At 38.6% G+C, this 94,665-nt stretch carries 86 protein-coding genes and 1 pseudogene; 35 read left to right on the forward strand and 52 right to left on the reverse strand.

Annotated elements, in window-relative coordinates:
• Positions 1-27 precede the first annotated feature (27 nt).
• Positions 28-534 carry a phosphoribosyltransferase family protein gene (locus tag OQ267_RS21345; protein WP_088303066.1) on the reverse strand — a complete coding sequence of 169 codons (507 nt, stop codon included), beginning with the start codon at positions 532-534 and terminating at the stop codon, positions 28-30.
• A 127-nt stretch (positions 535-661) separates the two neighbouring features.
• Here OQ267_RS21345 and OQ267_RS21350 point away from each other — a divergent pair, with 127 nt between their 5' ends.
• Entirely contained in the window at positions 662-1,366 is a 705-nt protein-coding gene (locus tag OQ267_RS21350) for a head GIN domain-containing protein (RefSeq protein WP_265837991.1), read from the forward strand.
• 123 nt (positions 1,367-1,489) lie between these two features.
• Here OQ267_RS21350 and OQ267_RS21355 read toward each other — a convergent pair whose 3' ends face one another.
• The 3 genes from OQ267_RS21355 to OQ267_RS22510 form a co-directional block, all read right to left on the reverse strand.
• A complete protein-coding gene (locus OQ267_RS21355) occupies positions 1,490-1,903 on the reverse strand; it encodes a hypothetical protein (protein WP_265837993.1) in 414 nt (137 codons plus the stop codon).
• Positions 1,904-1,985: 82 nt separating this feature from the next.
• A complete protein-coding gene (rlmD, locus tag OQ267_RS21360) occupies positions 1,986-3,398 on the reverse strand; it encodes a 23S rRNA (uracil(1939)-C(5))-methyltransferase RlmD (protein WP_265820101.1) in 1,413 nt (470 codons plus the stop codon).
• Between the two features lie 158 nt (positions 3,399-3,556).
• A complete protein-coding gene (locus tag OQ267_RS22510) occupies positions 3,557-3,667 on the reverse strand; it encodes a phenylalanyl-tRNA synthetase subunit alpha (protein ID WP_088303062.1) in 111 nt (36 codons plus the stop codon).
• A gap of 229 nt (positions 3,668-3,896) precedes the next feature.
• On the opposite strand from OQ267_RS22510, the gene OQ267_RS21370 reads away from it, so the two are divergent.
• Together OQ267_RS21370 and crtD are read left to right on the forward strand one after the other, a co-directional pair.
• Complete coding sequence (locus OQ267_RS21370) at positions 3,897-5,600, forward strand: M28 family peptidase (protein ID WP_265837995.1); 1,704 nt, start codon at positions 3,897-3,899, stop codon at positions 5,598-5,600.
• A gap of 4 nt (positions 5,601-5,604) precedes the next feature.
• Positions 5,605-7,077, forward strand: a complete 1,473-nt coding sequence (gene crtD / locus OQ267_RS21375; protein ID WP_265837997.1) for a 1-hydroxycarotenoid 3,4-desaturase CrtD — start codon at positions 5,605-5,607, stop codon at positions 7,075-7,077.
• Here the strand turns inward: crtD and OQ267_RS21380 are convergent.
• Genes OQ267_RS21380 through OQ267_RS21400 form a run of 5 tightly spaced genes read right to left on the reverse strand, consistent with a single transcriptional unit; the run spans position 7,074 to position 10,858 of the window.
• Complete coding sequence (locus OQ267_RS21380) at positions 7,074-7,577, reverse strand: shikimate kinase (protein WP_088303059.1); 504 nt, start codon at positions 7,575-7,577, stop codon at positions 7,074-7,076. The two genes, crtD and OQ267_RS21380, sit on opposite strands and share 4 nt — an antisense overlap.
• A gap of 22 nt (positions 7,578-7,599) precedes the next feature.
• The gene (locus OQ267_RS21385) at positions 7,600-8,046 is read right to left on the reverse strand and encodes a DinB family protein (protein ID WP_265838000.1); all 447 of its coding nucleotides are present in this window, start codon (positions 8,044-8,046) and stop codon (positions 7,600-7,602) included.
• Between the two features lie 2 nt (positions 8,047-8,048).
• Positions 8,049-9,104, reverse strand: coding sequence for an ABC transporter permease (locus OQ267_RS21390; protein ID WP_265820096.1), 1,056 nt, complete (start codon positions 9,102-9,104; stop codon positions 8,049-8,051).
• Positions 9,101-10,255 (reverse strand): BT_3928 family protein, encoded by a 1,155-nt coding sequence (locus OQ267_RS21395; RefSeq protein WP_265838002.1) that lies wholly within the window; start codon positions 10,253-10,255, stop codon positions 9,101-9,103. Before OQ267_RS21395 ends, OQ267_RS21390 begins: the two co-directional genes overlap by 4 nt.
• Positions 10,256-10,315: 60 nt before the next feature.
• Positions 10,316-10,858, reverse strand: a complete 543-nt coding sequence (locus tag OQ267_RS21400) for a DUF1599 domain-containing protein (RefSeq protein WP_265820127.1) — start codon at positions 10,856-10,858, stop codon at positions 10,316-10,318.
• Between the two features lie 100 nt (positions 10,859-10,958).
• Between OQ267_RS21400 and folP the strand changes: the two genes are divergently transcribed.
• The gene (folP, locus tag OQ267_RS21405; protein ID WP_265838003.1) at positions 10,959-11,813 is read left to right on the forward strand and encodes a dihydropteroate synthase; all 855 of its coding nucleotides are present in this window, start codon (positions 10,959-10,961) and stop codon (positions 11,811-11,813) included.
• A gap of 62 nt (positions 11,814-11,875) precedes the next feature.
• Positions 11,876-12,667: a diadenylate cyclase CdaA gene (cdaA, locus tag OQ267_RS21410; RefSeq protein ID WP_029286464.1), complete on the forward strand. Its 792-nt coding sequence runs from the start codon at positions 11,876-11,878 to the stop codon at positions 12,665-12,667.
• A gap of 507 nt (positions 12,668-13,174) precedes the next feature.
• Here cdaA and OQ267_RS21415 read toward each other — a convergent pair.
• The 7 genes from OQ267_RS21415 to recJ all read right to left on the reverse strand — a co-directional run bounded on the left by OQ267_RS21415 (position 13,175) and on the right by recJ (position 19,204).
• Complete coding sequence (locus tag OQ267_RS21415) at positions 13,175-13,585, reverse strand: BrxA/BrxB family bacilliredoxin (protein WP_088303054.1); 411 nt, start codon at positions 13,583-13,585, stop codon at positions 13,175-13,177.
• A gap of 101 nt (positions 13,586-13,686) precedes the next feature.
• Positions 13,687-14,160 carry a CCC motif membrane protein gene (locus tag OQ267_RS21420; protein WP_216359274.1) on the reverse strand — a complete coding sequence of 158 codons (474 nt, stop codon included), beginning with the start codon at positions 14,158-14,160 and terminating at the stop codon, positions 13,687-13,689.
• Positions 14,161-14,165: 5 nt separating this feature from the next.
• On the reverse strand, positions 14,166-14,489 hold the full coding sequence (locus OQ267_RS22515) for a DUF2752 domain-containing protein (RefSeq protein WP_265838004.1): 324 nt from the start codon (positions 14,487-14,489) through the stop codon (positions 14,166-14,168).
• A complete protein-coding gene (locus OQ267_RS21430; protein WP_265838006.1) occupies positions 14,470-14,889 on the reverse strand; it encodes a YkvA family protein in 420 nt (139 codons plus the stop codon). The genes OQ267_RS22515 and OQ267_RS21430 overlap by 20 nt, the downstream gene beginning before the upstream one ends.
• Positions 14,890-15,143: 254 nt before the next feature.
• Positions 15,144-16,667 carry a GH3 auxin-responsive promoter family protein gene (locus OQ267_RS21435; protein ID WP_088303051.1) on the reverse strand — a complete coding sequence of 508 codons (1,524 nt, stop codon included), beginning with the start codon at positions 16,665-16,667 and terminating at the stop codon, positions 15,144-15,146.
• A gap of 9 nt (positions 16,668-16,676) precedes the next feature.
• Positions 16,677-17,417, reverse strand: a complete 741-nt coding sequence (gene lptB / locus OQ267_RS21440; protein ID WP_088303094.1) for an LPS export ABC transporter ATP-binding protein — start codon at positions 17,415-17,417, stop codon at positions 16,677-16,679.
• An 86-nt stretch (positions 17,418-17,503) separates the two neighbouring features.
• Positions 17,504-19,204 (reverse strand): single-stranded-DNA-specific exonuclease RecJ, encoded by a 1,701-nt coding sequence (gene recJ, locus OQ267_RS21445; RefSeq protein ID WP_265838008.1) that lies wholly within the window; start codon positions 19,202-19,204, stop codon positions 17,504-17,506.
• A 53-nt stretch (positions 19,205-19,257) separates the two neighbouring features.
• Between recJ and OQ267_RS21450 the strand changes: the two genes are divergently transcribed.
• Positions 19,258-20,025: an MBL fold metallo-hydrolase gene (locus OQ267_RS21450; RefSeq protein WP_265838010.1), complete on the forward strand. Its 768-nt coding sequence runs from the start codon at positions 19,258-19,260 to the stop codon at positions 20,023-20,025.
• Between the two features lie 140 nt (positions 20,026-20,165).
• On the opposite strand, the gene OQ267_RS21455 is transcribed toward OQ267_RS21450, so the two are convergent.
• A complete protein-coding gene (locus OQ267_RS21455; protein WP_088303048.1) occupies positions 20,166-20,753 on the reverse strand; it encodes a YceI family protein in 588 nt (195 codons plus the stop codon).
• 146 nt (positions 20,754-20,899) lie between these two features.
• Entirely contained in the window at positions 20,900-21,973 is a 1,074-nt protein-coding gene (locus tag OQ267_RS21460; RefSeq protein WP_265838012.1) for a serine hydrolase domain-containing protein, read from the reverse strand.
• Positions 21,974-22,088: 115 nt separating this feature from the next.
• Between OQ267_RS21460 and OQ267_RS21465 the strand changes: the two genes are divergently transcribed.
• Positions 22,089-22,460, forward strand: a complete 372-nt coding sequence (locus tag OQ267_RS21465; RefSeq protein ID WP_265820087.1) for a glyoxalase — start codon at positions 22,089-22,091, stop codon at positions 22,458-22,460.
• Positions 22,461-22,628: 168 nt separating this feature from the next.
• Here the strand turns inward: OQ267_RS21465 and gcvP are convergent, their stop codons facing one another.
• On the reverse strand, positions 22,629-25,505 hold the full coding sequence (gene gcvP, locus OQ267_RS21470) for an aminomethyl-transferring glycine dehydrogenase (protein WP_265838014.1): 2,877 nt from the start codon (positions 25,503-25,505) through the stop codon (positions 22,629-22,631).
• Between the two features lie 145 nt (positions 25,506-25,650).
• Here gcvP and OQ267_RS21475 point away from each other — a divergent pair, with 145 nt between their 5' ends.
• Complete coding sequence (locus OQ267_RS21475; protein WP_265838016.1) at positions 25,651-26,499, forward strand: hypothetical protein; 849 nt, start codon at positions 25,651-25,653, stop codon at positions 26,497-26,499.
• Between the two features lie 41 nt (positions 26,500-26,540).
• Here the strand turns inward: OQ267_RS21475 and OQ267_RS21480 are convergent, their stop codons facing one another.
• The 3 genes from OQ267_RS21480 to OQ267_RS21490 all read right to left on the reverse strand — a co-directional run bounded on the left by OQ267_RS21480 (position 26,541) and on the right by OQ267_RS21490 (position 29,071).
• Entirely contained in the window at positions 26,541-27,104 is a 564-nt protein-coding gene (locus tag OQ267_RS21480; RefSeq protein WP_265838017.1) for a hypothetical protein, read from the reverse strand.
• A gap of 276 nt (positions 27,105-27,380) precedes the next feature.
• Entirely contained in the window at positions 27,381-28,274 is an 894-nt protein-coding gene (locus tag OQ267_RS21485) for an EamA family transporter (RefSeq protein ID WP_265838018.1), read from the reverse strand.
• An 80-nt stretch (positions 28,275-28,354) separates the two neighbouring features.
• On the reverse strand, positions 28,355-29,071 hold the full coding sequence (locus tag OQ267_RS21490; protein WP_088303041.1) for a pyridoxine 5'-phosphate synthase: 717 nt from the start codon (positions 29,069-29,071) through the stop codon (positions 28,355-28,357).
• 84 nt (positions 29,072-29,155) lie between these two features.
• Between OQ267_RS21490 and OQ267_RS21495 the strand changes: the two genes are divergently transcribed.
• The 3 genes from OQ267_RS21495 to OQ267_RS21505 all read left to right on the forward strand — a co-directional run bounded on the left by OQ267_RS21495 (position 29,156) and on the right by OQ267_RS21505 (position 32,338).
• Positions 29,156-30,796, forward strand: coding sequence for an ArnT family glycosyltransferase (locus OQ267_RS21495; protein ID WP_265838019.1), 1,641 nt, complete (start codon positions 29,156-29,158; stop codon positions 30,794-30,796).
• 1 nt (position 30,797) lies between these two features.
• Entirely contained in the window at positions 30,798-31,178 is a 381-nt protein-coding gene (locus tag OQ267_RS21500) for a GtrA family protein (protein WP_088303039.1), read from the forward strand.
• Positions 31,179-31,354: 176 nt separating this feature from the next.
• Entirely contained in the window at positions 31,355-32,338 is a 984-nt protein-coding gene (locus OQ267_RS21505; protein WP_265838020.1) for a polysaccharide deacetylase family protein, read from the forward strand.
• A 4-nt stretch (positions 32,339-32,342) separates the two neighbouring features.
• On the opposite strand, the gene OQ267_RS21510 is transcribed toward OQ267_RS21505, so the two are convergent.
• The 6 genes from OQ267_RS21510 to OQ267_RS21535 all read right to left on the reverse strand — a co-directional run bounded on the left by OQ267_RS21510 (position 32,343) and on the right by OQ267_RS21535 (position 37,066).
• A complete protein-coding gene (locus OQ267_RS21510) occupies positions 32,343-32,564 on the reverse strand; it encodes a VF530 family DNA-binding protein (protein ID WP_088303037.1) in 222 nt (73 codons plus the stop codon).
• Positions 32,565-32,652: 88 nt separating this feature from the next.
• On the reverse strand, positions 32,653-33,267 hold the full coding sequence (locus OQ267_RS21515; protein WP_265838022.1) for a class I SAM-dependent methyltransferase: 615 nt from the start codon (positions 33,265-33,267) through the stop codon (positions 32,653-32,655).
• On the reverse strand, positions 33,268-33,681 hold the full coding sequence (locus OQ267_RS21520) for a RidA family protein (RefSeq protein ID WP_265838023.1): 414 nt from the start codon (positions 33,679-33,681) through the stop codon (positions 33,268-33,270).
• Positions 33,682-33,829: 148 nt separating this feature from the next.
• Entirely contained in the window at positions 33,830-35,815 is a 1,986-nt protein-coding gene (locus OQ267_RS21525) for a M1 family metallopeptidase (protein WP_265838026.1), read from the reverse strand.
• A gap of 93 nt (positions 35,816-35,908) precedes the next feature.
• Entirely contained in the window at positions 35,909-36,649 is a 741-nt protein-coding gene (locus OQ267_RS21530) for a carboxypeptidase-like regulatory domain-containing protein (protein WP_265838028.1), read from the reverse strand.
• Between the two features lie 69 nt (positions 36,650-36,718).
• Positions 36,719-37,066, reverse strand: a complete 348-nt coding sequence (locus tag OQ267_RS21535; protein ID WP_088303034.1) for a Spx/MgsR family RNA polymerase-binding regulatory protein — start codon at positions 37,064-37,066, stop codon at positions 36,719-36,721.
• A gap of 236 nt (positions 37,067-37,302) precedes the next feature.
• Between OQ267_RS21535 and OQ267_RS21540 the strand changes: the two genes are divergently transcribed.
• From OQ267_RS21540 to ytxJ, 5 genes are all read left to right on the forward strand, one after another.
• Entirely contained in the window at positions 37,303-38,847 is a 1,545-nt protein-coding gene (locus OQ267_RS21540; RefSeq protein ID WP_265838030.1) for a sensor histidine kinase, read from the forward strand.
• A gap of 27 nt (positions 38,848-38,874) precedes the next feature.
• Positions 38,875-39,549, forward strand: coding sequence for a LytR/AlgR family response regulator transcription factor (locus OQ267_RS21545; RefSeq protein WP_265838032.1), 675 nt, complete (start codon positions 38,875-38,877; stop codon positions 39,547-39,549).
• A gap of 65 nt (positions 39,550-39,614) precedes the next feature.
• Entirely contained in the window at positions 39,615-40,106 is a 492-nt protein-coding gene (gene ribH, locus OQ267_RS21550) for a 6,7-dimethyl-8-ribityllumazine synthase (RefSeq protein WP_088303032.1), read from the forward strand.
• A gap of 52 nt (positions 40,107-40,158) precedes the next feature.
• Positions 40,159-40,281, forward strand: coding sequence for a hypothetical protein (locus tag OQ267_RS21555; RefSeq protein ID WP_255353659.1), 123 nt, complete (start codon positions 40,159-40,161; stop codon positions 40,279-40,281).
• Between the two features lie 88 nt (positions 40,282-40,369).
• On the forward strand, positions 40,370-40,702 hold the full coding sequence (gene ytxJ, locus OQ267_RS21560) for a bacillithiol system redox-active protein YtxJ (protein WP_088303031.1): 333 nt from the start codon (positions 40,370-40,372) through the stop codon (positions 40,700-40,702).
• 78 nt (positions 40,703-40,780) lie between these two features.
• Here the strand turns inward: ytxJ and OQ267_RS21565 are convergent, their stop codons facing one another.
• Positions 40,781-42,289 (reverse strand): malate:quinone oxidoreductase, encoded by a 1,509-nt coding sequence (locus OQ267_RS21565; RefSeq protein WP_265838034.1) that lies wholly within the window; start codon positions 42,287-42,289, stop codon positions 40,781-40,783.
• Positions 42,290-42,612: 323 nt separating this feature from the next.
• Between OQ267_RS21565 and OQ267_RS21570 the strand changes: the two genes are divergently transcribed.
• From OQ267_RS21570 to OQ267_RS21585, 4 genes are all read left to right on the forward strand, one after another.
• The gene (locus OQ267_RS21570) at positions 42,613-43,902 is read left to right on the forward strand and encodes a hypothetical protein (protein WP_265838037.1); all 1,290 of its coding nucleotides are present in this window, start codon (positions 42,613-42,615) and stop codon (positions 43,900-43,902) included.
• Positions 43,903-44,039: 137 nt separating this feature from the next.
• On the forward strand, positions 44,040-44,933 hold the full coding sequence (gene lipA / locus OQ267_RS21575; RefSeq protein WP_088299375.1) for a lipoyl synthase: 894 nt from the start codon (positions 44,040-44,042) through the stop codon (positions 44,931-44,933).
• A 114-nt stretch (positions 44,934-45,047) separates the two neighbouring features.
• Positions 45,048-45,599, forward strand: coding sequence for an RNA polymerase sigma factor (locus OQ267_RS21580; protein WP_088299376.1), 552 nt, complete (start codon positions 45,048-45,050; stop codon positions 45,597-45,599).
• Between the two features lie 2 nt (positions 45,600-45,601).
• Entirely contained in the window at positions 45,602-46,456 is an 855-nt protein-coding gene (locus OQ267_RS21585; protein WP_265838039.1) for an anti-sigma factor, read from the forward strand.
• 64 nt (positions 46,457-46,520) lie between these two features.
• Here the strand turns inward: OQ267_RS21585 and OQ267_RS21590 are convergent, their stop codons facing one another.
• Complete coding sequence (locus OQ267_RS21590) at positions 46,521-47,222, reverse strand: AIM24 family protein (protein ID WP_088299378.1); 702 nt, start codon at positions 47,220-47,222, stop codon at positions 46,521-46,523.
• 274 nt (positions 47,223-47,496) lie between these two features.
• A complete protein-coding gene (locus OQ267_RS21595) occupies positions 47,497-48,987 on the reverse strand; it encodes an NAD(P)H-hydrate dehydratase (RefSeq protein WP_265838040.1) in 1,491 nt (496 codons plus the stop codon).
• A 165-nt stretch (positions 48,988-49,152) separates the two neighbouring features.
• On the opposite strand from OQ267_RS21595, the gene yiaA reads away from it, so the two are divergent.
• The 4 genes from yiaA to OQ267_RS21615 all read left to right on the forward strand — a co-directional run bounded on the left by yiaA (position 49,153) and on the right by OQ267_RS21615 (position 52,902).
• The gene (gene yiaA / locus OQ267_RS21600) at positions 49,153-49,554 is read left to right on the forward strand and encodes an inner membrane protein YiaA (protein WP_265838042.1); all 402 of its coding nucleotides are present in this window, start codon (positions 49,153-49,155) and stop codon (positions 49,552-49,554) included.
• Between the two features lie 14 nt (positions 49,555-49,568).
• On the forward strand, positions 49,569-50,273 hold the full coding sequence (locus OQ267_RS21605) for a gamma-glutamyl-gamma-aminobutyrate hydrolase family protein (protein ID WP_265820067.1): 705 nt from the start codon (positions 49,569-49,571) through the stop codon (positions 50,271-50,273).
• A gap of 206 nt (positions 50,274-50,479) precedes the next feature.
• Entirely contained in the window at positions 50,480-52,429 is a 1,950-nt protein-coding gene (locus tag OQ267_RS21610; RefSeq protein ID WP_265838044.1) for a beta-N-acetylhexosaminidase, read from the forward strand.
• The gene (locus OQ267_RS21615) at positions 52,429-52,902 is read left to right on the forward strand and encodes a CYTH domain-containing protein (protein ID WP_088299383.1); all 474 of its coding nucleotides are present in this window, start codon (positions 52,429-52,431) and stop codon (positions 52,900-52,902) included. Before OQ267_RS21610 ends, OQ267_RS21615 begins: the two co-directional genes overlap by 1 nt.
• Positions 52,903-53,109: 207 nt before the next feature.
• On the opposite strand, the gene OQ267_RS21620 is transcribed toward OQ267_RS21615, so the two are convergent.
• The 3 genes from OQ267_RS21620 to OQ267_RS21630 all read right to left on the reverse strand — a co-directional run bounded on the left by OQ267_RS21620 (position 53,110) and on the right by OQ267_RS21630 (position 56,139).
• The gene (locus tag OQ267_RS21620) at positions 53,110-54,048 is read right to left on the reverse strand and encodes an FKBP-type peptidyl-prolyl cis-trans isomerase (RefSeq protein ID WP_265838047.1); all 939 of its coding nucleotides are present in this window, start codon (positions 54,046-54,048) and stop codon (positions 53,110-53,112) included.
• A 68-nt stretch (positions 54,049-54,116) separates the two neighbouring features.
• Entirely contained in the window at positions 54,117-55,091 is a 975-nt protein-coding gene (locus tag OQ267_RS21625; protein ID WP_088299385.1) for an FKBP-type peptidyl-prolyl cis-trans isomerase, read from the reverse strand.
• Positions 55,092-55,128: 37 nt separating this feature from the next.
• A complete protein-coding gene (locus OQ267_RS21630; RefSeq protein ID WP_265838049.1) occupies positions 55,129-56,139 on the reverse strand; it encodes a DHH family phosphoesterase in 1,011 nt (336 codons plus the stop codon).
• A 198-nt stretch (positions 56,140-56,337) separates the two neighbouring features.
• Here OQ267_RS21630 and OQ267_RS21635 point away from each other — a divergent pair, with 198 nt between their 5' ends.
• From OQ267_RS21635 to OQ267_RS21645, 3 genes are all read left to right on the forward strand, one after another.
• A complete protein-coding gene (locus OQ267_RS21635; protein WP_265838051.1) occupies positions 56,338-56,757 on the forward strand; it encodes a nucleoside-diphosphate kinase in 420 nt (139 codons plus the stop codon).
• A gap of 130 nt (positions 56,758-56,887) precedes the next feature.
• Complete coding sequence (locus OQ267_RS21640) at positions 56,888-57,655, forward strand: FKBP-type peptidyl-prolyl cis-trans isomerase (protein ID WP_265838053.1); 768 nt, start codon at positions 56,888-56,890, stop codon at positions 57,653-57,655.
• A 57-nt stretch (positions 57,656-57,712) separates the two neighbouring features.
• A complete protein-coding gene (locus tag OQ267_RS21645) occupies positions 57,713-57,889 on the forward strand; it encodes a hypothetical protein (protein ID WP_172406415.1) in 177 nt (58 codons plus the stop codon).
• A gap of 76 nt (positions 57,890-57,965) precedes the next feature.
• Here OQ267_RS21645 and OQ267_RS21650 read toward each other — a convergent pair whose 3' ends face one another.
• Together OQ267_RS21650 and recF are read right to left on the reverse strand one after the other, a co-directional pair.
• Positions 57,966-58,256, reverse strand: coding sequence for a DUF721 domain-containing protein (locus OQ267_RS21650; protein ID WP_265820064.1), 291 nt, complete (start codon positions 58,254-58,256; stop codon positions 57,966-57,968).
• Entirely contained in the window at positions 58,249-59,352 is a 1,104-nt protein-coding gene (gene recF, locus OQ267_RS21655; protein WP_265838055.1) for a DNA replication/repair protein RecF, read from the reverse strand. Before recF ends, OQ267_RS21650 begins: the two co-directional genes overlap by 8 nt.
• A gap of 124 nt (positions 59,353-59,476) precedes the next feature.
• On the opposite strand from recF, the gene OQ267_RS21660 reads away from it, so the two are divergent.
• On the forward strand, positions 59,477-60,142 hold the full coding sequence (locus tag OQ267_RS21660; protein WP_088299390.1) for a tetratricopeptide repeat protein: 666 nt from the start codon (positions 59,477-59,479) through the stop codon (positions 60,140-60,142).
• A gap of 87 nt (positions 60,143-60,229) precedes the next feature.
• Here OQ267_RS21660 and OQ267_RS21665 read toward each other — a convergent pair whose 3' ends face one another.
• From OQ267_RS21665 to OQ267_RS21680, 4 genes are all read right to left on the reverse strand, one after another.
• On the reverse strand, positions 60,230-60,514 hold the full coding sequence (locus OQ267_RS21665; protein WP_088299391.1) for a hypothetical protein: 285 nt from the start codon (positions 60,512-60,514) through the stop codon (positions 60,230-60,232).
• Positions 60,515-60,545: 31 nt separating this feature from the next.
• Complete coding sequence (gene pth / locus OQ267_RS21670; protein WP_265838057.1) at positions 60,546-61,106, reverse strand: aminoacyl-tRNA hydrolase; 561 nt, start codon at positions 61,104-61,106, stop codon at positions 60,546-60,548.
• A gap of 179 nt (positions 61,107-61,285) precedes the next feature.
• Positions 61,286-61,870, reverse strand: coding sequence for a 50S ribosomal protein L25/general stress protein Ctc (locus OQ267_RS21675; protein WP_088299393.1), 585 nt, complete (start codon positions 61,868-61,870; stop codon positions 61,286-61,288).
• 152 nt (positions 61,871-62,022) lie between these two features.
• Positions 62,023-62,964, reverse strand: coding sequence for a ribose-phosphate pyrophosphokinase (locus OQ267_RS21680; RefSeq protein ID WP_088299394.1), 942 nt, complete (start codon positions 62,962-62,964; stop codon positions 62,023-62,025).
• 367 nt (positions 62,965-63,331) lie between these two features.
• Here OQ267_RS21680 and OQ267_RS21685 point away from each other — a divergent pair, with 367 nt between their 5' ends.
• The 3 genes from OQ267_RS21685 (at position 63,332) to OQ267_RS21695 (ending at position 70,422) form a co-directional block, all read left to right on the forward strand.
• Complete coding sequence (locus tag OQ267_RS21685; protein WP_265838059.1) at positions 63,332-66,358, forward strand: protein O-mannosyl-transferase family; 3,027 nt, start codon at positions 63,332-63,334, stop codon at positions 66,356-66,358.
• 226 nt (positions 66,359-66,584) lie between these two features.
• Positions 66,585-69,632: a DUF2723 domain-containing protein gene (locus OQ267_RS21690; RefSeq protein WP_265838060.1), complete on the forward strand. Its 3,048-nt coding sequence runs from the start codon at positions 66,585-66,587 to the stop codon at positions 69,630-69,632.
• A 235-nt stretch (positions 69,633-69,867) separates the two neighbouring features.
• On the forward strand, positions 69,868-70,422 hold the full coding sequence (locus tag OQ267_RS21695) for an REP-associated tyrosine transposase (protein ID WP_265838062.1): 555 nt from the start codon (positions 69,868-69,870) through the stop codon (positions 70,420-70,422).
• Between the two features lie 797 nt (positions 70,423-71,219).
• On the opposite strand, the gene OQ267_RS21700 is transcribed toward OQ267_RS21695, so the two are convergent.
• The 11 genes from OQ267_RS21700 to OQ267_RS21750 all read right to left on the reverse strand — a co-directional run bounded on the left by OQ267_RS21700 (position 71,220) and on the right by OQ267_RS21750 (position 90,439).
• A complete protein-coding gene (locus tag OQ267_RS21700) occupies positions 71,220-72,182 on the reverse strand; it encodes an acetyl-CoA carboxylase carboxyltransferase subunit alpha (protein WP_265820059.1) in 963 nt (320 codons plus the stop codon).
• 448 nt (positions 72,183-72,630) lie between these two features.
• Positions 72,631-74,190, reverse strand: coding sequence for a S10 family peptidase (locus OQ267_RS21705; protein ID WP_265838063.1), 1,560 nt, complete (start codon positions 74,188-74,190; stop codon positions 72,631-72,633).
• Between the two features lie 535 nt (positions 74,191-74,725).
• A complete protein-coding gene (locus OQ267_RS21710; RefSeq protein WP_265838065.1) occupies positions 74,726-76,093 on the reverse strand; it encodes an MFS transporter in 1,368 nt (455 codons plus the stop codon).
• 216 nt (positions 76,094-76,309) lie between these two features.
• Entirely contained in the window at positions 76,310-77,989 is a 1,680-nt protein-coding gene (locus OQ267_RS21715; RefSeq protein WP_265838067.1) for an alpha-amylase family glycosyl hydrolase, read from the reverse strand.
• A gap of 182 nt (positions 77,990-78,171) precedes the next feature.
• The gene (locus tag OQ267_RS21720; protein WP_265838068.1) at positions 78,172-80,490 is read right to left on the reverse strand and encodes a glycoside hydrolase family 65 protein; all 2,319 of its coding nucleotides are present in this window, start codon (positions 80,488-80,490) and stop codon (positions 78,172-78,174) included.
• Between the two features lie 70 nt (positions 80,491-80,560).
• The gene (gene pgmB / locus OQ267_RS21725; RefSeq protein WP_265838070.1) at positions 80,561-81,247 is read right to left on the reverse strand and encodes a beta-phosphoglucomutase; all 687 of its coding nucleotides are present in this window, start codon (positions 81,245-81,247) and stop codon (positions 80,561-80,563) included.
• A 118-nt stretch (positions 81,248-81,365) separates the two neighbouring features.
• Positions 81,366-83,285, reverse strand: coding sequence for a glycoside hydrolase family 13 protein (locus tag OQ267_RS21730; protein WP_265838072.1), 1,920 nt, complete (start codon positions 83,283-83,285; stop codon positions 81,366-81,368).
• 64 nt (positions 83,286-83,349) lie between these two features.
• Complete coding sequence (locus OQ267_RS21735; RefSeq protein WP_088299405.1) at positions 83,350-84,381, reverse strand: SusE domain-containing protein; 1,032 nt, start codon at positions 84,379-84,381, stop codon at positions 83,350-83,352.
• 19 nt (positions 84,382-84,400) lie between these two features.
• On the reverse strand, positions 84,401-85,990 hold the full coding sequence (locus tag OQ267_RS21740) for a RagB/SusD family nutrient uptake outer membrane protein (protein WP_088299912.1): 1,590 nt from the start codon (positions 85,988-85,990) through the stop codon (positions 84,401-84,403).
• Positions 85,991-86,009: 19 nt separating this feature from the next.
• Positions 86,010-88,991, reverse strand: coding sequence for a SusC/RagA family TonB-linked outer membrane protein (locus OQ267_RS21745; RefSeq protein ID WP_265838073.1), 2,982 nt, complete (start codon positions 88,989-88,991; stop codon positions 86,010-86,012).
• Positions 88,992-89,407: 416 nt separating this feature from the next.
• Positions 89,408-90,439 carry a LacI family DNA-binding transcriptional regulator gene (locus OQ267_RS21750; protein ID WP_265838074.1) on the reverse strand — a complete coding sequence of 344 codons (1,032 nt, stop codon included), beginning with the start codon at positions 90,437-90,439 and terminating at the stop codon, positions 89,408-89,410.
• Between the two features lie 328 nt (positions 90,440-90,767).
• Between OQ267_RS21750 and OQ267_RS21755 the strand changes: the two genes are divergently transcribed.
• Positions 90,768-91,127 carry a response regulator gene (locus tag OQ267_RS21755; protein WP_088299408.1) on the forward strand — a complete coding sequence of 120 codons (360 nt, stop codon included), beginning with the start codon at positions 90,768-90,770 and terminating at the stop codon, positions 91,125-91,127.
• Positions 91,128-91,369: 242 nt separating this feature from the next.
• Positions 91,370-92,470 carry a DNA polymerase IV gene (dinB, locus tag OQ267_RS21760; protein ID WP_265838075.1) on the forward strand — a complete coding sequence of 367 codons (1,101 nt, stop codon included), beginning with the start codon at positions 91,370-91,372 and terminating at the stop codon, positions 92,468-92,470.
• 100 nt (positions 92,471-92,570) lie between these two features.
• On the opposite strand, the gene OQ267_RS21765 is transcribed toward dinB, so the two are convergent.
• Positions 92,571-93,215 carry a DUF1349 domain-containing protein gene (locus tag OQ267_RS21765; RefSeq protein WP_088299410.1) on the reverse strand — a complete coding sequence of 215 codons (645 nt, stop codon included), beginning with the start codon at positions 93,213-93,215 and terminating at the stop codon, positions 92,571-92,573.
• Positions 93,216-93,377: 162 nt separating this feature from the next.
• Between OQ267_RS21765 and OQ267_RS21770 the strand changes: the two genes are divergently transcribed.
• Together OQ267_RS21770 and OQ267_RS21775 are read left to right on the forward strand one after the other, a co-directional pair.
• Positions 93,378-94,133 (forward strand): response regulator transcription factor, encoded by a 756-nt coding sequence (locus OQ267_RS21770; RefSeq protein WP_265838076.1) that lies wholly within the window; start codon positions 93,378-93,380, stop codon positions 94,131-94,133.
• A gap of 343 nt (positions 94,134-94,476) precedes the next feature.
• Positions 94,477-94,665: pseudogene (locus tag OQ267_RS21775) on the forward strand (OmpA family protein); the annotation flags it as partial.

The following is a 94,665-nucleotide window of genomic DNA, read 5'->3' on the forward strand; positions in this document are numbered from 1 at the left end:
GTTAGCTTCATTACTTACTACATGATACTAACTCAAATAAACACGGTCTTCCTCACCGTCTACATCCATAATTACATCCACATGCTCTTTTAACACGGTAGCCAGTTCTAAACCAACGAAATCAGTTGCAACAGGAAAAATCTTGTGGCTTCGATCAACCAGAACAACAGTACGAATTTTTTTATGCGGCGTATTTAAGAAAACACCTAATCCGTATGCCAGGGTTTTTCCACTGTTTAGCACATCATCCACAATGATAATGACCTTATTTTTCCATTGACTTTCATCCAGATCGGTAGTGGCAATAAGTTTACTGCTTTCTTTCTGAAGATCGATGCGCAAAAGGGTTAGCTTAAAACCCGAAATCTTTTTCAGCACCTTTTCCAAACGAACAGCTAATTTGTAGCCACGGTCCCAAATACCTGCAAGCACCACCTCTTTCTCATTTAAGTTATCTTCCAGAATCTGATAAGCGATTCGATCGATCTTCTGCTGAATCTGTTTCTTATTTAGTATGAGGATTTGTGATGTCATTTTATAAAAGGATTGAATACAAAAAGAACAATTTTAAGGATGATATTCAAACTATTTCAAAAATAATTTCTTCAGTCTGCAACGTTTTTATTCTATGTGCGTCTAATGACTAACCAAAAACAAATTTATGAAAAACCTGATCAGAGTATCTACCATCTTATTTTTTGCATTTTCTGCTACTGTAGCCGTGGCGCAGGAAAGTAAAAACTTCCCGGTTAAAAATTATAACAGTATTGGCGTAAGCAGTGGAATTGATTTATACCTCACTCAGGGAAATACCGAAAGTGTAGTGATTAAATCCGATGGTAAAACCCTGGAAGACATTATTGTGGAGCAGCGTGGAGATAAAATTACCATCAAGTTTAAAGACGGCATCAGCTGGAGCGGCATGTTCAAAAACCGTGTAATCAAGGCTTATGTAAGCTATAAAACATTAAACGAAATTGCTGCTTCCGGCGGATCGGATGTATTTACACAGAATCCAATTAAAACAAACAGCCTGGCCATCAGGGCATCTGGCGGATCAGATTTAAAATTAAATTTGATCAGTACTGACCTTACCATTCAATCCAGTGGCGGCAGTGATATCAACCTTAAAGGCAAAGCAACAAACATGAGCATTCAATCCAGTGGCGGCAGCGATATTGACGCTTTCGAATTGATCACTGATTATGCAAAAGTACAGGCATCCGGAGGCGCTGATGTTGCTATTTATGTAAATAAGGGATTGGAAGCGGCTGCAAGTGGTGGCGGCGATGTGAGCTTCAAAGGAAATGCAGCGTTGAATAAAACTTCCAGCTCAAAAAGCGGAGATGTTCATCATGTTAATTAAGAACTTTAGTTTAGTTAATGATAAATTCGCCGCTTTGTGGATGCAAAGCGGCTTATTCTTTTGGCTAACGTTGAGCTAACTATTCCAATAACGGGAATGTATTTGGCAGACTAATTCTATAATTTACTTTTTAGCTTTATTGTAGGGATAATAAACAAAGTTTGCGCCTTCAGGTACAATCACAAACACACACATATAATCTTCAGGTCTTTTATAAACCTTTAAAAAGGGCTCTTTCTTTTCTTTAGTGATGATTCCTTTTTCAACAAACTCTTCTAAAGTAGAAGCCTGAATAGACCAATCTGTATTTAATTCTTCTTTATTTAAGATCATTTCACCAATACTCACCTGGTGCTGGTGGGCAATAAAAATAGGATGGGCAGAAATACCTTCCACCATAATTTCGATACCTACTTCTTTAATTGCATCAGCATAAAAAGCCAGATCTTTCTCTAAGCTTACCAACGGACTTTCCTGCTTTCTCTGTGGTGCTCCGCTATCCTCCGGTGTGGCGTTTAATAATTCTTCTCTATCCATTCCTAATCTTGTATTTTGAATGAGTAATAGAATGAATGTCGATAAGTAATTCATCCCTTCGGCATTCAATCATTCTCTAATGCTATCCTTTTAATTTTAACAAAACCACATTTTCCACGTGTTGTGTGTGTGGAAACATGTCTACCGGCTTAATACGTGCCACATCATACTTATCCTTTAACAACTCCAGATCTCTGGCTTGTGTGGCTGCATTACAGCTTACATAGACAATTTTTGCTGATTCCATTTCCAGTAGTCTTTGTACCACATCAGCATGCATGCCTGCCCTTGGCGGATCAGTAATTACGACATCTGGCTTACCATGAATGGCAATAAACTCAGAAGTTAAAATGTCTTTCATATCTCCGGCGTAAAAAATGGTGTTATCAATGCCATTTAATGCCGAATTAAACTTAGCATCTTCAATAGCAGTTGGCACATACTCAACCCCAATTACCTGCTTTACATTTTTAGCCACAAAATTGGCAATGGTTCCGGCACCTGTATATAAATCATACACCAGTTCATCACCTTTAAATCCGGCAAAATCCCTGGTGATTTTATACAATTCAAAAGCCTGATCAGAATTGGTTTGGTAAAAAGACTTCACCCCTATTTTAAAACGAATGCCATCCATTTCTTCAAAAATATGATCACGCCCAGCAAACAGATGAACGTCCTGGTCAAATATGGTATCGTTTTTCTTCTGGTTAACAATGTATAATAATGAAGTGATCTGCGGAAAACTTGTTTTCAGAAAATCCATTAAGCCGCCTACCTGGTCCTGCTCCGGATAGGCAAAAACAACAGCAACCATTACCTCACCTGTTGATGATGTACGGATAATCAGGTTACGCAATACGCCTTCATGATTGCGCAAATCATAGAATGATAACTGATGCTCTAAGGCATACTTCCGAACAGCATTTCTGATAGAATTGGAAGGTTCATCCTGCAGGTAACAATGTTCAATATCCAATATTTTGTCAAAACGCAATGGAACATGAAAACCCAAGGCATTCATATCAAAATCTTCATCCCGGTCAATATCAGTGCGGTCCAGCCAACGTTTATTTGAAAATGTGAATTCTAATTTATTACGGTAGTATCTGTTTTTGACCGATCCTAAAATAGGCTCAGCTTGAGAAGTGTCTATTTTACCAAGCCGTTGCAATGCAGCCTCTACATTTTTTTGCTTAAATTTTAACTGAGCATCATAACCCATGTGTTGCCATTTACAGCCACCACAAGTTCCAAAATGAGGACAGAAGGGATCCGTTCGCAATGTCGATTTTTCATGCAATTGTTCAATAATGGCTTCAGCAAAATTCTTTTTCTTTTTTGTTAAGCGAACATCTACAACATCACCTGGAACGGCTTTGTCTACAAAAATGACCAATTCATCAGCTTTGCCAACGCCTTTTCCTTCTTCAGCAATATCTATAATTTGTACGTTTGGAATGATGGTTACCGTACCAGGTTTTCTTCTACTCATTATCCGGCAAATATAAGGCTAAAAGCTGAAAGACTAAAGTAGAAAGCTGTAAGACCAAAGCTGAAAGATAAAAGTGAGGAAAGGAACTTGAAAAATTCAGGCAATAAGAAATAACCTGATAAAAAAATCAGTATCAGAAAAAATGCAGTAATGAAAAATTATTTTCCGAAAAATTTAAATGCAACGCCCCAAAAGCCATCTAACCAGTTAAAATTCAGGTCAAATTTTTCATCAACCAATACAGAAAACTCTAATATTTCTTTGCTCATGATAAAAAACCTCTCTATTCACACAATTATACAAAATTCATACCGAAAACCATAACGGTATAAGTTAAATATACATTAACATTACTTTAAATTTACCCATCAATATTATTTCATGGAAGGATTTAAAACTGCCACTGACCGATCTTAACATACAGATTCATTTCACATGATAAACCTTGTGCTGATCAGGAAAGAATATTCTTAGTATCTTTCGTTTTTAAATGGCACAATGAAGATAAAAATCCTTTTTTTCCTATTGTTTACAACAATAAACAGTTATGCACAAACTCCGGCTGATGAATACTTTAAATTAACGCGAACCGGATTTAAGGAAGATAATGCTTATAAAACCACTGCCTTTGTGGAAAAATATTTCAGGGTACCTGGCAATACAGGATTCAATGCCAGCATCCATTATGTAGAAAACATTTTAAAAAAAGCCGGCTTTGTTGAGCAGAAACAAAATGAACAGGAGGCTCCTTTAACCTATCGCATTGAAAAGCGTTCCATGACGCACAATACCTGGGAGCCTGTTCAAGCGAACATTGATCTGATCGGCGATTCAACTCCTTTAATTTCCTACCAAACCAACCGTAATATGATTCCCATTAATTGTGTTTCTACAGCGGCAGAAGGTGTAATGGCGGAGGTGCTTTATTTAGCTGACATCAAGCCTGCCGATATGGAAAAACTGGATTTAAAAGGGAAGATCATTTTTTCAGAAAATCATCCTTCAAGATTATTACCACTTGCCACTAAGGCTGGGGCGATTGGTGTGTTAGGCTATTCGATGCCCAAATACACGCAGCCGGAAATTAACCAAACCTCCATTCAGTTTAGCAGCATGAAGCCCAAAAGCGAAGTCTGGACTTTACTCCTATCTTATGCTGCCAAAGAAAGGCTGAAGGCAGCTTGCCTGAAAGGTATCACAAAATTAAAAGTCAATATTCAAACTAAAATTTATCCTGCTGAAGAACTAACCATTGTAGCCAATGTAAAGGGTAGTGTAAATCCTGATGAACGTTTTGTTTTTAGCGCACATGTTCAGGAGCCGGGTGCAAACGATAATGCCAGTGGTGTTGGAACCCTGGCTGAAATGGCCAGGCTTACTGCAGAATTGTATCAGGCCAAGAAGATAGCACCACAACGCACACTTACTTTTTTATGGGGTGATGAGATTGTATCTACAAAAAGATACATTACCGAAGATACTGTTAGGGCAAGGGACATTTTATGGGGAATGAGCCTGGATATGGTTGGTGAGGATACCAAAAAAACAGGAGGTTCATTTCTGATTGAAAAAATGCCTGATCCTTCTGCCATTTGGACGAGGGGAAATGACAAACATACTGAATGGGGTGCCGGAGATGTAAAGGAAAAAGACCTTTTTCCACATTATTTTAATGATTTCGTTTTTGATATTTGTAAGGCCCAGGGCAAATTCGCAAACTGGACGGTTAACTATAATCCTTTTGAAGGTGGCAGTGACCATACCCCATTTTTACAAAACAAAATCCCGGGATTACTGATGTGGCATTTTACAGATGTATTTTACCATACCGACAATGACAGAATGGACAAGGTTTCACCCATTGAAATGAAAAATGTAGGCGTTAGTGCATTAACGGCAGCCTATGGTCTCATCTCTGCTGATGAAAATGCCGCGAATGCTGTTATTAATCAAATAAAAACCGATGGACTGGCCCGTTTAAAAACTGAATTTGAGCTGAGTAAAAAAGCAATTGGAGAAGGAAAATCAGCAGTTGAAGAGAAACATATTATGGAGGTCTGGAGCAAATGGTACACAGATGCCTTAGCCACTATTCAAAACTTGCCGGTAAAAAAGGAGACTACGAAAGTAGGTTCAGCCATTAAAGTGGCAAGTATGGAGATGGAGAAACAAACCCTTATTTATATAACAGCATTAAAATAACATCATGCCTAAAGCAATCGTTATCGGAGCAGGAATTGCAGGAATTGCTTCCGCCATCCGCCTGGCCATAAAGGGCTATCAAGTTGATGTTTTTGAAGCCAACGCCAAACCGGGAGGTAAATTAGGTGAAATCAGGATGAATGGTTTTAGATTTGATACCGGCCCGAGCCTGTTCACCATGCCACAATATGTTGATGAACTTTTTACGCTTGCAGGCAAAAATCCGAAAGATTATTTTGATTACATTAAACTGAAAGAAGTTTGCCGTTATTTCTACGAAGATGGGTTGAGGTTGAACGCAAAGTCAGACATTAATTTATTTGCGCAGGAAATAGAAGCTAAAACCAATTCTACAGCAGAAGAGGTGAACAGATTTCTTAAAAAAAGCGCAACCATTTACGAGGTAACACACCAGGTTTTTTTAGAACGTACCCTTCACAAAATAAAAAGCTATCTGCATTGGGATACGCTAAAATCGGTTTTCAGGTTTTTTCAGATTGATGCTTTCAGAACACAAAACAAAGCCAATAAACACTTTTTCAAAGATGAAAGGATTGCACAATTGTTTAACCGATATGCGACATATAATGGCTCAGACCCCTACCAGGCACCTGCCACCTTAAATGTTATCCCTCATTTTGAATATCATTTTGGGGCCTTTCTACCTAAAAACGGCATGTATGGCATTGTGACGGCATTGGTAAAACTGGCAGAAGAACTGGGTATAAAATTCCATTATAACCAGAAAGCTGAAGAAATTCTTTACTCTGATGGTGCAAAGCCTGAAGTACTGGGCATAAAGGTTTACGATAAAACTTATAAAGCAGCGGTGGTAGTTTCTAATCTCGACATTTGGTTTACCTATAAAAATTTACTTAAAAATATTGATCCGCCTAAAAAATTACTCAATCAGGAGCGCAGTAGTTCTGCCTTGATTTTTTACTGGGGCATGGATGGAAACTATAGTGACCTGGGTTTACACAATATCTTTTTTGCCAAAGATTACCAAGCAGAGTTTAATGTAATCTGGAAAGATAAATCCATCAGTGATGATCCTACTGTTTACATCAATATCAGTGCAAAACACCTGAGGGGGGAATCGCCAAACGACAGTGAAAACTGGTTTGTGATGATTAATGTTCCATCAAATAATGGACAAAACTGGGATTCTATGATTCAGGCTGCCAGGGTGAATATTATTAAAAAAATCAGCCGGGTTTTAAACAGAAATATCGAGAAGGACATTATCAGTGAACAGATTTTAGATCCCAGGAGCATTGAAAGTAAAACAGGGTCTTACCAGGGTTCACTTTATGGAAACAGTTCAAACAGCCAGTTCGCAGCCTTCTTAAGGCACCCGAATTTCAGTTCAAAAATTAAAGGACTTTACTTTTGCGGCGGCAGTGTGCATCCGGGTGGCGGCATCCCCCTTGCCTTGCTTTCAGCTAAAATTATTGATGATAATCTTCCGGGCTAAAGTTTGCCAACTATGGCGCTTTCTAAGATTTCCGCATCCAGGTCAAAAGCATTTATAATCATTTTGGCCTGGGTATAAAAAGGATTCCGCTCTGCTAATTTCAGCTGAATGAATGCCAACAGTTGTTCATCATCCAAATCCTTAATTAAAGGTCTTTTTTGCCTGTTTTGAAGCCGGGAGACCAATTGTGCCGGCTCCATCTGAAGATAAACGGTTGTGCCATTTTCATTCATCCAATCCATATTGTCAAAAAAGCATGGCAATCCTCCTCCTGTTGCCACCACACAGGTTTCAGGATATGGAAATGTTTTAAGCATGTCGCTTTCATAATCCCTGAAGCCACTTTCGCCAAATTCAGCAAAAAATTCAGCAATCGTTTTTCCTGATTTTTTTACAATTTCGGTATCCAGATCAATAACCGGACAGCCTAAACGTTGCGCCAGCTGTTTCGCTTTTGTGCTTTTACCACAACCCATATACCCGATAAGAAAAATCTTCATTTATATTACGCTTTCAATAGACCTACAATAATTGGTCTCGTTTTAATATGATGTAATCAGTTACTGGTGGTTCAAAACCGGCTTTCTTCAATAAGGTGACCACCTGTCCGCGATGATAAGTAGAATGATTAGATAAATGCAATAGAATTTCATCTACCCGGTTTTCATAACGTATGCCTTTGGAATTATGATAATAAGTAACCTGATCTGAAGTGGTTTCACTCAATGCCAGGTAAATGAGTTTAAAATTTTCTTCGGAGATTTTATTAAAATCCTCCTGCGAATGGAGTTCCCAAACCCCGTAAAGCGGCCTGAGGCCCAACATCCGTTTTCCCCAGATATGCTGTGCATTAAGTACATGGCTGAACAATCGCGCTGCTTCGGGCTGTGCCACTGTTGACTGATTAAAAATCGCTATGATATATTGATCAGCAACTTTGGTATAATCGATAATTTCTTTTTCAGTCATGTCTAGCTTAGTTTTACCCTTGGATCAACATAGGCATAAAGAATGTCGACCAAAATATTAATCACCACAAATACAAAAGCAATAAATAATATGGAGCCCATGACTACAGGGAAATCTGACATTTCTAACGCAGTAACAGTAGTTCTGCCCAGTCCATTATAACCAAAAATATATTCTACAAAAAAAGAACCTGCCAGCAGGGAGGCGAACCACCCAGAAATAGCCGTGATTACCGGATTCATCGCATTTTTTAAGGCATGTTTATAAATGATGGCATTTCTACTTAATCCTTTGGCTCTCGCCGTGCGGATATAATCCTGCGCCAGAACATCAAGCATGGCACTTCTGGTTAACTGAACAATGATCGCCAATGGCCTTAGGCCTAAAGTAATCATCGGTAACCACAAATTTTTTAGGGTTAAAATTTCACCATTAAACGGATCATAAGAATATAAACTCCCACTCATTTTCAATCCGGTATAATCACTTAGCATGAAGCCAAAAATCCAGGCGATGATAATCCCCGCAAAGAACGAAGGTGCAGAAATTCCGAGGATGGCAAAGGCATTTGCAGACTTGTCTATCCACGAATCTTTATAAACAGCTGACAGCACACCTAAGAAAACGCCTATTGCAGTGGCAAATATCATCGCTGTTAATGCAAGTATGAAGGTATTGGGCACCGTCTCAGACAAAATTGCGGTCACATCTCTTTTAGTTTGATAAGAACTTCGCAGATAGGGCCACTTTAAGGCCAATGCTTTTTGATCAAAGCTGATCAATTTTACAAAATGATACTTTGCCTTATTGGCACTATCATTATCTAGCACACTTACAGGTGAGAGATCATTAATATACAATAGAAACTGTACTGGCTTTGATTTATCCAGTCCAAATTCTTTACGAACAGCTTCTAAGGATTGTATATCGGCCCGTTGTCCCATCGTCATCCTGGCCGGATCACCGGGTAGAATATTAAAAAGCACAAAAACAACCAGCACTACGCCGGCCATCACCAGTAAACCATAAAGTATTTTTTTTATGGCGTATCCAATCATTGCTTATCAAAATATTTTCTGCTTAGCTGATCAAAGGTAGGTACATTATGAAAATGCCATTTATTAATCACCACACCATTTTTCAATAATAAAACACCCGGATTAGCTCGTACCATGCTTTTTAAAGGCACTGCATCGGCATAAAACACTTCCGAAAACAGGTTATTCTTTTTCACAAAAGCTTCTGCCTCCTGGGCTGCATTGGATGTGAGCAGAACCGTACGGATATTAAATTGCTGTGTGGCATTCATGGCAATGGCATTCAGTTTCCCAATCGCATTTTCATTGGTATTTTTCAAATCGTAAGCAACAAAAATCAAACTGTAGTAAGGATTTTCAATAATTTCTTTCGTATAATCTGTACCCGAGGCATCACTGATAACCAGATCTTTAATCTTCGGTTCATAGCCTTTTTTAACCAGACGCTTTACCGGCTCACCTATAATTTCCCAGTTGTTGTCTTTCCAGATTTCAGTTTTAAGGTAATCCTTATCACTCATGTCCTTCTCTTCTTTTGTCTGCTTATTTTTGAGGTGATACATGATCTCAAATTCATCAGGTTTTTCACCCGGAGGAATAACCATCAGCGAGGGAATATGTGCGCCTACTTTGTAAGGCAGAAAATCAATTACGGGAAGCACATTGTAGGTATATAAGCCAAAGCCTAAAGACAGCAATGTTACCAGAACAGCCATATTCCGCTGGCTGGACGCTTTTTTAAATAATGGCTGAATGGCATCCCTGCTGATGAAAATAATGATGATCAGCACCAGTAGAATTAAATCTTTACCAAATGACTGCCAAGGTGTAAGCGGAATGGCATCACCAAAACAGCCGCAACTGGTTACCACTTTAAATGCTGCCGAAACGAATGTAAGCAGCGTAAAAAATATAATTAACAATAATAAACCCCAGGCTACCTTTTTACTCCAGAAACCCAAAATCAGCAATGCGCCCAATACAATTTCAAGTGTACAAAGCAGGATGGCCATACCAGTAGCCACCGGAATAAGGAAATCCATATGGAAAACTTCAAAATACTCCTGAAGTTTATAACCAAAACCCAGCGGATCATTTGCTTTGATTAATCCTGAGAAAATAAATAATGCGCCAACAAAAAAACGGGAAAAGTTCAACAATATATTTCTCATTCGTATTTATTTATTTTCAATGAAATGTTTAATTTACAAATAATGGCGCTCATCAATACTTTATTTAACCCCCAGTTTAATCAATGCAAAAACTGAATAATTGAGCATGTCCTGGTAGTTGGCTTTCACCCCTTCTGAAGCTAATGTCTCCCCATCGTTATCCTCAATTTGCTTGACTCTGAAAATTTTCATTAAAATCAAATCGGTTAATGAGCTCACTCTCATGTCGCGCCAGGCTTCGCCATAATCATGATTTTTAGCCAGCATTAAATCTCTTGTTTCCGTAATTTTTTCCTCAAACAAACTTTCAACCTGTTGAAATGGCATTTCGAGCGGATTGCTTTCACTCAATTCAAGCTGCATCATGGCGATTACACAATAGTTAATGATGCCGATATATTCCGGAACAATTCCCTCACCAACCTTACTTACTTTTTTTTCTTCAAGCGTACGAATGCGCTGCGCCTTAATAAAAATCTGATCGGTAATGGAACTTGGCCTGAGGATACGCCAGGCAGTACCATAATCTTTCGTTTTTTTCAAAAACAATGATCTGCAAACTGCAATTACTTCATCAAATTCTACAGCGGTATTTGTTTGTATCAAAGCCAGTATTTATTAAGTTTTAGTGTATTTTTGTTGCGAAAAACAAAAGCTAAAGATACATTTTTATAGCGAAACTCAAATCCCGGAAGGGCTTATCATGTCAGAAAAAAAAATTTTCGAACCTAAGCAAAGCATCAATATTAAGGGAAAGTTAGTGGATTTAAGCTCGCCAAAAGTAATGGCTATTTTAAATGTTACGCCCGATTCTTTTTACAGCAGCAGCCGAACAAAATCTGTTGATGATGCGCTTACAAAAACTGAAGCCTTTTTAAAAGAGGGTGCAACCTTCATCGATATTGGCGGATACTCGTCCAGACCGGGTGCCATTGATATCCCTGAAACCGAAGAATCAGATCGTTTGATTCCTGTGATAGAAAGTTTGGTGAAAGAATTTCCGGAGGTAGTGATTTCGGTTGATACCTTTAGGGCAAAAGTGGCCGAAGAAACCATCCATTCAGGCGCACAGATTATTAATGATATATCTGCCGGAGATTTAGATCAACACATGTTCAAAACGGTGGCCAGGCTCCAAGTGCCTTATATTATGATGCACATGCAAGGTACGCCTCAAAACATGCATCAAAACCCAACATATCAAAATGTAGCCCTGGATGTAATTGATCATATGGCTCAAAAGATCGCAGCATTAAAGGCACTTCATATCCACGATGTCATTATTGATCCCGGGTTTGGCTTTGGTAAAACCATCGAACATAATTATGAATTGCTTCAAAACCTGGATGCTTTCAAAATATTTAAGCTTCCGGTACTGGTTGGTTTCTCCCGGAAAGGTATGATTTATAAAGCACTTCAAACCACTGCTGCCGAAGCCCTAAACGGAACCACTGTTTTAAATACGATTGCCTTACAAAAAGGCGCTGGCATCCTGCGTGTTCATGATGTGAAGGAGGCCATGGAATGTATAGAACTCATTGCCAGATTAAATGGTTAAAATAACATTGTCAAATCAATTGAAAATTGTAAACTGAAAACGGTTTTGCTATCTTGCCACTAATGAAAGGATTTGATTTCGATTTTCTTAAAGTATCTGTAACCGATGTGGTAGATATTGTGCTGGTAGCACTCTTAATCTATTATGTTTATACCCTGATTCGGAATACACTTGCTGTAAATCTGCTCGTGGGAATGTTCATTATCACTGTTTTTTACTGGGTAGTGAAAGGTTTGCATATGGAGTTACTAACCACTATCATCGAGAAATTCATGAGCGTGGGCATCATTGCTTTAATCGTTATCTTCCATCCCGAGATCAGGCGGTTTTTGTTACTGATTGGAAAAAATGCATTCCTGCAGAAGAACAAGGCCTGGTGGGGTTATTTGTTTGGGCGAAAGGAAATTGAAAGAAATAACCTGACCCGCATCAAGCCGATTATTGATGCTTGTAAAACGATGAAAAAGACCAGAACGGGTGCTTTAATTGTTTTTGTAAAGTTCTATGACGAGCAGTTTTTTGCAAACAGCTGCGAAGTGGTGGATGCCAAAATATCCAAAAGATTACTAGAAAGTATATTTCAAAAAAACAGTCCTTTGCATGATGGTGCTGTAGTGATTTCAGAAAATAAAATTAAAAGTGCCAGTTGTATTTTACCCCTAACAGATAACGACCAATTGCCTTCGCAGTTTGGATTAAGACATCGTGCCGGTATCGGTGTTTCCGAAACAACTGATGCCGTTGCGGTAATCATTTCTGAAGAAACCGGAGAAATTTCATATGCCAAACAAGGCAGAGTAAGAATGAACGTTTCGTTCGGAGAACTGGAGAAATTGCTCAATAAAGATTTTTAGTAAACACAGATTAGAGGATTTAAGTTGATTACACAGATTTTTGCTTCTCTGTCATTCTGATCCGATAGATATCGGATACAGTGAAGAACTGCGTCGCAAGCATGAATACTTTTTAAATCTTAAATATATTATGAATAATCTCTGACCTATGAAAAACTAAACTTTCAATCAACGGAACAAACACGCTACAATGAAGATCCTTCGACTTCGCTACTAATAACAGACTCCAATAGAATGGTCGTCATCTCGACCAGAGCAACGCGAAATGGAGAGATCTTTGTACCAAGTTATTTGAAATAAAATTTAAAAGATTTCTCCACTACGTTCGAAATGACGCCCCTTGTATATCTGGCATTAAACCTCCATGTTTCAGTGCGTCCGTGGCAAAATAAAACAGTTAGTTTATCAACACCACAACCGCAAAAAGGCAAATGTTTCCATTCACCTTTTCAATATAATTTTAAGAATCACCTATCGGTGTAATCCAAAAATCTGTGCAATCAATTATTAGCAGTACTGCTCAAAAGCACCAATCAGGTTATCAGCAATCATTTGCGCTGGTCTGCCTTCAATTTGATGACGCTCAATCATATGTACCAATTTGCCATCTTTAAAAAGGGCCATAGCTGGTGATGATGGAGGGAAAGGCATCATATAATTTCTTGCCTGATCTACAGCTTCTTTTTCCATACCTGCAAAAACAGTTACCAATTTATTAGGGTGTTTTTCATGTGCTGCTGCTGCTCTAGCTGCCGGACGGGCATTAGCTGCCGCGCAACCACATACAGAATTTACAACCACCAATACAGTTCCTTCACCTTTTATTGCCTGGTCTACATCTGCTGCATTTTTTAATTCTTCAAAACCAACGTTGGTTAATTCCTTACGCATTGGTTCTACTAAATATTCTGGATACATTATCGTGAGTTTTTTATTTACAATTTGGACAATACAAAAATAACAAAATCGGATGGCTTGTGTCATCCGATTTATATTTTTAAGGTAAAATTAGTAAGCTCTTAATGAATTCCTTTGAAAAAACTATCGTAAGCAGAAGGATTTGCAATCGCACCTACAATAACCAGAATTACAATTGCGATAAATAATACACTTAATATAGTGGCAATCATTCCGCAGATTTTACCTGCTTTCGCATTTTTATAAGATGATTCGGTATATAAAGTTGGATTTAACTGATATTTTTTAACATCACCCGCGCCTAAAATCCAGGCAATAATACCAAAAATCAAACCAAAAATACCATAGAAGCAACAGGCTGGAATGGCAATTATGCCCAACACCAATGCAGCAGTAGCATTTGGAAGATTTTGCTGCCCCATGCCCATTCCACCGCCAAACTGACCAAATGGTGGAGGTTGCTGAAATGGCGGAGGTGTTGTAAACCCGGTATTTACAGGGTTTGGTTGTGGTATTTCATTTTTACCCAAATTAATGGGTTGGTTTTCCTGAGGTTTTTCCTGCTCTTCTGACATGCGTTTTAGCTGATAAGTTGATGAGTGTATATTTTATAAATGTAATTGATAAAAATAATTATTGCAATACCTGCAAAAGCGATTTTGATAATTTGTGCACCGCTTTTAAAATCTATTTTAAGATGAAGCAGGGTAAAAAGAATTAATAAAATAAGTGGTATCGCAGCTGGATAAAATTTGAAGGATTCAGCTAAATTTCCTTTAAGCAAAGCAATAACTGATCGCTGGAAACCACATCCGGGACAATCAAACCCAAAATGAGATTTAAACGGACAAGCGAAAAGATGATGATTCAGCCAGTCTAAAAAACTATGTTTCGGTTGAATCATCTATATATTCAATTTGAGCATCTTTCCAGACTTTATAATTTTCAAGATCTTTGACTACCTGCTTATAAACCAGGTTTAATATAAAAATATCATCTATAAAACCCAGTACAGGAACAAAATCCGGCACCACGTCTATTGGCGATAAAAAGTACACCAATCCACCTAAAATGGCTACAATTGATCGTTTAGGGATTTCGGTATAATTCCCGTTAACATAATCTTTTGACACAGCGAACAGCAATACCATTTTTTCCCAAACGCCATCCAGCTGTCCTTTATTGGTTACAGCTTTCCCCAATGCATCTTTAATAGTGGTATTGGCCTTGGATTTATCTTTCAGGATTAAAGTTGCCCTGTTTTCAGATTTCCTGAAAAAATCCAATATTTTTTGTCTGTTCATCTTCATAACAGATGCTTCACAAATTAACGGCCAAAAGTATCATAATTATCTTCCGCGTATTTGATAAAACGATCCAAAAGCTTGAGGTTTTTATTTTCAATTGCGGTTAATTATTGTCAACATTTTATTCTACAGGCACATAACACTCTACCGGATTAAAAAACTGGCGGCAAGTACTTTTCCTAAACACGTAACTATGCCGGGGGAAAACGGTGTTTTTCAAAATCTGCAGATCCAGTTTGCGAATATTTTTATTATGCTGCAGATGCACTAATCATGATCAAAATATCATCTATGTATTTCCTTTCGTTAGCCAGGCGCGGAACTTTATGTTGCCCACCCAGTTTATCCCTGGCTTTTAACCAGTTGTAAAAAGTATTGGCTGGCGCATTGTGTACCGTTGGCCTACACAGGGCCATATCCTTAAATCTTTTGGCATCGTAATCTGAATTGACTTCACGCAAGGTATTATCCATCACATCAATAAACTTTTCGAAATCATCGGGCTGTTTATCAAATTCTATAATCCACTCATGTCCGCCTGCTTTCTCGCCTTCAAAATAAATTGGCCCGGCGGTATAATCTTTTATTTCAGCACCCGTTTCAAGGCAGGCCCTGGTTAAAGCCTGCTCTGCATTATCAATAATCACCTCTTCACCAAAAGCATTGATAAAATGTTTGGTTCGTCCGGTAATTTTAATACGATATGGTGCAAGTGAGGTAAACTGAATGGTATCTCCAATCATGTAACGCCACAAACCGCCGTTAGTGGAAATCACGATAGCATAATTTTTATGGAGTTCTACTTCACCAAGCAATAAGGCTTTAGGATTTTCTTCGCCTATATTTTCCATTGGAACAAACTCATAGAAAATACCATAATCAAGCATAAGCAGCATTTCATCAGAATTATCCTGATCCTGAATGCCGAAGAAGCCTTCAGAAGCATTATAAGTTTCCAAATAATACATGTCATTTGAAGGAATAAGTTGTTTAAACTGCTCGCGATATGGGGCGAAGTTCACCGCACCATGAATATACACTTCAAGGTTGGGCCAAACTTCCAACAGGTTGTTTTTGCCGGTTAATTCCAAAACCTTTTTGGCCAGAACGATGGTCCAGGTAGGTACGCCTGAAATACTGGTTACGTTTTCCTGAATGGTGGCTTCAGCCATGCGGTCCATCTTTACCTCATAATTATCCATTAAAGCGATAGACATATCAGGTGTACGGTAAAACTCGGCCCAGATGGGCAGGTTTTTAATCAGCACTGCTGATAGATCTCCATAAAAACAATCTTCGTTAAGCTGATTGACCTGGTGGCTGCCGCCCAGCACCAAACCCTTGCCGGTAAACATTTGATTATCCGGCCGGTTGTTACAATAAATGGAGAGCATGTCTTTCCCGCCTTTAAAATGGCATTCTTCAAGTGATTCTTTCGAAACAGGAATAAATTTACTTCTATCGCTGGTGGTACCCGATGATTTGGCAAACCATTTAATATCCGATGGCCATAAAATATTCTGTTCGCCGGCCAGCATTCTTTCGATATAAGGCTTTAGGGTATCATAATTCTGAATAGGAACACGTTCCTGATATTGTTGCGGGGTGAGGATGCTTTTATAGTCATACATCTTGCCCCATTCTGTATTTTCTGCACTATCAATTAAGGTGTGAAACCACTCCTGCTGAACATCATAAGGATATTTCATAAAAAGTTCGATCTGGTGGATCCGCTTTTTCATCAGCCAGGTAAAAATTGAGTTTACAATTGCCATGCCTTGTAATTATATGTCGAATTTTTTACGCTTCAGTACAAAGTTTGAACCCAGATATACTTTTCGCACCATTTCATTCTCTGCCAGCACTTCCGGCACACCTTGTTCAAGAATTTTACCTTCGAAAAGTAAATATGCCCGATCAGTAATGGAAAGTGTTTCCTGCACATTATGATCGGTAATTAAAATACCGATATTTTTATGTTTAAGTTTCGCCACAATGCTCTGGATTTCTTCTACCGCAATGGGGTCTACACCAGCGAAAGGTTCATCCAGCAGAATAAAGCTGGGATTTGCTGCCAGCGCACGGGCAATTTCTGTTCTTCTGCGCTCTCCGCCTGATAATAAATCACCGCGGTTTTTGCGTACTTTATGCAAACTGAATTCATTAATCAACTCTTCCAGCTTATCCTTTTGTTCTTCCTTAGACAGGTTACTCATTTCCAGAATAGCCAGAATATTATCTTCAACCGTAAGCTTTCTGAATACCGATGCTTCCTGAGCTAAATAACCAATACCTTTTTGCGCCCTTCGGTACATGGCATCCTGCGTAATATCTTCTTCCTCTAAAAAAATCCGCCCTTCATTTGGTTTAATCAACCCCACAATCATGTAAAATGAGGTGGTTTTACCTGCCCCATTTGGCCCCAATAAGCCTACAATTTCTCCCTGACTTACACTAAACGAAACATCATTTACAACGGTTCGCTGTTTATATTTTTTAACCAGATTTTCGGCTCTTAATATCATATTTTCCTTGCTCGTCATCCTGAATTTATTTCAGGATCTTTTTAATGGAAGCGCTGAATCAAGTTCAGCATGACGATTTTATTTGTTTAATTAACTTTTATCCCTTTAACATTAAGCTGCATACGTTTCTTATCTCTCCACACATTTTCTTCTATGGTATAACAAACAGAAAACGGCATATTTGGTTGTAAAAGATTTTGAAATTCTGCCAGTCCAAATGCAATGCATTCAAAAATAGGCGAATTTTGTTGCTTTATGATAATTTTTAAATGATTTGCGCCGACAGCCATTGCAGCTCGATCTAAATAAACACCATGTGAGACAAAAACCGGCGCCATATTTTCTGGTCCGAATGGGCCCATTTGTGCCAAAACCCTGAAGAACTTGCCATCAATCTGAGCCAACTCAATTTCAGCATCAATCTTAAGCATTGGGGTAAGCAATTCATCGGTAATGGAAGCCGAAACAATTTTTTCAAATTTATCTGCAAAGGCACCAACATTATGGGCCTGCATGGTTAAACCTGCAGCAAACTTATGACCTCCAAACTGATCCAGAAGATCTGCACATCCACTCAAAGCTTCGTACAGATCAAAGCCCACAACCGAACGGCAGGAACCTGCTACATGCCCGTTTGATTTGGTTAGCACAATAGTGGGGCGATAATACGTTTCAGTCAGTCGTGAAGCCACAATTCCGATCACACCTTTATGCCAGTTTTCATTAAATACCACCGTGGTTTTCCGGTTAATCAATGTATCGCTACTCCCAATCAGGTCAAGTGCCTCACGGGTAATGTCCTGATCGTACGTTTTTCGTTCTGTATTTTTAAGGTTGATGGATTCGCTTTGCTCCAGTGAATTGCTGTCTGCCTCACACAACAGCATGGCTACTGCATGTTTGGCATGGTCTATCCTTCCGGCAGCATTGATCCTGGGTCCTAAAGTAAATACCACATCAATAATAGTATAATTTTCCTTTTTCCCAGATACTTCCATCAGCGCCCTTAAACCTTCACATGGATTAGTATTCAGTTTCTTTAATCCATAGTAAGCCAGTATCCTGTTTTCTCCAACTACCGGAACAATGTCTGCAGCAATACTCACCATGACCAGATCCAGGTACCGGAGATAAGTATCGGCAGGAAGATCATGCTTTTGCGCATAAGCCTGGGCGAGTTTAAAACCGATTCCGCAGCCAGCCAATTCTTTAAAAGGATAGGCACAATCACTTCTTTTCGGATCTAAAACAGCAACCGCTTCCGGGATTTCATCACCGGGTAAATGGTGATCGCAAATGATAAAATTGATACCCAAACTGTTCGCATAATCAACTTTATCTAATGATTTTATCCCACAATCCAGCGCAATGATGAGCGAAAAACCATTTTCATGGGCATAGTCAATCCCCGCGGTAGAAATTCCATATCCCTCCAGGTAACGATCAGGAATATAATATTCAATATTTTCGGTAAACTGAGAAAAGAAGCTGTAAGCCAGGGCTACGGATGTTGTTCCATCTACATCGTAATCGCCGTAAATAAGGATTTTCTCATGAGTAGACAAGGCCTTTTCAATCCTGCAAATGGCTACATCCATATCTTTCATCAGGAAAGGATCGTGAAGGTGAGCCAGTTCCGGTCTGAAAAAATATTTGGCCTGATCAAAATCACAAATGTTTCGCTGAACTAAAACTTGCGCTAATGACCTGTCTATATTAAGTTGTTCTGCTATTTTCTTTACCGTGTCATCATTACAATTTGATGTCAGCACCCATCTTTTTTCCATTATATTTGTCTCCGAACAGTAAATATACTTTTTTAATTTAAATCTCCATTACCTTGCAAGTTCACACCCTTTTTGAAGGAACCTATTCGGTAGATGCTACCAAAAAATTTATCCCTTTTGATGCTGCCGTTCATAATTTTAAAGACCGGCCAGCCTCACTGTTCATCAATGTGCAGCCTTTTTTAGTGGAACTGAACAATGATTTAATTCTTTTTGATACCGGATTGGGTTTTAGCGATGACCATGGCGAACTGATTTTACACAAAAACATACGCAATGCAGGCTTTGATCCGACAGATGTAACCAAGGTTTTAATGTCGCATTTGCATTATGATCACTCCGGAGGAATGGTACATCAACAGGAAAATGGAAAGATAGAATTAAGTTTCCCGGATGCGGAATATGTCATTAATCTTGGAGAGTGGGAAACCGCTTTTAGCAGTACTTCCAGTTCTTACCATACTGATATTTTTGATTTTCTTCAGCGCAATGCCCAACTGAAATTTATAGAAGGTGATGGTAACCTGGATGAAGCCATTGCCTATGAGTTTACCGGGGCGCATTGCCCAAATCATCAGGTTTTTTTACTAACGGAGGGAAATCAAAAGGTATTTTTTGGTGGTGATGTTTTGCCTGAACCGGGTGAACTGATTAAAAATTTCATTGCCAAGTATGACTTCGATGGCAGAAAAGCAATGGAGCTACGCAAAGCATTTGGTAAAAGAGCTGCTGCCGAAAATTGGGAATGTTTATTTTACCACAGCAAAGAACAGGCAACCGGTTTTGTGGAAGCGCTCGACGGAGGGTTTAGAATAAGATAGAATTTATACCCGAAAGCGGAACCAAAGCTTAAAGACTAAAGTCCAAAGCAAAAAACGATCAGCTGAAAATTAAAAAAGATCCCGACAAATGCCGCGATCTTTTTTTTTACGAACTATCCTTTTTGAGGAAGGCTTCGAAATTATTTTTTAGCTACTAATTTCACACCGATTTCGAAGTTATCATCAATTGCTTTATCGCCGATGCTGTCGAAAAATGATTTAGAACCGTAACGGATATCATATTTAGTTCTGTCAACTAAAATTTTACCAGCTAAAGCTGAAACTGTTCCATCAGCATTTACAGCTACAGTTGCAGGAAAAGTTACTGGTTTAGTAATTCCTTTGATTGTTAAGTTACCTGTAACCGTTAATGCAGCACCAGAACCAGCCACTTTAGTAATGACGAAAGTTGAAGTTGGGAATTTTGCAGTTCCGAAGAAATCATCGGCTTTCAAGTGGCCTTCTAATTTAGCGCTACCATCGGCATCTTTGATAGAGTTCATATCAATGGTGAAAGTTCCGCCGGTTACTTTTTTACCATCAACATTTAAAGTTCCTGATTGTAAAGCGATTGTTCCGTTATGAGAACCAGTTACCTTTTTACCTACCCACGTAATGGTAGATTTTGCCGGATCAACGGTATAAGCTACTGGTTTAACAGGGCTTTTAAAAGCTGACAATGATACTACTGCCACTAACAAAAAGATTGAAGAGATTTTTAATTTCATGTTTGGTTTTTTTTAATTGTGATACAAAGATATAATGAAGGCTTATCCTTTATCATTGACCTATGTTAACTTTTTCAAATGTAATAGATTTATTTAAAATCATTCTATGGACATCAGATTATTGCAGTAGTTTAATGAAATTGAAATTAATTTTTCCCGAATGTATTTAAGGCTAGTGTAGCAATATCTTTAACCACTTGTGTGGGCGAATTACAATCACAATTGCTTAACCCGAGCACATAAATATCCTGTTCAGGAATATATATCCCCATTGTTTTAAATCCGAAAATACTGCCTCCATGTTCTCTGGTAGCTACGCCATTAATATCTTTTAAATGCCAGCCGTATCCATAATTAAATGTTTCGCCATTATTTAATTTATATTTCGAAAATGCTTTTTTGATGGTTTCTGATTTAAGGATTAACCGGCTGTTTAAGGCATTTTGCCAGCGCAACATATCATCAACCGTAGACATTAAGGCACCAGATGAAAATGGAATACTAAAACTAATAGCGGTTTTATTCACGTAGCCCGACGTTTTCTGCTGATAACCATAAGCACGGTCTTTAATAATCGCTACATCAGATGCATAACGGGAATGCTTCATACCAATTTTTTTGAAGATATTTTTATTGAGGTAATTTTCATAGGTATCGCCAGAAACCAGTTCAATGAGATATCCGAGAATTACATAACCAGAATTATTATATTCAAACTTTTCTCCTGGATTAAAATCCACAGGCTCATTTTTGAAAAAATCGACCATCTGTTTAGGAGATAAATTTTGTTGTGCAATCTGATTGAGGGATTTCATTTTAGTAAAATCCTTTATACCCGAAGTGTGGGTAAGCAAATGATGAACTGTAATCTGATCGCCCATAGGGTAATCCGGAATATACGCTGAAATGGGTTTTTGCAAATCTATTTTCCCTTGTTCAACCAACATTAAAATGGCTATGGCCGTAAATTGTTTGGTCATTGATCCCAGCTGAAATACGTTTTGAGTTTGCATTTTAACACCTAATTCAATATTGGCATTACCGAAAGCTTTTTGGTATACGGATTTACCATTTCTGGCGACCAAAAATATACCGCCGGGTCCGTTTTTGTCTTTAAAGATTTGGTTAAGTAAACCATCCACTTTAGATTCAAAAGTTTGTGCCTGACTAAAGCTAAAAGTAATGGCTGTTAATATGAATAACGTAAGAATTTTTTTCATTTTGATTTTATTTGCGGTATCAGACGATATTTCTTAATCTTGGGTTACAATTGATATTAAATAATTGATACTGCATTGCAGGAAATAACAATGTTTTTAATTTAAAATTGACCAAATGAATAAACAGGTAAAATCAATGCGCCCTTTTATTGGCGCAAAAGATTTCGGAACATCCAGAAATTTTTATAAGGATTTAGGATTTGAAGAAACCAATTTAAGCGATGGGATGTCTGTTTTTAAAATGGGTGACCTGGCTTTTTATTTGCAAAATGCTTACGTAAAAGATTGGGTTGATAACACCATGATCTTTATGGAAGTTGCAGATGTAAACCAATTTTACAATGACCTCACAGCATTAGATTTACCAGCAAAATATGAAAATGTAAAATTAAGTTCCATCCGAAATGAAGACTGGGGAAGTGAATGTTTTCTTCACGATCCATCGGGGATATTATGGCATTTCGGAGCTTTTAATTCGAATAATTGAACCTTACAGGAGAAGCAGCAAAAAAAATCTGCAAGCTTGGTGAAAATGATTTCACAAAACTTGCAGATAAATTTATTTAATGAAGATTGCTTCGTACTTTTTGCCAGGAAGAATTAAGCTTTAGAAAGGAAAAACCTTAAATCTTCCGACATTATACCCTCAACCTTTTTAAGGAACGATTTCTTCCAGATAACTCTCTACCGGCGGACAGGCACAAATTAATGAGCGGTCACCATGGCTGTCATTCACGCGGCCAACTGATGGCCAGAACTTGCGCTCTAACACGTAAGGCAATGGGAATGCAGCGGTTTGACGGCTGTAAGTATGTTCCCATTCATTCGCCGTAATCACAGCAACCGTATGCGGTGCATTTTTCAACGGGTTATCAACCTTATCAAAAGTTAAGTTTTCCACCTGATCGATTTCTTTTTTGATCGCAATTAAAGCATCACAAAAACGGTCTAACTCATGTTTAGGTTCAGATTCAGTAGGCTCCACCATTAAGGTTCCAGCAACCGGGAAAGATACGGTTGGTGCGTGGAAACCATAATCCATTAAACGTTTCGCAATATCGGTTACTTCAATTCCAAAAGCTTTGAATGAACGGCAATCCAAAATCATCTCGTGTGCACAACGTCCCTGAGCACCTGAATAAAGTACCGGATAATGCTGTTCTAAACGCGCTTTCATGTAGTTTGCGTTTAAGATTGCGTATTTCGTAGCATTGGTTAAGCCTTCTGATCCCATCATGGCAATATAAGCATGAGAGATAATCAGGATTGAAGCTGAGCCCCATGGCGCCGATGATACAGCAGAAATTGATTTTCCTTTATCAATATCAACCACAGCATGCCCCGGAAGATAAGGAACCAAATGTTTTGCTACACCGATTGGACCCATACCCGGACCACCTCCACCGTGAGGGATACAGAAAGTTTTGTGTAAGTTCAAGTGGCAAACATCGGCACCAATATTAGCCGGACTGGTTAAACCAACCTGTGCATTCATATTTGCACCATCCATATAAACCTGTCCGCCGTTGGCATGGATGGTTTCGCAGATTTCAATAATGCTTTCTTCAAATACACCGTGAGTTGATGGATAAGTAACCATCAGACAAGAAAGGTTATCCTTGTGCAATTCAGCTTTCGCCTTTAAATCTTCCACATCAATGTTTCCATTTTCAAGAGATTTAACCACTACAATTTTCATATCGGCCATTGCCGCAGAAGCTGGATTAGTACCGTGTGCAGAAGCAGGAATTAAAGCCACATTACGGTGGAAATCTCCACGATCATGGTGATAAGCACGAATGACCATCAAACCTGCATACTCTCCCTGAGCACCAGCATTTGGCTGTAAACTCATGGCTGCAAAGCCCGTAATTTCACTTAACCATTTATCCAGTTCGTTAAAAACGGAATAATAACCCAACACCTGATCAGCCGGTGCAAATGGATGAATACGACCGAAGTGAGACCAGGTTACCGGAATCATTTCTGCTGTTGCATTCAATTTCATGGTACAGCTACCCAAAGCAATCATGGAGTGGCAAAGCGATAAATCTTTTGCTTCTAATGATTTGATATAACGCAACATTTCATGCTCTGAATGATAAGAGTTGAAAATCCGGTGCGTCAGATAAGCCGAAGTACGCTGTAAAGCTGAAGGAATAATCGTTTCTACTTTTTCAACCACTTCCACCTGATCAGCCGCTACGGCTTTAACTTTAGCAAAGATTTTAGCCATTAAAACCACATCTTCAAAAGTAGTCGTTTCATCAACTGAAATGGTAGCGATGTTTCCATCATAATTTAAGTTGATCTCGTTATCGATACAACCAGATTGAATGCCACCTTTTAAGTCGCCTAAATCAAAACGAATCGTATCGAAATAAGCGGAATTTAATTGTTCAAAACCTAAGCCCTTTAATGTTGAAGCCAAGCTAACGGCCAAACCATGTGTACGTTCTGCAATGGCTTTTAAACCTTTCGGACCATGGTAAGCGGCATAAAAGCCAGCCATAATGGCTAATAATGCCTGTGCGGTACAAATGTTAGAAGTTGCTTTGTCTCTACGGATGTGTTGTTCGCGGGTTTGCAAAGCCATCCTTAAAGCATAATCACCGTGGCTATCAATGGTTACACCAATGATCCGGCCTGGGATTGAACGCTTGTATTCTTCTTTGGTTGCGAAAAATGCCGCATGCGGTCCACCAAAACCCATCGGAATACCGAAACGCTGTGTTGTACCGACCACAATATCAGCACCCCATTCTCCCGGAGGCGTTAATAAGGTTAAGCTTAAAATATCAGCTGCAACCGTTAATTTAATATTTTGATTATGCAGTGCTGATGCAAAATCTTTGTAATCAAAAACTTCACCATTACCTGCCGGATACTGCACCATTGCGCCGAAGAAATCTTCAGTAGCTACAAAATCCAGATGACTGCCAATAACCAATTCAATACCGTAAGGATTGGCACGGGTTTTTAAAATATCAATGGTTTGCGCAAAAAGTAATTCAGAAACGAAGAATTTCTTAGCCGCCTGATTTTTACGTGTACTGTATTGCATAAACATCGCCTCAGCCGCAGCTGTACCTTCATCTAAAAGTGAGGCATTGGCAATTTCCATTCCGGTTAAATCAATCACCATCGTTTGGAAATTTAACAGGGCCTGCAAACGACCTTGTGCAATTTCTGCCTGATAGGGCGTATATTGTGTATACCATCCTGGATTTTCAAAAACGTTGCGTAAAATTACACCTGGCGTAATCGTATCATAATAACCCTGACCGATAAAGCTTTTAAAAACCTTGTTTAGTAATGAAGTTTGTTTTAAAGCACCCAGATATTCCGTTTCTGACTTTGCTGCAGGCAAATTTAAAGGCTGTTTTAACCTAATCGTTGCCGGAACAGTTTGTTCAATCAGCTCATCAATAGAATTTACGCCAACAGTTTGCAACATTTCGGCTGTATCTGCCTCATTTGGTGCAATATGACGATTTTGAAAATCTTCCTTGTAATGGATATTTAAGCTCATGCGGTATGAATAATAAATTTCCCGCAAAGGTAAGAAAAAGGCAACTACTTTAAGGTATCAAAAGATAATATGGATCGTCATATTTTCGTAGTGAAATAATAGACAAAATCCAGGTTTTTAGTAGCTTTGGCGAACAAATCTATTTATGTCAGAACCTCACCATAATATTGCCTTACTGGTTCATACCTGTGACCGATATGAATTTCTTTACCCAGGCTTTGACATCTTCTTCTCCAGAAACTGGGATTTTAAGATTCCATGTAATTATTATTTTGCCACTGAAGTTAAGGATGCAACAATATCAAGCTTTAAGAATATTAAGTCGGGCCAAGGCGAATGGGCTGATCGGCTAACTACCTTATTAAACAGCTTAGAAGAAGAATATATCCTTTATTTCCAGGAAGATATGTGGTTAAGCAAACCGGTAAATTCTGATTTTTTTAAGCAATTATTTGATTATGCAAAGCAACACGACTGTAAGCAGATCAAACTTCATAGCGCCAGTGTATATAAAACCTTAGTAACTGATCAGTTTATAGAGGGTTGCAACATTGCTACAATAGACAATAAAGCTTCAGATTTCTTGATGTCACATCAGGTTACACTTTGGAAAAAAGATTTCCTGTTAGCACAGCTATATAAAAAAGAGCATCCCTGGCGAAACGAACGAAAAGGAACCAGGCGATTAAAAAAACTAAATCCGCTGATTCATCATGTTGATTATTTCGCTGAAAATGGTGCCAGTGAAATTAATCAGAATAAAAAACCAGTTAAAAGAAGCGAATACTTTGCCGTTTCTTTTAACAGTACTTTAAACGATAATGTACTTTGTTTTATTGATGAATTAAAGTCCGGTAACGCGGCAGAAAAAAAATACGGAAAAGATTTACAACATCATTATGATCATGAACTGACACATGATGGTAAATCAAGACCAAAAAAGACAGATTTATTTAAAAAATTTAAAACCTGGTTTTTGAAGCATAAAAATTAAGCGGTTAAAATACAATCCCCTTTAGCCATTCTTACAAAAACTTATTTTTGTACGCGCCAGCCTTCTTCTTTATCCAGCTTTAATTTATAGGTTTTGGTAATAAAATTACTGTTCTTATTCGCTTCTTTATCAAAAGGCTCAAAATCAGTGGTTATCATTTTTAACGAAACGGTAACCTTCGCTGTACTGGAATTCACCTGTTCAAAATTAACAGGCTTCTCATCTGCTAAAACGTATTCTACAGCTTTCACAGTTGCCCGGTCTGCATCTTGTTTCAACACCATTGAACTGGCTTTATCCGTTAAGTTAATCTGGTAAACAAAACTGCTGTCTTTTGAAAGAAATCTCTTTTTTGCCTGCTTTAAATTTAAAGTAATTAATCCCTTACTGGCTAAAGACTTATATTTTCCAAGTTCAAATAAATCGTTGGTACTGTTGAATTTTATCTCACCAAATTTAAAACGGATGGTTTTATATTCTGGATTGGCTTTCAAATATTCTGTAATCACCTCCCCGGCCTCATCCTGATTAATGGTAACTTTGGTTTTACATCCGGCTAAACCGATAATAATCAGCGATAATATATAAATGGTAATTTTTTTCATGGTTGTATCATTTGCTTTTAAAGTTATTTAATTTTAGTTTAACCGCAAAGGGTGCACATTGTTTCGTTTCAATTTTAACCACAGAGGGCACGGAGATTGCACAGAGGAAACAGAGCACAAGCTGGTTAAATGCAAAGAAAGTAAAAACTAACTACACGCCATACCCCGGTGTGCTCTGTACCTTTTTTCTCTGTTTACCCCGTGGTTATCATTTGTTTCAGCCTCCCAACTTTACGCTATTTGCGTTTTAACCCTCCATTCTTTGCGGTTAAAAACTTACGCCTTACGCTTCAAATACTTCAGATTTGGCAAAATCATGGCCGATAAGATGATCGCTACACCCACCCATCGCAAAAAAGATACCTGCTCCTGCAATACAAAGCCAGCCATCATCACCGCTACCGGCAGCTCCGCTGCGCTTAATATTGAACTTAGTGCTGTACCGATTTTGGGTACACCTTCGGCATAAAACAGCGGTGGAATAACTGTTCCGAAAACGGAAATGATTAACCCCCACTTTAACAGGCTGCCACCTAAAGCACCATTAAATAAAAATGCAGGTGGGAAAATAACAAATATCAATATACAAGCCCCGGTAATCATGAGGGCACTTTTTTTCAATGTTGGATATTCATTGCCGATTCTTCCGCTTAGCATTAAAAAGCCGGCATAACAAAGGGCAGCCAACAAACCAAAACCAATCCCTTTAAGGTTTAATGCTGAAATACTGGTTTCTAGCATTCCACTCGCCAGAACTGTTCCGCCTAAAACCAGCAGAACTGCACCTAATTGCAAGCCTGATGGCTTCTTTTTAAAAATCAGGAACTCCAGCAAAATGCTCATCCAGATAAATTGCATCAGCAAAATGATGGCAACAGAATTTGGAACCAGTTTAACACACTGATAGTAAAAAATACTGACAAGTCCGGTACAGGTTCCTGCCATGATCATTTTCCACCAGGGCGTAATGATTTTGATTTCTTTTGCCCGATATGTTGATGTCTTGCTTTGAATGAAAAATAAAACCCATAAAATCACCGCACCAAAAAATGCCTGCGCACCGGTTACGTCTCCTAAAGTATAGCCTTCGTGGTAAGCCAGTTTAACAAATGTAGAGAGGATACCAAAGCTACAGGCACCCAAAAAAACAAGGACAATTCCTTTTAACATATTGAAGTTGAAAGTTTAGCGTGAAGAGTTAAAGTAGAAAGCCTAATAAATTAATTTAACTTTATACTTTTAACTTTCAACTATAAAAGTTGTTGCAAATATTTCTGAACAGTGGTTTCCAGCCCCAAATAAAGTGCATCGCTAATTAAAGCGTGACCAATGGACACCTCTAATAAACCAGGGATGCTTTGGGCGAAGTAATGCAGGTTATGTAAATCTAAATCATGACCAGCGTTGATACCCAGGCCTAATTGATTGGCATGATGGGCAGCAGCAATATAATTTACAATCGCTTTCTCACGATCTGCATAATAATTATGCGCATAAGCTTCTGTATATAGTTCTATGCGGTCTGTACCAGTTTCTACGGCACCTTCTACCATTTCCACTACAGGATCTACGAAGATGGAAACCCTGATACCTTCTTTTTGGAAAACCGCAACCATTTCTTTTAAATAGTCCTGATGCTTAAGAGTGTCCCAACCATGATTGGAAGTAATCTGACCTTCGGCATCTGGCACCAAAGTAACCTGCGCAGGCTTGTTGGCCAAAACCAGGTCTACAAATTTATCTTCACGGCAATTCCCTTCAATATTAAATTCAGTGGCAATAACAGCCTTCAGGTCATATACATCCTGGTACCTGATGTGACGTTCATCCGGGCGGGGATGTACTGTAATCCCCTGGGCACCGAAACGTTCACAATCTAATGCCACCTTAACCAAATCAGGATTATTACCCCCGCGGCTGTTGCGAAGTGTAGCAATTTTATTGATGTTAACCGATAACTTTGTCATGCCTCAAAGATAGGGCTTTGCCGCTGTTAATCGGAAAGCTTAAAGAAATTTGACTTTTTTTTGCTCATATTTGTTCGAATTAAAATGAATTTAAAGGATACCACACTATATCAATTCCTGATCGTTTTCCTTGCACTGGCAAGCATACCGGCTTTATTCGGAGGCGTAATGGAACCCGACGGCGCATTATACGCTTCCATGTCGAAAAATATTATCCTGTTTCAGGACTGGTTTAACCTGTATGGCCGGGGTGCCGACTGGCTGGATAAGCCACACTTAACTTTCTGGATTACCGCCACATCTTTTAAAGTTTTTGGCATATCAGCTTTTGCCTATAAACTGCCTTCATTTCTTTTCGGCCTGCTAGGAGCCTGGTATTTGTTTCGACTCGCCAAAGATATTTACGATGAGAAAACAGGTTTAATTTCCGCAGTAATTTTTTTGAGTGCGCTTCACATCATTACCTCCACTTTTGATGTCAGGGCAGAGATTTATATTACCACCTTTACCCTTGCTTCCATTTATCATTATCATAAAGCACATCAGGCCTCTTTCTGGCACCTGATTGCAGGTTCATTTTTCGCTGCCTGTGCCATTTTGATTAAGGGTATTTTTGTACTGATTCCTGTTTTTGCCGGTTTTATTATCTACTGGCTATTTACTAAGCAATACAAACAATTGTGGCAGCCAAAATGGTGGATTGCAGTTGTATTGATTTTTGTTTTCATCACACCGGAACTTTATGCGCTTTACACCCAGTTTGATCTCCATCCGGAAAAAATTGTTTTTGAAAGAACAGGGGTTTCCGGCTTAAAATTTTTCTTCTGGGACAGTCAGTTTGGTCGTTTTTTTAACAATGGCCCCATTAAAGGGAAAGGCGATATTTCGTTCTTCCTGCACACCACGCTTTGGGCTTTCCTGCCTTGGTCAATATTATTATATACAGCTGTTATCAATCTTTTTAAGAAAAAAAACCGCATTAACTTAGCACCTGAAAGCATTATGATCTGGGCAAGTGCTGCCGTTACTTTTTTAATCTTTTCTTTATCCAAATTTCAGCTGCCGCATTATATATTAATTGTCTTCCCACAGTTTTCGATCATAACGGCATTATATTTAAGAAAGCTGGAAGGTAAAAGCCTTAAGGTTTTCTTTAATGTGCAAAATGTATTAGCCATTTTGGTTTTTGCATTACTTTCTGCTTTGAGCATAGTTTACGGCTTCGATTATCCTTATTTAATGATTGGGATGCTACTGGTAGTTTTAGCAGGTTCTTTTCTTTTTTTCAAAGGAATAAAATTAGAAACTATTATGGCAAGAAGTACATTTGTTTCGGTAGGATTGATGCTTTTCCTTTTTATCTTCTTCTACCCTGCAATTTTGAAATACCAGTCTGGAGGTATTGCCGGTGAATGGCTAAAGAAAAATTATCCAACTGCAAAGCCTGCTGTTTTAAATTATATCGATGCTTTTTCTTTTGATTTTTATGCGCCTGGAGAAGTGAAGTATCTACATAATTATGAGGATTTAGACAAGATTAAACATGAGCAGAATTTGGTAATCTATGTGCCAGAAGTGGAACTTACAAAATTAAAAAGTGAATACGGTGCTGAAGTTTTAAAGTCCTTTGAATACTTTCACATCACCAAATTAACAGGTAAATTTTTAAATGCGAAAACGCGCGCTCAGGTTTTAGAACATTTCTATCTTGTTAAACTGCATTAATATGGATGTATTTTTTCGCATTATAAAATTTGGCCTGACAGGCTTGCTAGGAATGGCCATCGACTTTGGTGCCACCTGGCTTTTTAAAGAAAAAGTCAAAGTAAATAAATATGTGGCTAATGCCATTGGCTTTAGCCTTGCAGTAACCAATAACTATTTAATTAACCGGGTATGGACCTTTCAAAGCACAAATGTACACTGGGGAACTGAATTTAGTAAATTTCTGGTGGTGAGCTTAATTGGATTAGGCTTAAATACATTTATTATTTACCTTTTTCACCAGAGAAAGAATGGAACAAACTTTTATATGGCGAAATTCTTCGCAATTGTAATTGTATTTGTCTGGAATTTTCTGGCGAATATGCTCTTTACTTTTAAGTAACGTTTTTGCCAATAAAATAAAATACCACAAGCCAGATCAATCCCTTAATCAGGAAGAATAAAAAACCGATTAAGCCTACACGCTTAAACCATAATTTTACCTTTTCTTTGTTCATGACCTTCTTTGGTAAAGATAAAATTTTTAGACTAAATTAGAAAGATTTTAAATAAGGAATAATGAAATTATCCAGATCGCTATACATTGTTTTGATGATGATGCCATTCATTGGCACCAATAGTTTCGGACAGAATTTTGATCAGATCAAACAGTATAAAGCTAATTTTTCTATTGCGGTCAAAGGCACTGATAAGTTCCTAGCCATCAGAAGTTTCGTTAATAAAACTCAAAAATATTTATTACTGGTCAATACAGAAACACTGGATACCAAATTGGATTTGGCTGGCAATTATAATACCAGTAGTTTAAAAGGTCCGGAAATAATGGCAACATTTAAGAACAGCCCATATATAAAATCCTTGCAGGCTGCAGCTACAAAAGACTTACAATTGCAAAATGCAGGGATAGACCATGCTATTCCCAAGGAAAAAGGGATTGCACTTACCATTGATCTTTGTCCTTCACATAAAAATCTGGATCGTATTATCTTTCAGTCGGTTTTTGATGAATTTAAAAAAATAGAACAACCTGCACCTATCGCCATTTCCGTATCAGGGAAATGGATGTTAAAACACCAGGATGATCTGAACTGGCTGAAAAGTCTGGTGCAGAAAAACGAGCTGGATATTACCTGGATAAATCACTCTTATCATCATGACGTAAATACCCTGCCATTAGCAGAAAACTTTTTATTGGCTCCGGGAACGAATTTAGATGTTGAAGTTTTAGAAAATGAAAAACTGATGCTGAAAAATGGCTTAACACCTTCCGTATTTTTCAGGTTTCCGGGTTTGGTATCCGATCAGCGCATCGTGAATAAAATTGAAGCTTATGGCCTAATCCCGGTTGGCAGCGATGCCTGGCTGGCCAAAGGGCAGCAGCCAAATGCCGGCAGCATTGTACTGATTCACGGAAATGGAAATGAAGAAATTGGGGTAAAAGATTTTATACAATTATTGAAAAACAAACAAGCTGATATCAAAAATAAACAGTGGTTGCTGTTTGATTTGAGGCAGGGTTTGGAAAAAGAGTTTGACCAGTAAATTTCTATTGATGAAAGGTAGTCAAATATAGATCTTCCACTTTTTTACGTGCCCAGGGCATTCTACGCAAGAAATTTAAACTTGATTTAATGCTCTGGTTGTTGGTGAAACAATCGATCCTGATTAAGTTACCCAGTTTCTCCCAGCCATAGTGCAACTGCAGATCCGTTACAATTTTTTCTAAGGTAATACCGTGTAAGGGATTGTTCTTTTGTATTTCTGCCATAGGTGGTTGTTAAGGTGAAATTTGGTAAGATGGATTAATATCTTGCACAAAGGTAAACTAAAATAATTAACCTTTATCAGCTCCCAAATCAGGGAGAATATTGTGCCATCCAAACGTTTGCTCCACCGCAGCTTTGATCATTAACCTGATATTTAAGTACTTTAAAATGATTTTTCAATAAAATGGATTCGTATCTTGATGTATCCAGGGAGGCATGAAATAAATCCTCACCTCCTATAAAGCCCCAGGCCTCACCATTTTCTGTTCCTGAAGTGAACAACAAGATACCTTTATCATGAAGGTGCTCTGCAAAAAACCTGAACATATCAGGCTGATCTGCGGCAGGCAGATGAAAGAAACTGTGCCAGGCAATAATGGCACTAAACTTTCTACCCAATTGAAGTTTTCGCATATCCTCAAGTATGAAATTTTCGGCAGGGAAACTTGCTCTTGCCAGTTCAAGCATTTTATCACTGGCATCTACACCTGTTACTTTCAATCCTGATTGAAGTAGATATTCCATGATGGGCTTACCATTTCCGCAGCCTAAATCTAAAACTTCAGCTTCTGAAGGCAGAAATTGTATCAGTTCATCCAGATAGTTCTTTTCACCTATCGAAGGAGATCGATTTTTTGAATACCAATCCGCAATCTTATCATAAACTTTGTAGACATTTTTTCGTTCAGCTGATTTATCCATCATTTAAGCATTAACAGCAGTTGCATCAATTTCTATTAACATCCCATCCAATGCTAACCTGCCCACCGGAATAAGGGTATTCGCCGGAAATTTAAGGTCTGGCCAGATTTTAGTTGATTCTTCAATCAGGATCTGATGTTTTTCATCGTCATAGTCTACAACCAGTGTAGTCAGTTTGGCAATATGCTGCATATTCAAACCTTTACTGGCGAGCGCAATCCCAATATTTTCAAAAACGATCTTTACCTGTGTTCTGAAATCATCACTTAAGATGCCATCCATTCTACTTCCACCCTGCCCCGCTACAAAAACCAATATGTCTTTGGCTGATACGGTAGCTACATGCGAGTAAGCATGTGCACGGGGATCATATATTCCTTCCGGATTCGTTATTTCTAAGTGGTTATTTTCCATCATTATTAAATTTCAGAAACTAAATTATTCATTTAATTGGATCAAATTGTAGAAATATTGCCATAAAAAAGCCCGGCAAACAAATGGCCGGGCTCAAATATAAATTCCGTTTATTTACGGCTGTACCTCATCAGTATATCCTGTGCTTTCACTATTCACCGGTTGATCCTGCCGTCCAGGTATTGTTATCCGGATTACTATCTGGTAAAACCTTATCCGGATCTAAAGTAACTGAAACAATTTCTTCAGTAGTTGGATAACGAACCAGCCAGCTGGTATTTTTCATCCATACATCAACCGGAACTTTAACTATATCGGTTTTACCACTTTTTGTTTTCACCTGAAGAATAATAGGCATCGGCATTTTTTCGAGGTTAAGCACTTTAATGGTATATCCGGTAAGCTTTCCATCGGTGGTTTTAACTTCCTGAACGGTACTTACGGCCTGGTCCATTTTCCAGTTATTTAAAAACCAGCTTCTCCAGAACCATGCTAAATCTTCGCCGGCCCCATTTTCCATTGAACGGTAAAAATCATACGGCGTAGGGTGTTTAAAGGCCCAGTTTTTAATATACTGGCGGAAGGCATAATCAAAACGATCTTCGCCTAAAATTTCATTTCTTAAAATATTCAATCCCCATCCCGGTTTGGCATATAGGTTAATGCCAATATTCGCTTCAGTCATCCCATCAGGCATTAACATGATGTTTTCAAATTTCGGGTTACCAATCACCTGTTTGCCAATGGCATTCATATTAGCAGCACGTTGGGCATATTCTCCATGATTAAAGTTTTTTGATGAAATGCCATTGATAAAGGTATTGAAACCTTCATCCATCCAGCCGAATTTGCGTTCGTTTGAACCAACAATCATCGGGAACCAGGTATGGCCAAATTCATGGTCAATCACGCCCCATGCACTGCCTTTTTTGGCAGTCCATCCGCAGAAAACAATGCCTGGATATTCCATCCCACCAATGTTTGTAGCTACGTTAACAGCCATGGGGTAAGGATATTCAAACCATTTGGTAGAATAATGTTCGATGGTGCTTTTTACATACTCCACACCTCTTCCATAAGCATCTGTGCCATTACTTTCTACAGGTTGTGCAGAAACAGCCAGTGCCTTTTTACCACTTGGTAAATTAATCCTTGCCGCATCTAAAACAAAGGCTTTTGATGAAGCCCATGCGGCATCACGTGCATTGATAATCTTATATTTCCAGGTTAATTTATCTTTTTCCGGACGAGATTTCGGATCAGTAACTTCTGCTTCTGTACGGATGTGAACCGTTTCATCACTGTTTTTTGCTGCATTCCATCTTTTTAATTGTTCTGGCGTAAATACCTCCGATGGATTTAAAAGCTCACCCGAACCCATTACAATATGACTGGCAGGTGCTGTAATGGCAAAGTTAATATCCCCATATTCGCAATAAAACTCACCGCCACCCCAGTAGGGTAAAGTGTTCCATCCCAGCACATCATCATACACACACATCCGCGGGAACCATTGCGCAATGGCAAAAATTTCACCGTTTTTAGTCGTTAAATGACCCGTTCTATCCGATCCTTCCTTCGGGACAACATAAGCATAATCAATTTTAATGGTAATGACATCACCATTTGCCGCTAAAGGCTGATCAAGGCGAATCTGCATCCTGGTATCCTCAATTAATGAAGTAAACTTTACCACACCCGATTTTTTGGATACACTTACATCTTTGATCTGGTATCCGCCATCAAACTTTTCACCTTGTGCGCCATAACGGCTACGGGCAGGCGTAATTTGTTTACCACGGGAATTTTCTTTAAATGTATTCTGATCCAGTTGTAACCATAAATACGGTAACTGATCCGGACTGTTATTTTTGTAGGTTAAGGTTACTGAGCCTGTAACCAGGTTTTGTGCCTCATCTAAATTGGCGGTGATGTTATAATCTACCCGGTTTTGCCAGTACTTCACTCCTGGCGTACCATTGGCTGAACGAAATTCATTTCCATTTTGTGTATAGAACAGGGGTCCAAAGGCATCTGCCGGATTATAATTGGATACTGGTGCAGCCTGTTGCGCAAAAGCAGATAAAGCCGAAGCACAACTAAAAGCGCAAATTGCGATTAGTCTGGTTATTTTCATATGAATAAGTTGCAAAGAAGCTGTAAATATAAAGAATAAGCACATACGACTACATATGTGCTTATAATGTTACCGCAAGAAATCAGGCTTTTATTAATTGACCTTTAATTTTGGTAAATCCTGTAATTTTTTCTGCTGTGGAGTTAATTTTTGCCAGGCAGCAAATGCTCTTGAGATATAATAATCATAACGATAAGGTCTTTCTGATTTTATCTGTTCTATTGACGGGCGATAAATGATCATAAAACTTTTAAGGTCTTCGCCCTGCAGTTTAGTTAAATCTGTAATGGCCTTCTCACTAAAATTTGCATCAATCTCTTCCTGATACATATCTTTCTCTTCCAGTTCAGCTTCTTTACGTTGTTGCCTTTTGTACTTCCCGTAACCCAGGTTCAGACCTAAACCTCCTACTTTATCTGTCATCCTTTTTCTGTTCAGATTTCCGCCTGTACTCAATAAGGTATATTTTTCAGCCAGCGGATCTTTGGCATCTGTAATCTGACTATTCATTCTTACGCCTCTCACATCCACATCAGCCAGGCTGTTAGATTTTACAGGGAGGTAAATGGTTCTGTTTAATAAATTGGTTAAGTATAAGGTATCAGTATGGTAACCCACTGCCGAGAATTCTATCAAATCGCCAATGGTAGCGGCAATAGTGTATTTACCTTCCCTATTGGTGCTGGTCGTTTTTTTGCTGTTCAGGTTGCGAACGGAAACACCAGGTAAAGAAATGGTTTTCTTTGAGTAATCGAACACAGTACCAGTGGTTACTGTTTGCGCAATAACGCCAACAGGCAGGGCAAGAAGAATAAAAATGATCAGCTTATACATATATCAAAAGTAATGGAGTAAATTTTTTAAAGCCCGCTTTTAACAAACTTTAACAATACAACAAATGTGTCAGGTTAGTGTTTGAACATAAAGTGCTTCATCGAAAGATATTAATATCGCCTGCCCATCTTTTTCAATAACGGGACGCTTGATGGCACTTGTATTTTCAATAAGATAAGCAATGGCCTTCTCCTGGTTATTGATATTGGCCTGTTCTTCTTTATTGAGTTTTTTCCAGGTCAGGCCCTTGCGGTTCAACACCGTTTCCCAACCGAATACAGCACACCATTCATTTAGCTTTTCTGCAGTGATCCCTTTTTTCTTAAAGTCGTGAAACTCGAAATCAATTTTATTTTTCTTTAACCAGTCGAGGGATTTTTTTACTGTATTGCAATTTGGGATTCCGTAAACGATCATATCATTATTGAGTGAGTGAATGGGTTAATTATTAAATGAATGAATTAGTGAATTAGTGAATTATTTAATGAGTGAATTATTTGCGCAAAGATAATAAGATAATGAAATATTCTTATTTATGCTTTAGATCCATAAACGCAGAAATCTTCCGTTCATCACATTTTTTAATGCATCCATCACATTTTAAATAACAAATAAATAACTCTTTGTAGCATTGCAGTATAATTTAGCATCACATGTACGTATTATCTGAAATTGCCCCACCCGATAAAGCAAAAAACATTAACCAGCTGGAGTTCTGGATTTCTACAACCCTTTACATTCTGGCGCTAATCAGTATTTGCTCACAAACTACTTATGGTTCTGGAAACAGCTACCGGTTTGAAGAGAGTGGCATTGATTTTTCTGTAATAGAGAATTTCTTTCTTCCTGAGTTATTCAAAATCAGCATTGTATACATCAGTTTCCTGCTTTTTAATTTCTGTTTTATGCCTCAGTTAACCCGAAAAAATAACATCGCATTGAATGTTATTTTATCAGTTATTGTTACCGCTATTTCAGTGATTACCTGGATGGTTGCCAATACTTATTCGCAAGCCTATCGTTTAATCGAATTTCACGATTTAAATCATGGGTATGGTCTTTTTTTCGGTGAGGCCTTTACCTACATTTTCTTTCTCTACCTCCTTTTTAATGTGTATGCCTATTTTAATGAACAGGGACTGGCACTCATCAATAAAATTCAGTTTCTGAAAAGCTATGGAAAGAGCATTATTTCCGAAATATTTATGGCCGCCAAAATATGGTTAATATCCTTAATGATTTTGATGGCAGTGATATCAGCTAAATCTGATAACGAAATTTTAGTATTCTGGCTTATTGCACCACCGGTAAATGTAATTCTCGCCTTTCTTTCCATTTACTATATTATCCCTAACCTTCGAAAGGAAATGAAGGGATTTGGACGCTATTTTTGGGGAAACGTAGCCTTATCAGCCCTCATCATTCCGTTACTTCTTCTTTTACTTGCCGGTTTTATGGGTGGCGGAAATGCAGTTCCACTGGCGTTAGTATTAACATTGATCAGTTTGGTTTGTATCACTACCCCAGCCGCCTGGTATATTTATAAAAATAAGTTTGAGAAGCAGACAGAAATACAAATGCTGAAAACTGAACTCGGAAAATCGGATGCCAGTTTAAGCTTCTTAAAGTCTCAGATTAATCCACATTTTCTGTTCAATGCCCTCAACACTTTATTTGGTACGGCCTTACAGGAAAATGCAGAACGAACCGGCGAGGGAATTCAGAAACTCGGAGACATGATGCGCTTTATGCTGCATGAAAATATGCAGGATAAGATTTCCTTAATGCGTGAGGTGGAATACCTGAACAATTATATCGATTTACAGCAGCTCAGAACATCACGGTCAGCAGATATTAACATTAACACCCATATTGAGGAACAACTGAATAACCTTCAAATTACCCCCATGTTACTGATTCCCTTCATAGAAAATGCTTTTAAACACGGGATCAGCCTGCAGCAGCCTTCCTATATCAAAATCACCCTGCAGACAAAAGAAAACACCCTGTATTTTGATGTAAGCAACACCATTTACATCAAGGCAGATCATGATCCTGAAAAATTAAAAAGTGGCATCGGACTGGAAAATGTGAAACAGCGTTTATCAATGCTTTATTATGGCAAACACGAACTGATTATTCGTGAAAGCGCCAAAGAGTTTTTTGTTCATTTAACCTTACAGTTAGATTTATCTTAATTATATTGCTGCCTTGAATACATAAGGATGATAGCTATTGCCATAGATGATGAACCCATTGCGCTGGATATTGTAAAATCCCATGCGGCGAAAGTGCCGTTTTTAGAGTTGTCAGAAACGTTTACCGATGCTTTTCTGGCCATCAGTTTCATGCAGGAAAATAAGGTCGACCTGATTTTTTTGGATATTAAAATGCCAGACATCAGTGGTATTGATTTCCTGAAAAGTTTAAGCAAGCCACCAATGGTGATTTTCACAACGGCATACACCGAACATGCGGTACAAAGTTTTGAACTGGATGCGGTTGATTACCTGCTCAAACCCTTCTCACTTTCTCGTTTTTTAAAAGCCTGCAATAAGGCGAACGAGTTGTATAACCTTCGCAACCAGACAACAGAAGCCAAAGCCAGTTATATTTTTATAAAAGACGGTTATGAACAAATTAAAGTAGAATTGACTGACATTCTCTACATGGAAGCTTCGGGAAACTATACGCAAATCCATTTGAAAGATAAATTGTTAAGTTCAAGAATCACGATTAACGATTTAGCAGAACTTTTGCCAAAAAATGCGTTCATCCGTTGCCATAGGGCATTCATCGTAGCTAAAAATCAAATAACAAAGTTTGACAGGAACCAGATCTGGATTGGCAACAAAATCATTCCCGTAGGCGCAACTTACAGCGGTATACAATTAACCTGATCAAAACTTACAACTGTTAAACATTTCTGTTTCCAACATTCAAAGCTTAGCCTTATCTTTACGCCATGTCAACACAACTTAAAAATCTTTCTGATTTCTCTCATACTACGGTGCCCAATGGTGCTAATTATAAATTTGGAATTATTGTAGCCGAATGGAATGCTGAGATTACCGGTGCTTTATACAATGGTGCTTTAAAAACCCTAATAGAAAATGGTGTGAAGGAAGAAAATATTATTTCTTTGCCCGTTCCCGGAAGCTTTGAATTAACCGGAGGAGCAGAAATATTATTAAGCAAAAGAAGTGATATTGATGCCGTGATTTGTTTAGGTTGTGTGATTCAGGGTGATACCAAGCATTTTGATTTTATTTGCGACGCCGTAGCGCAGGGCGTAACCAATGTAGGTATCAAATATAGCAAACCTGTTATTTTTGGGGTATTAACCACCAATAACCTGGAGCAGGCTCAGGATCGTGCAGGCGGAAAGCATGGTAATAAAGGAGATGAAGCGGCCATCACAGCAATCAAAATGGCTGATTTCGCGACAAACATTTAACCTTGTGCTTTCACAAACTATTTGTACCTTAGCGAATTAAATTAACCATCTGATGAAAAAAGTAGCCATCTTATTATTGGCGGTGTTTTGCACCATTACCATTTTAGAATCCTGTTCTTCTAAACTTTGTCCGGCATACAGCTCTTATCCTGAAGGCAGACGCAGAAGAAACTAAATACAAACACATTTATTAATTTTCATTTTTAGGTCATTTGCAGAACATTACCTTCATGCAACTGTTATCCCTATAAACAATATTTACTATGACTTGGGTTAATTTAACATCACTGGATCAGTTAAACGAAATTAAAAGTGCAGAAGGCTATAGCTTAATTTTTAAGCACAGTACCCGTTGCTCCATTTCGATGATGGCAAAAAGAAATTTTGAATTTAACTGGGACGTGATTCCTGAAGATACAACACTTTACTTTTTGGATCTGATCAGTTATCGCGAAATTTCCAATGCAATAGCAGAAGTATTTCAGGTGGCACACCAGTCCCCACAAATTTTATTGATAAAAAATAGTGAATGTGTTTTAGAAGCCTCACACAGTGATATCTCTGCAGATGAAGTTGCAGAAGTTATTGCAGCCTAAACCACATCTTAATAGTTCAAACATAAAAAAGGGCGAAAAATTATTTTCGCCCTTTTTTGTGTACTATCCTGAAACCAATCAGGTATTTTCTATTTCCAAAACTTTAGAAGTTCTTACCCTGGTTTTTTTACAAAGTTCCGCATCATTTGATAATTCCTGACCATAAGTGGGGATCATATCTCTGATCTTGGCCTGCCACTCATCTGTAGCGAGGTCTTCCTTAAAACAACGCGCCAGTAATTCCAGCATAATGGAAACTGCAGTTGAGGCACCAGGTGACGCACCCAACAAAGCTGCAATTGAACCATCGGCAGCACTGACCACTTCAGTACCAAACTCCAGTACCCCGCCCTTTTTTGCGTCTTTTTTAATCACCTGAACCCTTTGTCCGGCATATTCCAATTCCCAGTCCTTTAATTGAGCCTGAGGTAAATATTCTTTTAATGCGTCTAATCTGTCTTCAGGAGATTGTCTTACCTGATCAATTAAATATTTTGTTAAATCGATGTTGTGCAATCCCGCAGAAATCATCGGACGGATATTGTTAAACTTGATTGATTTAGGTAAATCAAGAAATGAGCCGTTTTTCAGAAATTTTGTAGAAAAACCTGCATATGGCCCAAAGAGTAATGCCTGTTTGCCATTAATCATCCTGGTGTCTAAATGCGGAACAGACATTGGAGGCGCCCCTACAGCTGCCTTTCCATATACTTTTGCATGGTGTTTGGCTATAATTTCATCATTCGTACATTTTAACCACTGGCCACTTACCGGAAATCCGCCAAAGCCTTTTCCTTCCGGAATACCTGATTTTTCCAACAAAGGCAAGGAACCTCCACCAGCACCGATGAACACAAATTTTGCCGTGCGCTTACGGCTATCATTGGTTTCCAAATCTTTAACCCTAACGATCCAGTTGTCATCCTTATTTTTTTTCAGATCGCGGATTTCATGATTAAAATAAAGATTTACATTTTCCTGTTCCTTCAGGTGGCTGAACATATCACGGGTTAAAGAACCAAAATTAACGTCAGTTCCCAGATCCATTTTGGTTGCTGCAATTTTTTCATCTTTCTTGCGACCGTCCATAATCAAAGGTGCCCAGGTATCAATTACTTTTGCATCCTCCGTATATTCCATCTCACTGAACAGGGTACATTTTTGCAATGCATCATAACGCTTTCTCAGGTACTCTACATTCTTCTTTCCCCAAACAAAGCTCATGTGCGGAATTTTGCGAATAAAGTTTCCCGGATTTGAAACCAATCCTTTTTCAATAAGGTAAGCCCAGAACTGTTTAGAAACTTCAAAGTTTTCGGCAATCTGTACGGCCTTTTTGGTTTCAACCGTACCATCCTTTTTTTCGGGAGTATAATTCAATTCACAAAAAGCAGAATGACCAGTCCCTGCATTATTCCAGGCATCAGAACTTTCTGCCGCCGCAATGTCAAGTCTTTCGTAAATTTCGATGCTTAAACCAGGTTCTAATTCTTTTAATAAAACCCCAAGGGTAGCGCTCATAATACCTGCGCCTATTAAAATCACATCTACGTCAGTTTTGCCAACTGTCTTTTTCTTTTTAGTCATTTTATATTAAAGGAGTTACAAATTTAGAATCATTTTAAACATACAACGAATTTTGCAGTCGGAAAACTAAAAAAATTGCCAAAAAATTAGAATTTAATTTAGTAAAATATTTTTTTCGAGAATCTGATTCGCAAAAGCCATTCCGTTTTAAACCAACTGATCAAAATTTGATAAAAATGGCATTATAAAAACAGAACCAAAGATCATATCGCCTGAATTAAAAAAATCTATTGCATAAACAAACATTTGATCCTGCGATAGTTTGAAAAAAGACTAGTTTTGATTAGCCAGCATTTTGGTTTACCTATTTATTTTAAATGATAATGATGAAGTATTCGCTCTTATTAATTTGCACAATTTTCCTTTGGGCTTGTTCTGGTGACCAAACAGATGAAGCCTTACTTCTTTTGGATAAACAAAAGCTACAGGAAAACATCAATTATGATAAAATCATTTTTTATAAGTTTACCAAAATTGCCATTCGTGCAAATGCGGTGCTGGACACTAATATGTCCGAGTATCAGCATTTTTCTAAGTACAACCAATCTGTTTTGTCGTTAATGGACACCAGCAAGCATCACATTTCGGTGTTGGAAGCCTTTAAAATCTACAACAATTACCGTAAGGTCAAAACTTTTGTAAAAGAAACCGACGAAGATATTTTCCCGGGATTGATACAGGGTTTTAATGTGCTCTACGGTGCGCCAAAAGTAAATTTAAAGACCATTGACCCGGCAGAAAGGCTTCTTACGCAGAATATTGAGCACGCCATTTTAAGCATGGCAGTATTAACTACCCGGGATTTAGGTCAGCCATTTGCCTTATATGAATGCTCAAAAACACAGCCCGAACTTCTGCCTGACTCTGAAATGAAAACATTGCTGGAATTTGTACGGGGATTCTTATTTTTTGGAAATAACCTGTATTATCTTTCAGAGGATGGTTTATCAAGAAATATCAGGTGGCTTGATCAAAATAAAGATATGCCTTTGCCATATACTAAGGCTTTTCTTGGCTGGAGAAATTTAAGTGACGCCCAAACTCATATTGCCTTTGATGGAATGAATTACCTATTCAGAGGCTTCGACAGAATGCGCATGGCACGCAAGATTGATGAAGAAAGATCTTTAGAAGACTTTGAATGCTTTTTAAAGGATATGAATAAGCTAGGCCTTCAAAACGAATTGGTATGGATTATTGACGCTTATCTGCATTTAAAAAGAGATCAACCGGAAAAAGCTGTTCCTGCGCTTGAAAAGCTAAAGAAAAGCCCTTTGTTTTCAGACACAGAACATAAGGCTTTTCAAGAAATCATTGATTTTGCAGGTGAAAGAAAATCAGATGCAGCGTTGAATGGTGTTTATGATAAAGCCTTTATCACCAAACTGGTTTCAAAATACATGATTGCTACCCTATCAAAAATTAACTGGGAACGGGTAATGAAGGAAAACGATGTTCCACACACCAAAGAGATTTTTGCAGGCATTCATAAATTCAGAAACCTTTCAAATGCAGTTAGTCAATATACCGGGTCATCTACTATAAATAACGGTAAAAAAGAAATCACCAAAAAAGGGAATGCGCTATTGAATCAAGCAAAAAGTTTATGGTAAGCTATAAGTCGGCATGTCTAATTTGCAGGATCTGAATCGGAGAATTTGCATTTCCTTTAAAAAGTAACCTTCAAACATTACAACATTACAACATTTCCATATTGTTACATTTCAATCCTAATCCTTAACTTTGCATTATGATTGATCTACCAGTTGTACCTGCAGTAACCGAAGTTAAACGTAAACCGGATTGGTTGCGTGTAAAATTGCCTGTTGGCAAAGAATACGCTCAGGTTCGCAGTCTGGTTGATACCCATAAACTCCACACCATTTGTGAAAGTGGTAACTGTCCGAATATGGGCGAATGCTGGGGTGCTGGTACTGCAACGTTCATGATTCTTGGAAATATTTGTACGCGTAGCTGCTCTTTTTGTGCTGTGGCTACCGGACGGCCCTTAGCTGTTGATGTTGATGAACCCAATCGCATTGCCGATTCAGTAAGATTAATGGGGGTAAAACACTGCGTAATCACATCAGTAGACCGTGATGATCTGAAAGATGGTGGTTCTATTATCTGGGCTGAAACATTGCAGGCCATCCGCAGGGAAAGTCCGGTAACAACACTGGAAACTTTAATTCCTGACTTTAAAGGGCAGTGGGATAATTTATACCGTGTGCTGGAAGAACGTCCGGAAGTGGTATCACATAATATGGAAACGGTTAAACGCTTAACCAGGCAGGTAAGAATTCAGGCTAAATACGACAGAAGCCTGGAAGCGCTGAAAAGAATTTCTGATTTTGGTTTGAGAACTAAAACTGGTATTATGCTTGGTTTAGGTGAAACGGATGAAGATATCTTTGAAGCGATGGATGATCTGGTTGCAAATGGTGTACATATCCTAACATTGGGCCAGTATTTACAGCCTACCCGCAATCACCATCCGGTTATCGATTGGATTCATCCTGATCAGTTTGCCATGTATAAAGAAGTGGGTTTATCAAAAGGATTAAAATATGTAGAAAGTGGTCCACTGGTTCGCTCTTCCTATCATGCTGAAAAACATCTTTTCCCGATTGATGGTATAGCATAAAGCAGAAAATGACTGCGGTTTAAAAAATGTTTTAAAAATTGCACTCCCTGCAGGAATTTCTTTATAAAACATTTTTTTGCTTTTCGTGTTCAGTAATGTATCTTAGCAAGCATAGTGACCGCATTGAAAAAAACTACATTAACTGAACCTGAACTTGTTTTTGCACTACAATCGAGAGATTCGTCAGTGTTAAAAACACTGTATGGGATGTATTCATCTGCACTTTACGGCGTTATTTCCAGGATTATCACCCATACGGAGCTTGCTGAAGATGTATTGCAGGAAACCTTTGTAAAGATCTGGCAATCTGCTGAACATTACGACAATTCCAAAGGAAGACTGTTTACCTGGATGATGAATATTGCACGAAATTTATCTATTGATAAGTTACGTTCTAAAGATTTTAAAAATTCACTCAAAAACCAGGATATAGAAAATAACGTAAGTTTCGTTGATGAACAAAACAAAGTTACTTTTAACCCGGATGTACTTGGGATAAAGCAGCTTGTTGAAAATCTAAAACCGGACTTACATGCCGTTCTTGATTTAGTTTATTACAAAGGCTATACACATGTAGAAGCCGCAGAAAAGTTAAATCTGCCATTGGGTACGGTAAAAACCCGCATTCGTTTGGCTATTATTGAATTGAGAAGGAATTTTAATTAAGCGTGGAAAATTTAAAAGCATATATCGAATCAGGAGTACTTGAACTGTACGTTTTGGGTGATTTATCGCCCCAGGAAGCGCTGCAGGTACAGGAACTTGCCAGTCAGCATCAGGAAATCAGAAATGAACTTGCTGCCATTGAAGATGCGCTGGAAAAATATGCCATGCAAAATGCAGTACAACCTGCTGCGTTTGTTGAAACAAAACTATTTGAGAAATTAGGTATTGGTGCAGATGAAGAAACTGAGCATGTTCTTATACCATCTTTAACACAAGAAACAAAAATAGTTCAGCTTGAAAACCATAGCGGAAAGGTAAAAACCTTGCGTTATGCACTGGTTGCCTGCATTGCACTTTTGTTGATGAGTACAGCGGCATTGTTTATCACCTATAGTAAGTTAACCGATGCACACGACCAGATTGCGAGTTTAAATTTAGATAAACAAAAATTTGCAGGTGTTGTAAGCAAGCTCGAGTATTCTAACCAGGGATTAAATAATCTGGTACAGATGAATGAGAGTAAAGAATGGGCAACCATCAAAATGAAGGGGCAGGCCATAAGTCCTCAGGCAAAAATGAATGTCTATTGGAATAAAAAAAATAAAAATGTTTTGATAAATTACCTGGCAATGGATCTTCCGAAGGCAGATGCGCAACATGAATACCAACTTTGGGCAATGGTAAATGGAAAACCGGTAAGCCTTGGTGTATTTGGCAAAACGGATTCGACTTCAAAAGAAGCCCTTTTAAAAATGCAAGCCATTCAGGATGCACAGGCTTTTGCAGTAACACTTGAACCTATGGGTGGAAGTGTAAACCCAACGATGGAAAAACTAACCGTAATGGGTGGTGTTTAATTAGAATATTTAAATAAAAAAATCCCGGCAGGTTTTAAATTTGCTGGGATTTTTTATGATATTTTTATTTTTGTGCGTATTTCACTTCTTCATATGGCTGCACTAACACCCAGCCCTCTCCGAAAAACTCTAATTGAAATGATTCGCCACTCCCTCTTCCGATGAATGAGCCGAAAGTAAGATTGGTCTTAATATTAGGTGATAAATTTTCTGACCAGGCCACTGTTGCATTGGGATCCGTATAAACCGGCTGATTGGCACTTACCCTCAACAAAATGGGCTCTCCGTGTGTGGTAATGGCAATATACCCGCTGCCAGATAATTTAACCTGAAATAATCCGCCACTCATCATTCCTGCAACACTTTTTAACATCTTGATTTCATTCTTAATGCTGTCTTCAAGTGCCAGAACATCGTTTCCATTCACAAAAACGGATTCATTCTGAAGTTTAATGATTTTAACCTTTTTACCTTCATCGGCTAAATAAAGTTTGCCTGTTCCTGTTGCATGCATCAATGATGTGCCTTCTCCGGATATCGCTTTTTTCAATAAGCCGCCTAATCCTTTACTTAACAAACCTTCGCGTTTAAAATCAACGTTGCCAATATAGGCTACCATCGATCCTGCTTTGGCCATAATTTTCTGGTTTTTCAGATTGACTTCCAGCAAGGCAGGTTTCTCCAGTTCAAAAAAATCATTTTCATTGGGATCTTCTGCCGATTCCTGAATGAGCTCCTTTAAGGTATACTCTTTTTTTGTTTCCATAATTAAATATTGTTTTTCGGTTTTCTAACACCCTCATCAATTCGTGAGCCAAATCATTTTATAAATAGCTGTTTGCCTGAAGTATGCACACGAATAAAAAAAATACGGCTCTTAAACATTCCCAAAAGGGGTTTAAGCCATTTTTAATTTGTGATTAATTTTTTCAGTAATACCATATCGTTAGTGATAACTTAGGCAAATCGGACACTTTTAAAAACACATTTATCACTGAATAGATCCACCCGAATAGTACTCAGGAAATTACATGCGTCAATTACATCAGCTTCTGAATGGTATCCGCAATTCCGGCAGCTACCTGTGAAGCCGTAACCACAAATTTATGCTGAGCGAGGCTGTCACCGGTTTTTCCATGTACAAAACAACCTAAAACAGCGGCATCGGCAGGCTTATATTTTTGCGCTAAAAAAGCCGCAATTACTCCGGTTAAAACATCGCCCATTCCGCCCTGCGCCATGGCAGGATGACCGGTTGAATTAATTAAAACTTCACCTTCGGTAGTACAGATAAAAGTAAACTGATTTTTAAGCACAATAACGACCTGTAATTTAACAGCCTGTTCTTTTGCAGTTTGCAACCGGTCCCACCAGTTGTCGTGTGACCCGAAAAGCCGGTCAAACTCCTTCATATGTGGTGTTAAAATGGAATGTGCGGGCAACTTGCCTAATAAATCTGGCCATTCTGATAATATATTTAAGCCATCAGCATCAATAATCAATGGACAATCAAATGTCATCAAACTTTCCATTAAACGCTCATTTTCAACAGAAACACCTAAACCTGGTCCTACAGCAATGGCCTGATATTTCCCTGGGTGTTCTATCCGGGTATATTCATCACGTGGTAAAGCCATTACCTCGGGAAGGGCTGTGTTCAGTGCAATTAAGCCGCCAGGAGGAATACACGCAGTAGTTAAACCTGCACCGGTATGCAGACATGCCATGCAAGAAAGCAGGGCGGCACCCATGGTATTTGTATTTCCGGCAATAATTAAGGCATGACCATAGGTACCTTTATGGCTGAACAATCTCCTGGGTTGGAGTATATTTTTCACATCGCTTTGCTCGATCAGATAAAAACCTGACGTTTGTTTCTGCATAAAATGCTCATCTAATCCGATTGCCACAACTTCAACCTGTGTTGTCGCCTGTACCGATTCAGGCAGAAAAAAATTAATTTTTGGCCGTTGGAAACAAATCGTTTTAAAGGCTTTTATTCCATTATATTCTTTTGGCAACCTTCCTTCTGCAAAAAAGCCAGTCGGTACATCAACAGCATAAACCTTTCTTTGCGATTGATTGATCAGTCTTGCCAGTGCTGCATACTCACCTTCCAGGGGCTTATTTAAGCCGGACCCTAAAATAGCATCTATAATGATATCGGATTTGATACTTTTTAAATCTGCAGCTGCATTTAAAACTACCTTTTTACACCTGGATTCTTCCAGCCGCTGAAGGTTAATGGTAAAATCAGCACTTTGCTTTTCAGAAAAATTAACCAGGTAAACTTTTATATTATTATATCCATTACTGAGTAAAAGATGTGCTATAGCCAGTCCGTCGCCTCCGTTGTTCCCCTTACCACAAAATATAGCAATGCTTTTATACGTGTCGAATTCATCTCTTAAAAAACTATGTACAAAGGCCCTGGCTGCCTTTTCCATTAAATCAATAGAAGCAATAGGCGTATTTGCTATCGTAAATTCATCCGCTTTGCGCATTTGCGCTGAAGTAAGTAGAGTCTGCATTAAACTAAGTTAAGATTTAAGTATAATAAAGAATTGTGTATTATTGTTTTGGCAAGATATTCAGGTGTTGAAAATGATCGGCATAAATACTGACCAACCAAAAATTATATATCTTTAACCTTTACCATTAATAAATCAATTACATTTTTATTAAACGCTAATCAAATGAACCAAAAACCATCAAATGCATTTATAGCTGCTTCCTGGATTGCTTTAGGCACCGGAATGATCGGCTTTATTGTTGGCCTTTGGCGTTCAGACATGCTGCTGAATGAAAAAGGATATTATTTCACTGTTTTAATGTTTGGCCTTTTTGCTGTAATTTCCTTACAAAAAGCTGTTCGCGATAAACTGGAAGGCATTCCAGTAACTGAAATTTACTATGGCTTAAGCTGGTTCTCTACTTTGCTCACCATTACCCTGCTGGTGATTGGCTTATGGAACGCCACACTATTGCCCAGTGAAAAAGGTTTTTATGCCTTTGCTTTTTTACTTTCGCTTTTCGGTGCCATTACTGTTCAAAAAAACACCAGAGATAATCAGATCTCCAATAAAAATCTCAATTAATCACTTTTTATTTAATGGCTGAAAAAATAATTATTGGTGTTACCGATTGCAGCAAATTCTCTATTTATCGGGATTGGGTATTATCATATGATAGCCGCATAGCGGTAATTCAGCTGGGTTATAAACTGGATAATTTTGAAGCCATCAGAAACTGCCAGGGGATTGTATTAACCGGTGGAGAGGATGTGCATCCCCGGTTTTATAATCAGCCAGACTATTATCCATACTGCCATGAAGATGATGTGGATGAACTCCGGGACGAATTTGAATTTAAAATTTTAGCATATACAGAGGCAAATCATATTCCGGTTTTGGGCATTTGCAGGGGAATACAGGTTGGCAATGTTTTTTTTGGCGGAACTTTAATTCCGGATATTGCCACCTGGGGAAAGTTTGACCATTCTAAAATGCCCGACAAGCAAGACCGTTATCATGAGATTATCATCAATCCATCTTCCTGGTTAAAACAAATTGTACATACTGATTTTGGTTTGGTTAACAGCAATCACCATCAAAGCACCGATCGTATTGGCAAAGGTTTAGTGGTGAGTGCCATTTCACCAGATGGTATTGCCGAAGCCATAGAACGCCTTGAACCCGCTGGCAAGTCGTTCCTTTTATTTGTGCAATGGCACCCTGAACGTTTAAAGGATCAGCAAAGCCGCTTTAGCAAAAACCTGCATGATGCATTTATACAGTCCATCAAAAATCGGCTGTAACTTTCGCTATGGTATACACAGGGAACAGCTTCCAAAACCATACTGACTTCATTAAGCCCTTAAACTCTCCAATACATTAATCGGCACTGATTTTTAAGCACTAAATCGACTTAGTAAAGCCATTCATGATTAGTAAAGAGAAAATAGGCTAATTCCTAACTTTTTAATAAATTGCAGATCAATAATTTTCAATTTTAAATACTTAAATGAAGAAACTATTCCTGTTGTTGTCATACTGTATTCTTACTGCCAATACCTATGCACAAAATTTAGTCGGTGAAACTGAAATCGGCGATACTGAAAATGCAGTTTCAACTGCTCAGATTGCCATTATTCCGGAACCTGTATCGCTGATGAAAAAAGCCGGACAATTTACCTTACCTGAAAACGTAAGTATTCAGGCATCAAAAAATGAAGGTTTAAAACAAAGTATTGCTTTTCTATCAGAAAGAATTAAAACAGCTACGGGGAAATTTGTGAGCACCGTTTCTACAGCAAATCATCCAACAATTAAATTGATACTGAATACTCAAAGTGATGCACAGTTGGGTACAGAGGGCTATAAATTAAATGTGAACCCCAACCAAATTATCATTACGGCCAATCAACCGGCAGGAATTTTCTGGGGTGTTCAATCACTGATTCAACTGTTTCCGGTAGCTATTGAAAGTAAGGAACTGGTCGAAAACGTAAAATGGAAGCTGCCCTGTGTTGATATCGTCGATTATCCGAAATTAGGCTGGAGGGGGCTGATGTTTGATGTTGCACGTCACTTTTTCACAAAGGATGAGGTAAAGCAGTTTATTGATAACATGGTCCGCTATAAATTTAACCTGCTGCACTTCCATTTAACGGATGATGAAGGATGGAGAATTGAGATTAAAGGTTTACCAAAATTAACTGAGGTTGGTGCATGGAGTGTTAAAAAAACCGGAACCTTTGGCGACTTTATTCCGCCAACCGCTGATGAACCCAGAAATTATGGCGGTTTCTATACACAGGAAGATATTAAAGAACTGGTACAATATGCCCAGGATCGTTTTGTAAACATCATGCCGGAGATTGACGTTCCCGGACACAGTTTAGCGGCAATCGCCTCTTATCCGGAACTTTCCTGCACTCCGGATGCAGTTAATTACAAGGTTCGTTCAGGTGAAAAGATTATGGATTGGAGCCGTGGTGCACCTCCCCTCGCTTTAGTAGATAATACGCTATGTCCGGCGAACGAAAAGGTTTATGTTTTCCTGGACTCCGTGATTACACAAGTAGCCAAACTTTTTCCTTTTGAATACATACACATGGGCGGTGATGAAGCCCCTCATAATTTCTGGGAGAAGAATGACCAGGTAAAGGCGCTGATGCAAAGGGAAGGTTTAAAAACCATTCCGCAAGTACAGGCTTACTTCGAAAAACGTGTAGAGCAGATCGTGGTTTCAAAAGGCAAGAAGTTCATGGGCTGGGATGAAATTCTGGAAGGCGGAGTTTCACCTACGGCATCAGTAATGAGCTGGAGGGGTTTAAAATATGGCATTGAGGCTTCAAAAGATAAGCATAACGTGGTGATGAGCCCAACTGAATTTGCCTATCTAGATTACATGCAGGCCGATGTGATTACAGAACCTAAGGTTTATGCTTCCCTTCGGTTAAATAAAGCGTATCAGTTCAATCCAATACCTGCAGGCGCAGATCCTAAATATATCATCGGAGGGCAAGCCAATCTCTGGACAGAACAGATTTTCAACTTCCGCCAGGTGCAATACATGGTATGGCCACGTGCCTTTGCTATTTCTGAAGCTATATGGAGTCCTATAGAAAAGAAAAACTGGACGAGTTTTGTTGACCGTACAGAAGAGCACTTTAAAAGACTGGATTTAGCTGAAGTTAAATATTCACCTGCTATTTACGATCCGGTTTTTACAGTGAAACGCAGTGCTGATAAACAATTGATGATTGAATTGACACCTGAAATTGATGGCTTAGACATTTATTATAGCTTCGACAATTCTATGCCAGATCGTTTTTATCCTAAATATACAACCGCGATTACGCCACCAAAAGATGCAACTATGCTTCGTGTGATTACGTATAAGGGAAAACAGCCTATAGGAAGAATGATCAGTATGCCTGTTGCTGATTTGCAAAAAAGAGCCAGATAATGGGTATCGAAATCGAAAGAAAATTTTTGCTTCATCACGAAGAATGGCATCAGGTTATTAAACCAGCAGGAAAGAACCTCAGGCAGGGTTATATCCATAATGATCCTGCTAAGACCATTCGGGTAAGAATAGCGGAAGAAAAGGCCTGGCTAACAATAAAGGGCATTACAGTAGGTGCCTCAAGATTGGAATATGAATATGAAATCCCTCTGGCCGAAGCAAAGGAGTTGCTTGATCATTTTTCGGAAGGTGAACTGGAAAAAATCAGATACGAAATTGACCATCAGGGTAAAACCTGGGAAGTAGATGTATTTTCTGGTGATAATGAAGGATTAATTGTAGCAGAAATTGAGTTGTTAGCTGAAGACGAAGATTTTGAGTGTCCACCATGGATTAATGTAGAAGTAACTGGTGATAAGCGTTATTATAATGCCAGTTTAACTACTCATCCTTTCAAAGACTGGGAGGATTAGGTAAATTTTTATTGCTAATAGATTTTTTTTGGAGATATGAAGCAATCTTAAGGCGATCGCCATTTACGTTTAGTCGTAGTGAGATGCAAAGAGCAACCTCTTTTTCTTAATCAATTATCAGAAAGGAGATAGCCTCAATCGATTAAAATCGATTGAGGCTATCATGAAAAATAAAAACGCCTGTTATGGATACAATCCGGCTATATCTTATTTAATTGCTTTTAAAGAAATATCAAAAACCAACGGGGTAAAAGGATTAATCGGACCGCCACCATTTTCTCCATAACCTAATTTGGAAGGAATAATGATTTTGATTTTTCCGCCTACACCAATCATCTGAACACCTTCAATAAATCCCGGAGCCAGTTGCCCCAAAACTAATGGACGGGCTGCATATTGTGCCATTGGTGAGTAAATACCAGCTTCTTTGGCAACCTTCGCATCTGATGTATCAAAAACGTTGATTTTGCCATCGGCCTTTTTATTGGTGAACTGACCTGTATAATCAACCATGATGGTATCAGTTAAGGTTGCCCTTTGCGTATTACCCGGTACCTCAATGATATATTGCAAACCTGATGCTGTTTTTTGGGTCTTCAGGTTATTATCAGCAATATACTTCGCTATTTTCGAAGCCTCATTAGCTTTATTTTTTGCAATTAAAGTTTTGTATTCTTCTTCAAAAAATGAACGCTTCTTTTTCTCAAAAATAGAATCAGCCTCATTAGCCGTTTTATGTAAAACCTTTTCTATTTTAATGGTAAAAGTAGAAAAGTTATCTTTTGCGCCGGTTGGTTTAGGCTGACCTGAATATTTGGCCATAGAATCTAAATTCAATTTAAAAACAGCACTATCTCCTTCGCCCAGTAATTTTAAAGCAGAAGCCAGGTCTCCTTTAAACATTGATTTGCTGATGGGAAAAAATGCAGGTCTTTCATTGTCATAAGTATTCACCAGGGTAGAATCCCCGTTTTTGGTTTCAATCACCTGGATCCCATTTAACTTAACGAAATCACCTTCCTGAATTTTAGGTTTCCCTTCGCTATTGTAAATTTTATAGGTCATGTCGCCTTCGCCCTTTTCAAATTTATTACAGGCAGATAAACCTAAAGCTGCCGCCAGTATCATAATTATTCCTTTTTTCATTTTCTGCTATGACTTAATGGGACAAAAAAAAGGTGTTGCTCAGAAAGAACAACACCTTTTTAATTTATTTATTTTTTTATTGGTGCGGCTGCTGCTGCAGGAGCCTTTTTGATATCTGTGATCTCAATATCAAATACAATTGGGTTGTAAGGCATAATACCTACCTGTGGAGCACCCTGTTCACCATATCCTAATTTAGAAGGAATGATAGCCGTGATTTTTCCACCTTTACCAACCAATTGCAATGCTTCAGTAAAACCTGGAATGGTTCCGCCCAAAGCCATTTTAGTTGGGCCATATGGTCTGCCTGCCTGGAATTTATTTTCAGCTTTGGCAATTTTTTCATCACTGGTATCAAATACCGGATATTTACCTTTACTGTCTTTTTTAGCTAATCTTCCGGTATAGTTTAATGTTACTGTATCACCTAGTTGTGCACGTTCTGCATTTCCTGGTGCTGTAATGATATATTGTAAACCACTTGCAGAAGTTTTCGTTTTTAAATTGTTATCAGAAACGTAAGCTTTAATTTTACCCTCTTCAGCACCTTTCTTTTTCTCTGCACTGGCTTTAAAATCTGCCTGAAAAAACTCACTTGCTCTTTTATTGAAGGTTGAATCAGCTTCACCTTTATTCTTTTTGAAAACTTTTTCTACCTTGATAGTGAAGGTAATATACTTATCATTCTTAAACTGCTCTGGCTTAGGCTGTTTACTATAAAAAGCCATGGTATCCAAATTCACTTTGAAAGTTGCACTATCACCTTCTCCAAATAAAGTTAACACATCATTCATGTCACCAGCATACATTTTCTTTTGAACTGGAAAAACCTGTGGATTTTCATTATCATAAGTGCTGCCCAAAACAGAGTCTTTATCATTTTTCTGGATGAAATTCATTTTAATGATATCACCTTCTTTGATTTTCTCTTTTCCTTCAGAATGGTGAATGGTATACAATAAACCACCAGCACCTTTTTTTTCTTTGTTACAAGCTGCCAACCCTAATGTTGCAGCTACAAGAACAATAATTCCTTTTTTCATTTTGTATTTTAAACTTTATTTAATTTGGTTATCTGCTTTACGCAATTAATTGATTTTTATACTCTTCTAAAATGGATTTGAAATCATTTACTACCGCATCCAAAGGTTTTTCTGAGGCACCACCGGCAGCATTTCGATGTCCGCCACCATTAAAATATTTTTTACAGATTTCATTTGCCGGAAAATCACCGGTTGATCTTACTGAAAGCTTTACTTTATCACTGCGCTCAATAATCAGTGCTGCCAGCCTGATGCCATTAATGGAAAGCGCATAATTGACCACGCCTTCTGTATCGCCTGTAGTACTGTTAAAACGGGCTAATTCTTCTTTATTGACAGCAATGATTGCAGTATTGTAATCCCTGATAATTTCTAATTTATTGGAAAGGCAATAACCCAGGAACCTCAAACGGTCTTCACTGGCATTATCATATACCTGCTGATGAATTTTCCAGTGTTCAGCACCTAAATCAATCAAGTCTGCCGCGATCCGGTAAACATCAGATGTGGCCGACTCGAAACGAAACGATCCTGAATCCGTCATAATACCAGTGTATAAACAAGCGGCAACATCTTTATTGATTCCAGGTTTATCTTCCAGCTGGTTGACAATAAAGTCATATACCAACTGTGCTGCCGCACAGGCATTAATGCTCCAATGGCGGTAATCATCAAAATCTTCAGGCTCTAAATGATGATCAATCATTACTTTTTTAGCACCTGACGCTCTGACGAGCTCACCCAGTTCATTAATTCGACTTAAGGTATTAAAGTCTAAACAAAAAATCAAAGCAGCTTCATCTACCAGTTTCGCAGCCTTTTCATGCTCCTCAGTATAAATAATTACATCAGAATTGTTAGGCATCCAGTGTAAAAAAGTTGGATAATCAGTTGGCGTAATGACTTTTACATGATGACCTTTTTGGATTAAATAACCATACAGCCCTAGTGATGAACCCATGGCATCTCCATCCGGCTTGTGATGTGTGGTAATGACAATTCGTTGTGGCGTAGCCAGTAAAGATTTTAACTCAGGTAGTGTAAGCATATATTTTTTGCGTTGCAAAGCTAAGTATTTTTAGTATAGGATTAAAGGATTTTAAGACAGCCGGATGATATATCATGAATAAGGCTTTCCTGAAGATGACTGATTGTACAACTATTAAGTATAGCATGATCTTATACAAGGCTGTTGATTATTCATCAATAAAACGTATTTTTGCAGAAAAATTGATATTCAAACACAATGAGCACGAACAGAACTTTTACCATGATCAAGCCTGATGCAGTTGCAAACGGCCACATCGGATCGATCATAAACGACATTACCAATGCAGGTTTCAAAATCATCGCATTAAAATATACCAAATTAACGGATGAAACTGCCGGTCAGTTTTATGCGGTGCACGCTGAACGCCCATTTTACAAAGATTTAGTAAGCTTCATGTCTTCAGGACCAATTGTTGCTGCTATCCTTGAAAAAGACAATGCGATTGAAGATTTCAGAAAATTAATCGGCGCAACCAATCCTGCTGAAGCGGCAGAAGGTACGATCCGTCGGAAATATGCCAAATCAATTGATGCCAATGCCGTTCACGGGTCTGACTCTGATGAAAACGCGGAGATTGAAGGAAACTTCTTCTTCAAGGCAGATGAGCGTTTCTAATCAATTGTAAAAAATATTTTTATGCTAAAACCCCGAGATTTCGGGGTTTTATTGTTTTATCAATTTCGTACCTTTCAAGCTTAAAATATCCAGCGTATATAACCGTTTTAACATTATACCTTATTATTAAATGAAAACAATTCTCCTGGCAGCCTGCCTTTCAACCTTTTCCATTGCCACTTATGCACAAAAAAAAGCAGCCGTAAAAAAACCTGTTGCTAAAAAAACAACTATAACTAAAACCACCAGGGTTATTTCTGGTTTAAGAACTGGGTTAGATTCTACCAGTTATGCTTTCGGAACCTCTATTGGAGCAGGGTTAAAAACGACCGGATTATCAGCTTTAAATTATGAGATGCTGATAAAAGGCTTAAAGGATTCATTTACAGGCGGAAAATTAATCTTAACACCACAACAGGCTCAGGAAAATATCAATGCAGCCATTACTAAAGCATCAGCAGTTAAAAATAAAGCTGAGGCTGAAGCCAATAAAATTAAATACGGACCAATGATAAAAGAAGGACAAGATTTCTTAGAAGAAAACAAAAAACGCGCAGGCGTACAAACGACTGCCAGTGGACTGCAATACGAAGTGATAACCGCCGGAACAGGCGTTAAACCTATCGCTACAGATTCTGTTTTAGTACACTACAAAGGAACTTTGCTAAACGGAAAACAATTTGACAGCTCATATGATCGTGGTGAGCCCATCAGCTTTCCGTTAAACAGGGTGATTCCAGGATGGACTGAAGGTGTACAATTGATGCCTGCAGGATCTAAATATAAATTTTTTATTCCATACCAACTGGCCTACGGCGAGCGTGGTGCCGGAGCTGATATTCCACCATATAGCGCTCTAATTTTTGAAGTGGAATTGCTAAAAGTTAACGGTAAATAGCCCGTGATTAAAACTTTATTTCGTATTCGATGTTAGCTATAAAAAAATAACATCAGTATGAAAAAGATATTACCTGTAGCATTAATCGCATTTTTATGCACTACCTTAAGCAGTTGTGAACTTGTTGGAGGTATTTTCAAAGCCGGCGTTTGGTCAGGCGTAATCGTAGTCGTAATAGTAGTAGCACTAGTGATCTGGATTCTGGCTAAAATATTTGGCGGCGGAAGAAGTTAATTTGAAAGGCACCTGGTGCTGAATCAAAATAAGAAAGCGTTGGGTTATACATCCAGCGCTTTCTGTTTATAAGCCATTATAGAAATATCATTTCATTGATGACCACACTACCGGCATGTTCATTTAACTTTTGTATAATGCCCTGACGAACCATTACCAGTTCATTTTTAATTACGGATGATTCTATTCTGATAAATAACTTTTTATCCTTTATATAGATTTGTGTTGTCCTATTTGCGATGGCAGTACCCATAATTTCCGGCCAGATAGCCAGGATGGATGTTTCATCAAATTTTCTACGTAAACGATACACATCAAGCATTTTGCTGATGGCATCTTTCATCGTTACATCATTCGGCTTACGCATGGCTTATTTGTCCTTCTTTAACTTCAAACAAAGTTACATCAACTTCTATTTTTTCAAAGACAGATTTTACTCTTTCTTTTCCGGTATCTGTAATAAAGATCTGCCCAAAATCCTGGTGAGACACCATTTGCATCAATTTCTGTACCCGGTGATCATCCAGCTTATCGAAAATATCATCCAGCAACAGCAGCGGTTTAAAACCTTTATTTTTTGCCAGGTAGGCATATTGCGCCAGTTTTAAAGCAATTAAAAAAGACTTCTGCTGACCTTGCGAACCAAATTTTTTCAGCGGCATATCACTGATGACAAAAGCAAGCTCATCTTTATGAATACCCGTTGTAGTGCGTTCTAACACCCGATCTTTTTCAACCGATTTTCGCAATAACTCATTAAATGGCATATCTGACAATTGCGATTGGTAATTTAAGGCAACTGTTTCTTTATTTTCGGTAAGGTACTGATAATAGTCGTTAAAGAGTGGAATAAACTCATCCATAAATGCTTTTCTGGTTGAGAAAATTCTGTTTCCCGCGATCACCAATTGCTCATCCAGAATCTCCAGCAATGTCGGGTCATATTTTCTGGTGATGGCAATTTGCTTTAAAAAAGCATTTCTGTTTAAAAGAAGGCGGTTGTAGGCAATGAGCTGATCAAGATAATGTGAATCGGTTTGAGAGATAACATTATCTATAAATTTCCTGCGCTCCTCACTACCTTCCATAATCAGGTTCACATCATATGGAGAAACCATCACCACAGGAAATAAACCAATATGGTCGGCAAGTTTTTCGTATTCCTTTTTGTTCCGTTTGAATTGCTTTTTTTGATTTCTCTTTACGCCACAGGTAATTTTATCATTTTTTTCATTGCGGTCAAAATCACCCTGAATCATAAACAGATCTTCTCCGGTCTTAATCTGCTGACCATCAATCGGGTTAAAATAACTTTTACACAGGCATAAATAATGAATGGCATCCAGCATGTTGGTTTTACCTGAACCATTGTTCCCGGTAAAAACGTTTACAGTATCTGAAAATCGGAGATCTGCATCGCAATAGTTTTTAAAATTTAAAAGCGTAATATTCTTTAACCACATAAATATGGCGCAATTTACCGTTTTTTAACCTCTAAATAACTAATGTTTAATTAAATACTTCAAAATAAAGGTTGATACTTTGATTGAAAAATGTATTTTTGCAATCTTAATTTTTTAAACAAACATGTCTACAACAGATAACCAGACTACTCAACCTATTAAAAAAGGTTCATTTTTACAGGAAAATAATAAGAGCTTGCTTTTTATCGCAGGTGCTGTAGTTTTATTAATCGGTGTATATTTTTGGTATCAAAATGTCTACTTAAAAGGCCGTGCTGAAGAGGCAGCAAGCAAAATGTTTAAGGCTGAATCTTATGTAGGTGTTGATTCTTTATACAATAAAGCAGTTAAAGGTGAAGGCGGTTATCCAGGCTTAGCACAAATTGCTGATGAATATGACAATACTAAATCTGCTAATTTAGCTAACCTTTATCTTGGCGGAATTTATTTACGTAAAGGTGAATATAAACAAGCTATTGATGCACTTGGAAAATATAGCGCAACTGGCAGTCCGGTTGCAGATCCATTGGCTTTAGGCTTATTGGGTGATGCGTATAGCGAACTGAAAGACTACAAGCAAGCTGCTACTTATTATAAAAAAGCATCAGACAAAGCCAGTAAATTTACTTCACCAATGTTTCTTAAAAAACTAGGTCTGGTAAATGAAAACCTGAAAGATTTTAACGGTGCGGTTGATGCTTACACCAAAATCAAGACACAATACCCTGAAAGTGCAGAAGCACAGTTGGTAGATGCCTATATCGCAAGGGCACAGGAACAGGTTAAATAATTTAAACGACGATATCACGAAAAAAGACCATTGAAAGATGGTCTTTTTTCGTTGGTGGAAATCTTAATTATTTCGGAAAAAAAGCTTTTATAGAAATCGTACGACTAACTGTTCCCATTCCTCTTCCAGTGAAATTTGTGGCCGGCTTTCTTTTGCGTTCCTATACCAATAATCTGCATTCCAGGTATCGCCTTCTTTACGGTGTAAATAGGCATGAATCAAAGCGGAGATAGCATCATCCAAATGATCTACTTCATGGTGCGCTTGATCCCAATCACCTTTTCCATCAAACCAGAGTGCCTTTAATGGAACAGATAAACCTATGGGCGGATGATCAGATTTTAAGGAATCTTTAAATTCGATGAAAGTCATGAAGATGAAGTTTAATAATGATGATTCGATGTTATTTATTAAAAGCTGTCATGGTATGTGCCGGACCAATCGTAACAAAACTTTTAATCAGTTCTACACTTTTATCAATAAGCGCAGGCAATTCCAGTTGTTCATTTTTATCAAACAGACCTAAAACGAAATCGATCTGACGACCTTTAGGATAATCATTCCCAATACCAAATCTTAAACGGGCATAATTTTGTCCGCCACAAACTTCCTCTATACTTTTTAGGCCATTATGACCAGCACTTGAGCCTTGTAGTTTTAACCGGAGTTTACCCAGTGGGAGCGCCAGATCATCAACAATAACCAATACATTTTCAGGAGCAATTTTCAACTCCTTCATCCAATAATTTACGGCTTTACCGCTGAGGTTCATAAAAGTTGTAGGCTTGATGACATGAAGTTTTTTTCCTTTGAAACTCACTTCAGCATAATAGGCCAACCGGATATTATCAAAACTGCCCCCTAAGTCTTTCACCAATTCATCAGCAATATCAAATCCAATATTATGCCTCGTATGCGCATACTCCGGACCAATATTACCCAAGCCAACTATCAGATATTTCATTGCGCAAAGATATAATGTTTAATGGAAGATGAAAAATGGGTTTTGGAAAACCTAGGGAGTAACCTTAGCTTCTGACGGGTAACGTAGGTTAAGACAAAATTTGAATAAAAAAGCGGTACAAAATTGCTTTTGCACCGCTTTTAATCTGTGAAATCACTTTAATCAGTGAAATCCTTGTACTATTTTTTACCTTTAGCAGCTTCAGTTTCTGCTTGTTTTAATGCTCTAGACATTGCAACAGAAACGATTGTATCTTCAGGAGTATTTGTAATGGCATAACCTTCAGCTTTAAGATCACGCACACGGTATAAACTACCTACTTCTAATTTTTCTAAGCTTACTTCAACATTTTGTGGCATGTTAGCAGGTAATGCTTTGATACGTAACTTACGTAATTTCTGAATCAATTTACCCCCCATCTTAACACCTGGAGAAGTTCCTGTTAATTTAACCGGAATTTCCATAACGATTTCTTTCTCGTCGAACAACTGAAGAAAATCGATGTGCATTAATACGTCAGTAAGCGGGTGAAACTGAGTGTCTTTAACGATCGCTTTAGTTTTAGTACCGTTTACATCAATTTCCACAAAATTTACTTCCGGGGTATAAATAACATCTCTTAAATCAGCAATAACCACTGCTAAGTGTTGTTGCTCTTTTCCACCATACAATACCGCCGGAACCTTACCTTCGTAACGAAGTTCCTTGGCATCGCGTTTCCCTACGTTCTCTCTTGGAGAACCGCTAATTGCGATTGTTTTCATTTTATTTATATTTATTTATTAGTAGCAAGTTTTAGTATCGAGTATTAAGACCTTAAGCCCTAAACTATTTAACCTCCAACTTTTTCAAACTCTCTTTTTGTTCAGCATAAGTTGTTTTGGCCTTTTAAACGCCTACCGCAACACGCTTAACGCTATACTTTAAACAAGTCGCTAATTGAACCGTGCTCATTTACATTGGCAATTGCCCTGGCAAATAAACTTGCGGTACTCAGCACCCTTATTTTTTCACTCTCCATTCTTAAAGGAATGGTATCTGTTACGATCAATTCTGTTAACACAGAATTTTCAACCGTTTCTATGGCTTTACCAGATAATACCGCATGTGTACAGACTGCCCTTACGCTAGCCGCACCATTTTCCATAATCAAAGCCGCAGCTTTTGATAATGTTCCGGCGGTATCACAAATATCGTCAATCAACACTACATCCTGCCCGGTTACATCACCAATAATTGACATGGATTCAATTTCATTGGCCCGTTTACGGCGTTTATCACAGATAATTACCTCTGCATTGAAAAACTTTGCAAAAGTTCTGGCCCTGTATGAACCACCCATATCCGGAGATGCAATGGTTAAATTTGGCAGATTTAAACTTTTAATATAAGGTACAAAAATCACTGATCCATCCAGGTGATCTACCGGAATATCAAAGAAACCCTGAATCTGAGCCGCATGCAAATCCATCGTCATAATGCGGTGGATACCTGCTGATTTTAATAAGTTTGCTACCAATTTGGCGCCGATTGCTACACGTGGTTTATCCTTTCTATCCTGACGGGCCAAACCATAATAAGGAACAACTGCCGTAATATAATGTGCCGATGCCCTTTTAGCCGCATCTACCATCAACAAGAGTTCCATTAAATTATCACTAGGCTGATAAGTAGATTGGATTAAAAAAACATCGCAGCCGCGGATTGATTCGTCAAAAGAAGGCTGGAATTCTCCATCACTAAATTTGTGGATCGTAACATCACCAAGTGGCTTGCCGTAACTTTCGGCAATTTTCAGTGATAGTCCTCGTGAACCTGTTCCGGAAAATAATTTTACCGGGTTAAACTGCAATGGCATAATCCGTGTGTAGTTTACGGTTTAAAAAAAATCGGATCATGTTATTTAAAAACACGATCCGATGATAAATTTGTTGTCCGACCTGGATTCGAACCAAGACAAACAGTACCAAAAACTGTCGTACTACCCTTATACTATCGGACAAACTTTCCCGAGGTTAACCCCTCGTAAGGGAATGCAAATGTAGGAAGCTTATTTGAAATATGCAAGAGTCATTTTAAAAAATTTTTCAATTTTTTCTTACTCTTCCTTTTTGCATTGCAAAGATAAAAAAATCATCATATGCCGTGCAACATTTTATTTTTTTCTACGACATTTTTAATCAGGAACCACATAAATCATTTATTATCAAAGACTAAATTTTACTATGAATTATTCAAAGATCAACATCGCTATGGGTTGGCTGTGCTTTTTTATTGCTGCGCTCACTTATATCCTCACTTTAGATCAATCTGTAAGTTTCTGGGATTGCGGAGAATTTATTGCAGCAGCATATAGAATGGAAGTTGTTCACCAGCCAGGTGCACCAATGGTTTCCATGATCCAGCGGTTATTTTCTACGCTTGCCCTGGGCGATAAAACGCTGGTTGCCTATTTTATGAATGTATCTTCAGCTTTGGCAAGCGCAGGTACAATTCTTTTCTTATTCTGGACCATTACAGCATTGGCAAAAAAAACGATTCTTAAAAAAGAAGAAGAAATAAGCACTTCTAAATTAATCAGTATCATGGGTGCCGGTCTGGTAGGCGCGCTGGCTTATGCTTTTTCTGATAGCTTTTGGTTCTCGGCCGTTGAGGCTGAAGTTTATGCCATGTCATCGCTCTGCACCGCAATAGTATTATGGGGAATATTAAAGTGGGAATCTCATGCAGATGAACCAAAGGCTGATCGATGGTTACTATTCGTAGCGTATATGATGGGTATTTCGATTGGCATACATCTTTTAAACCTATTGGCTATCCCAGCGCTGATCTTCATATATTATTTCAAAAAGCATCCAAATCCCCGCTTGAAAAATGTGATTAAAGTTTTTGTCATATCAATTCTGGCATTGGCAACTGTACAATTTGGAATTATACAATACCTGGTCTCATTTGCGGCGAACTTCGATTTTTTCTTTGTAAATACATTAGGTCTTGGCTTTGGCAGTGGTATTCTATTTTTTGTGTTATTACTTATTTGCGGACTCGTTTATGGAATCCATTACGCTATCCGCAAGCATAAAAAAGCATTGAACATAATTCTGCTGTTTACAACGCTGCTCATTTTTGGCTACAGCTCATTCGCTATTTTAATCATCAGGGCACATGCGAAACCAAATTTGAATAACACAGACCCTGAAAATGCTTTTAACTTTTTAAGCTATGTTAACCGATCTCAGTATGGTGATCGTCCTTTACTTTATGGTGAAAATTACAATTCAGAAAAAATCGACATTAAAGAAACCGGAACACTTTACAGAAAGGGGAAAGACAAATATGAATCTGCCGGAACCAAATCAGAATATGTTTTTGCTGACAAAACTTTAATGCCACGAATGTATAGCGATAAGCCTGAACACATCAATTTTTACAAAAACTACATGGGTTTTGATGATGCACATCAACCTACTTTAATGGATAATTTAAGTTATATGTTCTCTTTTCAGACCGGGCAAATGTACATGCGCTATTTTATGTGGAATTTCGTGGGAAGGCAAGATAATGAAGACGGACAATTAGGAGGACGTAATGGTGCCTGGTTAAGTGGCGTTAAGCCAATTGATGCTTTGAGACTGGGCAATCAAAGCCATTTGCCACCATCTATTACAGAAAACAAAGCCTATAACCGTTTTTTCTTTCTGCCATTGATTATCGGATTAATTGGTGCTATCTGGCACTTTAAACGCAATCATAAAGATGCAGGAGTAATTGGATTATTGTTTGTATTTACCGGAGTTGCAATTGTGATTTACCTCAACTCGGTACCAATAGAACCCCGCGAAAGAGATTATGCTTATGTAGGATCTTTTTATGCCTTTGCCATCTGGATTGGCCTGGGTGTTTTGGGGCTGAAAGATTGGCTCTTTCAAAAACTTTCACCGGCAAAAGCGGGCCTGTTTGCATCATTTACCGCAATTTTAATGGTGCCGGTATTGATGGCTGTTCAAGGCTGGGATGATCATGACCGTTCAGAAAGTCATGTTGCTCATGATATGGCTGTTAATTACCTGGAATCTTGTGCACCTAATGCCATTCTTTTTACTTATGGCGATAATGACACTTATCCGGTTTGGTATGCACAGGAAGTGGAAAATGTTCGTCCGGATGTACGGGTAGTTAACCTGAGTTTGTTCACTGCCGATTGGTATATTGATGGTTTGAAGCGGAAACAGAATCAATCGGAACCTTTGCCAATAACCCTTAAACCAGAACAATATGTTGCCGGTACCCGGGATGTTATGTATTACCAGGATTATAAAATTGCGCAACATGTTGAATTAAAAGATATTCTGGAAGTATTGCTATCAGATAATGATGCAGACAAAGTAACGATGAATGATGGCACTAAATATAATATCCTCCCTACCCGGAATTTAAAATTAACAATAAATCCCAAACAAGTTTTAGATACCGGAACGGTGCCAAAAGAAGATGCCGGAAAAATTGCTGAAAGCATGGAATGGACATATACGGGGAATTATGTCAGCAAAGGTACCTTAGCTTTGTTTGATATTCTAACTCATAACAATTGGGAACGACCAATATATTTCACCAGTGCTATGCCAGATGAGCAGTACATCGGACTGGATAAATACTTATATACAGAAGGCCTTAACAAGCACCTGTTGCCGCTGAAATCAGATCCTTCACAAGCTGACGGTAAGGATCTGATTAACCCAAAACCGATGTTCAATAACCTGATGAACGTATATGGATACGGCAATATCAAAAATGCGAATCACCTGGACAGACAATCAGCTGATGATGTGACTTATGTTTCAAATATGTTTAGCGGGCTGTTAACTAAATTAATTGATGAGGGAAAAATTAATGAAGGTAAAAAAATAGCAAATCAATACTTTCAGGTGATACCTGACAAATTTTATACCATGCGCCAGGTGGTAAGTACTTTCTATTTTACAGAAAGCCTTTATCGTTTGAATGATTTAAACCGGGCAAATGCAATGATCAGCAAATCCGCCAATCACATCAACAAAGAGCTGACCTATCTGGCTGACGTTTCTGAAAGCAAAGATCAACTCGCATCAGCGCAAAACGTTCGTATTTACCTTACCTATCTTGCTCAGATGGTCAAGCTGACGCAAACATTTAAGCAGAGCGGGTTGAGTAAGCAACTTGAAAATCAATACAACGAATTAATACAAAGATTTACCCCATTTGCCTCAAGCTAAGTAAAAGTCCATTTAAACCTAACCCATAATCAGCATCTATGATTCTGTTTATGGGTTTTTATTTTTTTCACCAAATTTAAAAGGCAATAAAGCACCTGGTAAAATAACCAGCGGCCGTTAAAATTTGTTAAATCAATCTAAAAATTTACCAGTTTTATCGACTAGAATAGTTAATTTCGGCAGCATTTTTATGTGAAAACAATTTTTTAATATCATTAAATAACCAATGAATTATTCTAAAGTCAATAATATAGTAGGCTGGATCTGCTTTCTAATTGCTACCATAACTTATGTTTTAACCCTTGAGCCCTCTGCAAGCTTTTGGGACTGCGGAGAATTTATCGCATCAGCATACAGAATGCAGGTGGTACACCAGCCAGGCGCACCATTATTCTTAATGATCCAACGCTTCTTCTCTATTTTTGCCTTTGGTGATGTTACAAAAATTGCCTACTGGATGAACATTGGTTCTGCAGTATCAAGCGGTGCTACGATCATGTTCTTATTCTGGACGATTACGGCATTGGCTAAAAAAACACTGGTTAAACCAGGCGAGGTGCTTTCAAAAAGTACGTTAATCAGCATTATGGGTGCCGGAGCGGTTGGTGCGTTGTCTTATACCTTCTCAGATAGTTTCTGGTTTTCTGCAGTAGAATCAGAAGTTTATGCTCAATCATCCTTATTTACAGCTATTGTATTCTGGGCAATTCTAAAATGGGAATCTCATGCCGATGAGCCGAGAGCCGACAGGTGGCTGTTATTTATTGCCTATATCATGGGTTTATCTATTGGTATTCACTTACTAAACTTATTAACCATTCCGGCAATTGCTTTTGTATATTATTTCAGAAGAACAGGCAAAGCCACTACCGCTGGTATTTTTAAAACCCTGATTGCTGGAATCTTAATTTTAGCTGTTATTCAATATGGCATTATTCAATATTTAGTCTCCTTCGGTGCCTATTTCGATTTATTCTTCGTGAACACTTTAGGTCTTGGCTTCGGAACAGGCGTGCTGTTTTTTGCGATCGTATTAATTGGTTTATTGGTTTGGGGAATCAGGTACTCCATTAAACACCAAAAGAAATTATTAAACCTGGGCTTGATTTCAACAGTACTCATTATTTTCGGATATGCTTCATTCTCTATGATCATCATCAGGGCAAAAGCTGATCCAAATTTAAATAATAGTGCCCCTAAAGATGCTTTCTCCTTTTTAAGCTACCTTAACCGTGAACAATACGGTGACAGGCCACTGGGCTACGGACCTAACTACAACTCTGAACGGACCGGAATTAAAGAGGGGGGAAAAACCATCTGGAGAAAAGGGAATGATAAGTATGAAAAAGCAGGTACAAAAACGGAATACGAATACAACAACAATACTTTGCTCCCCCGTATGTATAGCGATGATGCCCCTCATGCCGCATTTTATAAAGAATGGATGCACCTTGATGATGCTAAAAAGCCAAACCTGGTAGATAACGTAGGTTTCTTATTCAGCTACCAGATCGGTTACATGTATATGCGTTATTTCGGATGGAATTTTATTGGCCGCCAGAATGATGAACAAGGTCAGGGAAGCGGTTATGAAGGAGAATGGTTAAGTGGCATTAAAGCTTTTGACTCTTGGAAAATTGGCGATCAAAGTCATTTGCCCCCATCAACAGTTGATAATAAAGCTTACAACCGCTTTTTCTTTCTGCCATTGATTATTGGCTTGTTAGGTGCCATCTGGCATTTTCAACGCAATCAAAAAGATGCCGGTGTGGTGGCCTTACTCTTCTTTTTTACCGGTATTGCCATTGTTTTATACTTAAACCAAAAGCCCTTAGAACCTCGTGAACGTGATTATGCTTATGTAGGCTCATTCTATGCCTTCGCGATATGGATTGGACTCGGGGTTCTGGCCATTCGAGAGTGGGTACTCAAAAAGCTAAGCCCAACCGCTGGTGCCATTGGCGCTACCGTGATTGGATTACTGGTTGCACCTGTAATTATGGCTGAACAAGGCTGGGATGATCACGATCGTTCTACAAAAATGGTGGCACATGATATTGCACTGGATTATCTTCAGTCATGCGCACCCAATGCCATTTTGTTTACTTATGGCGATAATGACACTTATCCGCTCTGGTACATCCAGGAGGTTGAAAATGTTCGCCCTGATGTCCGGATTGTGAATTTAAGCTTATTCGATACAGACTGGTACATTAATGGTTTAAGACAGAAACAAAATCAATCTGAGCCATTGCCAATCACCATGAAACCTGAACAATATGTACAGGGAGAAAGAGATGTAATGCCTTTCGATGATTATAAAATTGCAGGTAATGTGGAACTTAAAAACATCGTGGAATTACTTTTATCCAATGATGACAATGATAAAGTAGCCATGCAGGATGGTACTAAATCTAACTTCCTGCCTACTAAAAATTTCAAAATCACCATTGATCCGCAACAGGTAATCAGTACAGGAACCGTTTCTCCTGCCAATGCAGCAAAAATTACTCCTGAAATGGACTGGACATTCAACAAAGGGTATGTTACTAAAGGTACTTTAGCCATGCTGGATATCCTGGCACACAACAACTGGAAAAGGCCAATTTATTTTGCCTCTACTGTACCTTCAGATCAATACAATGGTTTAGATAAATACTTATACAGTGAAGGCCTGGCCTTACGCTTGATCCCACTTAAACCAGATACTGCTAATAATGAAGAAAGGGCTGAACAGTTAAATACTCCGGTTCTTTACAACAACGTAATGACCAAGTTCAAATGGGGCAACATGAAAACTGCCACTTATTTAGATCCGCAATCATCAGATGACACCTTTATTTTCACCAATATCTTCAGTAACCTCGCCGGAAGTTTAATTAAAGAAGGAAAAAATACCGAAGCTAAAAAAGTGGTAGATAAATATTATGAAGTGATGCCACAACGGTTCTTTGGCATTCGTACTGTAGTGGTAAAATATTACATGGCCGAAAATCTGTATAAGTTAGGTGAAACAGCCAGGGCAAATGAAATTTTAACACAATCAGCAGATTATATCAATAAAGAACTTATTTTCCTGAGTGATATTTCTCAGTCTAAACGTTCACTAACCGGATCGCAAAATGTGCAGACAGGTCTCTACTATTTAGACAGAATGATTAAAACCAGCAAGGCTGCCGGCCAGGAAAAGGTAAGCACACAACTGGAAAAAATATTTGCTGGATTGGAGGCTAAATTTTCAGGTTATTATGGGCAGCAAGGCCCGGGGCAATAAACTTAATGATTAAAATATAAGCTTACAAAGCAGTTACATTTGGTTGTAGCTGCTTTTTTTGTGCGCTTGCGCTCGTTTCTAACGAGTGCAAGAATAGCCTTACGATTTTATCGTAAAAAGATGCATAAAGATTAATTTGGCATATAAGTCGTAAATACGACAAACTATTTAAACGCTCATTAGAATCGAGTGTAAGCAATTATGATTTTTCAGTATAAATAAATATTTTTATTGAATGTCAGATCAGTATCAAGCTAGGAATCCAGAAGGTATCTACTTTCTAACTTTTACGATTGTAGATTGGGTGGATATATTCACCCGTCAATCTTATAAAGAAATTATTATAGATTCTTTAAAGTATTGCCAATCAAACAAAGGCCTTATACTTTACGCATACTGTTTAATGACAAATCATATCCATCTTATTGCATCTACCCATACAAATGTCAAGCTTTTTGAAATCATAAGAGATTTTAAAAAATTCACAAACAAGGCTATTATTAAAGAGATATCTTCTGAAAATGAAAGTCGCAGGAAATGGTTGCTTAATAAATTTGAATTTGCTGGAAAATATCTTACACGAATTGAAAACTATAAAGTTTGGCAAGATGGTTATCATGCGGTTGAATTAATCAGTCCAAATTTTACATTTCAAAAGTTGAATTACATTCATCAAAATCCGGTTAGAGCTGGAATAGTGTCTGAGCCAGAACATTATATTTATAGTTCAGCATCCAACTATTATAATTTAGGAGGCCCAATAGAAATTGAATTGTTAGACATTGATTGAGAGATGCATAAGATATGTACTTGCGCTCGGTTTTAAAGCCGCGCAATAATAGCCCTACGATTTTATTGTAAATATGTATAAAACGAGTTCACTCTTATATGCCGTAAAATGCGGCAACCTATTTATACGCTTGTTTGAAACGAGCGTAAGCCGTTCTATAGCGCTTGCGCTTGTTTCTAACAAGTGCAATAATAGCCTTACGATTTTATCGTAAAAGTATACAAAACCAGTTTACCCTTACACGCCGTAAAATACGGCAACCATTTACACGCTCGTTTCAAACGAGCGTAAGCCGTTCTATAGCGCTTGCGCTTGTTTCTAACAAGTGCAATAATAGCCTTACGATTTTATCGTAAAAGTATACAAAACCAGTTTACCCTTACACGCTGTAAAATACGGCAACCATTTACACGCTCGTTTCAAACGAGCGTAAGCCGTTCTATAGCGCTTGCGCTTGTTTCTAACAAGTGCAATAATAGCCTTACGATTTTATCGTAAAAGTATACAAAACCAGTTTACCCTTACACGCTGTAAAATACGGCAACCATTTACACGCTCGTTTCAAACGAGCGTAAGCCGTTCTATAGCGCTTGCGCTTGTTTCTAACAAGTGCAATAATAGCCTTACGATTTTATCGTAAAAGTATACAAAACCAGTTTACCCTTACACGCCGTAAAATACGGCAACCTATTTACACGCTCGTTTCAAACGAGCGTGAACTGCAACGAGCGTGAACTGCAAAAAAAAATCCCGCTCAGCCAGGCCAAACGGGACAAAAAAAATTAGTTAGTTAATGATTATTCGTTTACAACTCCCATTGCACAGAATTTATCAATTCTTTGCTCAATCATTTTATCGGTTTTTAATTTACCCAAAGCTGCCAGATCTTTAATCAGGTATTCTTTTAACGTTTTGCCCATTAGCTCCGGATCCTGATGCGCACCTCCAAGCGGCTCCGGAATAATTCCATCAATCAGCTTGTTGCCAAACATATCATCAGATGTTAGTTTTAAACATTCTGCAGCTTTTTCTTTAAAATCCCAGCTTCTCCATAAAATAGATGAACAAGATTCGGGAGAAATTACAGAATACCAGGTATGCTCTAACATATAAACCTTATCGCCAATACCAATCCCTAAAGCACCGCCTGATGCACCTTCACCCACAACAATACAGATAATCGGCACACGGAGTACAGACATTTCTAATAAGTTTCTGGCAATGGCTTCACCTTGACCACGTTCTTCTGCTTCTAAACCCGGATAAGCACCCATGGTATCAATAAAAGAAACAACAGGTTTGTTAAATTTTTCTGCCAGGCGCATTAAACGTAAAGCTTTGCGGTAACCTTCAGGGTTAGCCATACCGAAGTTGCGAAACTGACGCTCTTTGGTATTTTTACCCTTCTGATGACCGATAACCATTACGGTTTGGCCGTTTATGGTCGCAAAACCACCAATAATGGCTTTATCATCTTTAACCGTTCTATCGCCGTGAAGCTCAATAAAATCATCACAAATCATGCTGATATAATCAAGCGTTTGCGGACGATCCGGATGACGGCTCATCTGAACCTTATTCCAGCCTGTTAAATTTTTATATAAGTTATTGGTTGTTTCATTTAATTTACCGTCAAGCTCATCTAAAGTGGCAGACATATCTACCTTAGTTTTATCGGCAACCTGCTTAACCTTTTCTATTTGCTGAACTAAATCTGCAATAGGTTTTTCAAAATCGAATGATGTTTTTATTTGCTGCATAATTGAGCCACAAAAATAAGTATTTATTTTTAGTTTGCAGGCAACAGTTTACGCTTTGAATTTTTAAGCAGATAAATTGCCCTGGCAGTATTGACAAATTTTCCTACGTACTGACGATTTCAGTTGTCAAACCTTAAAGTTTATGTACAGTGAAATCTGTTGCTTCTAAATAAATCATTTGGAAAGCAGTGGCAGTAATGCTTTGGTAAAGCAGCCCTGAGCACAGTGGTCGGGTTTAAATTATTCAGGTTACCGCTACTATGAGGGGTTTCCGTACCACAAGCCTAACCGATTTAGCCCTGATTGAAGCGGCATCTCCCGATTTTTTATCGGGAATACAGCGCAAAGCAGGAACAAACTTTAATATTTGCACTGCCTTTGCGCTCCCATTATTGAATGAACGATATCTCTACACTATCTTAGCATCCTGTAATCACCACCATCATAGCTAAAACTTAGCCGCCTCTCCTTCTTTTGGCAACGCTTTTTTGATAAACTCCCTGATGTGGTTATTTGCCGTTTTCAAATCATCTTTTCGCAGATACATCATGTGTCCGCTCCGGTAGCCTTCCCATGTCATTCTATCCTTTAATTTACCGGCGGCGTCTAGTTGCCACATGCTGTATTTGGCATTGAAATAATCGCAGGCACCATCGTAATAACCGGATTGCACCAATAAGTGTAGGAATGGATTTTGTGCCATCGCCTGGCGGAGATTATCTCCGGTTTGGTCGCCTGTTTTATCCCAAGGGTAAACAGAACCGAACATATTATATTTTAAATCTGTTTTGTAATGGAGTTCATTGCGGATGTACATATTAATAGCCGGCGTGAACGAATGCAACCAGGAAGTTAATTCGGCATTGTAATCCGGACCTTCGCCAGCACTCATTTTATCGATGCCGCGGTAACGTGAATCTAACCGACCAACCGTGAACCCTTTATTTCGCATCAGTTCTTTCCAAAAGAAATCTGTTGGTACGTTAAGGTTATAATCCATGATTACCTTTTCTGATAAGCCGGAATATCGTGCCATTTTGTTTGCAATTTCCTTCTTCTTATCCACACTCAACATCCCTCCCTGTGCAATTGCCGGAATGAGTTCGTTAATGGTAAAAGCCTCAACTTCGGGTAACATGGCGGTTAAATCTTTCGACTGTAAATCTGCAGGCAACACTTTATGGTACCAGGCCGTAGCCGCAAAGTAGGGTAAACGCAAGGCAGCATCAACAGGGCCACCTCTTTCAATGCCTAATTCTGTCGGCGAGACCAAAACCACACCATTTAAATACATCCATTGGTTGTTTTGTAGTTCCAAAGCCAGACCTGAAACGCGGGTGGTACCGTAACTTTCGCCAATAAGAAACTTTGGTGATGCCCAACGATTATTGCGGGTGACGAAAGTATTGATCCACTCGGCTAAATATTTAATGTCAGCTTTTACGCCGAAAAACTTTTCTTTCGGTACATCCTTACTCACCGCACGAGAGTAACCCGTATTAACCGGATCTACATAAACAATATCAGCAACATCTAAAATAGAGTACGGATTTTCTTTGTAGCCGTAGGGCTGTACCGGATAACCTTCATCATCAATATTCAAAACCACCGGACCGGTATAAGCAATATGCATCCAAACCGATGCCGAGCCCGGACCGCCGTTAAAGGAAATCACCAATGGTCGCTTATCTCGATTGGAAATATCGCTCCGCTCATAATAAGTGTAAAATAGGCCTGCAATAGGTTTTCCGTCTTCATCCCAAACGGGTAAAGTACCTGTTGTAGCTTTATAAGGAACGGATTTACCGTTGATATTCACAGTGTGATTGGTCACTACAGTGCTCTCCACTTTTATGGTTCTTTCGTTAGCTGCAGGTTTCGGCTCTTCTTTAACGGTTAATTCTGTGGTGGTTTTAGTTTCTTTTGATTGGTTTTTCTTCGGCTCTTGCTGTGCATTGACGAAAAAGCCTGCACATAAGAAGGTAGCGAGTACAAGTTTGAATTTCATTGAAGGTTTGGTTTGAATGTTTAAATATCAAACTTAAGAAGCGTTAATCAAAAATCGCTGTAGAAATGTTACCAAATCGTATGTTCTCCTGAACTTGATCCGAGATTTTTTCGAATCGTGCAGTTTTTTCCACTGCGATGGCTGGCCTCGGCTGGCCGCGAAGGGCTTTCTTCTTTTTCTTAACAAGAGCAAGCAAAAGTCAAGGCTTGGAACTGATGTCGGATAAATTCGTTAAAGCTTTATTTCGGCAGCACAAGCACCCGATGAAAAATCGGTGGTTGTGCTGCCTTGGGTGGTAGTGGTATGAAAGATTGTGGTGGAAACTTTAATTGTTTTCTCCATCCATCCATTTCCTAGGCCGGGTAGCAGGATGGTAATAGCGAAGCGCAAATTTAAATTTGTAAGCTTCCTTTCTATTTTAAACTGCTTTTTGTATTGATATGAACAAAGGATTAATGCGGTCGTCTTCCTGAACTTGATACAGCAATCTTTTTATCGAAGCCTACCAACTGTGAACGAAAAACGATCAACAATCTTACACCGATCTGTTCTCTTCAACACCCAACTTCACTGTCAAAACATCATCTGTTTTTTTCGGTTCTCTGATGAAGACATAACAAATCACTGCAGCTAAAATCATCAGGCCACCACCCAATTGAACCGCCAAAAGGCGATCATTATTTAATACGTTTCGCATTAACCAGCCGAAACCCAGCGAAGCGATAATCTCTGGTAACACGATAAAGAAGTTAAAAATGCCCATGTAGATCCCGATTTTATCTTTTGGTAAAGAACCACTCAGCATGGCATAAGGCATGGAAAGAATACTGGCCCAGGCAATGCCAACACCCGTCATACATAGATACAGCATGTTTTTGTCATGTACCCAAGCTACACTGATCAGTCCGCTGGCACCACAGATTAGACAAATGGCATGGGTTGTTTTTCTTCCTAAAGCATCAGCAATTTTGGGCAACACCAATGCAAAAAGAAACGTAATGACACTATAATAAGCCAAAGTCAAACTCCCAAAATCGGCGCCTTGTGCATAAACCGGATCGGCAGCATCTTTGCCACCAAATACATTTACCGCAACCGCGGTAGTGTAATAAAACCACATCAGGAATAACCCCGGCCAGGTGAAAAACTGCACCAATGAAACAATCTGCATGCGCTTCGGCATATTTTTCAATGCACTGAAAATTTCATTTACACCGTTCCTGAAACCTCTGCTTTCTTTTTCCGGAAGTTCGTTTTCTTGTGGCGGATACTCTTTCGTGGTAAAGACCGTCCACAATACGGCTGCGAAAAAGAAAAAAGCACCGATGTAAAACGAAAACTTCACATTTTCAGGAATGATTCCCTTTGCAGCTGTGTTTTGCAAATGAAAGACGTTGTTCATTAACCAGGGTAACGCTGAAGCCACACTTCCACCCAAACCGATCATCATGCTTTGCATAATAAAACCACGGTTCACCTGACTATCAGGCAATTTATCGGTAACAAAAGCACGGAAAGGCTCCATCGCTATGTTTCCGAAAACATCTAAAACCCAAAGCAAACCTGCTGCCATCCACAGCACGCTGCTGTGTGGCATCACGATCAGTGCCAGACTACTCACAATTGCCCCGATCATAAAATAGGGTCTTCTTCTCCCCCATTTCGGGTGCCAGGTTCTATCGCTCAGGTAACCAATAATCGGTTGAACCAACAACCCGGTTAATGGTGCGGCTAGAAACAATAAGGGAACCTGATCTGGATTGGCCCCCAGATTTTCATAAATACGCCCCATGTTGGCACGTTGTAAATCCCAGCCAAATTGGATTCCGAAAAATCCAACACTCATGTTAATGATTTGAACCAGTGTTAATTTCGGGTTCTCGAAAACTGTTTTTAAGCTCATTATTTTTCGTTATTTTACCACAGAGGGCACAGCGTTTTTCACGGAGGACACAAAGTTTCTATTTGCTAACTGTTCATTTCCTCTGTAAGCTCATTGTTATTTGGTTCTGTTTTTTACCACATAGCACACCGATTTTTTACACAAAAGACGTTGACATTTTAAAACTTCTCTGCTTGCTCTGTGCTTTTTCTTTGTGTACTCTGTGGTTAATACTTTTTAAAATTCAATCACCTGCGCGGATACCGGCCCAAGTTTAACAGGAATACTTGTTCCTGCCGGAATATTCAGCCTGCTGTTTGTTAATAAATCAGTAACCGGCGAAGAATTTTTCACTTTCAGAATTTGATCCGGGATTTCAATAGTTGCTTCTAAAGTCTGGTCCCTGTCGAAGTTCGCAACCACTAATAAACGTTGCTTGCCCGAATAGCGAATAAAAGCATACATGCGGTTATTCATGTTTCCGTTTTGTGGAACATCATAAATTTCACCATGTAAAACGGCATCACTGGTTGTGGTTACTTTTAATAACTGCTGATAATAAGTCCTTAACGCCTGCTGATCTCCATTTAAACCGTATCCGTCGAATAAGCCGCCGTTCATCCATTGCTGATGATAGGGTACGCCCCAATAATCAAAAATCGTGGTGCGGTTATCATCGCCACCAAAACCTTCTGCACCTTTACCGGGCTCGCCTACTTCTTGTCCGAAGTATAACATTACGGGGCCTTGGCCCAAGGTTGCCGAAACCACCATTGCAGGTAAAGCCAGTTCGGCCTTCCCTGCAAATCCTGCAGAAGCAATTCTTTCCTCATCATGGTTTTCTAAAAAGCGCAACATGTGTTTGCCAAAACCAGCACTTTCTGCCTGCCATACGTGACGAATATCCTTAACATCTGCAATTGGTTCGTTTTTGATCAATCGCTTTAAGCCATCGTATAATCCAACTTTATCGTATAAATAATCGAATTTACCCTCGTCCAGGTATTGCTTGTATACTTGCGGATTGTAAGCTTCGCCAAGAAAAATCAGATCCGGATTTATTTTTTTTACCTGTGGAATTACCCAGTTCCAGAAGGCAATCGGCACCATTTCGGCCATATCGCATCGGAAACCATCCACCCCTTTATGAGTCCAGAAGATTAAAATATCTTTCATTTTTAACCACACTGGCGGAATAGGATCAAAATACTGTTTCTCTCCATGCTGATAGTCTACCCCATAATTGAGTTTAATGGTTTCATACCAGTCATCATATTTAGGCACCGCTGAAAACACATTGTTTCCGGTGGCTTTAGCCGGATTTTCCTCAAACTTTCCATCCTGCAGCGCAGAAAGAGGCGTTTTTTCTCCGTTGGTGGGTACCACGAACGGCTGACCCGGAACATAGTAAAAATCATTTTTCGGACTGAAACTTTTGCTCGGATCATCCTGCGCACCAAAATCAATCACATTTTTTGGCCTGGCGTATGAATGATAACTTCTGGCGACATGGTTAGGAACGAAATCGATAATGGCTTTTAGATTTTTTGCATGTGTTCTTTTGATCAAAGCTTCGAACTCCTGCATCCGGTTTTTAACATCAACGGCTAAATCAGGATTCACGTCGTAATAATCGCGGATGGCATAGGGCGAACCTGCCCGGCCTTTTACCACATCGGCATCATCAACCTTAATCCCATAGGCAGCATAATCGGTTAAACTGGCGTGGGCGATGGCTCCGGTGTACCAAATGTAGTTTACATGAAGTTCCTTAATTCCGTCTAAAGCCTTATCAGTAATGTCGTTAAACTTACCGGAACCATTTTGTTCAATGGTTCCGTAAGGGATATTTTTAGTGTTTTTATTTCCAAATAACCGAGGCAATAACTGATAGATCACGATTTGTCGATCGTTCATTTTTTTACTCCTTTTTTGTGCAAATGATGATGAAGAGAGCAGCATTAAGATCAAGATAAGCATATGATGACTTACTTTGCGTAATCGAAAAGGTGACAAACATGGTGCCGAAAGGCCTTTCTGATTTGCAAAAGTTAGCTTTTTTAACCCTCTACCTTCAACCTTTAGACCCTCATCCTTACTCATACTAATTCAGTGTTTTTAACTTCGATTTCAGTGTTACCCGCTAACTTATACAACTGGTTTTTGATATTAATTTCAAGTTCTACATCATTATTGTTTTTAATGGTGATGCCGTTTTCTGCGATCCTTATTTTAAGCGTTGCACCTCTGAAACCAATCGTAAACGAGAACGATTTCCATTGTGTTGGCAAAAACGGATTAAATTGTAGTTTTCCATTTCGAACCCGCATTCCGGCGAAACCTTCTACCACACTCATCCAGGTTCCGGCCATTGAAGTGATGTGTAAACCATCTTCTGTATCGTTGTTGTAATCATCTAAATCTAACCGGGCAGTACGCAGATAAAATTCGTAAGCACGTGCTTCGTCGTTTAGTTTCGCGGCCAAAATACTGTGTACGCAAGGCGACAAGGAACTTTCGTGAACGGTACGTGGCTCATAGAAATCGAAGTTTCTTCTGATGGTTTCGAGATCATAATCTTCTTCAAAGAAATAGATACCTTGTAATACATCCGCTTGCTTAATGAACGGTGAGCGCAAAATCCTATCCCAACTCCATTTCTGGTTGATTGGTCTATCGCTCGCCGGCAGATCTTTTACCAATGTTTGCTCCTTATCCAGATAACCATCCTGCTGTAAGAAAATTCCTTTTTCCTGATCTTCCGGATAGTACATCTTTTCGATAATATCTGCCCAATCGGTAAATTCCTCATCTCTGAAATTTACGCTTTCCAGCAAATTCGCATATTTTTGTGGCTGCTGCGTTTTCACAATTTCTGCAGCTTCGGTGGCATATTTCATGCACCAGGTAGCGAGTAAATTGGTGTACCAGTTATTGTTTACGTTGTTTTCGTACTCATTCGGACCTGTAACCCCGAGCATTACGTATTGCTGTTTTTCGCTGCTCCAGTTTACACGTTGTTTCCAGAAACGGGCAATGCCAATGAGTACTTCCAAGCCGAAGTCAGAAAGATAACTTTCATCGCCAGTATAGCGGATGTAGTTATAGATAGCGAAGGCAATCGCACCATTGCGGTGAATTTCCTCGAAGGTTATTTCCCATTCGTTATGGCATTCCTCGCCATTCATGGTCACCATGGGATATAACGCTGCGCCATCCTTAAAGCCTAATTTTGCAGCATTTTCGATCGCCTTACCTAATTGTTTATGGCGATAAACCAATAAGTTTTTGCTTACTTCCTGCGGAGCGGTAGCCAGATAAAATGGTACGCAATAAGCTTCAGTATCCCAATAAGTAGAGCCGCCGTATTTTTCGCCGGTAAAACCTTTCGGACCGATATTCAGGCGATCATCTTTACCTGTATAAGTTTGAAACAACTGGAAAATATTGAACCTGATGGCTTGCTGTGCAGATACATCTCCTTCAATAATGATATCGCTCTCTTCCCATTTGGTTGCCCATGCCGCTTTTTGTTCTGACAATAAAGTATCAAAACCTTTAGCCGTTGCTTTCGCAATTACTCCCTTTGTTTCTTTTAAAAGCGATTCTTTTGGATAGTTTTCGGAAGATAAATTAGCCGCGATTTTGATCAGTGTAACCTCTTCGTTTGCCTTTATATCCAGCGTTACAGTTTGTCCGACGAATTTTTCCCGGCGAACTTCCTCCAACTGAACATCAAGCTGTTCCCCATTTTTGTAGAGTTCGATGTTACTTCCTGTGCAAACTTCAAAAGCTGTTTTTTTCGTTCTCAGTTTGAGGTAAGCTTCTGTTCCTGAAAATTCATCCGCAACAAGATCCCAGAATTTTTCATCATAATTGCTATCCTGATTTTTAACATCACCATCAATAAAAGGCATTAAGGTTAATTTCCCATCAAAATCTATTGGCGTAATGGAATAACGAATGGCGCCAACTTCATCATCTGCGATACTGCAAAAACGAGTCGCTTTCACTTTTACAATTTTGCCATCTTTTAGTTTGGCCGTAAAGTTACGCTCCAAAACCCCGGCATGCATATCCAACACCCGCTTGAATTCGCTTACTTCGGCAGTTGCCAAATCTAAAACTTCATCATCCAGCTTGACTTCAATTCCTACCCAGTTTGCAGCATTTAAAACTTTAGCAAAATATTCCGGATAGCCGTTTTTCCACCAGCCTACGCGGGTTTTATCAGGATAATAAACGCCTGCAACATAATTACCTGATAAAGTTTCGCCGGTATAAGTTTCTTCAAAATTAGCCCGCTGACCCATCCGGCCGTTGCCTAAGCTGAAAATACTTTCTGAAATTTTATTTAAATGTGGATCAAAGCCTTCTTCGATAATGTTCCACTCATCTGCTTTAATGTAATTTTTCATAATTGAGTATTGAGTAGCGGGATTGGAGATTGGAGACAATGCCCTTCACCTTAAACCCTACACCTTAAACCTATAAATTCTCTAAATCTTTAACTGTTAATTTGTCTAATCCGCTAACGACTACATCCGCATCGGTGAGTACGCTTTTTTCGCCGATACCAATGGCTCTCATGCCACCTCTTTTCGCTGCTTCCACACCAGCCACAGCATCTTCAAAAACGACACATTCATCAGGTTTGAAACCTAAAAGTTCTGCACCTTTCAAAAATACTTCCGGATCTGGCTTTGATTTAGTAACCATATTGCCATCTACAATTTCATCAAAGAAATGCGCAAGATTGGTTTTCTCTAAAATAATCCCTGAGTTTTTGCTCGCCGAACCCAAAGCCAGTTTATAACCAGCCTGGTGAATTTCAGTCAAAAAATCTACCGTTCCGGGCAAAACCTCTGCAGGTGTCATTTTTGTAATCATTTCTACATACCAGCTATTTTTCAAAGTGGCGAGTTCTTCTTTTTCAGCATCCGTTTTTTCTACGCCGCCCCAGGCCAAAATTTTATTCAAACTTTCTACCCTGCTTACGCCTTTCAACTGTTCGTTTTGCGCTTCGGTAAAATCAAAACCCATGGTATTGGCGAGTCGTTTCCAAGCCTGGTAATGGTAAACAGCGGTATCAACTAAAACGCCATCAAGATCAAAAAGGCAGGCTTTTATTTGGGTTTTGGGTTCGGGATTGGGGGTTTGGAGTTCTTCTTGCATTATTGGTTGTTATATCGTACAGCGTAGTAAGTATCTATTATCAAGGCAGGTGTGCTTACCTGGTTTTTCGCTTTGATCTTTGATCTTTCCGCCTTAGTATTTATTCTTTGCGTTCTACTTAATTCAACTCCAAAACCAGCGTTGTCCTTGCTGGCACTTTAATTTCGTTGAATGAAATGGTTTCGTTGGTAATGATATTTTTCGCTGAGGTAGTTCCGAGGGTTCTTTCTGTGAAACGATCCGTTTTCAGTGTCTTTTCTTTTTCGGCATTATTTACAACGACCATCACTGTTCCTTTAACGCTTTCATTGTAGCGGAAGTACACATAAATATCATCTTCCGGTACAAACTGCATCAATTTTCCACTTTGTAAAGGAACACTGTTTTTTCGGTAATTTGCTAATGTCCGCACAAAATTAAATGCCTCATTTTCTTTGCTTGTTCTACCTTTGGCGATGAACTTATCTTTTTTGTCACCATCCCATCCACCAGGGAAGTCGGCACGCACTAAACCATCAGGGTTAGAGAAATTTTTCATTAAAATTTCAGTTCCGTAATACATTTGCGGAATGCCACGCATGGTGAGCAATAAGGCCATACCCATTTTATACTTTTCGAAATCTTCATTCACTACAGAATAAAAACGGCTCATGTCGTGGTTATCTAATGCGATGCAATTTTGAGTAGGATCTTTATATAAAAAATCATGTGCGATCACGTCGTACAAACGATTCACGCCATCAGTCCAGCCATTTTTTCCGTTTAGTGCTTCATAAATCCCTTCTTTTACAGCCATATCGGTAATTCCCGGAAGGTGTGTATTAAAGCCGCGATTTACAGTGTTTCCTTCTGTAAAATAGGCCTGATTCGGCACGCCACTGACAAAGGTTTCTGCGAAGATAGAAAGGTTTGGAAACTCAGCTTTTATCTTCAATGCCCAATCTGCCATATAAGCCGGATCGTTGTAAGGATAAGTATCTAAACGTAAACCATCAATGCCTGCATATTCAATCCACCAGATGTGGTTTTGCGTCAGGTAATTTTGCACATAAGGGTTTTGCTGATCCAGATCTGGCATAGACGGCACAAACCAGCCATCCAGCATTTTCTTGCGATCGGCTTGTGAGGCATGTATATCCATAACCGCCTGATCGCGGTAACTGGTTTGTGTATATTTTGGCCACTGATGCACCCAGCTTTTCATCGGTAAATCTTTAAAAAACCAATGCCCCGTGCCAATGTGATTGTGCACAATATCTTTAATCACTTTCATGCCTTTTGCATGAGCAGTTTCTACATATTTCTTAAAAAGTTCGTTGCTGCCATAACGCGGATCAATTTTATAGTGATCGGTTACTGCATAACCATGATAGGAAGCTTTTTCCATATCATTTTCGATTTCCGGCGTCATCCAAACGGTGGTGATGCCTAAATCTTTCAGGTAATCGAGGTGATTCATTACCCCCTGAATATCGCCTCCGTGACGGAAATACATACTATCACGGTTTAATGCAGTTTCGGCTAAGCCTTTCACTACATCGTTACTTTTATCGCCGTTCGAAAAACGATCCGGCATCAATAAGTAAATAAAATCTTTTTGAGTTACGCCCTGAATTCTGGTTGCGCTTTTATCGCGGTTCTTTAATTCGTAAGTGTAATTTAATATCTTTTTTCCGTTTACAGTGAAGTGAATTGGAAATTTTCCCGCCCTGGTAGTTGGCGCGATGGTTAAATCTAAAAACAGGTAATTTGGGTTTTCTACTTTATTAACTTTTACCAGTTTTACACCCGGGTAAGTTAATGAAACAGTACTTAATGCGATGTTTTCGCCATGTACAATCAACTGCAATTCAGGATTGTGCATACCTGTAAACCAGAACATCGGCTCGATCCGTTCTAATTTCTGGGCGAATAAATGACTTGCCGAAAGTGAAATCAGCAAAGTCAGCAGCATTATTTTTTTTCCTGCAAATTGCAGAAAGTTTGTTTGAGCACTGGATAATAAAGGAAAGAGCGAAAAGTTTTTGGATCTGAACATGCTGAAACATTAAAGGATAAAAGCCCTGCAGAACATGCGTTCGGCAGGGCGAAATAAAGATTAATTACTTTTTAACCATGGTGTAGCTACCGCCTGTTACCACATCGCCTGCTTTCGTAAGCGTTAAAGTAATGGTATAAATGCCAGGGGTTTCCACCTTAATGTTGCCACCCCCCAAAGCAAGCGTGGTACCGCCACCTAAATTAATCGCCCAGTCGTGACCGAAACGAAATTTAAATTCTCCTGCAACCAGCGTTGTTTGCAATGTGTAAACCATTGCTTTTCCATCGTTAATTACTTTCAAATCGGTATCAGTAACCCAGCCACCTGGAGTTGCATCACCAATAATAGACCATTCTTTTGGTGTAGTGATGGTGTAGGTTGATTTATTTAAGTCGACCGTAACTTGTTTTACTACCGCATCCGGCGAATTAATATCGCCACCAGAAGTACTGATGGTACCCGTACCGGCATCACCGTAAGAAAGATCCCATTTTTTTGCAGGTGTAATTTTGAAAGCAAGTTTACCTGGCGTAAAGGCAATCATTCCGGTATAAATGCCATTGCTTGACAGCGAAACCAAACTATCTGCAGTAGCGGGATCCCAGTTTTGGTAAGCTCCAGGAGCATAAATCCAGGCAGAAGCTAAATAAGGTGTTGCACTTAAAGTAACTACATTCGAATAGCTGATGTCGTTTACGGCTGCGCCGGATTTTAACCTTACTTCAACCTGTGCAGGTGTACCTACCTTGCCACCCAAAGCTAAAATCATGTTATTTACCTGGGTAACCGTTGGTGCATAAGTACCCCTTGTAACCACTATTTCACTTGGCGTACTAAAGTTTTTCCCTTTTAAATCGAACTGCAAAGTAGAGGTTACCGGCACAACATAACCTGTTGCGGTAGATATAGGAAAGTTCAAGGTTAGTGCGGTTTGCGTACCATTGGATTGCACTAAATTTAAATTAGTTGCCGAAGCCGCTAATGTACCTGCAGGTGCAATATTGGAAACGGTTTGCGTTTCATCTTTTTTGCAGGACCAAAGCGATAGGGTGATTAAGCCCAACGCTAAGGATTTAAATATTGTTGATTTCATCTCTTATTAAAAATTAAGATTAATAACCTGTGTTTTGAACCAGATTCGGGTTGGCAATTAAATCTGCTGTTGGAATGGCAAAGATGTTGCGGTAAGCCGGGATTGATGCTCCGGCTTTTACGCCACCTTTGTATGGCCACAAATAAGCAGCACCTGCAAACCTTCCGAAACGGACTAGATCTGTACGGCGGTGACCTTCCCAGTATAATTCACGTCCGCGCTCATCTAAATAGAAATCTGTAGTTAATGCCGCAGCACTCACATGACCAGATGCATTTCCATAAGCCCTGGTGCGTAAGGCATTAACATAAGTTAAAGCAAGGCTTGCACTTCCGCCGGAACCACCACGCGCAACAGCTTCTCCATAAATTAAATACTGTTCAGCCAGGCGGAATAAAGCAAAATCAAGCGAGCTGAATACGCCATTTAGCGAAGTTGGAGTGGTATTGGCAGATGTTCTATTGGTGAATTTTGTAACACGTAACCCATCAGTGAAAGTACCAACATCATCAATTGTATTTTTAGTACCGAAGAAAACACCACGTTTATCTAACGTTCCGTTTGCATCAGGAAACAGAGCCGGTAAATTCTGACGGGTCCTGTTTCCACCCCATCCACCATTCGGAACACCGAAACTCGCCGGATTCATATCTGCATTAATGGCCGCATTAATTAAGAAAGTAGTTCCTCCGTAATTTGTTCCTTTTACGCCATCATAGTTAATGGTTAAGATGTTTTCTGTATTGTTTCTATCGTTATCTGATTTGAAAAGATCCAGGTAATTGTTTTTCAATTGATAACTGGCTGCAATTACTTTACTGGAATAGGTAATGGCTTCAGTATATTTCGCGGTACCGGTATAAACCTGTGCATTTAAATATAACCTCGCCAATAAAGCCCAGTCTGCACCTTTATCGGCACGGCCATAATCATTTGCACGCGGCTCAGCTAAATCGCCTTCAATTGCTTTTAATTCAGATTCCACATAGTTAAATAACGCTGCTCTTTGAATTTGTTTTGGTGCAACTTTACCAATGTTATCATCTTCAGTTACGAAAGGTGGATTACCAAAAGCATCTAACAATACCCAATATTGAAAAGCGCGTAAAAAACGAGCTTCAGCACGGTAGCGGGTAATGGCGGTGGCATCTGCACCAGCAATGTTGCGACTTGCCAATTTCTCTGGTGTGCTTTCTCTTAAAAACTCATTACAGAAAGTAATCTGCAGTAAACTTCTCGAGTATAAACCTCTTAAAAACTGGTTATCATTGCTTGGCGTGCCGAAGTTTAATTCTGGAATACCCACATCGCCCCAGGCACAAATGGCTTCATCCGTTGTCAGCTCCTGCGAAGTCCAGAATAACCTGAAGAAATCTGCAAAACCTGCATTTAATCCGCCAACATCACTGTTGTCTGAACCTGATGGACTGGTTAGTGCGTAAGTTGCATATAGCTTCACCAGGCTATTTTTATATCCGGCCGGAGTGGCATAAACATTCTCGGCAGTTACATCATTGGTTGGCGTTAAGTTTAAGTCCTCTTTTTTACAAGAATTTAAACCTAAAAGCAAGAACCCTGATGCCAATATGATTTTAAATGAATTTTTCATTTTTATATTTTCTTTGATATTAGAAACCAACATTTAAACCCAAAGTGTAAGTTCTCGGTCTTGGGTATAAGTTAAAATCAATCCCCGATGATAATTCCGGATCTAAGCCTTTGTAATCAGATACGATAAATACATTCTGTACGTTCGCTGAAATTCGCATACTGGTGTTACTGTTTTTAGATAATTTACCTACGTTGTATGACAAACCAACGTTATCCATTTTTAAGAATGATGCATTTTTGATAAAATAATCACTTAAATACTGCGTACCCGAACTCCCGGAGAAATTGGTATTATATAAATCTACCCCGGCATTGTTCAGAATTCCCTGTGTACTTAAGATGTTATTTCTGATTCCGAAGTTGGATGAAATGTTATCGTATACATAGTTTCCAATGCTCGCCCGAAGCACGGTTGTAGCCGTCCATTTTTTGTAAGTGAATGACGTATTGAAACCAAAGGTGAAGTTTGGATCTGGTGATTTATAGAAATACTGATCATTCGTGTTGATTACACCATCGCCATTTAAATCTTCATAAATACCTTCTAGAGGCACGCCATTGGCATTGTAAACTTGCTTATAAACGAAGAATGCACTTGGAATCTGGTTCACCGCATTCCATTTTAAGGTATTTCCTGTACCACCGGTTATGTCACCTGCGCCAACTTTAGATCCCGGATCAGGATTTAACGTTAAGTTGGTTATCTTCCTTTTGTTGTAAGCCGCATTCACACCAAATTCCCAGGTTACCTCATCTTGTTGGATGGCTACAAAATTCAAGCTGGCTTCAGCACCCTTTACTTCCATATTCCCCACGTTGGTGGTTAATAAGTTACTGAAGTTGGTCCCTACCGGGATGTTAATCGTACTCAATAAATCTTTTGTTTTTTTGTAATACACATCCAGGCTACCATACAATCTTCCTTTTAAGAAACCATAATCCAAACCAGCATTATAAGTAGTTGTGGTTTCCCATTTCATATCCGGATCATAACCAGCAGGACTGTAATAATTGTAAAAAGAGTTGCCCACCTGATACTGACCTTGGTTGGTATTGGCATAGTATCTGGAGATGTAATTGTAGTTACCAATGGTTGATCCGTCTTTATTACCTGTTTCGCCATAGCTTAATCTTAATTTCAGATCAGATACCACTTTGCTGTCTTTTAAGAAATTTTCGCCAATAATTCTCCAGGTAAAACCAGCTGAAGGAAAATATCCCCAACGATTCTGCTCTGAGAATCTTGATGAAGCATCTGCACGCATCGTTCCGGAAAGGATATATTTATCAGCAAGAGTGTATACAAATCTTCCATAATAAGAAAGTAACTTTTGTCTCTCTACAGCATTAGGGAATACAGGAGTAGTTAAAATCTCCCCTGTTCCTCTGTACGTATTGAAATAAAAATCAGTAGTGGAGTTATCATAGTAACCATAACCAGCGGTTACATCAAACCTACTTTTAATGCTTTCTACTGTTTTGGCATAGTTTAAATAGAACTCTGAGAATTTATCAGAACCATTGTTTAACCTTCTTTCGTAGTAACCATTTGTTGAGGCGCGTTGCGCTGCATAAACAGGAATTGATTTTGAACCGTAACCTTTAGCGATATCGTAACCTAAATTTAAGTTCGCGTGCAATTCCGGCAGGAAGTGAAAAGAGTAATCAAACCTGGCATTACCAAAGCTTCTTTCTGCATTACCTACGTTATTTTGCTGCCTGATTAAAGCAACAGGGTTACGTGGTGCATTTGGATTTGGCACGCCTGCAGCCCCCGTTCCTGAAATCCACTCGAAATAGCCACCAAATTTATTATCAGCATAAACAGGTTGAGTGGGATCGAACTGGATGGCATTCTGAATTGCGGCATCATCAGGATATTGAGAATTACTCAGGGTTCCTTTTAAACTTAAATCAATTTTTAAGTGGTCCTTAAATAAACGTGGCGATAAGGTTAAACCACCAGTTGCTCTTTTCAACTTGGCGGTAATCAATACTCCATCCTGATCTAAATAACCAGCAGATACGCGGTAAGGAACGCCTTTAAATGATCCGGCAATGCTTAACGTATTATCTGTTGAAAATGCGTTTTGATAAATTTCATCCTGCCAATCAGTATTGGCGGTACCTAAAAGTGCTCGCTGTGCAGCTGTTCCATTTGCGTTTACATAGGCACGAACCTCATCAGCAGAGAAAACATCAACCTTTTTCGCTACTGTGGCGATGGAATTATTGGTACTGAAATTAATCACCGGTGCACCTGAAGCACCTTTTTTAGTGGTAATTAAAATTACCCCATTTGATGCCCTGGAACCATAAATTGCCGTTGCATTTGCATCTTTCAATACGGTAAAGGTTTCAATATCGTTCGGGTTAATTAAAGAAAGCGGACTTGGTGCATTACCAATACTGTTTCCGCTGAAAGGAACACCATCCACAACAATTAACGGATCGTTGCTGGCATTTAGAGATGCACCACCACGAATACGGATTTGTCCTCCTGCACCTGGCGCACCACCACCTGAAATGATGTTTACACCGGCAACTTTACCCTGAATCAATTGTTCAGGAGTGGTAATGGTACCTTTTTGAAAGTCTTTCGAACTTACGGTAGTAATGGAACCGGTTAAGTTTTTCTTTTCTGCCGTACCGTAGCCAATTACCACAACTTCATTTAATTTTTGTGCATCAGGCACCAGCTGAAAGTTTAGCGTAGTGTTGCCATTAAGGCTTACCGCTTTATCGAGTGTTTGATAGCCGATAAAACTGGCAGATAAGGTTACCGAACCGTTCGGTAAACCAGCAATTTTGAAATTTCCTTCACCATCAGTGGATGTACTTCTGGTTGTACCTTTTACAACCACAGAAGCACCAGGTAATGGCAGGCCGGTTTCATCAAGCACCTTTCCGGAGATTGATCCGGTTTGTGCTTTTACGATTAATGCTGAAAAAACTAACAGCACCAAAAGCCCCTGTTTTAACAGGTAAAATACTTTCATATTCGAAGCTCGTTTAAGTATAAAAATTTGGTTAAATATTATAGTGAATTACACACAGGCCTAATTTACAGCACATAATTACATTTCAAAATTTATTTAAAAAATATATTTACAGCGAAAAACAGACCTGTAAAAAACTGATAAAAATTTAATTTTACTTTAAATTTTAGATTTCAAAAAAAAGCCGAATAAAAAATAAAATATTGACAATCAATTATTTAAAAAAACATAAAAGTTGTTTAGCGTGTATTTTTTACACTAAGCCATTTTTCAACCATTTTTCGGGAACGTTCCCGAAAAAATCAATATCAAATCTGCTGCGTTTTCGGGAACGTTCCCGAAATTTGAACAGAATTCTGCTTATTTTACACTAAGTGAAGATTTTTTTTTGAGATTTTCAGGGATTAAAAACCTGCTTATTTCAGGCGTTTTTTTTGCTGATTTGAGGTAGAATTACGGATGATGATTTCTGACTCCAGAACCACCTCATTCATGAAATTTTTATCTTGCTGACAATCTAAAATTTTGAATAATAATTTAGCTGCCTCATCTCCAATTTTAGCCGCTGGTTGCGTAATGGTGGTGAGTGATGGATTTAAGAGCGGGGCAATTTCCAGACTGGAAAAACTAATTACTTTCAAATCATCAGGAATGTCAATGCCTAAATCATAACAAGCATAATAAGTAGCAAAAGCCAGACGTTCCACAGATGTAAAAACACCATCTGGCTTTAAATCCATTAAGGCATTCTTAATGATAATGCTATTTTCATCATAACTGTTACTGCAATCCACAATTAACTGTTCTTCAAAACCAACCTGATGCTTGGTCAAAGCATCTAAATATCCCTGCATCCGCGTTTTACCGATGGATAAACTTTTATTCACCACCAGATAAGCAATGCGCCTGCAACCTTGCATGATTAAATGTTCAGTGGCTAAAAAACTACTGTTATAATCGTTCGTAATCACTCTGGGCGTTACAATATCTTCATAAATCCTGTCGAAAAAAACCAACGGCAGGCGTTTCGTACCGAACTCATTCAGGTAATTATGGTCGTTGGCCTCCCCCGAAACTGACATGATAATGCCATCAGCCCGGCCATTATGCAAATGCCGAATAAAGGTTACCTCTTTATGATAGTCATCATCGGTCACATAAATTAGGATATGATAACCATTCGCCCTGGCCACCCGCTCAATACCATGTATAGCCTGTGAAAAATAATTGTTGGCCAATTCAGGTACAATTACCGCAATGGTTTTGCTTTTTTGTTCTCTTAAATTGCTGGCGTAATGGTTAGGCTGATAGTTTAATTCTTTCGCTTTGGTTAAAATCCGCTCTTTGGTGGCACCATTAATATCGCTGTTATCTCTAAAAGCACGCGAAATTGTAGAAGTTGATAGATTTAATGCTTCTGCTAATTTCTTAATATTAATATGATCCATTTTAACTTTGAAAGATAGACTGGTTAAATTTTGATGTAAATATAAGTGATAAAATCACTTTTTAATTTTATAATACAATACAACTGTTCTGACTCCTTTTCTAAATTATCATTTAGATGCTAAGTTATTCATCATGTGCGCCATATTTCTCTTTTTTAACAGCATGAAGTTGAAACAAATATGGTCTAAAAACCATCAGGAAGTGAAATTTAAAATAATATATTTTTTTTAAAACAAAAACAAGATTTATCCATTAATACTAATAGAGAATTTATGATATTTGCTTTTCACCTATAAATACTAACAAATAAGACAAAATCTACGCCAAATGGAAATTAAGAAAATACTCATCGCTGATGATGATGAAGGGATAGTAGATGCGATAACGATGATATTGGAAGTGATGGGTTATGATGTTGAGTTTACTTACGATGGTGGAGCAGTTATTGATGCAGTGAAAAATAAACCTGATTTAATTATGCTCGATATCTGGATGAGTGGACATGACGGACGTGATATCTGTAAGTTGTTAAAAAATGACCCTAAATACAAAGAAATTCCGGTTTTGATGATTTCAGCAAGCCGTGATATCAGGCAATCTGCCATGGATGCGGGCGCGAACGACTTTATGGAAAAACCTTTCGAAATGGATTCCTTATTAGATAAAGTGCAGGAACTTTTAAATTAACCCGTTAACGATAACCAATTTCCTATTGCCAATAGCTTAGATTGTTTACATCTCTAATATCTGATTTTCCAGTCATTATCATTGGCCATTACTGATCCTTTAGCCATTCCGGATTACATTATCCCGGTTGATTTTATGTAAAGAAAAATACGGGACACTCCAGATCATGATATTTTTTTCGAAATTTAATATCAGTTTTTCACAAAAAGTGATTCTTCATTCCGAACGTATACTACCCATCAATGTCCGATCAGCCTGAAAGTATTATAAGAAAGATTATCCACATTGATATGGATGCTTTTTATGCATCGGTAGAACAACGTGATTTTCCTGAGTATAGGGGGAAACCTCTTGTAGTGGGCGGCAAGCCCGATAGTCGCGGGGTAGTTGCCACAGCCAGTTACGAAGCCCGGCAATATGGCATTCGTTCCGCAATGTCTTGCAGTAAAGCTTATCAGCTTTGTCCAACAGCTATATTTGTGTATCCCAGGTTTGATGCCTATACCGCGGTGTCAAAAGCCATCAGGGAAATATTCAGCCGCTATACTGATGTGATAGAGCCACTTTCGCTGGATGAGGCCTATCTGGATGTTACGGAAGATAAACTTGGCATAGGATCAGCCATCAATATTGCCAAATCGATTAAAGATGCCATCAAAAATGAATTGAACCTTACCGCATCTGCAGGTGTTTCCATCAATAAATTTGTGGCTAAGGTGGCTTCAGATATGAACAAGCCAGATGGATTAACTTTTATTGGCCCATCAAAAATCAAGGCTTTTATGGAAAAACTTCCTGTTGAAAAGTTCTTTGGTGTAGGCAAAGTTACTGCTGCAAAAATGAAGGCCATGCAAATTAACACTGGTGCTGATTTAAAAAACTTAACCGAATCACAACTCATTGCACAGTTTGGAAAATCAGGCAAATTCTATTACAAAATTGTACGCGGACTGGATCACCGGCCTGTTCAGTCTCAACGCGAAACAAAATCCGTTGGCGCAGAAGACACCTTGTCAGAAGATACCAATGACCTGGCCGTAATGCACGATTTATTAAAGCAAATCAGCGAAACGGTAGCCACCAGGTTAGAGAAGCATCAGTTAAAAGGAAAAACCATTACCCTAAAAATTAAATTTGAAGATTTTAAACAGATTACCAGAAGCCGTTCGTTTTCAACACCATTCAATCAGGCTTCGCAGATGTTTCAGGAAGCCGTAAAACTTTTAGAGGAAGCGCAATTGGGAACCATGAAAGTTCGATTGCTGGGCATTACGCTTTCTCGTTTTTATGATGAAATCCCAATCGAAAATATCGAAAATAACCAGCTGGAATTTGATTTCTGATAGATGTGAGTGTATCAGAATTAATTTATATTGGTAACTCAGGCATATAAAAATAATGGAGCACGTTATATATTCCTTAAACCTGCTGGTCATTTTATGGTTAATGTGTTTTTAACCACTCCAGTCTGCGCTGATCTGGCAAATGTTTCACCTTAAAGTTTTCAAATTTTGCTTCAAAACCATTACCATCCGGACTAGCAGCCATTAAGCCCACCATTACAGGTGTATTATCCTGCAAAGGAGCATTTCTTGTCATGATGTAATTTTGATCATCCAAAGAATAAAAAATCTCTACGGCATCAAGTCGGCGCACCACTTTAACCCAGATAAATGGCGGCACCTTTTCCAACGGAAGCACACTCCAATCACTTTTATCATGAGTAACTACTGTACTGATGTTAAATTTCCCATCCACAAACTCCACCCCCGTTTTAATATAGTTCTGATGATCTATCCGGATCATTAAACCCATCTGATCGAATCGGGCTTTATAGGCTCCGGTAAGTTTTACCTTTGCTTCAAACTCTCCCCCATATGTTGCATAATAAAATGGTGCATCATCAACCGTAAAGCCATAATGAGAAATACGCCAGTAATCACTATTTGGTGTAACCTGCATTTTTAAGGTATTATTCTTAATTTCCCATTTATCCGGCTCATTAAACCACTGCATTTTTTCTAAATTCTGCGCCTTCAATTCGTTTAGTCCGCATAAAATACCTATTGTCAAAAGAATTCTTTTCATTTAATATTATCGATTAATTTATAGTAATGATCAATTATGAGAATACAAGCAATTGAAAACATTTATTTCATCACTTCATCACCATTCAAATGATTAAGTTCGCAAAGTTATTAACGCTTCAGCCAATTTCAATGGTCATAAATAACCATCAATTTTAGTTAAATGCGAAATCTGCTTGATATTAAACTTTTGTCTCAAACTTTTGAAACGATCCAAAATCCTGATCAGAAACTGGATAACGCGAAGGGTATTGCACAGATGTACAGTCAATTTGAAAACTGTATTGCAGTGTTAAGTGATATGAAAGCGCGGAAAAGCTTTCTTTATTATGGCGATATCGCTGGACAGCTTGGGCTATTTAAGCAAGATCATGAAATCAGATCCATTTGGGAAGATCAGTTATTAAATAAAATACATCCTGAAGATTTACAGAAAAAATACCGACTTGAGTTCCAGTTTTTTCAGCACCTGCATACTTTGCCTGCCGAAGAACGCATGGATTATGAGGTCATCACCAAACTTAGAATAAAAAACAGGGATGGCAAATACGTATTGATCAAACATCGTTTGCTGTATATCACCAGTTCGGATGATGGCAGTATCTGGCTGGCACTCTGCCTTTACCAAATGATTTATGACCACCCGGAATTTGAGGTCCCTCAAGGCATTATAATTAACAACAAAAGTGGAAAAATCATTGAGCAGAATGAAGCGCAGTTTAAAGTACTCCTCTCCTCAAGAGAAAAAGAGGTTTTACGGCTAATTAAACGTGGACTGAGGAGCAAAGAGATTGCAGATAAGCTGATGCTGAGTATCAATACTGTGAATCGACACAGACAAAATATATTTCAAAAACTAAACGCAAGTAACGCGATGGAAGCCTGCAGAATGGCCGAAACCATGGGCCTGGTAACTTAATTGGTTGACATTTAATTCTAGATGATTCAGATGTGATCAGCTGACTATAGGCTATCATTTATTATGTTTGGAAAAGATTTAATAAGGGTAAAAAATGTATACCGGCAAAAAATCAAATCAATCTTAATCAAGATTTTGTTTTCCTTAAAATATTTTTTCTGCACTTAAAAGCAGTCATTTTCATAAGGCTTAAGACATTCCCTTAAGTGATATTGCACTCCAAATAAGAGTATAAAAAACATAAATCACTGTAACAGAGCGTTTAATTTACTTTTGCTCATTATTCATGATTTGATAGTGAAACAAAATATAGCTCTCCCTGTTAATATCGAAAATTAACAATATGAACAGAAATATTACAAAACTATCAATGATGGTTGCATTATTGGGATTATCATCACAATTATTTGCACAAGAATCAACACCAACTACCTCTGGTAGATTTGGTAAACAACCTTTAAGAACCTGGAGTGTAGGTGCTCAGGGAGGTATATTCAGCCAGAATACTTTTTTAGGTGGTGGAAGTGTTACC

It is taken from the genome of Pedobacter sp. MR22-3, from assembly GCF_026240075.1.
Lineage (GTDB): Bacteria > Bacteroidota > Bacteroidia > Sphingobacteriales > Sphingobacteriaceae > Pedobacter.

Excerpts from the sequence above, each read along its gene's own strand:
- OQ267_RS21345 (WP_088303066.1), bottom strand. The coding sequence starts at position 534 with ATGACATCACAAATCCTCATACTAAATAAGAAACAGATTCAGCAGAAG.
- OQ267_RS21350 (WP_265837991.1), top strand. The coding sequence starts at position 662 with ATGAAAAACCTGATCAGAGTATCTACCATCTTATTTTTTGCATTTTCT.
- OQ267_RS21355 (WP_265837993.1), bottom strand. The coding sequence starts at position 1,903 with ATGGATAGAGAAGAATTATTAAACGCCACACCGGAGGATAGCGGAGCA.
- rlmD (WP_265820101.1), bottom strand. The coding sequence starts at position 3,398 with ATGAGTAGAAGAAAACCTGGTACGGTAACCATCATTCCAAACGTACAA.
- OQ267_RS22510 (WP_088303062.1), bottom strand. The coding sequence starts at position 3,667 with ATGAGCAAAGAAATATTAGAGTTTTCTGTATTGGTTGATGAAAAATTT.
- OQ267_RS21370 (WP_265837995.1), top strand. The coding sequence starts at position 3,897 with ATGAAGATAAAAATCCTTTTTTTCCTATTGTTTACAACAATAAACAGT.
- crtD (WP_265837997.1), top strand. The coding sequence starts at position 5,605 with ATGCCTAAAGCAATCGTTATCGGAGCAGGAATTGCAGGAATTGCTTCC.
- OQ267_RS21380 (WP_088303059.1), bottom strand. The coding sequence starts at position 7,577 with ATGAAGATTTTTCTTATCGGGTATATGGGTTGTGGTAAAAGCACAAAA.
- OQ267_RS21385 (WP_265838000.1), bottom strand. The coding sequence starts at position 8,046 with ATGACTGAAAAAGAAATTATCGATTATACCAAAGTTGCTGATCAATAT.
- OQ267_RS21390 (WP_265820096.1), bottom strand. The coding sequence starts at position 9,104 with ATGATTGGATACGCCATAAAAAAAATACTTTATGGTTTACTGGTGATG.
- OQ267_RS21395 (WP_265838002.1), bottom strand. The coding sequence starts at position 10,255 with ATGAGAAATATATTGTTGAACTTTTCCCGTTTTTTTGTTGGCGCATTA.
- folP (WP_265838003.1), top strand. The coding sequence starts at position 10,959 with ATGTCAGAAAAAAAAATTTTCGAACCTAAGCAAAGCATCAATATTAAG.
- cdaA (WP_029286464.1), top strand. The coding sequence starts at position 11,876 with ATGAAAGGATTTGATTTCGATTTTCTTAAAGTATCTGTAACCGATGTG.
- OQ267_RS21415 (WP_088303054.1), bottom strand. The coding sequence starts at position 13,585 with ATGTATCCAGAATATTTAGTAGAACCAATGCGTAAGGAATTAACCAAC.
- OQ267_RS21420 (WP_216359274.1), bottom strand. The coding sequence starts at position 14,160 with ATGTCAGAAGAGCAGGAAAAACCTCAGGAAAACCAACCCATTAATTTG.
- OQ267_RS22515 (WP_265838004.1), bottom strand. The coding sequence starts at position 14,489 with ATGATTCAACCGAAACATAGTTTTTTAGACTGGCTGAATCATCATCTT.
- OQ267_RS21430 (WP_265838006.1), bottom strand. The coding sequence starts at position 14,889 with ATGAACAGACAAAAAATATTGGATTTTTTCAGGAAATCTGAAAACAGG.
- OQ267_RS21435 (WP_088303051.1), bottom strand. The coding sequence starts at position 16,667 with ATGGCAATTGTAAACTCAATTTTTACCTGGCTGATGAAAAAGCGGATC.
- lptB (WP_088303094.1), bottom strand. The coding sequence starts at position 17,417 with ATGATATTAAGAGCCGAAAATCTGGTTAAAAAATATAAACAGCGAACC.
- recJ (WP_265838008.1), bottom strand. The coding sequence starts at position 19,204 with ATGGAAAAAAGATGGGTGCTGACATCAAATTGTAATGATGACACGGTA.
- OQ267_RS21455 (WP_088303048.1), bottom strand. The coding sequence starts at position 20,753 with ATGAAATTAAAAATCTCTTCAATCTTTTTGTTAGTGGCAGTAGTATCA.
- OQ267_RS21460 (WP_265838012.1), bottom strand. The coding sequence starts at position 21,973 with ATGAAAAAAATTCTTACGTTATTCATATTAACAGCCATTACTTTTAGC.
- OQ267_RS21465 (WP_265820087.1), top strand. The coding sequence starts at position 22,089 with ATGAATAAACAGGTAAAATCAATGCGCCCTTTTATTGGCGCAAAAGAT.
- gcvP (WP_265838014.1), bottom strand. The coding sequence starts at position 25,505 with ATGAGCTTAAATATCCATTACAAGGAAGATTTTCAAAATCGTCATATT.
- OQ267_RS21475 (WP_265838016.1), top strand. The coding sequence starts at position 25,651 with ATGTCAGAACCTCACCATAATATTGCCTTACTGGTTCATACCTGTGAC.
- OQ267_RS21480 (WP_265838017.1), bottom strand. The coding sequence starts at position 27,104 with ATGAAAAAAATTACCATTTATATATTATCGCTGATTATTATCGGTTTA.
- OQ267_RS21485 (WP_265838018.1), bottom strand. The coding sequence starts at position 28,274 with ATGTTAAAAGGAATTGTCCTTGTTTTTTTGGGTGCCTGTAGCTTTGGT.
- OQ267_RS21490 (WP_088303041.1), bottom strand. The coding sequence starts at position 29,071 with ATGACAAAGTTATCGGTTAACATCAATAAAATTGCTACACTTCGCAAC.
- OQ267_RS21495 (WP_265838019.1), top strand. The coding sequence starts at position 29,156 with ATGAATTTAAAGGATACCACACTATATCAATTCCTGATCGTTTTCCTT.
- OQ267_RS21500 (WP_088303039.1), top strand. The coding sequence starts at position 30,798 with ATGGATGTATTTTTTCGCATTATAAAATTTGGCCTGACAGGCTTGCTA.
- OQ267_RS21505 (WP_265838020.1), top strand. The coding sequence starts at position 31,355 with ATGAAATTATCCAGATCGCTATACATTGTTTTGATGATGATGCCATTC.
- OQ267_RS21510 (WP_088303037.1), bottom strand. The coding sequence starts at position 32,564 with ATGGCAGAAATACAAAAGAACAATCCCTTACACGGTATTACCTTAGAA.
- OQ267_RS21515 (WP_265838022.1), bottom strand. The coding sequence starts at position 33,267 with ATGATGGATAAATCAGCTGAACGAAAAAATGTCTACAAAGTTTATGAT.
- OQ267_RS21520 (WP_265838023.1), bottom strand. The coding sequence starts at position 33,681 with ATGATGGAAAATAACCACTTAGAAATAACGAATCCGGAAGGAATATAT.
- OQ267_RS21525 (WP_265838026.1), bottom strand. The coding sequence starts at position 35,815 with ATGAAAATAACCAGACTAATCGCAATTTGCGCTTTTAGTTGTGCTTCG.
- OQ267_RS21530 (WP_265838028.1), bottom strand. The coding sequence starts at position 36,649 with ATGTATAAGCTGATCATTTTTATTCTTCTTGCCCTGCCTGTTGGCGTT.
- OQ267_RS21535 (WP_088303034.1), bottom strand. The coding sequence starts at position 37,066 with ATGATCGTTTACGGAATCCCAAATTGCAATACAGTAAAAAAATCCCTC.
- OQ267_RS21540 (WP_265838030.1), top strand. The coding sequence starts at position 37,303 with ATGTACGTATTATCTGAAATTGCCCCACCCGATAAAGCAAAAAACATT.
- OQ267_RS21545 (WP_265838032.1), top strand. The coding sequence starts at position 38,875 with ATGATAGCTATTGCCATAGATGATGAACCCATTGCGCTGGATATTGTA.
- ribH (WP_088303032.1), top strand. The coding sequence starts at position 39,615 with ATGTCAACACAACTTAAAAATCTTTCTGATTTCTCTCATACTACGGTG.
- OQ267_RS21555 (WP_255353659.1), top strand. The coding sequence starts at position 40,159 with ATGAAAAAAGTAGCCATCTTATTATTGGCGGTGTTTTGCACCATTACC.
- ytxJ (WP_088303031.1), top strand. The coding sequence starts at position 40,370 with ATGACTTGGGTTAATTTAACATCACTGGATCAGTTAAACGAAATTAAA.
- OQ267_RS21565 (WP_265838034.1), bottom strand. The coding sequence starts at position 42,289 with ATGACTAAAAAGAAAAAGACAGTTGGCAAAACTGACGTAGATGTGATT.
- OQ267_RS21570 (WP_265838037.1), top strand. The coding sequence starts at position 42,613 with ATGATGAAGTATTCGCTCTTATTAATTTGCACAATTTTCCTTTGGGCT.
- lipA (WP_088299375.1), top strand. The coding sequence starts at position 44,040 with ATGATTGATCTACCAGTTGTACCTGCAGTAACCGAAGTTAAACGTAAA.
- OQ267_RS21590 (WP_088299378.1), bottom strand. The coding sequence starts at position 47,222 with ATGGAAACAAAAAAAGAGTATACCTTAAAGGAGCTCATTCAGGAATCG.
- OQ267_RS21595 (WP_265838040.1), bottom strand. The coding sequence starts at position 48,987 with ATGCAGACTCTACTTACTTCAGCGCAAATGCGCAAAGCGGATGAATTT.
- yiaA (WP_265838042.1), top strand. The coding sequence starts at position 49,153 with ATGAACCAAAAACCATCAAATGCATTTATAGCTGCTTCCTGGATTGCT.
- OQ267_RS21605 (WP_265820067.1), top strand. The coding sequence starts at position 49,569 with ATGGCTGAAAAAATAATTATTGGTGTTACCGATTGCAGCAAATTCTCT.
- OQ267_RS21610 (WP_265838044.1), top strand. The coding sequence starts at position 50,480 with ATGAAGAAACTATTCCTGTTGTTGTCATACTGTATTCTTACTGCCAAT.
- OQ267_RS21615 (WP_088299383.1), top strand. The coding sequence starts at position 52,429 with ATGGGTATCGAAATCGAAAGAAAATTTTTGCTTCATCACGAAGAATGG.
- OQ267_RS21620 (WP_265838047.1), bottom strand. The coding sequence starts at position 54,048 with ATGAAAAAAGGAATAATTATGATACTGGCGGCAGCTTTAGGTTTATCT.
- OQ267_RS21625 (WP_088299385.1), bottom strand. The coding sequence starts at position 55,091 with ATGAAAAAAGGAATTATTGTTCTTGTAGCTGCAACATTAGGGTTGGCA.
- OQ267_RS21630 (WP_265838049.1), bottom strand. The coding sequence starts at position 56,139 with ATGCTTACACTACCTGAGTTAAAATCTTTACTGGCTACGCCACAACGA.
- OQ267_RS21635 (WP_265838051.1), top strand. The coding sequence starts at position 56,338 with ATGAGCACGAACAGAACTTTTACCATGATCAAGCCTGATGCAGTTGCA.
- OQ267_RS21640 (WP_265838053.1), top strand. The coding sequence starts at position 56,888 with ATGAAAACAATTCTCCTGGCAGCCTGCCTTTCAACCTTTTCCATTGCC.
- OQ267_RS21645 (WP_172406415.1), top strand. The coding sequence starts at position 57,713 with ATGAAAAAGATATTACCTGTAGCATTAATCGCATTTTTATGCACTACC.
- OQ267_RS21650 (WP_265820064.1), bottom strand. The coding sequence starts at position 58,256 with ATGCGTAAGCCGAATGATGTAACGATGAAAGATGCCATCAGCAAAATG.
- recF (WP_265838055.1), bottom strand. The coding sequence starts at position 59,352 with ATGTGGTTAAAGAATATTACGCTTTTAAATTTTAAAAACTATTGCGAT.
- OQ267_RS21660 (WP_088299390.1), top strand. The coding sequence starts at position 59,477 with ATGTCTACAACAGATAACCAGACTACTCAACCTATTAAAAAAGGTTCA.
- OQ267_RS21665 (WP_088299391.1), bottom strand. The coding sequence starts at position 60,514 with ATGACTTTCATCGAATTTAAAGATTCCTTAAAATCTGATCATCCGCCC.
- pth (WP_265838057.1), bottom strand. The coding sequence starts at position 61,106 with ATGAAATATCTGATAGTTGGCTTGGGTAATATTGGTCCGGAGTATGCG.
- OQ267_RS21675 (WP_088299393.1), bottom strand. The coding sequence starts at position 61,870 with ATGAAAACAATCGCAATTAGCGGTTCTCCAAGAGAGAACGTAGGGAAA.
- OQ267_RS21680 (WP_088299394.1), bottom strand. The coding sequence starts at position 62,964 with ATGCCATTGCAGTTTAACCCGGTAAAATTATTTTCCGGAACAGGTTCA.
- OQ267_RS21685 (WP_265838059.1), top strand. The coding sequence starts at position 63,332 with ATGAATTATTCAAAGATCAACATCGCTATGGGTTGGCTGTGCTTTTTT.
- OQ267_RS21690 (WP_265838060.1), top strand. The coding sequence starts at position 66,585 with ATGAATTATTCTAAAGTCAATAATATAGTAGGCTGGATCTGCTTTCTA.
- OQ267_RS21695 (WP_265838062.1), top strand. The coding sequence starts at position 69,868 with ATGTCAGATCAGTATCAAGCTAGGAATCCAGAAGGTATCTACTTTCTA.
- OQ267_RS21700 (WP_265820059.1), bottom strand. The coding sequence starts at position 72,182 with ATGCAGCAAATAAAAACATCATTCGATTTTGAAAAACCTATTGCAGAT.
- OQ267_RS21705 (WP_265838063.1), bottom strand. The coding sequence starts at position 74,190 with ATGAAATTCAAACTTGTACTCGCTACCTTCTTATGTGCAGGCTTTTTC.
- OQ267_RS21710 (WP_265838065.1), bottom strand. The coding sequence starts at position 76,093 with ATGAGCTTAAAAACAGTTTTCGAGAACCCGAAATTAACACTGGTTCAA.
- OQ267_RS21715 (WP_265838067.1), bottom strand. The coding sequence starts at position 77,989 with ATGAACGATCGACAAATCGTGATCTATCAGTTATTGCCTCGGTTATTT.
- OQ267_RS21720 (WP_265838068.1), bottom strand. The coding sequence starts at position 80,490 with ATGAAAAATTACATTAAAGCAGATGAGTGGAACATTATCGAAGAAGGC.
- pgmB (WP_265838070.1), bottom strand. The coding sequence starts at position 81,247 with ATGCAAGAAGAACTCCAAACCCCCAATCCCGAACCCAAAACCCAAATA.
- OQ267_RS21730 (WP_265838072.1), bottom strand. The coding sequence starts at position 83,285 with ATGTTCAGATCCAAAAACTTTTCGCTCTTTCCTTTATTATCCAGTGCT.
- OQ267_RS21735 (WP_088299405.1), bottom strand. The coding sequence starts at position 84,381 with ATGAAATCAACAATATTTAAATCCTTAGCGTTGGGCTTAATCACCCTA.
- OQ267_RS21740 (WP_088299912.1), bottom strand. The coding sequence starts at position 85,990 with ATGAAAAATTCATTTAAAATCATATTGGCATCAGGGTTCTTGCTTTTA.
- OQ267_RS21745 (WP_265838073.1), bottom strand. The coding sequence starts at position 88,991 with ATGAAAGTATTTTACCTGTTAAAACAGGGGCTTTTGGTGCTGTTAGTT.
- OQ267_RS21750 (WP_265838074.1), bottom strand. The coding sequence starts at position 90,439 with ATGGATCATATTAATATTAAGAAATTAGCAGAAGCATTAAATCTATCA.
- OQ267_RS21755 (WP_088299408.1), top strand. The coding sequence starts at position 90,768 with ATGGAAATTAAGAAAATACTCATCGCTGATGATGATGAAGGGATAGTA.
- dinB (WP_265838075.1), top strand. The coding sequence starts at position 91,370 with ATGTCCGATCAGCCTGAAAGTATTATAAGAAAGATTATCCACATTGAT.
- OQ267_RS21765 (WP_088299410.1), bottom strand. The coding sequence starts at position 93,215 with ATGAAAAGAATTCTTTTGACAATAGGTATTTTATGCGGACTAAACGAA.
- OQ267_RS21770 (WP_265838076.1), top strand. The coding sequence starts at position 93,378 with ATGCGAAATCTGCTTGATATTAAACTTTTGTCTCAAACTTTTGAAACG.